The organism is Marinobacter sediminum, assembly GCF_016820575.1.
Lineage (GTDB): Bacteria > Pseudomonadota > Gammaproteobacteria > Pseudomonadales > Oleiphilaceae > Marinobacter > Marinobacter sediminum.
This window is the reverse complement of the sequence record NZ_JAEMQH010000003.1, coordinates 1-113,957: the sequence shown is the minus strand read 5'-3', so window position 1 is coordinate 113,957 and position 113,957 is coordinate 1. Positions and strand designations below refer to the sequence as shown.

General features: G+C 59.2%; 110 protein-coding genes, 3 tRNA genes and 1 other RNA gene (1 of these 114 running past the window's edge). 38 read left to right on the top strand and 76 right to left on the bottom strand.

The genetic code is table 11. The annotated features are described in order from the left end of the window. The 11 genes from lolB to FGO67_RS13975 form a co-directional block, all read left to right on the top strand. Positions 1–303: the 3' end of a lipoprotein insertase outer membrane protein LolB gene (lolB, locus tag FGO67_RS14025; RefSeq protein ID WP_203301312.1), read on the top strand. 339 nt of this gene lie to the left of the window's left edge; only the last 303 of its 642 coding nucleotides appear in the window; its start codon lies off the left edge, out of view; its stop codon occupies positions 301–303. Beyond that, positions 300–1,163 (top strand): 4-(cytidine 5'-diphospho)-2-C-methyl-D-erythritol kinase, encoded by an 864-nt coding sequence (ispE, locus tag FGO67_RS14020; protein WP_203301311.1) that lies wholly within the window; start codon positions 300–302, stop codon positions 1,161–1,163. The genes lolB and ispE overlap by 4 nt, the downstream gene beginning before the upstream one ends. A 19-nt stretch (positions 1,164–1,182) precedes the next feature. Beyond that, positions 1,183–1,257: transfer RNA gene (locus FGO67_RS14015), tRNA-Gln, on the top strand. A gap of 52 nt (positions 1,258–1,309) precedes the next feature. Continuing rightward, entirely contained in the window at positions 1,310–2,260 is a 951-nt protein-coding gene (locus FGO67_RS14010) for a ribose-phosphate pyrophosphokinase (protein WP_041340382.1), read from the top strand. A 166-nt stretch (positions 2,261–2,426) separates the two neighbouring features. Then, a complete protein-coding gene (locus FGO67_RS14005; RefSeq protein WP_203301310.1) occupies positions 2,427–3,074 on the top strand; it encodes a 50S ribosomal protein L25/general stress protein Ctc in 648 nt (215 codons plus the stop codon). Positions 3,075–3,095: 21 nt separating this feature from the next. Next, positions 3,096–3,686: an aminoacyl-tRNA hydrolase gene (gene pth / locus FGO67_RS14000; protein ID WP_203301309.1), complete on the top strand. Its 591-nt coding sequence runs from the start codon at positions 3,096–3,098 to the stop codon at positions 3,684–3,686. Positions 3,687–3,768: 82 nt separating this feature from the next. Then, positions 3,769–4,860, top strand: a complete 1,092-nt coding sequence (gene ychF / locus FGO67_RS13995; RefSeq protein ID WP_203301308.1) for a redox-regulated ATPase YchF — start codon at positions 3,769–3,771, stop codon at positions 4,858–4,860. A gap of 92 nt (positions 4,861–4,952) precedes the next feature. After that, a tRNA-Met gene (locus FGO67_RS13990) sits at positions 4,953–5,029 on the top strand. A 122-nt stretch (positions 5,030–5,151) separates the two neighbouring features. After that, positions 5,152–5,592, top strand: coding sequence for a PACE efflux transporter (locus FGO67_RS13985; RefSeq protein ID WP_203301307.1), 441 nt, complete (start codon positions 5,152–5,154; stop codon positions 5,590–5,592). 121 nt (positions 5,593–5,713) lie between these two features. Next, the gene (locus FGO67_RS13980) at positions 5,714–7,117 is read left to right on the top strand and encodes a sensor domain-containing diguanylate cyclase (protein ID WP_238942464.1); all 1,404 of its coding nucleotides are present in this window, start codon (positions 5,714–5,716) and stop codon (positions 7,115–7,117) included. A 126-nt stretch (positions 7,118–7,243) separates the two neighbouring features. Next, positions 7,244–7,441, top strand: a complete 198-nt coding sequence (locus FGO67_RS13975; protein ID WP_203301306.1) for a hypothetical protein — start codon at positions 7,244–7,246, stop codon at positions 7,439–7,441. 15 nt (positions 7,442–7,456) lie between these two features. Here FGO67_RS13975 and FGO67_RS13970 read toward each other — a convergent pair whose 3' ends face one another. Both FGO67_RS13970 and FGO67_RS13965 read right to left on the bottom strand, forming a co-directional pair. Further along, positions 7,457–8,197: a substrate-binding periplasmic protein gene (locus tag FGO67_RS13970; protein ID WP_238942463.1), complete on the bottom strand. Its 741-nt coding sequence runs from the start codon at positions 8,195–8,197 to the stop codon at positions 7,457–7,459. 201 nt (positions 8,198–8,398) lie between these two features. Continuing rightward, positions 8,399–8,731, bottom strand: coding sequence for a DMT family transporter (locus FGO67_RS13965; protein ID WP_203301304.1), 333 nt, complete (start codon positions 8,729–8,731; stop codon positions 8,399–8,401). 156 nt (positions 8,732–8,887) lie between these two features. Here FGO67_RS13965 and FGO67_RS13960 point away from each other — a divergent pair, with 156 nt between their 5' ends. The 4 genes from FGO67_RS13960 (at position 8,888) to FGO67_RS13945 (ending at position 15,299) form a co-directional block, all read left to right on the top strand. After that, on the top strand, positions 8,888–10,102 hold the full coding sequence (locus FGO67_RS13960) for a serine hydrolase domain-containing protein (RefSeq protein ID WP_203301303.1): 1,215 nt from the start codon (positions 8,888–8,890) through the stop codon (positions 10,100–10,102). A 98-nt stretch (positions 10,103–10,200) separates the two neighbouring features. Further along, entirely contained in the window at positions 10,201–11,478 is a 1,278-nt protein-coding gene (locus tag FGO67_RS13955) for an O-acetylhomoserine aminocarboxypropyltransferase/cysteine synthase family protein (RefSeq protein ID WP_203301302.1), read from the top strand. 176 nt (positions 11,479–11,654) lie between these two features. Next, a complete protein-coding gene (gene lipA, locus FGO67_RS13950; RefSeq protein WP_203301301.1) occupies positions 11,655–12,704 on the top strand; it encodes a lipoyl synthase in 1,050 nt (349 codons plus the stop codon). 99 nt (positions 12,705–12,803) lie between these two features. Beyond that, on the top strand, positions 12,804–15,299 hold the full coding sequence (locus FGO67_RS13945; RefSeq protein ID WP_203301300.1) for an efflux RND transporter permease subunit: 2,496 nt from the start codon (positions 12,804–12,806) through the stop codon (positions 15,297–15,299). Positions 15,300–15,361: 62 nt separating this feature from the next. Here FGO67_RS13945 and FGO67_RS13940 read toward each other — a convergent pair whose 3' ends face one another. Further along, on the bottom strand, positions 15,362–15,820 hold the full coding sequence (locus FGO67_RS13940) for a Spy/CpxP family protein refolding chaperone (protein WP_203301299.1): 459 nt from the start codon (positions 15,818–15,820) through the stop codon (positions 15,362–15,364). A 241-nt stretch (positions 15,821–16,061) separates the two neighbouring features. On the opposite strand from FGO67_RS13940, the gene ylqF reads away from it, so the two are divergent. Further along, positions 16,062–16,994 (top strand): ribosome biogenesis GTPase YlqF, encoded by a 933-nt coding sequence (gene ylqF / locus FGO67_RS13935; protein ID WP_203301298.1) that lies wholly within the window; start codon positions 16,062–16,064, stop codon positions 16,992–16,994. Here the strand turns inward: ylqF and FGO67_RS13930 are convergent. Both FGO67_RS13930 and FGO67_RS13925 read right to left on the bottom strand, forming a co-directional pair. Then, positions 16,948–17,718 carry a helix-turn-helix domain-containing protein gene (locus FGO67_RS13930; RefSeq protein ID WP_203301297.1) on the bottom strand — a complete coding sequence of 257 codons (771 nt, stop codon included), beginning with the start codon at positions 17,716–17,718 and terminating at the stop codon, positions 16,948–16,950. The two genes, ylqF and FGO67_RS13930, sit on opposite strands and share 47 nt — an antisense overlap. A gap of 121 nt (positions 17,719–17,839) precedes the next feature. Continuing rightward, positions 17,840–18,373, bottom strand: coding sequence for an Mpo1 family 2-hydroxy fatty acid dioxygenase (locus tag FGO67_RS13925; RefSeq protein ID WP_203301296.1), 534 nt, complete (start codon positions 18,371–18,373; stop codon positions 17,840–17,842). A gap of 217 nt (positions 18,374–18,590) precedes the next feature. Between FGO67_RS13925 and fabB the strand changes: the two genes are divergently transcribed. Further along, on the top strand, positions 18,591–19,799 hold the full coding sequence (gene fabB, locus FGO67_RS13920) for a beta-ketoacyl-ACP synthase I (RefSeq protein ID WP_203301295.1): 1,209 nt from the start codon (positions 18,591–18,593) through the stop codon (positions 19,797–19,799). A gap of 134 nt (positions 19,800–19,933) precedes the next feature. Continuing rightward, entirely contained in the window at positions 19,934–20,686 is a 753-nt protein-coding gene (gene fnr, locus FGO67_RS13915; RefSeq protein WP_203301294.1) for a fumarate/nitrate reduction transcriptional regulator Fnr, read from the top strand. Between the two features lie 23 nt (positions 20,687–20,709). Here the strand turns inward: fnr and FGO67_RS13910 are convergent, their stop codons facing one another. Continuing rightward, positions 20,710–21,585: a sugar nucleotide-binding protein gene (locus tag FGO67_RS13910; protein ID WP_203301293.1), complete on the bottom strand. Its 876-nt coding sequence runs from the start codon at positions 21,583–21,585 to the stop codon at positions 20,710–20,712. Between the two features lie 162 nt (positions 21,586–21,747). Between FGO67_RS13910 and FGO67_RS13905 the strand changes: the two genes are divergently transcribed. Further along, entirely contained in the window at positions 21,748–22,104 is a 357-nt protein-coding gene (locus tag FGO67_RS13905; protein WP_203301292.1) for a hypothetical protein, read from the top strand. Between the two features lie 18 nt (positions 22,105–22,122). Here the strand turns inward: FGO67_RS13905 and alr are convergent, their stop codons facing one another. From alr to rnr, 8 genes are all read right to left on the bottom strand, one after another. Then, the gene (gene alr / locus FGO67_RS13900) at positions 22,123–23,199 is read right to left on the bottom strand and encodes an alanine racemase (protein ID WP_203301291.1); all 1,077 of its coding nucleotides are present in this window, start codon (positions 23,197–23,199) and stop codon (positions 22,123–22,125) included. Beyond that, positions 23,199–24,605 carry a replicative DNA helicase gene (gene dnaB / locus FGO67_RS13895; RefSeq protein ID WP_203301290.1) on the bottom strand — a complete coding sequence of 469 codons (1,407 nt, stop codon included), beginning with the start codon at positions 24,603–24,605 and terminating at the stop codon, positions 23,199–23,201. Before dnaB ends, alr begins: the two co-directional genes overlap by 1 nt. A gap of 179 nt (positions 24,606–24,784) precedes the next feature. Then, positions 24,785–25,231, bottom strand: a complete 447-nt coding sequence (rplI, locus tag FGO67_RS13890; RefSeq protein WP_041340352.1) for a 50S ribosomal protein L9 — start codon at positions 25,229–25,231, stop codon at positions 24,785–24,787. A 20-nt stretch (positions 25,232–25,251) separates the two neighbouring features. Then, entirely contained in the window at positions 25,252–26,118 is an 867-nt protein-coding gene (locus FGO67_RS13885) for a YybS family protein (RefSeq protein WP_203301289.1), read from the bottom strand. A 26-nt stretch (positions 26,119–26,144) separates the two neighbouring features. Continuing rightward, the gene (gene rpsR / locus FGO67_RS13880; RefSeq protein ID WP_007154918.1) at positions 26,145–26,375 is read right to left on the bottom strand and encodes a 30S ribosomal protein S18; all 231 of its coding nucleotides are present in this window, start codon (positions 26,373–26,375) and stop codon (positions 26,145–26,147) included. A gap of 25 nt (positions 26,376–26,400) precedes the next feature. Beyond that, complete coding sequence (gene rpsF / locus FGO67_RS13875) at positions 26,401–26,829, bottom strand: 30S ribosomal protein S6 (RefSeq protein WP_138440887.1); 429 nt, start codon at positions 26,827–26,829, stop codon at positions 26,401–26,403. Between the two features lie 241 nt (positions 26,830–27,070). Continuing rightward, entirely contained in the window at positions 27,071–27,808 is a 738-nt protein-coding gene (rlmB, locus tag FGO67_RS13870; RefSeq protein ID WP_041340347.1) for a 23S rRNA (guanosine(2251)-2'-O)-methyltransferase RlmB, read from the bottom strand. Between the two features lie 15 nt (positions 27,809–27,823). Continuing rightward, positions 27,824–30,430: a ribonuclease R gene (gene rnr, locus FGO67_RS13865; RefSeq protein WP_203301288.1), complete on the bottom strand. Its 2,607-nt coding sequence runs from the start codon at positions 30,428–30,430 to the stop codon at positions 27,824–27,826. 256 nt (positions 30,431–30,686) lie between these two features. Here rnr and FGO67_RS13860 point away from each other — a divergent pair. After that, positions 30,687–30,773 (top strand) — tRNA-Leu (locus FGO67_RS13860). Between the two features lie 115 nt (positions 30,774–30,888). On the opposite strand, the gene FGO67_RS13855 is transcribed toward FGO67_RS13860, so the two are convergent. The 4 genes from FGO67_RS13855 to mpl all read right to left on the bottom strand — a co-directional run bounded on the left by FGO67_RS13855 (position 30,889) and on the right by mpl (position 36,298). After that, on the bottom strand, positions 30,889–32,811 hold the full coding sequence (locus FGO67_RS13855; RefSeq protein WP_203301576.1) for a hypothetical protein: 1,923 nt from the start codon (positions 32,809–32,811) through the stop codon (positions 30,889–30,891). A 143-nt stretch (positions 32,812–32,954) separates the two neighbouring features. Then, positions 32,955–34,094 (bottom strand): acyl-CoA dehydrogenase family protein, encoded by a 1,140-nt coding sequence (locus tag FGO67_RS13850; protein WP_203301287.1) that lies wholly within the window; start codon positions 34,092–34,094, stop codon positions 32,955–32,957. Between the two features lie 120 nt (positions 34,095–34,214). Beyond that, positions 34,215–34,868 carry a flavin prenyltransferase UbiX gene (locus tag FGO67_RS13845; protein WP_203301286.1) on the bottom strand — a complete coding sequence of 218 codons (654 nt, stop codon included), beginning with the start codon at positions 34,866–34,868 and terminating at the stop codon, positions 34,215–34,217. A 35-nt stretch (positions 34,869–34,903) separates the two neighbouring features. Beyond that, entirely contained in the window at positions 34,904–36,298 is a 1,395-nt protein-coding gene (gene mpl, locus FGO67_RS13840; protein ID WP_203301285.1) for a UDP-N-acetylmuramate:L-alanyl-gamma-D-glutamyl-meso-diaminopimelate ligase, read from the bottom strand. A gap of 154 nt (positions 36,299–36,452) precedes the next feature. Between mpl and FGO67_RS13835 the strand changes: the two genes are divergently transcribed. Continuing rightward, a complete protein-coding gene (locus FGO67_RS13835; protein WP_203301284.1) occupies positions 36,453–37,715 on the top strand; it encodes a 6-phosphofructokinase in 1,263 nt (420 codons plus the stop codon). 78 nt (positions 37,716–37,793) lie between these two features. On the opposite strand, the gene FGO67_RS13830 is transcribed toward FGO67_RS13835, so the two are convergent. Then, positions 37,794–38,048, bottom strand: a complete 255-nt coding sequence (locus FGO67_RS13830; protein WP_203301283.1) for a GrxA family glutaredoxin — start codon at positions 38,046–38,048, stop codon at positions 37,794–37,796. 154 nt (positions 38,049–38,202) lie between these two features. Continuing rightward, positions 38,203–40,329, bottom strand: coding sequence for a methyl-accepting chemotaxis protein (locus FGO67_RS13825; protein ID WP_203301282.1), 2,127 nt, complete (start codon positions 40,327–40,329; stop codon positions 38,203–38,205). A 60-nt stretch (positions 40,330–40,389) separates the two neighbouring features. Between FGO67_RS13825 and FGO67_RS13820 the strand changes: the two genes are divergently transcribed. Next, positions 40,390–40,818: a YqaA family protein gene (locus tag FGO67_RS13820; RefSeq protein ID WP_203301281.1), complete on the top strand. Its 429-nt coding sequence runs from the start codon at positions 40,390–40,392 to the stop codon at positions 40,816–40,818. On the opposite strand, the gene FGO67_RS13815 is transcribed toward FGO67_RS13820, so the two are convergent. The 11 genes from FGO67_RS13815 to FGO67_RS13765 form a co-directional block, all read right to left on the bottom strand. Continuing rightward, a complete protein-coding gene (locus FGO67_RS13815) occupies positions 40,773–42,206 on the bottom strand; it encodes an ABC1 kinase family protein (RefSeq protein WP_203301280.1) in 1,434 nt (477 codons plus the stop codon). The two genes, FGO67_RS13820 and FGO67_RS13815, sit on opposite strands and share 46 nt — an antisense overlap. Positions 42,207–42,352: 146 nt before the next feature. Then, entirely contained in the window at positions 42,353–42,991 is a 639-nt protein-coding gene (gene lipB, locus FGO67_RS13810) for a lipoyl(octanoyl) transferase LipB (protein WP_203301279.1), read from the bottom strand. A gap of 5 nt (positions 42,992–42,996) precedes the next feature. Then, a complete protein-coding gene (locus FGO67_RS13805) occupies positions 42,997–43,266 on the bottom strand; it encodes an HP0495 family protein (protein WP_203301278.1) in 270 nt (89 codons plus the stop codon). Between the two features lie 33 nt (positions 43,267–43,299). Beyond that, positions 43,300–44,466 carry a D-alanyl-D-alanine carboxypeptidase family protein gene (locus tag FGO67_RS13800; RefSeq protein ID WP_203301277.1) on the bottom strand — a complete coding sequence of 389 codons (1,167 nt, stop codon included), beginning with the start codon at positions 44,464–44,466 and terminating at the stop codon, positions 43,300–43,302. A gap of 46 nt (positions 44,467–44,512) precedes the next feature. Continuing rightward, on the bottom strand, positions 44,513–45,406 hold the full coding sequence (locus FGO67_RS13795) for a septal ring lytic transglycosylase RlpA family protein (protein WP_203301276.1): 894 nt from the start codon (positions 45,404–45,406) through the stop codon (positions 44,513–44,515). Positions 45,407–45,515: 109 nt separating this feature from the next. Further along, the gene (rodA, locus tag FGO67_RS13790; RefSeq protein WP_238942479.1) at positions 45,516–46,652 is read right to left on the bottom strand and encodes a rod shape-determining protein RodA; all 1,137 of its coding nucleotides are present in this window, start codon (positions 46,650–46,652) and stop codon (positions 45,516–45,518) included. A 5-nt stretch (positions 46,653–46,657) separates the two neighbouring features. Continuing rightward, positions 46,658–48,553, bottom strand: a complete 1,896-nt coding sequence (gene mrdA / locus FGO67_RS13785; protein ID WP_203301274.1) for a penicillin-binding protein 2 — start codon at positions 48,551–48,553, stop codon at positions 46,658–46,660. 8 nt (positions 48,554–48,561) lie between these two features. After that, positions 48,562–49,032: a 23S rRNA (pseudouridine(1915)-N(3))-methyltransferase RlmH gene (gene rlmH / locus FGO67_RS13780; RefSeq protein ID WP_138440904.1), complete on the bottom strand. Its 471-nt coding sequence runs from the start codon at positions 49,030–49,032 to the stop codon at positions 48,562–48,564. 2 nt (positions 49,033–49,034) lie between these two features. After that, the gene (rsfS, locus tag FGO67_RS13775) at positions 49,035–49,385 is read right to left on the bottom strand and encodes a ribosome silencing factor (protein WP_138440905.1); all 351 of its coding nucleotides are present in this window, start codon (positions 49,383–49,385) and stop codon (positions 49,035–49,037) included. A gap of 69 nt (positions 49,386–49,454) precedes the next feature. Further along, complete coding sequence (gene nadD / locus FGO67_RS13770; protein ID WP_203301273.1) at positions 49,455–50,105, bottom strand: nicotinate-nucleotide adenylyltransferase; 651 nt, start codon at positions 50,103–50,105, stop codon at positions 49,455–49,457. Between the two features lie 5 nt (positions 50,106–50,110). Continuing rightward, positions 50,111–51,364, bottom strand: coding sequence for a glutamate-5-semialdehyde dehydrogenase (locus FGO67_RS13765; RefSeq protein WP_203301272.1), 1,254 nt, complete (start codon positions 51,362–51,364; stop codon positions 50,111–50,113). A gap of 141 nt (positions 51,365–51,505) precedes the next feature. Here FGO67_RS13765 and FGO67_RS13760 point away from each other — a divergent pair, with 141 nt between their 5' ends. Genes FGO67_RS13760 through FGO67_RS13750 form a run of 3 tightly spaced genes read left to right on the top strand, consistent with a single transcriptional unit; the run spans position 51,506 to position 54,962 of the window. Beyond that, positions 51,506–52,522, top strand: a complete 1,017-nt coding sequence (locus FGO67_RS13760) for a GGDEF domain-containing protein (protein WP_203301271.1) — start codon at positions 51,506–51,508, stop codon at positions 52,520–52,522. After that, positions 52,519–53,517: a GGDEF domain-containing protein gene (locus FGO67_RS13755; RefSeq protein WP_203301270.1), complete on the top strand. Its 999-nt coding sequence runs from the start codon at positions 52,519–52,521 to the stop codon at positions 53,515–53,517. The genes FGO67_RS13760 and FGO67_RS13755 overlap by 4 nt, the downstream gene beginning before the upstream one ends. Further along, positions 53,514–54,962, top strand: a complete 1,449-nt coding sequence (locus FGO67_RS13750) for a bifunctional DedA family/phosphatase PAP2 family protein (protein WP_203301269.1) — start codon at positions 53,514–53,516, stop codon at positions 54,960–54,962. Before FGO67_RS13755 ends, FGO67_RS13750 begins: the two co-directional genes overlap by 4 nt. An 11-nt stretch (positions 54,963–54,973) precedes the next feature. On the opposite strand, the gene FGO67_RS13745 is transcribed toward FGO67_RS13750, so the two are convergent. Next, positions 54,974–55,552: an LON peptidase substrate-binding domain-containing protein gene (locus tag FGO67_RS13745; protein WP_203301268.1), complete on the bottom strand. Its 579-nt coding sequence runs from the start codon at positions 55,550–55,552 to the stop codon at positions 54,974–54,976. A gap of 52 nt (positions 55,553–55,604) precedes the next feature. Continuing rightward, on the bottom strand, positions 55,605–56,870 hold the full coding sequence (locus FGO67_RS13740; protein WP_203301267.1) for an HDOD domain-containing protein: 1,266 nt from the start codon (positions 56,868–56,870) through the stop codon (positions 55,605–55,607). Positions 56,871–57,043: 173 nt separating this feature from the next. Between FGO67_RS13740 and ilvD the strand changes: the two genes are divergently transcribed. After that, positions 57,044–58,879 (top strand): dihydroxy-acid dehydratase, encoded by a 1,836-nt coding sequence (gene ilvD / locus FGO67_RS13735; protein WP_203301266.1) that lies wholly within the window; start codon positions 57,044–57,046, stop codon positions 58,877–58,879. Positions 58,880–58,945: 66 nt separating this feature from the next. Here the strand turns inward: ilvD and FGO67_RS13730 are convergent, their stop codons facing one another. Together FGO67_RS13730 and FGO67_RS13725 are read right to left on the bottom strand one after the other, a co-directional pair. After that, a complete protein-coding gene (locus FGO67_RS13730) occupies positions 58,946–59,368 on the bottom strand; it encodes a peptidoglycan-binding domain-containing protein (RefSeq protein WP_420844520.1) in 423 nt (140 codons plus the stop codon). Positions 59,369–59,492: 124 nt separating this feature from the next. Next, positions 59,493–60,590 carry an AI-2E family transporter gene (locus FGO67_RS13725; protein WP_203301265.1) on the bottom strand — a complete coding sequence of 366 codons (1,098 nt, stop codon included), beginning with the start codon at positions 60,588–60,590 and terminating at the stop codon, positions 59,493–59,495. A gap of 154 nt (positions 60,591–60,744) precedes the next feature. On the opposite strand from FGO67_RS13725, the gene FGO67_RS13720 reads away from it, so the two are divergent. The 3 genes from FGO67_RS13720 (at position 60,745) to FGO67_RS13710 (ending at position 62,478) form a co-directional block, all read left to right on the top strand. Continuing rightward, positions 60,745–61,089: a hypothetical protein gene (locus FGO67_RS13720; protein WP_203301264.1), complete on the top strand. Its 345-nt coding sequence runs from the start codon at positions 60,745–60,747 to the stop codon at positions 61,087–61,089. Positions 61,090–61,173: 84 nt separating this feature from the next. Then, the gene (locus FGO67_RS13715; protein WP_203301263.1) at positions 61,174–61,428 is read left to right on the top strand and encodes a hypothetical protein; all 255 of its coding nucleotides are present in this window, start codon (positions 61,174–61,176) and stop codon (positions 61,426–61,428) included. 150 nt (positions 61,429–61,578) lie between these two features. Then, positions 61,579–62,478, top strand: a complete 900-nt coding sequence (locus FGO67_RS13710; protein WP_203301262.1) for a haloalkane dehalogenase — start codon at positions 61,579–61,581, stop codon at positions 62,476–62,478. 52 nt (positions 62,479–62,530) lie between these two features. On the opposite strand, the gene FGO67_RS13705 is transcribed toward FGO67_RS13710, so the two are convergent. Further along, positions 62,531–63,319: an acyl-CoA thioesterase gene (locus FGO67_RS13705; RefSeq protein ID WP_203301261.1), complete on the bottom strand. Its 789-nt coding sequence runs from the start codon at positions 63,317–63,319 to the stop codon at positions 62,531–62,533. 194 nt (positions 63,320–63,513) lie between these two features. Here FGO67_RS13705 and FGO67_RS13700 point away from each other — a divergent pair, with 194 nt between their 5' ends. Continuing rightward, positions 63,514–65,037, top strand: a complete 1,524-nt coding sequence (locus FGO67_RS13700; RefSeq protein WP_203301260.1) for a DEAD/DEAH box helicase — start codon at positions 63,514–63,516, stop codon at positions 65,035–65,037. Here FGO67_RS13700 and FGO67_RS13695 read toward each other — a convergent pair. The 4 genes from FGO67_RS13695 to FGO67_RS13680 all read right to left on the bottom strand — a co-directional run bounded on the left by FGO67_RS13695 (position 65,034) and on the right by FGO67_RS13680 (position 68,141). Next, the gene (locus FGO67_RS13695; RefSeq protein WP_203301259.1) at positions 65,034–65,543 is read right to left on the bottom strand and encodes a dihydrofolate reductase; all 510 of its coding nucleotides are present in this window, start codon (positions 65,541–65,543) and stop codon (positions 65,034–65,036) included. The two genes, FGO67_RS13700 and FGO67_RS13695, sit on opposite strands and share 4 nt — an antisense overlap. A 165-nt stretch (positions 65,544–65,708) precedes the next feature. Further along, positions 65,709–66,548, bottom strand: coding sequence for a thymidylate synthase (locus tag FGO67_RS13690; RefSeq protein WP_203301258.1), 840 nt, complete (start codon positions 66,546–66,548; stop codon positions 65,709–65,711). Beyond that, positions 66,545–67,333 carry a prolipoprotein diacylglyceryl transferase gene (gene lgt / locus FGO67_RS13685; protein WP_203301257.1) on the bottom strand — a complete coding sequence of 263 codons (789 nt, stop codon included), beginning with the start codon at positions 67,331–67,333 and terminating at the stop codon, positions 66,545–66,547. The genes FGO67_RS13690 and lgt overlap by 4 nt, the downstream gene beginning before the upstream one ends. Before the next feature lie 10 nt (positions 67,334–67,343). Beyond that, the gene (locus FGO67_RS13680) at positions 67,344–68,141 is read right to left on the bottom strand and encodes a sulfite exporter TauE/SafE family protein (RefSeq protein WP_203301256.1); all 798 of its coding nucleotides are present in this window, start codon (positions 68,139–68,141) and stop codon (positions 67,344–67,346) included. A 90-nt stretch (positions 68,142–68,231) separates the two neighbouring features. Between FGO67_RS13680 and FGO67_RS13675 the strand changes: the two genes are divergently transcribed. From FGO67_RS13675 to dxs, 4 genes are all read left to right on the top strand, one after another. Further along, positions 68,232–69,005, top strand: coding sequence for an NRDE family protein (locus FGO67_RS13675; protein WP_203301255.1), 774 nt, complete (start codon positions 68,232–68,234; stop codon positions 69,003–69,005). Positions 69,006–69,059: 54 nt separating this feature from the next. Further along, entirely contained in the window at positions 69,060–69,314 is a 255-nt protein-coding gene (locus FGO67_RS13670; RefSeq protein WP_138440923.1) for an exodeoxyribonuclease VII small subunit, read from the top strand. After that, on the top strand, positions 69,314–70,210 hold the full coding sequence (locus tag FGO67_RS13665; RefSeq protein ID WP_203301254.1) for a polyprenyl synthetase family protein: 897 nt from the start codon (positions 69,314–69,316) through the stop codon (positions 70,208–70,210). The genes FGO67_RS13670 and FGO67_RS13665 overlap by 1 nt, the downstream gene beginning before the upstream one ends. A gap of 132 nt (positions 70,211–70,342) precedes the next feature. Further along, positions 70,343–72,280 carry a 1-deoxy-D-xylulose-5-phosphate synthase gene (dxs, locus tag FGO67_RS13660; RefSeq protein WP_203301253.1) on the top strand — a complete coding sequence of 646 codons (1,938 nt, stop codon included), beginning with the start codon at positions 70,343–70,345 and terminating at the stop codon, positions 72,278–72,280. Positions 72,281–72,418: 138 nt separating this feature from the next. On the opposite strand, the gene ribA is transcribed toward dxs, so the two are convergent. From ribA to FGO67_RS13630, 6 genes are all read right to left on the bottom strand, one after another. After that, the gene (gene ribA / locus FGO67_RS13655; RefSeq protein ID WP_203301252.1) at positions 72,419–73,033 is read right to left on the bottom strand and encodes a GTP cyclohydrolase II; all 615 of its coding nucleotides are present in this window, start codon (positions 73,031–73,033) and stop codon (positions 72,419–72,421) included. A 133-nt stretch (positions 73,034–73,166) separates the two neighbouring features. Next, entirely contained in the window at positions 73,167–73,655 is a 489-nt protein-coding gene (gene moaC / locus FGO67_RS13650; protein WP_203301251.1) for a cyclic pyranopterin monophosphate synthase MoaC, read from the bottom strand. A gap of 87 nt (positions 73,656–73,742) precedes the next feature. Then, positions 73,743–74,714, bottom strand: a complete 972-nt coding sequence (locus FGO67_RS13645; RefSeq protein WP_203301250.1) for a Nudix family hydrolase — start codon at positions 74,712–74,714, stop codon at positions 73,743–73,745. Positions 74,715–74,716: 2 nt separating this feature from the next. Then, positions 74,717–75,934, bottom strand: coding sequence for a bifunctional glutamate N-acetyltransferase/amino-acid acetyltransferase ArgJ (gene argJ / locus FGO67_RS13640; protein ID WP_203301249.1), 1,218 nt, complete (start codon positions 75,932–75,934; stop codon positions 74,717–74,719). 106 nt (positions 75,935–76,040) lie between these two features. Next, entirely contained in the window at positions 76,041–78,785 is a 2,745-nt protein-coding gene (gene secA / locus FGO67_RS13635) for a preprotein translocase subunit SecA (protein WP_203301248.1), read from the bottom strand. A 194-nt stretch (positions 78,786–78,979) separates the two neighbouring features. Next, the gene (locus tag FGO67_RS13630; RefSeq protein WP_238942461.1) at positions 78,980–79,915 is read right to left on the bottom strand and encodes a M23 family metallopeptidase; all 936 of its coding nucleotides are present in this window, start codon (positions 79,913–79,915) and stop codon (positions 78,980–78,982) included. A gap of 231 nt (positions 79,916–80,146) precedes the next feature. Between FGO67_RS13630 and FGO67_RS13625 the strand changes: the two genes are divergently transcribed. Next, a complete protein-coding gene (locus tag FGO67_RS13625) occupies positions 80,147–80,593 on the top strand; it encodes a DciA family protein (protein WP_203301246.1) in 447 nt (148 codons plus the stop codon). Between the two features lie 10 nt (positions 80,594–80,603). Here FGO67_RS13625 and lpxC read toward each other — a convergent pair whose 3' ends face one another. The 18 genes from lpxC to rsmI form a co-directional block, all read right to left on the bottom strand. Further along, positions 80,604–81,521, bottom strand: coding sequence for a UDP-3-O-acyl-N-acetylglucosamine deacetylase (lpxC, locus tag FGO67_RS13620; protein ID WP_138440933.1), 918 nt, complete (start codon positions 81,519–81,521; stop codon positions 80,604–80,606). Positions 81,522–81,754: 233 nt separating this feature from the next. Then, complete coding sequence (gene ftsZ / locus FGO67_RS13615) at positions 81,755–82,912, bottom strand: cell division protein FtsZ (RefSeq protein WP_041340286.1); 1,158 nt, start codon at positions 82,910–82,912, stop codon at positions 81,755–81,757. A 98-nt stretch (positions 82,913–83,010) separates the two neighbouring features. Beyond that, entirely contained in the window at positions 83,011–84,246 is a 1,236-nt protein-coding gene (gene ftsA / locus FGO67_RS13610; RefSeq protein ID WP_203301245.1) for a cell division protein FtsA, read from the bottom strand. Between the two features lie 35 nt (positions 84,247–84,281). Continuing rightward, on the bottom strand, positions 84,282–85,121 hold the full coding sequence (locus FGO67_RS13605; protein WP_203301244.1) for a cell division protein FtsQ/DivIB: 840 nt from the start codon (positions 85,119–85,121) through the stop codon (positions 84,282–84,284). Continuing rightward, a complete protein-coding gene (locus FGO67_RS13600) occupies positions 85,114–86,103 on the bottom strand; it encodes a D-alanine--D-alanine ligase (RefSeq protein WP_420844517.1) in 990 nt (329 codons plus the stop codon). The genes FGO67_RS13605 and FGO67_RS13600 overlap by 8 nt, the downstream gene beginning before the upstream one ends. Then, positions 86,096–87,541, bottom strand: a complete 1,446-nt coding sequence (murC, locus tag FGO67_RS13595; protein ID WP_203301243.1) for a UDP-N-acetylmuramate--L-alanine ligase — start codon at positions 87,539–87,541, stop codon at positions 86,096–86,098. Before murC ends, FGO67_RS13600 begins: the two co-directional genes overlap by 8 nt. Further along, on the bottom strand, positions 87,534–88,619 hold the full coding sequence (gene murG / locus FGO67_RS13590; protein ID WP_203301242.1) for an undecaprenyldiphospho-muramoylpentapeptide beta-N-acetylglucosaminyltransferase: 1,086 nt from the start codon (positions 88,617–88,619) through the stop codon (positions 87,534–87,536). Before murG ends, murC begins: the two co-directional genes overlap by 8 nt. Beyond that, positions 88,612–89,811: a putative lipid II flippase FtsW gene (gene ftsW / locus FGO67_RS13585; protein WP_203301241.1), complete on the bottom strand. Its 1,200-nt coding sequence runs from the start codon at positions 89,809–89,811 to the stop codon at positions 88,612–88,614. The genes murG and ftsW overlap by 8 nt, the downstream gene beginning before the upstream one ends. Beyond that, positions 89,811–91,151: a UDP-N-acetylmuramoyl-L-alanine--D-glutamate ligase gene (gene murD / locus FGO67_RS13580; protein WP_203301240.1), complete on the bottom strand. Its 1,341-nt coding sequence runs from the start codon at positions 91,149–91,151 to the stop codon at positions 89,811–89,813. Before murD ends, ftsW begins: the two co-directional genes overlap by 1 nt. A gap of 15 nt (positions 91,152–91,166) precedes the next feature. Beyond that, entirely contained in the window at positions 91,167–92,252 is a 1,086-nt protein-coding gene (gene mraY / locus FGO67_RS13575; RefSeq protein WP_203301239.1) for a phospho-N-acetylmuramoyl-pentapeptide-transferase, read from the bottom strand. Next, on the bottom strand, positions 92,237–93,628 hold the full coding sequence (locus tag FGO67_RS13570; protein WP_203301238.1) for a UDP-N-acetylmuramoyl-tripeptide--D-alanyl-D-alanine ligase: 1,392 nt from the start codon (positions 93,626–93,628) through the stop codon (positions 92,237–92,239). Before FGO67_RS13570 ends, mraY begins: the two co-directional genes overlap by 16 nt. Next, positions 93,625–95,109, bottom strand: coding sequence for a UDP-N-acetylmuramoyl-L-alanyl-D-glutamate--2,6-diaminopimelate ligase (locus tag FGO67_RS13565; protein ID WP_203301237.1), 1,485 nt, complete (start codon positions 95,107–95,109; stop codon positions 93,625–93,627). The genes FGO67_RS13570 and FGO67_RS13565 overlap by 4 nt, the downstream gene beginning before the upstream one ends. 4 nt (positions 95,110–95,113) lie before the next feature. After that, positions 95,114–96,853, bottom strand: coding sequence for a peptidoglycan D,D-transpeptidase FtsI family protein (locus FGO67_RS13560; protein ID WP_203301236.1), 1,740 nt, complete (start codon positions 96,851–96,853; stop codon positions 95,114–95,116). A 33-nt stretch (positions 96,854–96,886) separates the two neighbouring features. Next, complete coding sequence (gene ftsL / locus FGO67_RS13555) at positions 96,887–97,291, bottom strand: cell division protein FtsL (RefSeq protein ID WP_203301235.1); 405 nt, start codon at positions 97,289–97,291, stop codon at positions 96,887–96,889. Between the two features lie 2 nt (positions 97,292–97,293). After that, on the bottom strand, positions 97,294–98,277 hold the full coding sequence (rsmH, locus tag FGO67_RS13550) for a 16S rRNA (cytosine(1402)-N(4))-methyltransferase RsmH (RefSeq protein WP_203301234.1): 984 nt from the start codon (positions 98,275–98,277) through the stop codon (positions 97,294–97,296). Continuing rightward, complete coding sequence (gene mraZ, locus FGO67_RS13545) at positions 98,274–98,726, bottom strand: division/cell wall cluster transcriptional repressor MraZ (RefSeq protein ID WP_041340262.1); 453 nt, start codon at positions 98,724–98,726, stop codon at positions 98,274–98,276. The genes rsmH and mraZ overlap by 4 nt, the downstream gene beginning before the upstream one ends. A gap of 300 nt (positions 98,727–99,026) precedes the next feature. Continuing rightward, positions 99,027–99,379, bottom strand: an RNA gene (gene rnpB / locus FGO67_RS13540) — RNase P RNA component class A. Between the two features lie 59 nt (positions 99,380–99,438). Beyond that, positions 99,439–100,329, bottom strand: a complete 891-nt coding sequence (gene rsmI / locus FGO67_RS13535; protein ID WP_238942460.1) for a 16S rRNA (cytidine(1402)-2'-O)-methyltransferase — start codon at positions 100,327–100,329, stop codon at positions 99,439–99,441. Positions 100,330–100,461: 132 nt separating this feature from the next. Here rsmI and FGO67_RS13530 point away from each other — a divergent pair, with 132 nt between their 5' ends. The 3 genes from FGO67_RS13530 to FGO67_RS13520 are packed head-to-tail and all read left to right on the top strand — an operon-like array spanning position 100,462 to position 103,328. Continuing rightward, positions 100,462–102,336, top strand: a complete 1,875-nt coding sequence (locus FGO67_RS13530) for a penicillin-binding protein activator (protein WP_203301233.1) — start codon at positions 100,462–100,464, stop codon at positions 102,334–102,336. A 26-nt stretch (positions 102,337–102,362) separates the two neighbouring features. Then, positions 102,363–102,728, top strand: a complete 366-nt coding sequence (locus FGO67_RS13525) for a YraN family protein (protein ID WP_203301232.1) — start codon at positions 102,363–102,365, stop codon at positions 102,726–102,728. 9 nt (positions 102,729–102,737) lie between these two features. Further along, on the top strand, positions 102,738–103,328 hold the full coding sequence (locus tag FGO67_RS13520; protein WP_138440950.1) for a D-sedoheptulose-7-phosphate isomerase: 591 nt from the start codon (positions 102,738–102,740) through the stop codon (positions 103,326–103,328). A 41-nt stretch (positions 103,329–103,369) separates the two neighbouring features. Here FGO67_RS13520 and FGO67_RS13515 read toward each other — a convergent pair whose 3' ends face one another. From FGO67_RS13515 to FGO67_RS13460, 12 genes are all read right to left on the bottom strand, one after another. Next, complete coding sequence (locus FGO67_RS13515) at positions 103,370–103,777, bottom strand: ClpXP protease specificity-enhancing factor (RefSeq protein WP_041343772.1); 408 nt, start codon at positions 103,775–103,777, stop codon at positions 103,370–103,372. Positions 103,778–103,836: 59 nt separating this feature from the next. Beyond that, positions 103,837–104,466, bottom strand: coding sequence for a glutathione S-transferase N-terminal domain-containing protein (locus FGO67_RS13510; protein WP_041340254.1), 630 nt, complete (start codon positions 104,464–104,466; stop codon positions 103,837–103,839). 109 nt (positions 104,467–104,575) lie between these two features. Beyond that, entirely contained in the window at positions 104,576–105,331 is a 756-nt protein-coding gene (locus tag FGO67_RS13505; protein ID WP_203301231.1) for a cytochrome c1, read from the bottom strand. Continuing rightward, the gene (locus tag FGO67_RS13500; RefSeq protein WP_203301230.1) at positions 105,331–106,563 is read right to left on the bottom strand and encodes a cytochrome b; all 1,233 of its coding nucleotides are present in this window, start codon (positions 106,561–106,563) and stop codon (positions 105,331–105,333) included. Before FGO67_RS13500 ends, FGO67_RS13505 begins: the two co-directional genes overlap by 1 nt. Beyond that, positions 106,563–107,156: a ubiquinol-cytochrome c reductase iron-sulfur subunit gene (gene petA / locus FGO67_RS13495; protein ID WP_203301229.1), complete on the bottom strand. Its 594-nt coding sequence runs from the start codon at positions 107,154–107,156 to the stop codon at positions 106,563–106,565. The genes FGO67_RS13500 and petA overlap by 1 nt, the downstream gene beginning before the upstream one ends. A 241-nt stretch (positions 107,157–107,397) precedes the next feature. After that, the gene (gene rpsI, locus FGO67_RS13490; protein WP_041340250.1) at positions 107,398–107,790 is read right to left on the bottom strand and encodes a 30S ribosomal protein S9; all 393 of its coding nucleotides are present in this window, start codon (positions 107,788–107,790) and stop codon (positions 107,398–107,400) included. A gap of 12 nt (positions 107,791–107,802) precedes the next feature. Continuing rightward, positions 107,803–108,231 carry a 50S ribosomal protein L13 gene (gene rplM / locus FGO67_RS13485; protein WP_203301228.1) on the bottom strand — a complete coding sequence of 143 codons (429 nt, stop codon included), beginning with the start codon at positions 108,229–108,231 and terminating at the stop codon, positions 107,803–107,805. 204 nt (positions 108,232–108,435) lie between these two features. Next, entirely contained in the window at positions 108,436–109,224 is a 789-nt protein-coding gene (locus tag FGO67_RS13480) for a TatD family hydrolase (RefSeq protein ID WP_203301227.1), read from the bottom strand. Positions 109,225–109,245: 21 nt separating this feature from the next. Then, positions 109,246–110,826 carry a peptide chain release factor 3 gene (gene prfC / locus FGO67_RS13475; protein ID WP_203301226.1) on the bottom strand — a complete coding sequence of 527 codons (1,581 nt, stop codon included), beginning with the start codon at positions 110,824–110,826 and terminating at the stop codon, positions 109,246–109,248. Positions 110,827–110,915: 89 nt separating this feature from the next. Next, a complete protein-coding gene (rimI, locus tag FGO67_RS13470; RefSeq protein WP_338039577.1) occupies positions 110,916–111,434 on the bottom strand; it encodes a ribosomal protein S18-alanine N-acetyltransferase in 519 nt (172 codons plus the stop codon). Further along, entirely contained in the window at positions 111,401–112,204 is an 804-nt protein-coding gene (locus FGO67_RS13465) for a 2-isopropylmalate synthase (protein WP_203301225.1), read from the bottom strand. Before FGO67_RS13465 ends, rimI begins: the two co-directional genes overlap by 34 nt. Before the next feature lie 32 nt (positions 112,205–112,236). Then, positions 112,237–113,787, bottom strand: a complete 1,551-nt coding sequence (locus tag FGO67_RS13460) for a 2-isopropylmalate synthase (protein WP_203301224.1) — start codon at positions 113,785–113,787, stop codon at positions 112,237–112,239. Between the last annotated feature and the right edge of the window lie 170 nt (positions 113,788–113,957).

Here is a 113,957-nt window from a genome sequence, read left to right as displayed (position 1 = left end):
ACCTACCGATCCGGCGAACCCGAAGCCCTGGTGGCCGCCGCTACCGGCTGGCAATTACCCCTGAACCATCTGGTGTGGTGGATTCGGGGCCTGCCCGCCCCGGGCGACGACTTCCGACTGCTGTTCGACGACGCCAGCCAATTGGCGATCATTCGCCAGGCCGGCTGGGAAATCCGCTACGACCGCTGGCAGCAATTCCTGCCAGATCACCCCACTCTGCCGGCGAAAATCACCGCCCTGAAGGACGACAAGCGGGTGCGATTGGTGGTCAGTGACTGGAACGCTCTGGACACCAAGCCGTGACAAGCAGCATCACCCTGCCGGCGCCGGCGAAGCTGAACCTGTTCCTGCATATAGTCGGGCGCAGGCCCGATGGCTATCACGAACTGCAAACCCTGTTTCAGTTCCTCGACCATGGCGACGACATCACTTTCACGCTGACGCCCGAACGCCCTGGCATTCGTCTTACCCAGGCCCTCGCTGATGTTCCCGACCAGGACAACCTGGTGGTGCGTGCGGCCGAGGCCTTGGCGAAACGTGCGAAATCCCCCTTGCCCGGGGTCGACATCAGCATCACCAAGCGACTGCCCATGGGTGGCGGCCTCGGCGGCGGCAGCTCTGACGCTGCCACTACCCTGCTGGGGCTGAACTATCTATGGCAACTGGGCCTCAGCATTGATGAGCTGGCACAACTGGGCCTAAGCCTCGGCGCCGATGTACCGGTTTTTGTCCGTGGCCATGCCGCGTTTGGCGAAGGCGTAGGTGAACAACTGACGCCGGCGACACCGCCGGAAGACTGGTTCGTGGTTCTGAAACCCGGCTGCAACATCAACACCGGTAAGATTTTTTCAGATCAAGGGTTGACAAGAAACACGCCGAGAATCACAATAGCGCCCGCTTTTGAGGGAGACGCCTCGAGGTACCGAAACGACTGTGAAGATGCGGTTCGAAGACTGTATCCTGAGGTCAACCAAAGCCTGGATTGGCTTGCACAATTCGGACCTGCAAGATTAACCGGAACCGGGGCTTGCATATTTGGACGTTTCCCTACAGAATCCGCAGCCCGGATTATCTGGGAAAGCAAACCCTCCGGCATCACGGGGTTCGTAGCTAAAGGGGTGAACCATTCACCTCTACACAAAAAGCTGACAGAGCTGAAATGATGCCAAAAAAGCACGATACTGGGGTGTCGCCAAGTGGTAAGGCAACGGGTTTTGATCCCGTCATGCGCAGGTTCGAATCCTGCCACCCCAGCCACCTTTCTCCCGCTTCTTCTGAATCAAACGCCGATACTGAGAAGGATGCCGTCGTGTCCAAACTGATGATTTTCGCTGGCAATGCCAATCCTGAGCTTGCCAAAGACATCGCACAGAAACTCCACATTCCCATGGGCCAGGCTACTGTCGGTCGGTTCAGCGACGGTGAAACCACCGTTGAAATCAATGAGAATGTTCGCGGCCATGATGTGTTCATCATCCAGCCGACCTGCTACCCCACCAACGATAACCTGATGGAATTGATCGTGATGGCTGACGCCCTTCGCCGGGCCTCCGCAACACGTGTCACTGCCGTCATCCCCTATTACGGGTATGCACGTCAGGATCGCCGGGTACGCTCCACGCGAGTTGCCATCAGCGCCAAGGTAGTAGCAGACATGATCTCCAGCATCGGCGTGGACCGAGTCCTGACCGTCGACCTGCACGCTGATCAGATTCAGGGCTTCTTCGATATTCCGGTGGACAACATCTACGCCACACCGGTCATGCTCGAAGACATCGAGAAGCAGCGCTTCGAAAACTTCATCGTGGTTTCTCCTGACGTCGGCGGCGTTGTTCGCGCCCGTGCCGTCGCCAAGAAACTGGACGATGCCGACCTGGCCATCATCGACAAGCGTCGCCCGAAGGCGAACGTGTCCCAGGTCATGCACATCATCGGTGACGTTCGCGACAAGACCTGCATCCTGGTGGACGACATCATCGATACCGCCGGCACCCTGTGCAAAGCGGCCAACGCTCTGAAAGAGCATGGCGCAGCCCGCGTTGTGGCCTATATCACCCACCCGGTTCTGTCAGGCCCTGCGATTGACAACATCAACGCGTCGGATCTGGATGAGCTGGTTGTCTGCGACACCATCCCGCTGGGTGACAAAGCCAAAAATTGTGATAGAATCCGCGTCCTCGGAATGGCCGGGCTGATGGCGGAGTCGATTCGCCGCGTCAGCAACGAAGAATCGATCAGTGCCATGTTCGAGAATGCCTAAGCGGGTTTAGCGCTTTAGCCCTCAGGCAAAACAAGCAGTTACCGAGTCGGGAGCCTAATCAGGCTCCCGACTCTTTTAGTCAGCCGGAAAAATCCGGCTTTTCAGAAACATCACCTGATCCAACGCCTGGTCGCGGGCAGTTCAGGTGACGATTGAGGTTATTACCATGTCTCAGGATTTTGTTATTGAAGCATTTCCTCGTGACGATCAGGGGAGAGGTGCGAGCCGCCGCCTGCGTCGTGAGGAACGTAAAATTCCAGCCATCATTTACGGTGGTAACAAGGAAGCAACTGCGATTTCCATCTGGCACAACGAGCTGAAGAAGGCTCTGGAAAACGAAGCGTTCTTCTCCCACATTCTGACCGTTGAACTGAACGGCAAGAAAGAAAGCGTGATCCTGAAGGATCTGCAGCGTCACCCGTACAAGCCCATCCTGACGCACGCTGACTTCCTGCGCGTAGACAAGGACCACGAAATCCACGTGAACGTACCGCTGCACTTCATCAACGAAGAAACTGCACCGGCTATCAAGCTTCACGGCGGCGTGGCTAACCACCAGATCAACGAAGTAGAAGTGATCTGTCTGCCGCAGAACCTGCCTGAGTTCATTGAAGTGGACATGGCTACCGTTGAAATGGATCAGGTGGTTCACCTGAGCGACCTGAAACTGCCGAAAGACGTCAAGGTTGCTGCCCTGCTCCAGGGTGAAGACCACGACCTGCCGGTTGTCGCCATTCACAAGCCGCGCGGCGCGAAAGTCGACGAAGCGGAAGAAGGTGAAGAAGGCGAAGAGAGCGGCGAAGACAAGGAGTAAGCACTCCGGGGGCAACGGCGAATGGCACAGGATATTGTCATGGTGGTCGGACTGGGTAATCCCGGTCCTGATTACGAGAATACCCGCCACAACGCCGGCGCCCTGTTCGTCGAAGCGCTGGCCCGCCATGCGGGCCAGACGCTCCGTCCCGAAAAGAAGTACCACGGGCTCTATGCCCGCATTCAGTGGCAGGGACTCGACCTGCACTTGCTGAACCCCTCCACGTTTATGAACCGCAGCGGCCTGTCCATCAAGGCTCTGGCGGACTTTTTCAAGATTTCCCCCGAACAGATACTGGTTGCGCACGACGAGCTCGACCTGCCCCCTGGCACTGCCAAGCTTAAAAAAGGCGGCGGTCATGGTGGTCACAACGGTCTTCGGGACACCATTGCGCACCTCGGCAGCAAGGACTTCCAACGCCTACGATTGGGCATTGGCCATCCGGGCGACAGCCGCAAGGTGACGGGTTTTGTACTCGGCCGACTTGGCAAGAAAGAAACCGAGGAGCTGACCGCGGTCTTTGATGAGGTCATGCGGGTTTTGCCAGAGGCCGCCAGCGGCAAACTGGCCGCCGCCATGAACCGTCTGCACAGCTTCAAGCCTGCGCCCTGAGAGGGCATTTCCCCTTACTCGCACGTTCCGGCTGACACCGGTATAATCCGCCCACATTTTTTAGTACCAGCAGAGGCATTCCATGGGATTTAACTGCGGCATCGTCGGCCTTCCCAACGTCGGCAAATCCACCCTGTTCAACGCACTGACCAAATCTGGCATTGGCGCTGAGAACTTCCCGTTCTGCACCATCGAGCCCAATGCTGGTGTGGTAGCGATGCCGGATCCGCGCCTGAACAAGCTGTCCGAGATGGTCAAGCCAGAGCGCACGGTTCCGACCACCATGGAATTCGTCGACATCGCCGGCCTGGTTGCCGGTGCCTCCAAGGGCGAAGGCCTGGGTAACCAGTTCCTGGCCAACATCCGTCAGACCGACGCCATTGCACACGTGGTGCGCTGCTTTGAAGACGGCAACGTGATCCACGTCGCCAACAAGGTTGATCCGGCATCCGACATCGACGTAATCAACACCGAGCTGGCCCTGGCCGATTTGGACACCGTAGAGAAGGCCATCAAGCGCGTCCAGCGCGTGGCCAAGAGTGGCGACAAGGAAGCCAAGGCACAGCTGGAGATGTTCGAGAAGCTGCTGCCAGTGCTGAACGAAGGCAAGCCGGTACGCAGCATGAATCTGGACAAAGACCAGATGGCGCTGATCCGAGAGCTGTGCCTGCTCACGGTGAAGCCAACTATGTACATTGCCAACGTCAACGAAGACGGTTTTGAGAACAACCCGCACCTGGACACCGTGCGCGAGATTGCCGCTTCCGAGAACGCCGTTGTCGTCCCCATCTGCAACAAGCTGGAAGCCGAGATTTCGGAACTGGAAGACGAAGAAAAGGCGATGTTCCTGGATGAAATGGGCATGGAAGAGCCGGGACTGGACCGCGTTATTCGCGCCGGTTATGACCTGCTCGGCCTGCAGACCTACTTCACCGCCGGCGTGAAGGAAGTTCGTGCCTGGACCGTTCGTATCGGTGCCACAGCGCCTCAGGCCGCAGCCGTGATCCATACCGATTTCGAGCGTGGCTTTATCCGTGCCGAGATTGTGGGCTACGACGATTTCGTCCAGTTCAATGGTGAAGCAGGTGCCAAGGATGCCGGTAAATGGCGTCTTGAGGGCAAGGATTACATCGTTCAGGACGGCGACGTCATCCACTTCCGCTTCAACGTGTAACTTTTCAGGAAAAAGTCGGCCCTAAGCCTTGACAGGATGGGCCCAAATACTGAAAATACGCGCTTCGTTTGGGGCAACGCCCAGAACGAAATGGCAAGGTAGCTCAGTTGGTTAGAGCACAGCACTCATAATGCTGGGGTCGGCGGTTCGACTCCGCCCCTTGCTACCAGACTTCGAAAAGGGCCACGATTTACGTCGTGGCCCTTTTTTCGTTAGCGACACTGCTTTGGGGACGACCCCGCCCTTCCCTGGAACTGAACGCGGGACGACCCGCCTTCGTATGATCCTGCTATGAGAACGACCAAAGACAGAATTCGTCAGGCCATCTCGTTCGAGGTGATTGGCCTCCTGCTATCCATTCCCCTGGCTGCATTTACCTTCGGGTACGATCTCGGTCAAACCGGCGTCCTCGGTATCGTCGGTGCAACCATGGCCACGGTGTGGAACTATGCCTTCAACTTGGCCTTCGATCACGGCCTGAAGCGCCTGACCTGCTCCACCCGTAAAACCCTACCGGCACGATTCGTTCACGCCATCAGCTTTGAACTAGGTTTGATGATCGCATTTTTGCCGGTGATTGCCTGGTGGATGGGAATCGGACTGATTGAAGCCCTGATTGTCGACGTTGCCTTTGTAGTCTTTTATCTGGTGTACGCATTCGTGTTCACCTGGTGCTATGACACTGTGTTTCCAGACCCGGATACCGGGAAAAACCTGAACACAAGGGCCTGACACTGGAGCCCGCCGCTGACGAGCCAATCCGCAGGCCGCGCTAGTACACAGCAGCGTGTGCGGCTATGCTGGGTGCAGGAAACCTTGCAAAAAAATAAAAAGCGGACGCGCAGGAGGCAAATTGAGCTCGAGCCACATCACCCCTACCGGTAACGATGGCCGGCTAAACCCTCTTTTGAGATCGGTGTTCGACAAACTGGATGTCGCGGTGGTTATCGCGAATCTGCAGCGCGAAATCGTCATGATTAACGCTGCGGCAGAGTCGCTGTTCCAGTATTCAGAGGAAGAAATCTGGGGCCAGAAAACCAAGGTACTTTATGCCTCTTCCGATGAATTCGAGGAACAGGGTCGGCAGCGTTACAACGCCACGGCCAGCGAAACGTCGATTTACACCCTCAGCTATGCCAGAAAGAATGGTGAGACGTTTGAGGGCGAAACCCAGGGCGGCCCCATTCACGACGAGCACGGCGAGCTCATCTATTTTGTCGGCCTGATCCGAGACGTGTCTGCAAGACTATCGGCCGAGCGCACCCTGAACAGCTTGCACAGCATTACCTCAAACCAGAAGCTCTCCTTTAACGAGCGGGTGGATGCGATCCTGGAACTGGGCGCTGATCATTTTGGGCTCCCGATCGCCATCTTCAGCAAGATTGATGGCGCCACCTACACCGTGATCAGGGCGGTACACCCGGAAAACGCATTGTCCCCCGGCATGACCTTTGAGCTGGGCAACACCTACTGCTCACACGTTTTTGAAGCCAACGATGTGCAGGGCTTTCACCATGTCGCCCAAAGCAGGATCAACGGTCATCCCTGCTACCAGAATTTTGGGCTCGAGGCCTACCTGGGCTCGCCCATCTTTGTCGACGGCGTTCGCTTCGGCACCCTGAACTTCTCCAGCCCGGAGAAAACCCGCCCCTTCACCGGCCAGGACATTGAACTGGTCCGTTTGTTCGCAGACTGGATTGGCAATGAAATCCAGCGTCAGCGGCACCTGGACTCACTGACCTCAGCTCGCCTGGAGATGGAGCGGATAGCAGCAACGGATCCGCTGACCGGACTGGGCAATCGCCGGATGATGGAAACATCACTGAAAAAGGAAGTAGCCCGGGCCAAGCGCTACGGAACCGACTTCTCAATCGCCATCATCGACTTCGATCACTTCAAGCGCATCAATGATCGATTCGGACACCAGGCTGGCGACGACGCGCTGAAGGCATTTGCCTCCATTGCTCAGCGTGAGGCAAGGGACGAGGACTTGTTCGCCCGCTGGGGCGGCGAGGAATTCATTGCCGGCCTCCCCTGCACCACCAGTGCCGAGGCCGTCAAGATCATGGACCGACTGGCCAGTCAGCTGCGGAGCGTCATTATTTCCGATGACGAGAGCGCGCCCAAGCTGACCATCAGTGTCGGTGTCGCCCAACTGCATGGCGATGAAAGCATCAGCAGCCTGCTATCCAGGGCAGATGATGCAATGTATCTGGCCAAAAGCTCCGGACGTGATCACATTGTCATTCACAGATGAGGCACAGGCATCGATTGTTCACTTACCGGCCTGCTGGAAAATTACACAACCTTTGACAATCTAGACCAGGCTATTGCGGTAATATCGGGCACTGGCTCCCTGAACTCTTTCTGGTTAGTGCACATCATGCAATCGCGACAAGCCGAGTCTCTGTTCCTGATCGTTCTAGTGGTGACCGTTAGCCTGCTTTCAGCCGGAAGCAGCCTGAAAACCGTCGCCGTCTCTCTGGTTTTGTTCGCAACCTGCCTGGCGGTGTTTTTCTACCCTTCTATCCACGACTACCTGAAGCGTCGCAGCCACGGTGATGAAGACAAAGGGCGCTGAGACCACACTCGCCGCTCAGAACCCCAGATACCGAAAGCCCAGCGACCGCTGGAGCCGGCCAATATATTTTTCATCGATGCGCGTCACAACCCCCTCTGCGTAGGCGCGGTCGAAACAGCGATCAAAGGCTTTCGCCAGCGCGAGCTCGCGAAATACCAATTTGTAGGGAGTGGGGGTGAAAATCGGTGCAAATTTCAGATCCGGCAGCTTATCCAGGTCAAGCATCGCGGTTGCTGAGGTCAGGATTCGACGATTAATCTCCGCCACGATCAGGCCGTCGGCCAGAATCGCATCTACTCGCCCGAGCAATAGCAGGTGGGAGTGAATTCGCTGATTGGCGAGCTCCCGGACTGAGCCAAAACTGGCTTCAACATCTTCCAGCTCCAGCAGCTCAATACCGTTCTTAAAAGTGACCACGTCCAGTCCCTTCAGATCGGCCACGGAATTGATCGGGGGAATACGGTTAGCGTCGTACACGGCGCCGTTCTGGTACCAGATGTAGGCGGCGGTGGAGTGCCCGGAAAGCTCGGTACCCAGGGGCACCGTCATCACCGCATCGGCCTTATTAGAGTCCCGGTAGGTAAAGATGTGGCGACCAAACGGCTGAACCAGGAATTTGACCTCATAACCGCACCGCTGCAAAACCCGCTTGACGGTTTCGGCATCCCGGCCATTGCCGCCCGGTTCGGAGGTTCCCGGTAAATCGGGAGCGAGGATGCGAAGCACACCGGCCAGACTGAGAGAGGAGAAGGCCAACAGGAAAAAGCCGCAAAAAACGGCCAGGGATCTCTTGGAAGGGTTCATCGCTCTGATGTGGCGCCCCATTCAGGATAGAGAGTTCAGACTCACTCCCTCGAGTATACCCACAGCCGGCGGGATAGCGAAATCCACAGGTCCGATCCTGGACATGCCTCGTCAACGAGAATTGCCGCCCCGTCAGAGGTAAAAGGTAAGAGGTCAGTGACCACCGGCCCGCGACAAAACATTCAGCACGAATACCCCTGATACGATCAGTGCCATGCCGACGATACCCCAGGCATCCAGCTTTTGATCGAACAGCAGCCATCCCGCAGCAGCCACCAGCACAATCCCCAGACCAGCCCAAATCGCATACGCGGTCCCCACCGGTATGCTTCGCAACGCCAGAGACAGAAGATAAAAGGCCACGCCATAGCCCACAACCACAATCACCGATGGCGTCAGCCGGGTAAAACCATCACTCGCCTTGAGCGACGAAGTGGCTACCACTTCCGCGACAATCGCAAACGCCAGGAACACCCAATTTGTCATTTATCGTCACCTCCCGAGGAATGGCGCGTCATTGTGCTGATTGGCGGTCGGGATGTGAATCCCGGCATTTCCCTACCCGGCCTGATCCGCCAGCCGCCACCCTTCTCGCCGCCGTCAGAATGGCATAAGCTCCGGTTTTACCCGAAGGAGTCCGTCATGCCCCAACCCAACGTTGTCGCCGGTTTGTCGCTGGATCGTCTGGAGCGCATTGCAAGTCATCTTGATGACAACTACATCAGTACCGGCAAGCTGCCCGGCGCCGTCACCCTGGTGGCCCGCCACGGGCAGGTGGTCTGGACTCATGCCCAGGGCTTGATGGACGTGGAGCGCAACAAGCCAGCACGGAACGACACCATTTTCCGCATCTACTCCATGACCAAACCGGTGACGTCCATCGCCATGATGCAGCTCTATGAGCAGGGGCGTTTCCTGCTGGACGACCCGGTGCACAAATACATTCCGGCGTGGCGCAACCTGGCAGTCTACAAAGCCGGAAGCTGGCCAAATTTCGAGACCCAACCGGTTACCCGCGCCATGACCGTGCGAGACCTGCTCACGCATATGTCGGGCCTGACCTATGGATTTCTGGAGCGCACCGAGGTTGATGCCGCCTACCGCCAGCTCAAACTGGATGGCAGTGGCACCCTGACCCTGGACAAACTGGTCGATCGGCTGGCCGATCTGCCATTGGAGTATTCACCCGGCACCGCCTGGAATTACTCGGTATCAACCGATGTGCTCGGTTACCTGGTACAGAAGCTGTCTGATCAACCACTCGACGACTACTTTCAGGAGCACATATTTGACCCGCTGGGCATGACGGATACCGGTTTCCAGGTACCTCAGGCCCAGCTGGATCGCTTTGCCGCCTGCTACCTGCATCAACCGGGTGACACCATGAAGCTGCAAGACGATCCGCAGCGTTCGCGCTACCTGAAAACCCCGGGGTTCCTTTCCGGCGGCGGCGGTCTGGTGTCCACGATCAGCGACTACCACCGGTTTGCCCAGGCCCTGTGCCAGGGCGGCGAGTATCAGGGCGAGCGCATCATCGGCCGAAAAACCCTGGAGTTCATGCGCAGCAACCATCTTCCCGGCAATCAGGATCTGCCGGCTTTGTCGATCGGTGCCTTCAGCGAAACGCCCTACGAGGGCAACGGCTTTGGCCTGGGTTTCTCGGTGAAAACGGACGTGGCCAAGTCCCACACCATCGGCTCCGTGGGCGAGTACGGCTGGGGTGGACTGGCCAGCACCAACTTCTTCGTCGATCCAGTGGAGGACATGGTGGTGGTTTTCATGACCCAGCTCATGCCCTCCTCAACCTACCCGATTCGGCAGGAACTGCGAGCAATGGTGCACGGCGCGCTCGTGTGACGGGTATTACAATCCGACCAATTCGGCGATTGGAAACTCTGTGGCATACTGCTGATCAACATCAATAACACCAACAAACCACAAGCAAGGAAGTTGCAATGAAACTCGAAACCCTGGCATTGCACGCGGGCTTCAGCGGAGACCCGGCAACCAACGCCGCAACCACCCCGATCTACCAGACCACCTCCTACACCTTTGACGACACCCAGCACGGTGCCGATCTGTTTGACCTGAAGGTGCAGGGCAATATCTACACCCGCATCATGAACCCCACCAACGGTGTTCTTGAGGAGCGGATGGCCCAGCTGGAAGGCGGCATTGGAGCTCTGGCCCTGGCATCCGGCATGGCAGCGATCACCTATGCCCTGCAGACCATCTGCAAGGTTGGCAACAACATTGTCAGCACCAGCCAGCTTTATGGCGGCACCTACAACCTGTTTGCCCACTCGTTGCCCAACCAGGGCATCGACTGTCGCATGGTCCCCCACGACGACTTTGACGCCGTTGAAAAGGCCATCGACGACAACACCCGCGCCCTGTTCTGCGAATCCATCGGCAACCCCGCCGGCAACGTGGTGGATATCCAGCGCTGGGCTGACATCGCCCACCGTCACGGCATCCCTCTGATCGTGGACAACACCGTGGCCACCCCATTCCTGTGCCGACCGTTCGAGCACGGGGCCGACATTGTGGTGCACTCCCTCACCAAGTACATCGGCGGCCACGGCACCACGGTCGCCGGCATTGTGGTGGATTCCGGCAAATTCGACTGGAAAGCCAGTGCCGACAAGTTTCCGATGCTGAACGAGCCAGACCCGTCCTACCACGGCGTGGTGTACACCGAGGCTCTGGGCGCCGCCGCGTTCATCGGCCGCTGCCGCGTGGTTCCGTTGCGCAACACCGGCGCTGCACTGGCACCGTTTAACGCCTTCCTGATCATGCAGGGCCTGGAAACCCTCTCCCTGCGTATGGAACGCCACTGCGAGAACGCTGAAAAAGTCGCCAACTTCCTGCAGCAGCATCCGTCCGTGGAGTGGGTCAATTACGCGGCGCTGGAGAACAGTCCGTTCAAGGCCACCTGTGAGAAGATCTGCGGCGGCAAGGCTTCGGGCATCCTGAGCTTTGGCATCAAAGGCGGCCACCAGGCCGGGGCCAAGTTCATCGACGCCCTGCAGCTGATCTACCGCCTGGTCAACATCGGTGATGCCAAGTCCCTGGCCTGTCACCCGGCCTCCACCACTCACCGCCAGCTGAGCCCGGACGAGCTCAAGAGCGCCGGCGTGAGTGAGGATCTGGTGCGACTGTCCATTGGCATAGAGCACGTCGACGATCTGATTGCCGACATCACCCAGGCCCTGGACGCCGCCCAGGCCTGATAAGCCGCTTCCCCCTTGCCGGGTACGACCAATGTCGTGCCCGGCAACCCCGTGATTGCCCCTACCTGCCTTGTAACTGGATCGTCCCGACATTACTCTTAAGGGCTGACCAATTTTTCTGCCTGAATGCCCATCGCATGTGCCTTGCCACATGCCCAAACGAGAGTCCCGTTGCTATGAGCGACAGCGCAAAGCCCCGCATCACCAGTGGTTCCAAGTTCCGTAACGAGCACGGCTTTTCCGCCATCAAGGATGGTATCAAGCGCAGTTCGGGCGAAACCTCGGAATCCAAACCGGTAGAGCGCAAGCCCAAGTGGCTGCGGGCCAAGATGCCCGGTGGCGAACGTTACGAGGCCGTTCGCAAGAACGTCAGCGACCATCGTTTGAGCACGGTGTGCCAGGAATCCCACTGCCCTAACATCGGCGAATGCTGGGCAGCCGGTACTGCCACCATCATGGTAATGGGCTCTGTCTGCACCCGGGCATGCAGATTCTGTGCGGTGGACACCGGCAACCCCAAGGGCTGGCTTGATCACGACGAGCCAGACAACACCGCCAAGTCGGTAGAATTGATGGGGCTGCGCTACATTGTTCTGACTTCGGTCGACCGGGACGATCTGGACGACGGCGGTGCTGCCCATTATGCGGCCTGTGTGTCGGCCATCAAGCAGCGGACCCCACAGGTAGCCGTTGAAGCCCTGACCCCGGATTTCGACGCGGTCATGCCCCACGTAGAGAAGGTGGTGGATTCCGGCCTGGACGTATTCGCCCAGAACGTCGAAACCGTAGAGCGCCTGACCAGCCGGGTCCGTGACCCCCGTGCCGGCTACGAAAAAACCCTCAGCGTACTGGCTCACGCCAAGAAGCATCGGCCCGACGTGCTCACCAAGACCAGCCTGATGCTGGGCCTGGGTGAAACCGAAGAGGAAATCCTGAAAACCATGGACGACCTTCGTGCCATCGGGGTCGACATCCTGACCCTCGGCCAATACTTGCGCCCGACACCGAACCACCTACCGGTGGAGCGCTATGTCACGCCGGAAGAGTTCAACCGATACCGGGAACTGGGCCTGGAAAAAGGCTTTATGGAAGTGCCCTCAGGCCCGATGGTGCGCTCAAGCTACCGAGCCGATAAGGTCTTTGACCAAAACAACCTGGGCCTTGCGGTGCCGGAGGTTCCGCAGGTCGACAACGCCATGCAGATTCCGGTTAAAGCAGTCGACTGATCCTGCGCCGCCAGGCGCCAAACAAAGCCCGGCCAAAGGTCACAGTTCGCGGCACTTTGTGGCACACTCTGCACTCGTTTTCAGCTGAGTAGTTGCTTCATGAACCGGTTCAGTACCCTGTACGATCGCCTGATCCTTGCTCGTCCCCTGGTAGTTCTGGGTATTTTTGCCCTCCTGCTGGCCGTGGCAGCCATCAAATTTGGCCAGTTCCGGCTGGATGCCTCGGCCGAATCCCTGGTGTTGGAGAACGATCGATCGCTGGAGCAGTACCGCGAGGTCAACCGTCGCTTCACTACGTCCGACGACTTCCTCATCGTGACCTACACCCCCAAGAGTGAACTCTTTTCCGAGGCCGGGCTGGACCGGCTTCAGGCCCTGCGCGATGAGCTGCAGGCGCTGCCGGCGGTGGGCTCCACCAACAGCATCCTGAACGTGCCCCTGCTGCACAGCCCCGAGCTGACTCTGGACACCGTCGATGCCGAGATAAAGACCGTAGATGAAGACAATGTCCCGCCAGACACCGCCCGCTCTGCCCTCTTGGACAACCCGCTCTACCCCAACCTGTTAATCAGCGAAGATGCCCGGACCACCGCCATTCAGGTTAATCTACCGACGCCGGAACGGTACTTTGAGCTGTTGCGGCAACGAAACCAGCTGCGTGACGAGGTAGAGGCTGGCGATGCCTCTGCCGCCGAGCGGGAACAACTGGAAGCGGCCCAGCAAGCTTTCATCGGCTTTACTGAAACCCAGGGTAAGGAACGCGACGCCACCATCGAGCGCGTGCGAGGCATCCTTGATAGCTACCGCGACGGCGCCGAGATCCATCTTGGCGGCGTGCCTATGATCGTGTCGGACATGATTCGCTTCATCAAAAACGACCTATCCACCTTCGGGCTGGGGGTGCTGGCGTTTCTGGTGCTGACCCTGGTTATCATCTTCCGCCAGTGGCGCTGGGTGCTGGTGCCACTGCTGTGCTGTGGCTTTACCGTGTGGCTTATGATCGGTTTCCTGGGCTGGGCTCAGTGGCCGGTTACCGTGATTTCCGCCAACTTTATTGCACTGCTGCTGATCATGACCCTGTCCCTGACCATTCACCTGATGGTGCGGTACCGGGAGTTCCAGCATGACGACACCGAGGGTGACCCCCGGGAAACCCTGCGCCAGACCCTAACCGCCATGTTCAAACCCTGCTTTTACATGGCCATCACCACTATCGTGGCCTTTGGCTCTCTGACGTTCAGTGGCATCCGCCCGGTGATCGACTTCGGCTGGATGATGACCCTGGGCCTGACCGTTGCCTTCCTGATCACCTTTCTTATCTTCCCGGTACTGCTGCGGCTGCTGCCACCAAAGGCGGACTGGACCGTCACCTCCGACCAGGTGCCGTTTACCGACACCTTTGCCCGCTTCACCGAACGGTTCGGCAAATCCGTACTGGTGGGCTCAGCGGTCATTGCGATTCTGTGTGCCATCGGGGTGAGCCGGCTGACGGTGGAGAACAGTTTCATTGACTACTTCAAGCCGTCGACCGAAATCCACAAGGGCATGATCACCATTGACGACCGCCTCGGTGGCACCACGCCTCTGGACATCGTGATTACCGACGAGCCGGCGCCGGAGAACGCTGGCGCCGACAGCGATCCGTTCGCCAGCAGTTGCGACCCCTTCGTCGAGGACTGTGGCGATGGTGAGGAATACCGGGATACCTGGTACACCTACCAAAAGATGCAACGGCTGGAGCAGGTGCACGACTACCTCAATAGCCTGCCGGAAACCGGCAAGGTGCTCTCCATTATCACCACACTGGATATCCTGGCCCAGATCAATCAGGGCGAACGGCTGGACGCGCTGGAACTGGCTTTCGTACCTGCAGCGGTTCCGGATGATCTACAGGACACCCTGCTGACACCGTACATTTCCGAGGAACACGACCAGGCCCGGTTCAGCATCCGAATTCTGGAAACCATGCCGGAGCTGCGCCGACAGGCCCTGCTGGACCGTATCCGCACTCACCTGACCACCGAACTTGGCTACGAGGAGGATCAGGTGCTGTTTACCGGCATGACAGTCATGTACAACAACATGCTGCAGAGCCTGTTCGATTCCCAGATCAAGACCATCGGCGCGGTCTTCGTGGTAATCACCGCCATGTTCCTGCTGCTGTTTCGCTCACTCAAGCTGGCCCTGATCGGCATAGCGCCCAACCTGATCGCCGCCGGCTCGGTGCTGGGCCTGATGGGCTGGCTCGGGATTCCACTGGACATGATGACCATCACCATTGCGGCCATTACCGTCGGCATCGCCGTGGACGACACCATTCACTACATCCACCGGTTCAAGACCGAATTCGCCAAGGACCGGGACTACCTGGCCACCATGCATCGCTGCCACCGCAGTATCGGCCGGGCCATGTTCTACACCTCACTGACCATCGTCGCCGGGTTCTCGATCCTGGTGCTCTCAAACTTTATCCCGACCATCTACTTCGGGCTGTTTACCGGCTTCGCGATGTTCATGGCATTGCTGGGCGCACTGACCCTGCTGCCGCGACTGATCATACTGGTCCGCCCCTTCGGTCCGAACGGGGCCGAATAAAAGGACAAAAAAAGGCCGCATCCAAGGATGCGGCCTTCTTCATTCAGCGTAACCTGAGCGGTTTACTGACCCTGCTGCTGCATCTGCTGCTGCATCATCTGCTGCTGTTGCTGACGCTGCTGCTGCATTTGCTGCATGCGCTTGTCCAGGGTATCGCGCTGCTCTTCGGTAAACACGCTGTCCACTTTCGCCTGCATCAGGGTGGACAGGGCCGCGATCTCTCCGGTTACATCGCCGAGCTCTTCGGCGTTGTCACGAATGGAATCTTCATCGTACTCCGGCTTGATCTCAGCCTGCATCTGCTGCTGCAGAGCGCGGGCTTCCTGGCGGAGCTTGGCAATCTTGTCCTGCTTCTCATCGATGATGCCTCGGATCTCGGTTTGCTGATCATCGGACAGGCCAACCATCTGTGCCAGCTGATCCACCTGATCCGGCTGACCACCAGCGGCTTGCTGTGCAACCGCAGGCGCGGACAAGCTCAGTGCGACAACAGCGGTACCAAACATCTTTGCGAGCTTCATAGAGTTCTCCGTTATCGGGGTGGCCACAATTTAAAACCACCGATTCATGCCAGTTATGTTGTTCAGGTTGTACACCCTAAAACATCACGACGCCGATTTTCACCCCGATACCCCTCCTTTTTGTACACATTTCTCGACCTATTAGCGCTCAGCCCGCCACACAAGCGGGCCGAAACAAATGTGAAAATTTAGTCATTCCCCTTCATAATGGCGCCGACCAACGACCTCCGGAGTATATGAGATGGCTATTAACTGGTTTCCAGGGCACATGCACAAGGCCCGCAAGGAGATCAAGCAGGTCATGCCGCAGATGGACCTCATCATTGAGGTGCTGGATGCGCGCATCCCGTTCAGCAGCGAAAATCCGCTGGTACCTTCCCTGCGTGGCGACAAACCGCTCATCAAGGTGCTGAACAAACGAGATCTGGCCGATCCGGAGATTACCCAACAGTGGCAGAACTGGCTTGAAAAGGAACGGGGGGTGCGCACCATCACCCTGACCCACAACCAGCGCAACGAAGCCCTGGGCATCCTCAAGCTCGCCCAGGAGATGACGCCCGATCACGACCGCCAGAAAAGCGCCCTGCGGGTGATGATCCTGGGCATTCCCAACGTCGGCAAGTCCACCATCATTAATACCCTGGCAGGCCGGCCCGCGGCCAAGACCGGCAACGAACCGGCGGTGACCCGGGCTCAGCAGGCCATCAAGCTGCCGGACAACATCCTGCTCTACGACACCCCCGGCTTCCTCTGGCCCAAGCTGTCACCGGAAGCCTGCGGCTATCGCCTGGCAGTGACCGGGGCCATTCGCAGCTCGGTGCTGGATTTTGAAGATGTCGCGCTGTTCGAGGCGGACTTTCTCCGCCAGGCCTATCCGGAACTGATCAAAAACCGCTACGGTTTTGAGGAACTGCCTGTGGATGGTCTGGCGGTGATGGACGGCATTGCCGCCAAACGCCGGTTCTTTGGTCGCGGCGGCGTACCCGACCTGCACAAGGTGTCTGAGATTCTGTTGAATGAATTCCGGGCCGGCACCCTGGGTCGGGTGTCACTGGAAACCCCGGCGATGGTTGAGCAGGAAGCCGAGGAGGCTGCCCGGGCCGCCGCCGAAAAAGCCGAGCAGGAAGCTACGAAAGAGAAGGGGAAGAAGAAAGACCGCAGCGGCAAACGGTGAACGCACCGGTGGTCACGTACTCCGAGGGCATGGCATCGAACATGCCCCGGGCGGTGCGGACAAAATGGGGTTGGTCGTAGAAGCCTGCATCCATCGCCAGCTGGGACATCGACTTGCCCCGCTCCCACTGCGCCAAAACCTGGTTCATTTTCAGGTGCAGCAAAAAGCGCCGCAAGGTTACACCGGTTTGCTGCCGAAACAGATGACTCAGCCGCGACGACGACAATCCTACTGCCTGCGCCAACAGGGCAACATCCACCTTGTCCGGCAACTGACTGCGGAGCTCGTCACAGATCGTCCGCACTCGCCTGTCCATGGGCTCTGGCGCGCCACCCAACTGCTTTACAGCGCTCGACAGAGCCTGCCAGGCCGCCTGGCAATCACCGGGCACGGCACTGGGTAGGCCCGCCCCGATTACCGGAAGATCCGCCGATGGCTGATCACCGAGCCTGTGCCGCAGGGCCCGCCAGAAATCACTGTCCGGATCGAGCTGGGCACACCACATCCGGGTGCCACCGGGATCAAGGGATTGTTCAACGTCCGGCGCCACCAGGGCAGCCGAGGTCGTGCGCCAGTGACCATCAACCTGCAATCGGAAAGGGCCGTCGAGGCCGACCAGCCAGGACGCACTGATGTGCCGATGAGGTCGGTTCGGTATCAGGTGCCCGATCACCTGCCAGTGATCGGGCCAGAGGAACAGGGTGCCGCGTGGCGAATGGTGCATATCCGGGCCGTTTGTCTGTTGGTTAGGGTGCCCAAAGCATACCTCAGGACAGCCTTTTCTCCAGCCCACGTGCGACCGCCCTACGCGCCCTCCGGGAAGATGGCGCGGGCAATTGAATCACTCAGTGACCCTGAATCTGTCCCTCGGCGTGGTCTTTGCCGTGGCTTCGCTGGGCGTGGGGCACAGGCAAACCAAGCTTGGACGCAAACTCGATACTGACAAAGATTGGCCCGATCAGCAGGAACACCAAGTCTTCCACAAACGATGGCTTTTTACCTTCGATCTTGTGGCCATAGACTTGCAGGGCCCAGGCCGCGATCCAGACCACAAGACTGCTCCAGAACAGCGACCACCCGGCAGCCAGGACACCCTGGATGATCAGGGCCGAGACCGCGAACCAGCCGGCCATTAACACAAACACCCCAAACGACAGGCGCAGGTAAACCAAACCGGAGATCGCCGCCAGCAGGGTCGCCCCATTCACCCATTCGCCCGCCGTGCCGCTCAGGCCGAGCCAGCTGCCAACAGGAATCAGCCAGAGCAGGCCGAGGGTTGAGAACACAATGGCGGGCACACACACGATGTGGACCCATTGATTGAAATTATTCTGGTGACTGTCGCCATAATCACCCAGGAACTGCGCCAGTGTACGCATATTCAGATCTCCGATGTTGTTGTCGTTAATAACCGCCACTTTAACAGGCGCTTGGGCTTCAACCTTGTACGTAACAGCTATCCTTCGAGGTGACGAACCACCCTCTGCCCCTTACCAAGGTCAAATATCCCGGGCCTGGCAAAGGGCCTACACTTGGGGACAACAGCATTGATCGCATGACTTTGCCCCACCCGGGCGAGTCGCACAGGAGGAATGTATGAGACGCGTTGTCGTCACCGGCATGGGCATTGTGTCCTGCCTCGGAAATTCGCTGGATGAAGTCCTGGACAGCCTGAAACACGGAAAATCCGGCATCCGCTTCAATGAAACCTACAAAGAAATGGGCTTTCGCAGCCAGGTTTCGGGCTCGCCAGACGTGGACACCTCAGTGATCGATCGCAAGGTGCGGCGTTTCATGGGGCCCTCGGCCATGTACAGCTATTTGTCCATGGAACAGGCGATCGCCCAGGCCGGTCTGACCGAAGACCTGATTTCCAATGACCGCACCGGCCTGATTGCCGGTTCCGGTGGTGCGTCCTGCTCCAGCCAGGTCGAAGCGACCGACATCATGCGGGAAAAAGGCGTCAAGCGTATTGGGCCTTACATGGTGCCACGGATCATGACCAGCACCGTATCGGCGTGCCTGGCCACCGCTTACAAGATTCGGGGCGTGAACTATTCCATGTCGTCTGCCTGCGCCACCAGCGCCCACTGTATCGGCCATGCCATGGAGCAGATTCAGGCGGGCAAGCAGGACATCGTTTTCGCCGGTGGCGGTGAAGAAGAGGACTGGAGCCTGACCATGATGTTCGACGCCATGGGCGCCCTGTCCACCAAGTACAACGATGCGCCGGCAACGGCCTCGCGCCCGTTCGACAGCGGCCGGGACGGCTTTGTTATCGCCGGTGGCGGTGGCATGGTGGTACTGGAAGAGCTGGAGCACGCCAAAAAGCGCGGCGCCAATATCATTGCTGAACTGACCGGCTACGGCGCTACATCCGATGGCTACGACATGGTCGCACCCTCTGGCGAAGGTGCCCAGCGCTGCATGAAGCAGGCCATGGCAACCATTCGCGGCAAGGTTCAATACATCAACGCCCACGGCACCAGTACACCAGTGGGCGACGTGGCTGAAATGGGCGCGGTACGCGACACCTTCGGTGCAGACATACCGGCCATCTCGTCGACCAAGTCGCTGTCCGGGCATTCCCTGGGCGCTGCCGGGGTCCACGAGGCCATTTACTCATTACTGATGCTGCAGAACGGGTTCATGGCCGGCACTGCCAACCTGCAAACCGTCGATGAAAAGATCAGTAACATGCCCCTCGTCGGTCCGGCCTCGAAAACCGCTGAGCTGTCCACCGTCATGTCCAACAGCTTTGGTTTCGGCGGCACCAACGCCTCACTGGTGTTCGAGAAACTTTGATTCTGGTTGGGAGGACAGGCCAGCGGGCCTGACCTCCCCTTCCACTGCAATACCCGGGCCCGCCCTTCTCATTGTCAAACCACTGCATCCGTACTATGTTTGAAACTTGATCAGGATCAATTTGGAAAGTGTCCATGGCCCAAACTCTCCCCTTCCGGCAGGTGTCTTCGCCACTCAAGGCCTCCTGTCATACCTGCAGCCTGAGTAACCTGTGCCTGCCACTCGCGATAAATGAAACCGACCTCGAGAGCCTGGAAGACATCGTCCAACAAGGACGGATCTACAGCCGGGGTGAGCACATTTTCGACCAAAGTACGCCCTTCCGCTCCTGTTTTGCAGTGCGCAGTGGGTCGGTAAAGACATCGATTGTTTCCGAGCATGGCGAGGAACAGATAACGGGCTTTTTCCTGCCCGGAGAGTTGGTGGGGCTCGACAGCATGAGTGGCGATCACTACGCCTGCACCGCCAAAGCACTGGAGCGGACCAGTATCTGCGAATTTCCCGTGCAGAAGCTGGAAGAGCTGACAACCAGGCTACCTGGCCTTCAGCACCACATGTACCACCTGATGAGCCAGGAAATTCAGCACAGCCACCAGCTGAACATGCTGTTGAGCAAGAACACCGCCGAAGAACGCATTGCCGCGCTGCTACTGTCGCTGTCCAGCCGGTTTCAGCGCCGACGCCTGTCCGGCACCCGTTTCAGCCTACCGATGGCACGCAACGACATTGCCAATTTCTTGGGCCTGGCGGTTGAAACCGTCAGTCGGGTATTTACCCGGTTCCAGAATCAGGGCCTGATCAAAGCCCGCGGGCGTGAGGTTGAGTTGTTGGATGTACCAGCACTGCAAGGGGTTTCCCGGGAGTTATCCCAGCAGGCTTGCCCATAGCAGGCTGCAGCCGGGGCTGGGACTCAGTCGACCGGCGCCTTCTCATCCTGCCCATTTTGCGCTTTCATCATGGCGAACTCGTCCACCAATCCGGAGCGCCAGGGTAACTGCTTGATGCCGAAAGTGTTGCGGATCTTGGTGCAGATCAATGTGGTGTTCACCGGCTCCAGGTGCCCCCAGCCCGGCACCTCATCCACCACCCGGATATCTTCGGGAATACCCGGAAGTCCGGCAATGGCCAGCCCAAGCTCATACAGGTTGATCTCCTCGGCCCCGGCATACTGAAACGTCCCCCAGACCTCGGCACCGCAATCGATCTGCTGAATCACCGCTGTGACCACCCGGGCAAGATCCCGGACTGCCACCGGCTGGCCCCGACAACGCCCGGGCAACATCAGGGTTTCGCCGGATGCAGTGCTGGCCTGAACCTTGCGAATAAAGCGGGCCAGACTCCAGCCGGTGCGCAGAATAATATGGCGAGGCAACAAAGTCCGAAGGGCCTGCTCGCATTCCCACTGCCAGTTGCCCAGCTCGTTACAGGGATGCCCTGGATTCGAGGTGATATAACCCGTTTGCTTGCGTCCATCGAATACATAGCACGACGACAGCTGTAACAATGCCATACCACGATCACGGGCAAACTCGGCAAGAGCTACAGGCAGGGAAAAGGCAGCCTTATGAGTGCTCTCAGGATCGTCCTGGGCCACTTCCGGATCAGACAGCCACAGCGCATTGACGATCAGATCGGTGTCTTCGGGAATCCAGTTTTCCAGGGCATTGAGATTGGCACCGGCAGGATCGCTGACCAGCAAAGGGCTGACCTGTAGTGGCGTCTCGCGGAGACACTCCAGCACCAATTTGCCCAAGGGGCCATAATCATGAACAACAAGCACGTGCACGAGGGGTCAAAGCCTCCAGAACTTCACTGATTTGACGGAATTGCCGAACCGGTCTGGCCAATGGTTAACAGGGATCGGTCTCTACAATAACAGCCAACTACAAGCGCTGGCAGTTTTTCTCTTTACCTTTTCTTTCAACAGTCTACAACAGCAGGATCCGAGATGCTGAAACAACAGAGCCACATCGTGGCACCCATTCCCGACGAACTGCGTACCCGGGCACTTTACACCGTAGAACAGCTGCGAGAACGCGGTAAGGCCGACAAGGTCGCCATCGACCAGCTGTTTGATCTTATTGTGGAACTGACCGACGCAGGTCTCGACTTCTTTTTCCTTGAGCCACTACGCCGGCTGAACGCCGGCAGCATGATGATGGGTATGGCCAAAGTGGGCATCAGCAGCATGCTCAAGGGCAGCAAAATGGTGGTGCACAAGGTCTTGAAAAAACTGGACGATCGAAGCCTGGCCGCGATTCTGGATTTCATTGCAGAAATCATTCACGAGCCGGAACCGGCCTGAACCAGTCCCGGCTGTCAGCTAAAAATAGACGCGAGGCACCCGAGCCGTGATGCCCGTCAGCAGCTCATAGGAAATAGTACCGGCGCAGCTGGCCACGTCATCCACGGCCACGGCTCCACCCCAGAGCTCAACCAGGTCACCGGCCTTGGCATCGGGCGCGTTGCTCAGATCCACCGCGAGCATGTCCATGGACACCCGACCCAGCAGGCGAATCCGCTGGCCATTGACGGCAGCGGGCGTGCCGGTGCCAGCGTGGCGCGGGTAGCCGTCGCCGTAGCCGATAGCCACCATCCCCATCGGGGTATCCCGGTCGGCAACGAAACCAGCACCGTAGCCAATCGACTCACCGGCACGGACCGTGCGGGTGGTGATCAACGGTGCTTCCAATGACATCACCGGTTTTAGGCCCAGCTCCGGGCCGGTCTGAGCCAGCTTTGGCGAGCCGCCGTAGAGCATGATGCCGGGCCGGCTCCAGTCATACAGGGGCTGATCGTGGATGAAATGGGCGGCGGAATTACCGACGCTCTTCATCAGTTCGGGCCAGGCCGCGGTGGCCTGTTCGAAACACAAGGTCTGTTCCCTGGTCATTGAGCTGGCATCGTCGTCGGCGCAGGCAAAATGGGTAACGAAACCCAGCAATCCCGGGCGCGCGCCCATGGCATCGAGGCGTGTCATCACCTGAGCCAGCTCATCGGGCTGAAACCCGAGCCGATTCATGCCACTGTTTACCTTGAGCCAAAACGCCGGTCGGGCGCCGGTCTGAGCCAGCCAGTCTAGCTGGTGATGGCCGTGTACCACCGGCTCGAATCCCCGCCGGGCACACAATTCTAAATCTTCCTGGGCGTGCACGCCCTGCAACATGACCACCGGTTGCAGCAAACCGGCATCTCGTATGGCCTCCGCCTCACCGAGACAGGCCACTGCGTACTTGGGGGCGTCCTCGGCCAGAGCCTGAGCCACCGACACAATGCCATGGCCATAGCCATCCGCTTTCACCACCGCCATCGACAGGGCCGGCGCGGCGCGCTCGGAAGCCAGCCGGTAATTATGGCGCAACGCCTCCAGATCAATTCGGGCAACGGTACTGCGCGGCATCAGTATTCACCACCATAATCGCCGTAGTTACCGTGGGCGAGATCCTCGAACTTGGTGAACTTACCGATAAACGCCAGACGAATGGTGCCGATCGGGCCGTTCCGCTGCTTACCGATGATGATCTCCGCGATGCCCTTGTCCTGGGTATCTTCGTTATACACCTCGTCCCGGTACACAAACATGATGACGTCGGCGTCCTGCTCGATGGCGCCGGATTCCCGCAAGTCCGAGTTCACCGGGCGTTTGTTGGGCCGTTGCTCCAGGCTTCGGTTGAGCTGGGACAGGGCCACCACCGGGCAACTCAACTCCTTGGCAATACCCTTAAGGGACCGGGAAATCTCGGAGATCTCGGCGGTCCGGCCCTCGGTGTTGCCGGGCACCCGCATCAGCTGCAGGTAGTCGACCATGATCAGGCCGATCTTGCCGTCGTTTTCCCGGGCAATCCGCCGGGCCCGGGACCGCATTTCGGTCGGGCTCAGACCCGGGGTGTCGTCGATGTAGAGAGGCTTGTCCTTGAGCAGGCTCACCGCCGAGGTCAGGCGGGGCCAGTCATCCTCTTCGAGCTTACCGCCCCGGACCTTGGTCTGGTCAATCCGGCCGAGGGACGACAGCATCCGCATGGCCAGCGCATCCGCGGGCATCTCCATACTGAACACCAGCACGGGCGTACCGCTACTGATCAGCGCGTTTTCAACAATGTTCATGGCGAAGGTGGTCTTACCCATGGAGGGCCGCCCTGCCACGATAATCAAATCGGCCGGCTGCATACCGGAGGTCTGGTCGTCCAGATCCCGAAACCCGGTGGTGAGGCCGGTGGTCTGCTCACCGGATTCAAACAGTTCTTCAATCCGGCTCAGGGTCTTGGTCAGGATCGGGTTGATCCCCTGCGGGCCAGAACCTTCCTTGACCCGGGATTCTGCAATCTGGAATACGTTGCGCTCGGCCTCATCCAGAATCTCGTTACTGTTGCGGCCCTGGGGGTTGAAGGCCGAGTCCGAAATCTTGCCAGACACTTCCACCAGTTGACGCAGTACCGATCGCTCACGGACGATATCGGCATAGGCCCGAATATTGGCAGCACCCGGAGTTTTCTCCGCCAGTTCGGCCAGGTACGCCAGACCGCCAGCATCTTCGATATCCCCGGCACGCTCCAGAAATTCCGCCAGCGTGACCACATCCAGAGGTTCACTTTCACTGGCCAGGCGCTCTACTGCCCCGAAAATCAGACGGTGATCCTGACGGTAGAAGTCCCCAGCGGAAATGATTTCCGACACTTCATCGAACCGACGGTTATCGAGCATCAGACCACCCAGCACTGCCTGTTCGGCTTCAACCGAATGCGGTGGCACTTTGATGCGACTGGTTTCTAGATCACTACTGGCGGGTTTCAGATTGGGCTTGGCCATAACAACGTCTTCTGATGGGTAACACGAATGGTCCAGTTTACGGGGAACGCTTCGGGTTTGGGAGAGGCTTAGAAAAAACTAAGAATACCAGAAAGCAACGGGCCCGAAACCGTCGCCGGTTCGGGCCCGTTCAATCAAGCTAGGCCGGTAGCACCGGCCAGGCTGGACGCTGCGACAACTTACGCCGCAACAACCGCCAGCTTAACAGTCACTTCTACGTCAGAGTGCAGCTGCAGCTCGATTTCGTACTCGCCGGTCACGCGAATCGGACCTTCGGGCAGACGAACTTCGCTCTTCTCGACGTCAGTTCCACCAGCGGTGATCGCATCAGCGATGTCACGCACACCGATAGAACCGAACAGCTTACCTTCTTCACCAGCTTTGGAGCTGATGGTGAAGGCTGCGCCTTCCAGAGCTTCAGCGCGTGCCTGGGCAGCAGCCTGCTTCTCGGCAGCGGCTTTTTCCAGCTCGGCGCGACGCTCTTCGAACGCCTTCAGGTTTGCTTCGGTGGCAGGTACAGCCTTGCCATAAGGAAGCAGGAAATTACGACCGTAACCGGCCTTAACCTTTACCTTGTCACCCAGGGAGCCAAGGTTTGCAACTTTCTCGAGCAGAATAACTTCCATCTCGTTAACCTCTTCGTGCTTTATTCAGCCGGCCCGGCAGGCGTTATACGCTTCCGGATATCCAGCCAGCTATCCACAAAAGCCAGAACCACTAACAGAATCATCAGGCTTGGGCCCAGCAAAACCAGCGCAATGTAAAACAGCACCAGCCACTGAACACTCAGCTTTTTACGTCCAACGATGCCGTGAATCAGGGCCAGGCTCGCCAAAAACAGCGGTGTCCCGGCAACCCAGACCAGCAACATGGCATTCAGCCCGAGTACCGGGCCAATCACCATGGTGACTGCACACACCACCGCAACGGCGGGCGACAGCTTCAGGGCGTGAAATTCCGTGCGGAATCCACCGGGGTTGTAAAGCCCCGCCTGCCACGACCTGGCCAACATCGTCATACCGATACCAGTGGCGAAATAGGTACCCGCCATACTGGCATTCATGGTGTCCCGAATAACCTGTTCGAGGTCGTCCCCGAGGGTTCGGGCCACATCGGCATTGTACTGTTCGTAAAAGCTGACCCCGGCCTGGACCAAATCGTCCAGCAATCCGGGGTAGATCACCGGCAACATAAGCCCGGTGACAATCGCCAGAAAGCTCCCTCCGAGAAGGGCTCTTTCCCAGGACAGCGTGGTTCTGAGCACTGACGCCATCAGCATTACCTGAAGCAATACCGCCAGAGCGGTCGGGTCTTGCCCGAACCAGCTCCAGCCGAGTGCCGGAAGCAATGCCCAGAGGCCGATATTAAGCCCCTGACTGATGCCAAGCCTGAGAATCACCAGGCCGACAACCGCTGCGCCAATCCAGAACAGCAAAGGTACCGCAGTTGTGACTGCTGCTACCGCACTGGCCTGAAGGGGACCGCGCATTACAAATTGTGCGAGTGCACGCATGGCCCCAAGTCCTGTTTATCTGTTACTTAGTTATCGTGGCTGTCCGAGTACGGCAGCAGTGCCAGGTAGCGGGCACGCTTGATAGCGGTAGCCAGCTGACGCTGATAACGTGCTTTGGTGCCGGTGATGCGGCTGGGCACGATTTTGCCGGTTTCAGTGATGTAGCCTTTCAGGGTGTCCAGATCCTTGTAATCGATCTCTTTAACACCTTCTGCCGTGAAGCGGCAGAATTTACGACGTCTGAAAAAACGAGCCATAACTTAACTCCTCAACTCCGGTTAATTACTCTTCTTCGTCCTGGGTCTCAGCTTTCTGACGGTCGTTTTGACGATCATCAGATTCTGCTGAACGACGCGGACGGTCGTCTCCGCCGGAACGACGGTCCTCACGGGACTCGGCAGCTTTCATCGGAGACAGATCGGTAACAGCTTCATCACGACGCAGAATCAGGTCGCGAATGATGGCATCGTTGAACCGGAAGTTGTGAGTCAGCTCGTCCATCGCGGCCTGTGAACATTCAACGTTCATCAGCACGTAGTGAGCTTTGTGAATCTTGTTGATCGGGTATGCCATGTGACGACGGCCCCAATCTTCCAAGCGATGTACCTGACCGCCATCTTCAGTGATGACGCCGGTATAACGCTCGATCATTGCGGGCACCTGCTCGCTCTGATCCGGATGTACCATGAAAACGATTTCGTAGTGACGCATGAGTTCTCCCTACGGTTTAAACAGCTTTCTTTTTGACCGCCACTTCAAATATCGGCGGCAAAATGTGAAAGCAAGGAGGTGACAGCCTTAGCTGTCGGTTTCTTTTTGCTTTATCAATAAGGCTTTACGAGAAAGGCTTGATCAAAAGCGTGGCTGGCATGTCTGACGAACAGACAATACGAAGCCACCCCTTGGAAAAGGGGTGACGTATTCTAGGCGGACGGGGGCTTCTGTGCAAGGGTTAACCAAGGCGCTGGCGCAGTGCCTGGTATAGGCAAACACCCGTAGCCACGGACACATTAAGACTGTCGACATGCCCCAGCATGGGGATATTGATGAGCTGATCACAATGCTCCCGGGTCAGCCGGCGCATGCCCTTGCCCTCGGCCCCCATCACCAGCGCGACCGGGCCCTTAAAGTCGGCCTGGAACAGCGTTGCATCCGCCTCACCGGCAGTACCAATCAACCAGACCCCCTGATCCTTAAGGGTTCTAAGGAATCGGGCCAGGTTGGTCACCCGCACAAACGGGACGGTTTCGGCGGCGCCACAGGCTACCTTTCGAGCGACCGGCGTCAGGGACGCGGACTTGTCTTTCGGCACAATCACCGCCTGGACACCCACGGCATCGGCGGTGCGCATGCAGGCCCCCAGATTATGAGGATCGGTGACGCCGTCCAGCACCAACAGAAACGGCGGCTTGTCACTGCTGGCCAGCTGGGCCAGCAGGTCGTCTTCGGTCCATTCCCGACTCTCGCTGACGGCAGCAACGATACCCTGATGCACACCAGACACGCGCTCATCCAGTTCACGACGGTGAACCACCTTCCAGCGCACGCCCAAACCATCGAGCGCATCGGTCACGCTTTTGACCCGCTTATCCTGTCTGCCGGTCTGAATCCAGACCTGCTGCAATCTCTCGGGCTCACGCTTGAGGACAGCCTCAAACGCGTGCCAGCCAAACACAAATTCTCCGGACACTGACTCTGCTTCCTGTTATTTGCGGGATTTGCGTTTTTTGTCGGCTTTACCGTCCTTGCCCGGCTTCTTGTCCTTATCCAGGGCAAGCTTGGCGGCCTGGGCTACCAGCTCATCCCGAGCAGACATCGGCTCGTCAGGGTTTGGCTTCGAGCTTTCCGGCTTGGGCTTGGAGGCCGCAGGTCGCTTTCTGGGCGCCTTCAGCGGGGCGTCGGACTTTTTGGCCGAATCCCCGGTCCGCGCCGCCTTGCCTGGAGCTTTCGCACGGCTCTCTGGCTTGCCGCCTCCGGACCTTTCACCTCTGGGCTTACCACCGGGCTTGCGCCGACCTTTCTTCGCATCCGAACGATCCGGGATATCGAGCGCGTCACGATCTTCTTTACGGTGCACCGGCTCACTGACCAGCTCCAGATCGATCTTGCGATCCTCCATACCGACCCGCATCACCTTAACCCGCAGCTCGTCACCCAGCCGGAAACTCATGGCCGTGTGCTCGCCGATCAGCCGATGCTTGGCGGCATCGTGATGAAAGAAATCACCACTGAGAGTCGAGACATGCACCAGCCCTTCAATATAGACACCGGACAGCTGAACAAAGAACCCGAACGGCACCACGGCCGCAATCACACCGTCGAACTCCTCGCCGACGTGGTCACGCAGGTACTCGCACTTGAGCCAGGCCATGACATCGCGGGTGGCGTCGTCGGCGCGGCGCTCGGCCATCGAGGTGTGCTCGCCCAGCTGCTGCATGCGCGCAAAATCGTAGGGGTACTCCGCCAACTCCGGATCCGGCTTCGGCGGCTTCACGATGTCCTTGGACGTTGACTCGCTGTGAATCACCGATTTGATGGCCCGGTGGGCGATCAAATCGGGGTAGCGACGAATCGGCGACGTGAAATGCGAATAACCGGAAAAGCCGAGACCGAAGTGACCGCCTTCCTCAGGGCTGTACACCGCCTGACTGAGTGAACGCAGCATGACCGTCTGAATGACGTTGGCATCGGAACGATCCGAAATTTCTGACAGCAACGCCTGGTAGTCGGCGGAGCTGGGGGTATCACCGCCACCCAACTGCAGACCCAGCTCGCCCAGGAACAGCCGGACCGCATTCAGGCGCTCTTCGGACGGGCCATCGTGAACCCGGTACAGCGCTGGCAGCTTATGCTTCTTGAGGAACTTGGCGGTGGCTACGTTCGCGCACAGCATGCACTCTTCGATGATCTTGTGGGCATTGTTCCGGGTAACCGGAACGATCTCTTCAATTTTGCGATCAGCATCGAAGACAATCTTCGTTTCCGTGGTTTCGAAGTCAATCGCGCCGCGCTCGGTCCGGGCCTTACGAAGCAACTGGTACAAACCATAGAGGTTATGCAGCTGCGGAAGCACATGGGCGTACTGCTCACACAGACGATAACCCGACTCCGTATCGGGATTTTCCAGCATGTCGCTCACCTTGTTATAGGTAAGCCGGGCATGACTGTACATCACCGCCTGATAGAAGCTGTAACCACTGATTTTGCCGGAAGCACTGATGGTCATGTCGGCCACCATGCACAGGCGATCAACACCTGGATTCAGCGAACACAGGCCGTTGGACAGCTTCTCGGGCAGCATCGGAACCACGTGGTCCGGGAAATACACCGACGTACTGCGGTTCACCGCCTCTTCATCCAGCGGCGAGCCCGGACGGACATAATGAGATACGTCTGCAATCGCAACCAGCAGGCGGTAACCACCCCGTGGTCGCGGCTCGCAGTAGACCGCATCGTCGAAGTCCCGTGCGGTCTCATCATCGATGGTCACCAATCGGAGGTTGCGGATATCAACCCGGTTTTCTTTATCTTTTTCAGTGACCTCATCCGGAATCTTGGCGACCTGCTCCCCTAACGCTGGCGGCCAGCTGTTGGGAATGTCGTAGGACCGGATGGCAACATCAATTTCCATGCCCGGAGCCATATGCTCACCCAGCACTTCAACAATCTTGCCCAACGGCTGAGTTCGCACACTGGGCTGACGGATAATATCGACAACCACATATTGGCCGTGACGAGCCTCACCGGCATGCTCCTGAGGTATCAGCACTTCGTGATTGATACGGGCATTTTCCGGCACCACGAAACTGATACCGCTTTCCTGGAAAAACCGGCCCACGGTCTGATTGGTACGGTACTCGAGCACCTCGACAATGACGCCTTCGCGGCGCCCCCGGTCGTCAACCCGATCCACCCGGGCAGCCACCCGGTCGCCGTGAAAAACTTGGCGCATCTGGCGTGCGGTCAGGAACAGGTCAGAGCCACCATCGTCCGGCACCAGAAAACCGAAGCCGTCCTTGTGACCAATGATACGACCAGTTACCAAGTCCGCTTCTTCAATGGGCAGGTAAGCACCACGACGGTTGCAGATCATCTGTCCGTCACGACACATAGCGATAAGACGGCGGCGGAGGGCTTCAATGCCCTCAGGTGAGGTTTGCCCCAGCTCGTCGCACAGGGTTTCATGAGTCGCCGGCGCCCCTCTCTCTTTCAGGTGGGCGATGATGAACTCACGGCTTTGTATAGGGTTTTCGTACTTCTCTGCCTCACGATTAGCGTGAGGATCTTGATCTTCTTTCTTCCTGGAAACCATTCGGATCCTTGCTGTGATACGGAGCCTCTTAGGCTCATGTGTATAAGATTTGTCTTGCAGTATAACGTCGTGATGGGGTAGCTGCCTAACAAGGGGAGAAGAATAGGCATAAATACCTGCCCATCTTTTTTCGAAAAAACGTTTGACAGCTTTTGCCGGAATTATTAAAGTACGCGCCATCGGTTGAGGGACACACCTCACCGCTGGCAGAAACGTCCAGTTTTTCAACTGACTAACGACGAACTGCAAATCACCTGCCGAGGTGGTGAAATTGGTAGACACGCTAGCTTCAGGTGCTAGTGGGGGCAACCCCGTGGAGGTTCAAGTCCTCTCCTCGGCACCATTTCCTCCCCCAGGAAATGGCGAATTACCCAAACCAAACGATTTTTCCAAACGACGACCGACCCGTTGATCTGCGTGGCCGTGCTGTTTCCGCTGTATCTATTGTCGGCGATCGCCTACTGCAACAACCCTATCAGGTAATCAGACAGCGACTGATATTCGTATTCGATCCGCGCGTAAGCCGATGTTGGCGTGCGATCAAACTCGCGACCACAGGGCTTGTCGCCGTTATGCCGAGTCAGATAAGCCTCCTCGATGAGGTTCGGTTGGGCAGGCGCAAACGCCGAACTTCCCACCGGCGGGTAGTACATCATCCATTCAAAGCCCCGCATCGCATCCACGTTGCTCAGACCGGCGGTTTGTGGATCCAAAAATCCGTATCGCAGCAAGCGACTGATCGTCACGTCCCCATTAGTGTTGGGATCCAAGAGCGTGCGGGTGTCAAACTCCATTTCCAGATCATTGAACGACACTGGTTGAGGCTCATAGCCGGAAAAGGTGAAAGGCTCGATCGAACTGACCACCACATCCAAATCTGCGACCTCCTTGAGCTCTTCATCGGTCAAACAGACTCCGCCGGTATCGGCCAGCTGCAGCGACATAATTTCAGCCACACCTTCGCTCAGAGTGTGAGGAACGAAGCCGGCAACACCGTTTGCGATGGCATCTGACTCAAGAGTCCGGGTGGTCAGCACGGAGCCATCGGGGCGGAAAATGCGGGCTTCCAGCTCAACCCGGTCATCGCTATCAATTGTCCAGCTGTAGGTGATCTCTGGATTACCCCCCAATTCGCTGGACCCAGCAAAGATGCCCTCATGCTCATGACAGGTGGTCGCCGTTTCAAAACGGATCTGATCCTTGGCCCAGTCGAACACCAGGCGCTCATCGATGCCGCGATTGTCGTAATTAATCACACTCTGCTCAGACAGAGCCGCCGAGGGGAACCATTGAGTAGCGAGCCTGGAAGCATAGCCGTTAACCGCCACTAATCGTGCCAGCTCTGGCATCGACGGCGCCAGACAGCCATTGGCCGAAATTGACTTGAGCTGCCCCGCCTCATTGTAGTCAAACAGCAGTTCCGCCGACTGTTTCAGATCCGACACGCCGGTCGGCAAGTCGGCTGACAATTTCGGCTGGGCAAGTATACGCTGACGGGTCAGCAAGGTCGGGTTACTGAGTTCCAGAGCGACTTCCGGCAACACCAGCGATTCCACCGCCACGGTGGCGTATTCGCTGCCGGCCACTTCATCGACGATATTCACGATGTCAGGGGCATGCTGCGCCAACGACACCCCCAGCAAGACCGCCGCATCTGCGCTCAGATAACGTTCGGTACCGGTACTGCCGGCATTGGCCAACAGTTGGTTGTAATCATCTGGAATCTGACTGGCCATGAACCGGGCCAGTGCCCGGGCGTAAGCATGGGCACGCTCGTCTTTCGCCTGGACGTAATCCCGCCGAAGGTTCATCCCCACCAAACCTTCCGGAAGATTGTGCGTGTACCCTTCCGCCAGCCCAGCCAGGGTCCGAAATCTGGCCAGGGTTGTCAGGGGCGTGACATTGCGCACCCCGGGCGATGCCGACAACAGGTAGGCACGGGTAACCGCGACATTCCCGGCCGGCGTTTGCTCCAGGGTTTTGCCCGGTAGCGCCAGGGCGTGCAGTGTGTAATCCCGGGGATCGAGGTCCGACCCCACTTCCGGGTCCTGCTCCAGTTCGGCCACATCGAGGGAAAAGTCGCCGTTTTCACCCGACATAGCGGTCGGCTCGCCGGCTTCAAGCACCACTTCTGCGCCGTTATCCAGGGTAATGGTCATCGGCCCCGGGGTGTGCTGGCCGTCGCCGTCCATATCAAGCCAGACCCGGGCGTTGATGAGGTAACCATCGATGGCCTTGCCGGTATAGGCCACCGGTTCGCTGTATTCGACACCATCAAAGTCTCTGCCATCGACAGGCAGGTTGTCGGATTCCTCACCACACCCGGCCAGACCGAGGGCAAGAACCAGAAGTGACACACTGGGGCAATGGGCAGGCTTCATCACGGCAACCGTTTATCCTTGTTAGAGGTTGTGCCGACACTCTAAGGGATGTGGGAACGGGAGACCTTGATAGGTTTGGCAATTTGTAAACTTTGGTAACTCAACCTGGGCTACCCCCGGCGCGCGGCACCGGGGGCTATCGATCAGAACGAGCGGGCAACAATTTCCTTCATGATTTCGTTGGTGCCGGCGTAGATTCGCTGCACCCGGGAATCGGCCCAGGCGCGGGCGATCGGGTATTCCCACATGTAGCCGTAACCACCGTGCAACTGCACACACTCGTCCATTACCTTGCACTGCAGGTCGGTGGTCAGCTGCTTGAGCATGGCCGCGGTGGGGATATCCAGCTTCTTGTCCAGGTGCAGTTCCAGGCAGCGATCGGTGAACACGCGCGCAGCGGTGATTTCAGCCTTCATTTCAGCCATCTTGAAGCGGGTATTCTGGAATGAAATGACTGGCTTATCGAAGGCCTTGCGCTCTTTCACGTAGTCCAGGGTCCACTGCCACGCGGCTTCGGCAGCGGCCACCGCCGACAACGCCACCTGCAGGCGCTCAGCCGGCAACTCCTGCATCAACTGGACAAAGCCCTGGCCTTCGATGGAACCCAGCAAATGCGTGGCGGGTACTTTTACATCCTGGAAAAACAGCTCCGATGTGTCCTGGGCCTTCATGCCTACCTTGTTCAGGTTCTGGCCCTTCTCGAACCCGTCCCAGGCCGCCTCAACCAGTAGCAGGCTGGTGCCCTTGGCACCCGCTTTCGGATCGGTCTTGGCGACCACGATCACCAGGTCCGCCAATTGGCCGTTGGTGATGAAGGTCTTGGAGCCGTTCAGTACATAGTGGTCGCCGTTCTTGACCGCCGTGGTCTTTACGCCCTGCAAATCGGACCCGGCACCGGGTTCAGTCATGGCGATGGCGGTGACCATCTCACCGGAGACCAGCTTGGGCAGGTAGTGCTGCTTCTGCTCTTCCGAGCCGTAATTGAGAATGTACGGTGCCACGATGTCGGAGTGCAGGCCCCAGCCGATGCCGGTCAGCCCGGCGTAGGCCACTTCCTCAATGACCACCGCGCTGTAGCGAAAATCCGCCCCTACTCCACCGTACTCTTCCGGCATGGTCGGGCACAGGAAGCCCAGCTCACCCGCCTTGCGCCACAGCTCACGACTTACCTGGCCGTCTTTCTCCCATTGTTCGTGATAAGGCGCCGCCTCCTGCTCCAGGAATTTGCGGACGGAATGGCGGAAGCCTTCGAGATCGGCGTCGAATAGTGTACGTGGAATCATGGTGAACCTCGGTGAGTAACCCGTATTGTGATTGTCGTTCAACAAGTCTCGGCCGGGCGGCCGTTTCACTCAATGGTGAAAACCATCAATCGGGCTGACCAAAACCATCGCCGGAAGGCGTTAGTCCTGGTTGTTACGCTTACTCTCCGAGCGGGCTTCGCCCCAGCGCGGCATCAGGTCCTGAGCGATTCCGAGGTGGTCCAGCAGCCGGGCAACGATAAAGTCGACCAGATCCTGGACCGAGTCCGGCTTATGGTAGAAGCCGGGACTGGCCGGCATAATCACCGCGCCCATCCGGGTCAGCTTCAGCATATTCTCCAGGTGCACCTCGGAGAACGGCGCCTCCCGGGGCACCAGAATCAGCTGCCGGCGTTCTTTCAGAGCAACGTCGCCGGCCCGCTCAATCAGGTTGTCGCTGGCGCCGGTGGCCAGCGCTGACAAGGTGCCGGTGCTGCATGGGCACACCACCAGCGGGGCTTTTTCACCGGACCCGGACGCCGGTGGCGCAAACCAGTCGTCACGCCCGAATACCAGAATCTGCCCGGGCTCGGCGTCCGCCCAGTCGGTCAGGAACTCCTGCATAGCCGGCGGCGTACCCGGCAGTTTAAGCTCGGTTTCGGTGGCAATCACCACCTGGGCCGCCCGGCTGACCATGACATTGACCCGACAACCCGCCGCCACCAGGCATTGCAACAGGCGCATGCCATACTGGGCACCCGATGCGCCGGTAAAAGCCAGATTTACGGTTCGCGCCTGCGCTGCGGTCTCAGTCATGGTTCGCCTTGATCATAGGTGTGATAACGGAAGAATCAGCCCTGAATACGCTCAAGCTCGGCAACAAGTTTACCGTGGATACCACCAAAACCGCCGTTGCTCATAATCACAATGTGGCAAGGCGCGGGCAGATCGTCCAACACCTGGTCAATCAGTGCTTCGACTGAAGCCTCGACCCGATGCCGGCCCTCATCTTCATGCGCGGCCTGCCACTCGGCGACCAGTGCCGGCAGCCAATCCATGTTGTTGAGGTTAGCCCAAAGCACCCGGTCTGCCATGGCCGCGCTAGGCAGCAGCGTCTGCTGGTGCACACCCTGCTTCATGGTATTGGAGCGCGGCTCGATCAGCGCCACAATCGGCTCGTCACCGACCTGCGCCCGCAGACCTTCAAGTGTGGTCGCGATCGCAGTCGGATGATGGGCAAAATCATCGTAGACCCGGACGCCGCCCACATCAGCCAGCAACTCCATGCGCCGCTTGACGCCGGAGAACCGGCAAAGGGCTGCAACGGCATGGTCCGGCGTGATGCCCACATGGCGCGCTGCGGCAATGGCAGACAGCGCATTGCGCACATTGTGCATGCCGGTCTGCGACCATTTCAGGGTCGCCACCGGCTGCTCATGGTGAATCACCATAAACCGGCTACCGTCCTCAGAAAGCAGCTCGGCCCGCCAGTCGCAGGTTCGGGGCGTTTCACTGCCGATAGCGGTGTCCTGAACCAGACTCCAGCACCCCAGCTCCAGGGCATTGTCCAGATGCGAGTCCACGGCCGGGCGAATCACCAGGCCCTGGGATGGCACGGTGCGCACCAGGTGATGGAACTGTCGTTCGATGGCCTCGACGTTGTCGAAGATATCGGCGTGGTCGAATTCCAGGTTATTGAGGATCAGGGTGTGCGGCCGGTAATGGATGAACTTCGAGCGCTTGTCGAAAAACGCACTGTCGTATTCATCCGCCTCAATGACAAAGAAATCGCTGTTGCCGAGCCGCGCCGACACCGGGAAATCGTTGGGCACACCGCCCACCAGGTAACCCGGCTGGAACCCGGCCTGCTCCAGAATCCACAACAACATGGACGTGGTGGTGGTTTTACCATGGGTACCCGCAACCGCCAGAACCCAGCGATGACGCAGAACTTCCCGGGCCAGCCACTCCGGCCCCGACATGTAATCGATGTTCCGGTTGAGCACCGCCTCCACTTCGGCATTACCGCGGGACATGGCATTACCGACCAGCACCAGGTCGGGTCTAGGCTCTAAATGGTCGACGCTATAGCCTTCCATCAACTGAATGCCCTGGGCTTGTAGCTGGGTGCTCATCGGCGGATACACGCCCTGATCGGAGCCAGTCACGGTGTGACCAAGCTCCCGGGCCAGCACCGCGAGGCTGCCCATGAAGGTGCCACAGATTCCCAGGATATGAATATGCATTCCGTTATTGCCCCTGTCATTGAAACCCGACAAGCCTCCCGTATCCGTCCGAGCCCGTCAAGAGCCGCGCCATCCGCAATCCTGCTCATGAAAATCCACACGGTTTGGCGTATCATCTGCGCCAACGTCGAACCAGAGGAGGCTCCAGCCCAAGATGGCCATCAAGAACGCATTCTACGCTCAGTCTGGCGGTGTCACCGCCGTCATCAATGCCAGTGCCTGCGGTGTCATCCAGACCGCCCGCAAACACCCGGACAAGATCGGCAAAGTCTTCGCCGGCCGAAACGGCATTATCGGGGCGCTGCAGGAAGAGTTGATTGATACCAGCCTTGAAAGCGATGAAGCCATTGAAGCGCTGATCCACACCCCGGGTGGCGCTTTCGGTTCTTGCCGACACAAGCTCAAGAACATCTCCGAGAACCGCCGCGAATACGAGCGTCTGATCGAGGTGTTCCGCGCCCACGACATCGGCTACTTCTTTTACAACGGTGGCGGCGACTCCCAAGACACCGCCTACAAGGTGTCGCAGATTGGCGAGAAGATGGGCTACCCCATTACCTGTATTGGCGTGCCCAAGACCGTCGACAACGACCTGCCATTCACCGACTGCTGTCCGGGCTTTGGCTCTGTGGCCAAGTACATTGCCACCTCCACCATGGAAGCCAGCCTGGACATCAAGTCCATGTGCGAAACTTCCACCAAGGTGTTTATTCTGGAAGTGATGGGCCGCCACGCTGGCTGGATTGCGGCATCAGGCGGTCTGGCTGGCCAGGGTGAAGGCGAACCGCCTCACATCATCCTGTTCCCGGAAATCCCGTTTGATCGCGATGCCTTCCTGGCCCGTGTTGATCACTGCGTGAAGGAATACGGTTACTGCGTGGTCGTGGCTTCCGAGGGTGCCCAGTACGAAGACGGCCGGTTCCTGGCCGACGCCGGTGCCAAGGATGCCTTTGGCCACACCCAGTTGGGTGGCGTAGCCCCTGCCCTGGCCAACATGGTAAAGCAGGCCCTGGGCCACAAGTACCACTGGGCCGTTGCCGACTACCTGCAACGCAGTGCCCGCCATATTGCCTCGGCCACAGACGTCAAGCAGGCTTACGCGGTCGGCGAAGCCGCCGTGGAAATGGCCATCAGTGGCAAGCAGGCGCTGATGCCGACCATCGTCCGCGAGCAGGCAAAGCCCTATCGCTGGAAGATCGGCGAAGCGCCCCTGAGCGAAGTCGCCAACCAGGAAAAGAAGATGCCGATTCACTACATCACCGATGACGGCTTTGGCATCACCCAGGATTGCCGCGACTACCTGCAGCCGCTGATTGAGGGCGAAAGCTTCCCGCCGTTCGAGAACGGACTACCGCGGGTAGCGAAGCTGAAGAATCAGCTGGTCGAAAAAAAGCTGAAAACGCCGTTCCAGATCTGAACTATTTGAACGATCTGAAGGCGTAAAAAAACGCCCGGCGCTACTCGCGACCGGGCGTTTTTCTTTTGAGGGCTGCACTCAGTCCTGGAGCGCAGCCTCCCGATTACGGACGAACTGGAAAAATTCGTCACAGCCACCGACGTACTCATCACCAACCAGAATCTGCGGCACGGTGTGTACGGGCCGGCCAATCTTCTCGGCAATGTCTGCCTTGCTCAATCCCTCAGCCGCGATGTCAATCCAGGTGTGGGCCAGCCCCTTGGCCTCGCAAAGACCTTTTGCCCGGACACAGAATCCGCAGCTGGTGCGACCGTAGATTGTTACATGATCCATTAGGACCTCCTGAAATACGGAAATTTGCGCGTAACGCTTTCGTCAAAACTTTATCTACATGATCGCACGGTCAGGAAGAATTGAAAATTGATGCTCTGAATAAGGGTCATAGCGCAGGACCATACCGCCGGTCCTGGCCATGCCCGCCCGACCCTCAGGTCTTCAGGCGACCCAGCTCCCGCTCCAGCACCTGAACCTGTTCATCCAGAGTGGAGCCACTGCCCCTGACCCGGGAGGCCAGCTCGCGCAAATCATTGGCAGCGTCGCCGATGTGGGTCAGGTTGCGATTGATCTCCTCACTGACCGAGCTCTGTTCCTCGGCCGCGGTGGCCACCTGGGTAACGTGCTCGACAATGGTGCCGATCCGCTCGACCACCGTCGCCAGCGAGTGAGCGGCTTCCTGGGTGCCATCGACCGCAGATGAGGCACGATCAACGCCATTCTCGATCACCGATACCGCGCCGTTCACATCCACCTTCAGGCCATCAATCATCTCGCTGATCTCGTCCGTGGACTGCCGGGTACGTTGAGCCAGGGTCCGGACTTCGTCCGCAACCACCGCAAATCCACGGCCCTGCTCGCCGGCCCGCGCCGCTTCGATGGCAGCGTTCAGCGCCAGCAGGTTGGTCTGCTCGGCAATCCCGCGAATCACGTCCAGAATCCGGTTGATGTCCTCACTGCGGCTGGCCACGTGACCAATGGCAGTACTGGCCTGGCCCATATCGGTGGAGACCGCGTTCACGCCACTGACCGCCGACTGCAGGGTGTCCTGGGTAAAGCGAATGCCGTCCTGGGCCATGCGCGCGTTTTCGGCGGCATCGCCGGCAAAACCGGCCACCTCGCCGGCCGCCGCCGACATCTCATTCATCGCCGTCACCACACTGTCGATGTCCTGGTGCTGGCGCGAGGTCTGCTCGTCCGTCTCCAAAGCAATGGCGCCGACGCCCCGGGCCTGCTCACGGACCTGTGAGTTCACGTCCTTCAGGTCATTGATCATGCCGCGCAGCCGGCCCAGGAAGGTGTTGAAACCACCCGCCAGGTCAATCAGCTCGGCGTGGGTGTCGATGTTCAGTTCACGGGTCAGGTCACCTTCGGCACTGGCCAGGTTCTGCATCCGATCGCGGATTTCGTTCAAGGGCCGGGATACCGAACGCACCAGCACAATCAACACCAGCGTGGCCAATACCACCACCACAATCCCGACCACAGTCTGATCGGTAGCCGTGGCCGCCACCTCATCCTTCAGCAAGCGCGTCATTTCCTGCACGCCGGCCAGGGCCGCGTCCCGGGGCAGCTCGATCAGTAACGACCATTGGCTATTAGCCAGGTTGATGTCCACCGGGTAGGACACCGCCAGGGTTTCACCGTCGTCGAAGCTGCCTTCGCCCTGGTGCAGTTGCACGAATTCGTCCGCCAGTTCCGGCAAGGCTTCGTTCAGAGGGCGCCCCAGTTGGTCCTGGTAGTGACTGGACGCGGCGATCAGGCCGCGCTGGCTCAGCAGGGTGACCCGGGACTGGCCGTCAAACAGCGTCTGGCTGACCTCGGTGATGGCCTGCTGCAGAGTGGTCAGGTTGAGATCGGTTCCGGTCACCCCGGCGAACTCGCCATCATCCAGAATGGGGATTACTAGGCTGGTCATTAGCTCGGTGTAGCCTTTCTCGATTTCGTACTCGTAAGGCTCCATGATGCACGGGGTCTTCGATTCAAGGGAGCACAGGTACCACTCGCCATCGCGGATACCGAATTCGTTACGGGTTTCCAGGTACTTGAACGCTGTGTCTTCTGAGCGATTAAACACCACGTTGCCGTCCGGCCCCCGGTAGTAATAGATTTCCAGGGTGCCGTCGTTGCTGCTGTGCTCTTCAACACCGCCGGTAAAATACCGATCCTGACCGTCGTAGGCGTCCGGCTCGAAATGGGCGTAGATAGAGCTCAGGCTGGGCTGCTCCTCCAGAATGGCGCCGATGGTCTCCTGCATGTCACGGCGGCTGATCCGGCCTGAGCTGTCGGCCTGGATATTGCGCGTGATAATATTGCGCACCACCTCGGGCGTGCGATAAGCCGTGGCAAACTGACCGCTGACCAGCTCGCCGTACTTGCCTGCGGTCGCGCTCAACTGGTCCATGACAATGCCCTGCACCGTGTCCCTGGCCTCAGACGTCAACCGGCCTTCCATGCTGGCGAGTGACATCTGGGCGGTGACGACAATACTGATACCCAGCATCAGCAATAAGGAAATCACCAGGGCATAGAGTTTGAACTGAAGGGAAAGCTGTTTCATCGTGGGGCAACCTGTTTGTCGCGGCAGCAACATTGTGAATTTCAAATCGAGGAGACCTGATTGGCGTATCTGACGCTTTTCCTGACGGCGTTTGCGGCCGCAACATTACTTCCGGCCTACTCGGAAATCATGCTGGGTACATTGGTGACGCAGGGATTTTCGTACTGGTGGCTGTGGTTTTCAGCCACCCTGGGCAACACGCTCGGCTCCGTCGTCAATGGGATTATCGGCCGGCAAGTCGATCGCTTTAAGGATAAAAAGTGGTTTCCTATCAGCGAAATGCAGCTTCACCGCGCACGCAACCGGTTCAACCGTTACGGTCAGTGGTCACTGCTGCTGGGCTGGCTGCCGCTGGGGGGCGATGCGCTCACGCTGGTGGGAGGCATCATGCGGGTGCCCTGGCTTAACTTCGTGATTCTGGTAGCCATCGGCAAGGGGCTGCGTTACGCCTTCGTGCTCTGGCTGGTCGCTGAGGTGTCCTCACCGTAGAGGTATTTTCGCAGCAACGGCTCGCCGTTGAATTCGGAGTGCAGCACGGCGACAAAGGTATACACGCCAATCAGTTTGCGATTGAGAAACACAAACTCCTTGGGCGGTACCCGAAAATACCGGCTGATGGCCGAGCGCGCCGCCTGACGGGCCACCCGTGACGGCAAATCACTCTGCTTCCAGCGGTACTCACCGTGGCTGTTTACTGCGTAATCCGGCCACTGGTCATGGTCCGAGGCCAGCGGTTCCAGCACCGACATGCACACGTTGCCAAAGGTCTCTAACACGTCCCGGGGCCAGTCGAGGCTCATGAACCGCAGCTTTACGCCACCATCAATCACCGCTTCCAGATCCTGCTCATAGGAAGCCCGGATCATCTGCCGGACAGGATCCAGGAACCGGTCGGAGTAGGATTGCACGGCGCCGAAATCGAGCAGCACGATGCGGTCGTAGCCAGGGTCTTCCCCTTCTTCGCCCGCAATCCGAATTCGGTAGTTGCCAAAGTTGGGATCGGTCTGGATTTCGCCCCAGACAAACAGCTCCCGGAAGAACAGCTCCAGAGCGGCTTTGCCCAGCGCACTGCGGCGCTCCAGGGGCAATTCCTTGACCGGCCCCGAACTCACCGAGTGGCCATGTTCGTAGGTAGAGGCAATAACGTGGGCGCTTGAGTATTCCTGAAGCACCCGCGGTACGATAAAGCGCGGATCGGAGGCCAGCATTTCCCGGAATTTTTCGGTGGTCCGGGCCTCCAGTCGGTAATCCACCTCGCGGTGCATCATGTCCCGGACTTCTTCCAGCCAGTCGTTAAACTCCGGTCCAAAACTGACTAACCGGGCAATTTTCAGGAGCTGAGCAACGGAGTTAAGGTCACTGTCGACGGCATCAGCGACCCCGGGGTACTGAACTTTCAACACCAGCTCCAGGCCGTCACTGCGACGTACCGCCCGGTGCACCTGGCCCAGCGATGCCGCGCCGATGGGCTCGGGATCAACCTCTAGCTCCGCCAGGCGCGCCGCCCCCAACTCCTCTTTCAACACCCGCTCAATGGCGGACCATTCCAGTGAGGTGGTCTGGTCCTCGAGCGTGTGCAAGGCTTCGGTAACTTCGTCGGGCAGAAAGTGTTCGCCGTACAGCGCCATGACCTGCCCAATCTTGACCACGCTGCCTTTAAGCTGACCCAGTTCGTCTACCAGAAAGCGCGCCTGGCTCGAAAGCATGGCGCGATGCTTCTGTTCCCGCTTTTCGCGATTGCTGAACCAGTTGGTGGCCATGTGCGAGGCCATGCGGGTACCGGCATACAAACCGGCGCGGGTGAGACTGAGCCGACGCTCGAAGCTGCCGGTTTTAATGCGGGAGACCGATTTTCCTGGACGTCTGCTGGCTGACATGCGTGACCTGTCGGGATCCGAGAATTTCACCGCCACCGGCGGCTCTGGTCATTATACGGATGCGGCACCAATCTGACCTACCTCAATCGACTCGGCAAGAGCGGCCATCGGGCCAATGCAAGAATAACCCGATGCGGGGGTGGCGTTTACCAGCCCTGGCGGTGGTCAACCGCTGATGCGCCGAGACCGGCGACCAGCTGGGCCGCCAGGCGACGTTCAAGCTTGGGCACGGTGGCATCGGGACTGAAATCGGAGACCTGACTCATGGGCAAGCCGGCATAGCCGCAGGGGTTGATGCGACGGAAGGGTTCCATATCCATGGCCACGTTCAGGGCCAGGCCGTGGAACGAACAACCGCGCCGGACCCGCAGCCCGAGCGAGGCAATCTTGGACTCGCCGACATAAACGCCGGGCGCGTCTGCCCGGGGGGCAGCCTCGATATCCAGCTCGGCCAGTGTGCGGACAATGGCCTGCTCGATCTGGTCCACCAGCGCCCGCACCCCAAGCTTACGTCGGCTCAGGTCGATCATCAGATAGATCACCAACTGACCCGGACCGTGATAGGTGACCTGACCGCCCCGGTCCACCGGGATAACCGGAATGTCCCCAGGGGCAAGGATATGCTCGGCCTTGCCCGCCTGCCCCTGGGTGTAAACCCGGGGGTGCTCCAGACACCAGAGTTCGTCGGTGACGGTTTCATCCCGCTCGGCGGTGAAGGCCTTCATGGCCTCCCAGGTTTCCATGTAGGGCTGCTGCCCCAGTGAACGAACGATCAGGTCGGCCATTGGGTTTACAGCACCATATGAACTCGGCCGCTGGCCTTGAGCTCTTCAAACAGCGCTTTGAGCTGGGTTTCCCCGGTCGCCACGATGGTCAGCTGAACGGACGAAAACCGCCCTTTGCTGCTGTCGTTCACCGCGATTCTGTCCTCGGTAATCCCCGGCGCATGCCGCTCGACAACCTCGACCACAAAGTTGGTGAAATCCGGTGCGGCATTGCCGATAACCTTGATGACGTAGTCACAGGGAAATTCAATTTTAGGTGCGTTCGGCTCACTCATGCCGTCAATACTCCCGGAGGCATATCGTCCTCCTCACTGAAACAACTGAACGAAAAAGAGCTTGATGGCATCCCAGATGCGCTTGAAGAAGCCGCCTTCGGGAACTTCCGTCAGGGCCTGTACCGGCCGGTCAACCAGAACCTCACCGTTCAGGGAAACCTTTACCCGGCCCAGCTCGTCTCCCACCTTGATGGGCGCTTTAATCACAGAATCAAGGTCAACCGTGGATTCCAGATCATTGCGCGAGCCCCGGGGGATGGTCACGAATACGTCGTCACTCAAGCCTACGGACACCTGATCGGCCTGCCCCGACCAGACGGCGGCCTTCATCACTTCCTGGCCAGTCCGGAACAGGCGCTCGCTCTCGTAGTAGCGGAAGCCATAGTTCAGCATCTTCTGGACTTCCTGGGAGCGGGATTCGGAGCTGCTGGTGCCCATCACCACGGCAATAAATCGGGAATCGTTACGTTTCGCCGAAGCCACCAGGCAGTAACCCGCTTCCTCGGTGTGGCCGGTCTTCAGGCCATCAACCGTGTCGTCCCGCCACAACAAACTGTTGCGGTTGGGCTGACGGATGTTGTTATAAGTGAAGTGCTTCTCCGCGTAGATCGGGTAGTTTTCCGGGTAATCATTGATGATGGCCCGCGCCAGAATGGCCAGGTCGTAGGCGGTGGAGAAGTGCTCCGGCGATGGCAGGCCGGTGGCATTTTCAAAATTGGTGCCCTTCATGCCCAGCAACTGAGCCTGCTGATTCATGATGTCAACAAACGCATCCTCACTGCCGGCAACAAACTCGGCCAGAGCCACCGAGGCATCGTTACCTGACTGGATGATCACGCCTTTGAGCAAGGTCTCAACCGGAACGCTGGTGCCTTCACGGACGAAGGTCCGGGAACCTTCGGTTTTCCAGGCGCGGACGCTGATCGGCACCATATCCGACATGCTGATCCGACCCTCGTCCAGCTCACGCTCGACAATGTACGCGGTCATCATCTTGGTCAGACTGGCCGGCGGCAGACGCTCATGGCTGTTTTCTTCCATGATGATGCGACCGCTCTTTGGATCCATCAGCACATAGGAGCTGCCGGCAATCTGCGGCGGCGAGGGAATCAGAACTGATTGCGCTGTCGTTTTTCCAACCAGCGCCAGGGTCAGAACCAGCAGAATCGAACAGGAACGGAGCAATGATTTTAGGGCCATGGGTTCAGTCATTTGTCGTTTGTGTGTGTGTCTTTCTGGTTGTTTATCAGTGTGAATCAGTCAGCAGAATCGATTGGGCGAAGCCCCGAGATTCCAGAACGTTCTGCGCCTTTCGGGCACTGTTTTCGTCGGCAAACGGGCCTACCTGTACACGGTGGAAGCGGCCCGAGCCAGTATCGATGGACCGGACTCGCAGCGGACTTTCAACGATAGCCTGAGCCCTGTCCCTGAGTTTCTCCGCCGGACCACGGCTGCTGAACGAGCCCAGCTGGACGAACAGGGCATCACCGCCGGTGGTCATCTCGCCGCTGGCAACCACCTCGGTTTTAGAATAGTTCACGGCGTCTCCGGGCATGAACGGCTTACCCGCCAGCCACATCGAGCCATCCTGCCGGACAGTGATTGCTGCCACCTCGACCCGGGCAGTGCCCCGCGACTGGTAACCCAGTTTTTTTGCCGCCGCGTAGGACAGATCAATCAGCCGGTCACCATGAAACGGGCCACGATCGTTCACCCGGACAATAACCGAACGTCCGTTATCCAGGTTCGTCACCCGGGCATATCCCGGAATTCTAAGAGATTTATGGGCCGCAGACATTGAGTACATGTTAAAGATTTCGCCATTCGACGTCTTGTGGCCATGGAACTTCTCGCCGTACCAACTGGCAGTGCCCCGAGCGACATAGCCATCATTGCTGCCAAGCACCTGATACTGCTTGCCCCACACCGTGTACGGTGACTTGTTGCCAGCCCGGCGCGGCGCCTCGTAGACCGGCTTGGCATCAGACAACCCGGAGGCATCAAAATTGCCCGACGGCGCCCGATCCTGAGAAATGCTGTAACGGGAAGAATGGTCGGTTTCCGGCGATGACGCGCACCCGGCAAGTAGCAGGGCCAATGACAGCGCCAAAAGGGATGAGAACGAAGGCTTGAAATTCACAGTCCGGAAATCCTCTTGCACAGCGGCCGCCAAATCAACGGGTGGGCAGCCGTGGCTTATTGTAACGGGTTATAACCAAGGTTCACCATTACCCACTCGCCACCTTTACTTAGGCGCTGATCATTCGGCGGTGGGTGTGAATGGACATCAGGACACCAAAGGCCGCCATCAGGGTCACACCGGAGGTGCCGCCATAACTGATCAATGGCAGTGGCACCCCTACCACCGGCAGCAGACCGCTGACCATGCCGACGTTAACAAAGATGTAGATGAAGAAGGTCATGGTCAGGGCACCGGCCAGCAGGCGACTGAACGAATCCTGGGCAGTCGCTGCAATGTAGAGACAGCGCAGGATAATCAACACGTACACCAGCATCAGCACCAGCATGCCAATGAAGCCAAACTCTTCCGCCAGCACCGCGACGATGAAATCGGTGTGGCTCTCGGGCAGGAACTCCAGATGCGACTGGGTGCCCTGCAGCCAGCCCTTGCCGTCAATGCCGCCGGAACCGATGGCGGTCTTCGACTGAATGATGTTCCAGCCGGCGCCCAATGGATCACTCTGCGGGTCCAGCAGGGTCAGCACCCGCTGCTTCTGATACTCCCGCATGACGAAGAACCACATCATCGGTGCCGAGACCGACACCAGACCTACAAATGCCAGAATCAGCTTCCAGCTGATACCGGCAAAGAAAACCACAAACAGACCGGCCATGCCAACCAGCAACGAAGTACCCAGGTCGGGCTGCTGAATGATCATCATCATGGGAACCAGCACGATGGCCAGCCCAACCATGACATGACGAAAACGGGGTGGCAGGAAATGCCGCGACAGGTACCAGGCGGCCATCATCGGCACCACCAGTTTCATCAATTCCGAGGGCTGGAATCGGGGCAACCCGGGAATGGCCAGCCAGCGCTGGGCGCCCTTGGCCCCGACACCGACCAATAGCACTGCCAGCAAAGCGGCGATCCCGGCGACATAGAGCCAGGGCGCCCAGCGCCGGAACACCGAAGGGTCCAGCTGGGCAAACACCAGCATCACCACAAAGGCGACACCGAGCCGGATACCCTGAGCCTTGACCACGTCGATGTTGCGATCGGCGCCGCTATAGAGAATGAACAGACCACCGGAGACCAGCACCAGCAGCAAGAACAGCAGAATCGGATCCAGGTGCAACGCCGACCAGACGCCGCGCGGTCGGCCCAGCGGATTGGTGGCGGTCGGATCAATAAAATTGTTCAGCGCCACTACTGCTCTCCCCCGGCGTCCACCTTGCTCACCAGTTCATCGCTCCCGGCCTCCGGAAGTTCCAGCAGCCAAGCATCGAACAGCTCGCGAGCCACCGGGGCCGCGGTACTGCTGCCACCACCGCCATTTTCCACAATGACGGCCACCGCAATCTTGGGGTTATCCACCGGCGCAAACCCCACGAACAGGGCGTGATCGCGCAGCCGTTCCCTTACCTCCTCGGCATCGTATTCCTCGTCCTCAGCCAGACTGAAAACTTGCGCCGTACCGGTCTTGCCAGCCATACGGTATGGTGCGTCAGCCCCGGCCCCGCGCGCCGTGCCTTTGCGACCATGCATGACCTCGGCCATGGTATCCACCACATACTCCCAGTCATCGGGGTCTTTCAATTTCAGTGGCTCATGGGTCTGATCCGGCAGGAAGTCGGAGGCCGGGGTATCGCCATCAATGTCCTTGAGCAGGCGAGGTTCGGTCCAGGTTCCGCGGTTGGCAATCAGCGAGGTGGCGGTGGCCAACTGCAAGGGAGTGGCCAGCATGAAGCCCTGGCCGATCCCCATATTGACCGAATCACCGGGGTACCAGGGTTCGTTTCGGGTTGCCCGCTTCCAATCACGGGACGGCAAAAGACCACTGAGGGCACCGGACACATCCAGCGCCGCATTCTCTCCGAAGCCAAATTGCGACAGGTAGTCGTACATGGTGTCGACCCCCATCTTTACCGCGATCTCGTAGAAGTACACGTCGCAAGACACCGCCATGGAGTCCATCAAATCTACCCAACCGTGACCGCCACGCTTCCAGTCCCTCCAGACCCGGCCACCCTCTTTCAAACGGAAATGTCCCGGATCCCAGACGGTGTAATCCCGGGTGGTGGCATCGCTGTCGAGCGCCGCGATAGCCATCATCGGCTTCACTGTCGAGCCCGGCGGGTATTGGCCGCGCAAGGCGCGATTAAACAGCGGTTTGTCACGACTCTCGCTGAGTTCGCGGTAATCCTTGACGCTAATGCCGGTGACAAACTTGTTGGCATCGAACCCCGGTACGCTGGCCAGTGCTAGGATGCCACCGGTGGCCGGTTCAATGGCGACAATGGCGCCGCGACGCCCATCCAGCAATTCATGGGCCCGTTTTTGCAGGTTCAGATCGAGATGCAACTGCAGGTCTTCGCCCGGCACCGGATTTTCGCGCTCCAGTACCCGCAGGGTTCGGCCCCGGGCATTGGTTTCCACGTGCTGGTAGCCCACCTGGCCGTGCAGGATCTCCTCGTAGAAGCGCTCAATACCGGACTTGCCAATATAGTTAGTGCCCGCGTAGTTAACCGGGTCGATGCGCTGCAGCTCATCGCGGTTGATGCGGCCAACGAAGCCCAGGGCATGGGCGGTGAGTTCACTGTGAGGGTAATAGCGAACCAGCTCGGCCTTGACCTCAACCCCGGGTAACTGGTGCCGGTGCACGGCCAAACGAGCCATCTCCTGCTCATCAAGGTCGTAGCGTAGCGGGATTTCCTGAAACGGACGGCGGGGCTCCTGCAGGCGACGCTGGAAACGTTCAAGGTCTTCTTCAGAGACATCCAGAATACGGTCGAGCTGAGTCAGGGTCTCGGCCATGCCGTCCACCCGCTCAGGCACCAGAGTGACACTGAACACCGGGCGATTTTCCGCCAGCAGAGTCCGATTGCGATCGTACACAAGGCCCCGGGGCGGCGGAACGGACTGGACCTGCACCCGGTTCTTGTCGGACAGGGTGGTATACACCTCGTGCTCGACAATCTGCAACTGGTACATCCGGGCCAGCAAGCCACCGATCAGCACCAGCACGAAAGTCAGCATGACCAGGGTGCGACGCTGGAACAAACGGCGTTCGGCGGCAGTATCCTTGAATTCACCCCACGGCATAACCGCCCCTATGCCCGGTGGTACGGGTGGTTACGGGTAATCGACCAGGCCCGGTACAGTTGCTCGGCAAGCAGAATGCGAACCAGAGGATGGGGCAGCGTCAGGGGCGACAGCGACCATTGCTGGTCGGCACGTTGACGGCAGGCGTCCGCCAAGCCATCAGGACCACCGACGAAAAAGCTGACATCGCGGCCATCCTGCTGCCAGTTCTCAAGCTGGCTTGCCAACTTTTCCGTGGACCAGGGACGACCACCAACCTCAAGCGCGACGACCCGGTCTTTCGGGCCGGACGCGGCCAGCAGGGCCTCGCTCTCGCGTTGCATCAGTCTGGGGATATCCGGGTTTTTGCCCCGGTGTGCCAAGGGGATTTCGACCAGTTCCAGCGGCAGTTCCGGCGGCATCCGGCGGGCGTAATCATGATACCCGGCACTGACCCAGTCGGGCATCTTCTGCCCCACGCAGATCAGACGTAAGCGCATGCTTATTCGCTGCCCGCAACACCAAGATCCGGGGCATCACGCCAGAAGCGCTCCAGATCGTAGAACTCGCGCGTGGCGGGCATCATGACGTGAACAATCACATCGCCCAAATCCACCAGGATCCAGTCGCTCACAGTGTCGCCTTCCACGCTGTTGGCGCGAATGCCTTCGTCTCGGGCTTCCGAGACCACTGAGTGGGCAAGGGATTTCACATGTCGGTTGGATGTTCCGGATGCCAGAACCATGAAGTCGGTGACACTGGTACGGTCACGGACATCAATTACGCTGATGTCCTGTGCTTTCACATCTTCGAGCGCGTTAACTACCAGATCTTTCAGTTGTTCTGCCTGCATAATCACCCTGTTAGACGGGCGTCAGCCGAAGTGGCCGCCCGAAAAGTCTATTCAGACGCGATTGTAGCACTAAAAGTTGCCCTCAGGGCAGGCTCGATAGAGCCCCTGACGACGAATCTCCTGCCACACCGAGTCCGGGACCAGGTAACGGGGTGACCGCCCGGCTTCGATCCGTTCGCGGATGCCGGTCGCAGAAATCTCCAGCAGCGGCAGCTGCAGGTCCAGCATCAGGCCACAGGGCTGGCCATGCAGGGCACGAGGATCTGACACCCGGCGCTGGGCCAGCATCGCCGCGGGCGGTCCGTCTGGGTCGAGCTCAGCCCCAGGCCGACGAACCACGATAATGTGGGCAAGCTCGGGAATAGACTGCCACTCCCGCCAACGGTCAAAACTGGCGAACGAATCGGTTCCCACTACCATGGTCAGGGGGTGGCCCGATCCCAGCTCGCCTCGCAACTGGCGCAACGTATCGGCAGTATATGACGCCCCTGCCCGCTTGAGTTCGCGATCATCGACGCGCAGCTGGGGTTCCCCAGCCACCGCCAACTCCAGCAGCCGCAACCGTTGTTCGGCAGAGGCCCCGGTATCACCACGGTGCGGCGGGATGTGGCACGGCACCAGATTGATCGGTGCAACTTCCAACCGATCACTGATCTCCAGGGCCAGCCGGAGGTGCCCGTGGTGGATCGGATCGAAGGTGCCGCCATAGATCACATGCATTGGCATCAGGTCCGGATGTGGCCGTCGCCGAACACCACGTATTTCTGAGAAGTCAGACCCTCAAGCCCCACGGGCCCGCGGGCATGGATCTTGTCGGTGGAAATGCCAATTTCTGCGCCCAGCCCGTACTCGAAGCCGTCAGCGAAGCGGGTGGAGGTATTAACCATCACTGAGCTGGAATCCACTTCGGTCAAGAAACGACGCGCCCGGGTGAAGTTTTCGGTGATGATGCTGTCGGTATGCTGGGAGCTGTAGCGGTTGATGTGCTTGATCGCACCATCGAGGCCATCAACCACCCGTACCGCCAGGATCGGCCCGAGGTATTCCGCTTCCCAGTCAGCCTCGACCGCCTCAACGGCGTCGATGATGCCCCGGGTACGCTCACAGCCGCGCAGCTCTACTTCCTTTTCCGCAAAAGCCGTGGCCAGCAACGGCAGAATATCGTCGGCTATTTCGCCGTCGACCAGCAGGGTTTCCATGGTATTACAGGTGCCATAGCGCTGGGTTTTTGCGTTCACCGCAACGTTCAGCGCTTTTTCGGGATCGGCGTGGCTGTCGATATAGACGTGGCAAACGCCGTCCAGGTGCTTGATCACCGGCACGCGAGCGTCGCGACTGATGCGCTCAATCAACCCCTTACCCCCACGCGGCACAATGACATCCACGTATCGCGGCATGGTAATCAGCTCGCCCACCGCGGCGCGGTCGGTGGTTTTGACCACCTGCACGGCGGTCTCCGGCAAGCCGGCCTCGGCCAGGCCCTGAGCCAGGCACCGGGCAATGGCCTGATTGGAATGGATAGCCTCGGAGCCGCCCCGAAGAATGGTTGCATTGCCCGATTTCAGGCACAGGCTGGCAGCCTCCACGGTCACGTTCGGACGGGATTCGTAGATGATGCCAATCACGCCCAAGGGCACCCGCATCTTGCCCACCTGAATTCCAGACGGACGATAGGTCATGTCGGTGATCTCACCGATCGGATCCGGCAAGGAGGCAACCTGTCGAAGCCCTTCGATCATGGTATCGATTCGCTCCGGTGTCAGCTCCAGCCGGTCCAGCATCGCGCCATCGAGCCCGTTACTCCGGCCGCTATCCAGGTCCTTGGCGTTGGCCTCGGCCAACTCAGTGCGTGCAGAATCCAGCGCCCGGGCCGTGGCCAGCAGGGCCTGGTTGCGCACCGCCGTTGTCGAGCGAGCCACCAGCGTCGCGGCTGCGCGAGCCTGCTCGCCGACCTCAGCCATGTAAGCTGCAATATCCATCCGTTTACCTTCGTGTTAACCAGCAGAATTCATTATCAGGGCCTAACTTTACCTTTCCCGTTTCAAGTACGCACCCCAAACAGATATTATAACCCTGCGATATGCCACATACTTAGGGAGTTTCAAAAAAGGACGGACACCATGGCCCAGTTGGCCGAAAACTTTTTGTTGAGCAGACTATCGCGGGCCGGCTTCGTGGTCCTGATTGCCATTTCAGCGCTCAGCGCAACGCTGGGTGAGCCCTTGACGGCGGCCGCTGCCGCTGCCGCAGCCGGCATCGTGATTTGCGCACAAACCTTTCACAGCAATCGTCAGCAACACCCCTGGCCCAGCGTCCAGCGGCTGTTCTTCGTAGTACTTCTGTTATTGATGCTGACCAGCTTCTGGACCGGCCCGTGGGCACTTAGCCACTGGTTTTACGCACTCCCTCTGCTGGCCTTTGCGCTGCTGCCCCTGCGACTGGCAATGGCAATCACCCTGGCGACAATGCTGCTTGCGGGCCTGGCTATTCCCCTGGCCACCGGCCTGGCCGACCGACACCAGATGGTCAGCGCGTTTATGTTGACTACCCTGCTTTCGGGTCTGCTTGTATTCCTGCGCGAGTACAAGAACCGCCAACTGGCGCCATTGCGGCGCACCGACGAGCTGACCCAGGCCGCCAGCCGGGAATATTTGTCGGCCGACCTGCACAAGGAAATCCAGCGTAGCGAGCGTGAGGGCACCGACATGTCGATCATCATGATTGGCCTGGACACCCACCTCAGCGACCGCAATCCGGACCAGGATATTCGCTCTATCCTGCCTCGCATCGGGCGCTACCTGCATTCCCAGATTCGGGATTTCGACACCTATTACCGGGTCGCGGACCTGCAGTTCCTGGTGATCCTGCCCGGCATCGCCACCCAGGACGCCATCAAGCGTTCGGAGATCATGCGCAACGGACTGGGCAAGCTGCTGGAATCCCATGATATGGCGCTGACGGTGAGCACCGGCGTTGCCGGCCTGAACATCGGTGACGATGCCGACAGTCTGCAGCAGAGCGCCGCCAATGCCCTGCGCCGTGCTCAGCAACAAGGCGGCAACCGGACCCAGGCCTACAGCGCCTGGAACCAGACCGGGAGCAAGACCCAACCGCCCGCACAAGGACCCACTTCATGACCGAGACCCGCCTGAGAACCTGGACGCATGGAACCGGCTATGCTCTGGCTACGCTCTTCATTCTGGCGCTGGCGATGCAAAATCTCCGTTATGGCTTCTACGAGTTGTTCTACCTCGCCACTGGCATGGCAACGTTGACCCTGGCGGGAGCTGCCTATACCGCCGTGTGCCGTCGTCACCAGTTGTCGGCGCCGGGACACCTGATCATACTGTCCGGCCTGAACAGTGGCCTGCTGGCCGCCATGCTGACACTCGACAGCCCCGGCATTACCCACTGGGCCATGCCACTACTGATTCTGAACCTGCTGATCCTGCCGCTGCGCCAGGGCATGGCGCTGTCATTCCTTCTGCTGGTGCCCACGGCAGGGGTGGTGCTGTTCCAGCAACCCACTACCGATGCCATCCTTGCCATTACCGGCCTGGCTATCCTGCTCGCCGCGGCGTCGCTTTATATTTGGCACTACGACCACATGGCCCAATCCGCCGAAGATCTGGCCATTACCGATCCGGTGACCGGGGCCCATAACGCCCGCTTTCTGGATGAAACCCTGCAAAAGGAAATCAGCCGGGCCATTGCCACCGGACATCAGCTGTCGGTTATCGATCTCAGTATCGACTACGCCGACGAAGCGGCAGACCTGCACGGCAAGGCCGGTGTTCAAACGCTGTTCCGCGACATGACCGAGCATCTGTTCGATGTCATCCGGGCCGGCGACACGCTGTACACCCTGAACGATTCGGAATTCTTCCTGATCCTGCCGTACACCCCTGAAGAAGGGGTGCGAGTGATTGCCGAACGAATACGCCGAACCATTGCCGAGCATCAGTGGGCCGTTGTCGGCAAAGCCACGGTCAGCATTGGCTGCACTACTCGAGGCAGCGGCGACACCCGCACCGACAGCCTGCGCAAGCGGGCTCACGCCGCCATGGAAGAGGCCCGCCGACGCGGTGCCGATTCGGTCTGGTTCAGTGCCGGAGAGACTATCGCAGCATGAGCGGTGATTGGCTCAGGGAGTTATCGGCCTGGTTAAGCCTGAACCCGGGATGGCTGGCCACGGCCCTATTCAGTACCGCCTTTGTTGAGTCTCTGGCGATTGCCGGCATCATAGTGCCGGGTGTGGCGATTCTGTTCGCCATCGCGGCGCTGGCCGGACAAACCGGCATGCCACTGACCGAAGCCCTGATATGGGCCGGCCTGGGCGCCATTGCAGGCGACACCGCCAGTTTTGCCCTCGGGCGCAAACTCCAGGACCGGCTCCATGTGGTATGGCCACTGAGTCGCTACCCCACTCTGCTGGCAAAGGGCCAGGCGTTCTTTCGCCAGCACGGCGGCAAGAGCGTGGTCATCGGACGCTTTGTCGGGCCTATTCGTCCGATCATCCCCCTGATTGCCGGCGCCCTGTGGATGCCATGGCGGCGATTCCTGGCGTTCAATATTTTTTCAGCGGTGGGCTGGGCCCCGGTGTACATTCTCCCGGGCTTTCTGGTGGGTAGTGCGCTGGCCAGCGACCTTCAGCCACCGGCGTACTTTTACCCGGTGGTGGGCATCAGCCTGGCCTCGTTGATGGCGGTGTACCTGGTGTTGATCCAGTTCCAGCTGGGCCTGGGCAAAGGTGGGCGGCTGTATCGCTGGCTGGAGCGGCGCATGGCCAGATACGACGCCACTCACAGGTTCTGGCGCCTGTACACCAACCACCGCCCGGACCGCGGAGGCGAATTCCCCCTCGCCTCCATCATGCTGGCACTGGCCGCCTCCGGCCTGTTTCTGCTCTGGGGCCTGCTGGCCACCCAGACTCACAGCCTTGAGCCATTCAATCAGCTGGCACTGGCCTGGTTCGGTCAGCTCCGACAGCCGCTGCTCGATGGCCCGGTGATTATCGCCACCCTACTGGGTGATCCACCAGTGCTGACGGCCGCAGCGGTATTGGCCTGCCTGGCATTCGTCTTCCGGGGCTACTACGCCGCCGCCATTCATATCGTCATGGCCGCCGCGCTCGCGATCGTCTTGGTCTGGGTGCTTAAGTTTACTCTCGGTGTCGACCGGCCCGATGCCGTGTTCCGCCCGCCGTCTTCCGGCGCCTTCCCGAGTGGCCACAGCACCGGTATCACCGTGTTTGTCACCCTGCTGGCCAGCTTCGTCGCGGGCGAAAGCCGCAAGCGCCAACGCTGGCAGTTCTATGTGCTGTTTTCTTTGCCACTGGTGCCGGTCGCACTCAGCCGCCTGTACCTGGGCGTCCATTGGTTTACCGATGTCATTGGCGGGATCTTGCTGGGGCTGGCCATCACTGGAGCAGTGCGTGCCAGTTACAGTCGATACGACCGGGTGCACCTGGCCCCGGATCTGTCGATGGCCCTGGCGGGCGCCGCGTGGCTGGTGTTTGCCATCGGCTATGTTGTCCTGGCCTGGCCAGAAGCACAGGTGAACCTGCGTCCGGCCTAGATTCTCTGGGCTCAGCCCTCTTCCAGAGCCTCCAGCAATTCCTGCAGGCGGCTCAGTCGCTCCAGCGGGTCCTGCAGTTCAACCAGGCGCTGCTTTTCCTGCTTATCGAGGGGCAACAGCTCGGTCAGGCGCCAGCCAACGTGTCGGGCATCGCCATAGTCCACGTCCATGTCCAGATCCCGCACCACCGGGTGCCGGAAGAGCGCCCGGAGCACCGACGGCAGTTCGTTAAACCGGTCCGGCACTTCGCTGTCAGCCTCATCGAGCAAAACCTCGACATCGCCGACGTTGAGACCATCCTCCTGCTGCCAACTCCTTACCACGGTGACCTTGGCCGCCCCCTCCACCGTGATGCCCAGCAAACCGTTCTCCAGCTGCTGAAAATCAATGATGCGAACGTAAGTGCCGATGTCATAGAACGACGCGGTCGGGCCAACTTCGGCGCCATCGCGCAGCAGCACGACGACAAAGCCCCGGTCTTCTTTCAGGCACCGGGTCAGCATGTCGATGTAACGCGGCTCAAACAGCTGCAGAGGTATCCGCCCCCGGGGGAGGACAATGGAATTCAGCGGAAAGAGCGGTACATTCATATCAGTACAGGTCACCGAAAGGTGGACTCCAAAGTAAACAGACCCAACAAGGTCATCGAATTGACAGCAACTGTTGCACTTCATCCACCCGGGCACGGGCTTCCGTGAGGAGTTGCAGACTCCTCGACGCGTTCAGTTCCAACTCACCCAGCCGACGATAGGCGGGTACCTGATCAAAACACGGCAGTCCGGCATTCTGCTGGGATCCGATCATCGAGTGCAACTGCGCCACAATGACCACGTCCGTAAGCTGGGGCTCGGCCGACCGGCACTCATAGTCCCAGCTCTCCGCGTGGCGCACAGCCTCAATGAACGACGCCGGGAACCCCCAGTTTTCCAGTACCGCCGTGCCAACGTCGGCGCGCAGCTCGCTGATGGCATGGTGCAGATTATCCGGGTTGGCAAAGAGGCCAGCATGGTGCTCCGCCTGAACCAGAATCGGTACCACGCCGATGTCATGCAGCAGGCCCGCCAGCATAGCTTCTTCCGGGTTTAACCGGGTGGCATGATCCGCCAGCACCCAACACAGCGCCGCCACTTCCCGGGAGTGTCGCCACAACCGCTCCATTTCCTGCTGCAAAGCAGGCTGGCGCGTTTTGAACACCTCACGCATGGAGAACACCGTCACCAGCTGTCGAGTGGTGTGCATGCCTAAACGGACGACCGCCTCGCGTACGGTTCGAACGTCACTAAAGCCCCGATAAAGCGGACTGTTGCAGGCCCTCACCAGCTTGACCGCAATAGAGGGATCCGCCGAGACCGCATTAGCCACCAGTTCTGCGCTGGAGTCGTCCCGGTCCACCGCCCGACGCACCTTCCAGGCCACATCCGGCACACTGGGCAAGCGAATCTGATTCGAACGCAGCTCAGAGTAGAACTCCATCAACAGCTCGCTCTCGTCATTGCCCTCGCTGGCCTCAGCGCCCAGGGATTCGTTCGAGCCCATCCCTTCCTGCTCAACCGGCGCCGAGCGCAGCATCTGGTTCAGAATATCCTGCTCGACGATCAAGAACTCGCAACGTTTGACCGCAACCACGTCATACATCCGTGGCTGCAGTCTGGCGATGGGGTTGAGCGCCGCATTCGAATCTGCCTCGATCAGCGTTTTTCGCCCGTCCACCGACTCCAGCTCGACCTTGCCGGTGATCAGGAAGAAATCGAGCCCGTCCCGGACGCCCTTCTCCACCACTCTCTGACCCGAGCCGTAGGTGCGGCGCTCAGCACGACTGGCAAGCAACACCAGTTGCGCATCGGTGAGCCGATTCAACGGATGGAATTCTCTCAGACGACGAAAAGACAGGCTGTTCTCGCCAGCCATGTGCAAGCTCCTTGTATCATCCCGATCCCGTGACGATGATTGATTCCTGTTCTTCATTGTAAGCGCCGTCCGCTAAAACAACCATGCGATAGGTGTCTAATCTGGTATCCTTTGAAGCTGCACAACGCCAACCAACAATCACCACCCGGTAAACACAGAGAGATCAGAACATCATGCCTCAGTATCGTTCGCGGACTTCCACCGCCGGTCGGAACATGGCCGGTGCCCGCGCCCTCTGGCGCGCCACTGGTATGAAAGATGGAGATTTTGGCAAGCCCATCATTGCGGTTGCCAACTCCTTTACCCAATTCGTACCCGGCCACGTTCATCTAAAAGACCTGGGGCAACTGGTCTGCCGCGAAATTGAACAGGCCGGTGGTGTCGCCAAGGAATTCAACACCATTGCCGTGGACGACGGCATTGCCATGGGCCACGACGGCATGCTGTACTCATTGCCCTCCCGGGAGATCATCGCAGACTCGGTCGAGTACATGGTCAACGCCCACTGCGCCGACGCCCTGGTGTGCATTTCCAACTGCGACAAGATCACACCGGGCATGCTGATGGCTGCCATGCGCCTGAACATACCGACCATCTTTGTGTCAGGCGGGCCGATGGAAGCCGGCAAAACCAAGCTCTCTGAGCACAAGCTGGACCTGGTCGATGCCATGGTGATCGCGGCCGACCCGAATGCCGACGACGAAACCGTGGCCGAGTACGAGCGCAGCGCCTGCCCCACCTGCGGCTCCTGCTCCGGCATGTTTACGGCCAACTCCATGAACTGTCTGACCGAAGCCATCGGACTGGCACTGCCCGGCAACGGCTCCCTGCTGGCCACCCACGCCGATCGTGAGCAGCTATTCCTGCAGGCTGGTCGTCAGATTGTGGAGAATGCGCGGCGCTATTACGAGGAAGACGACGCTTCGGTACTGCCTTTGAGTATCGCGTCCATGGCGGCCTTCGAAAATGCCATGGTGATGGACATCGCCATGGGTGGCTCCACCAACACCATCCTGCACCTGCTGGCAGCAGCCCAGGAAGGCGGCGTGCCGTTTACCCTGAACGAGATTGACCAGCTGTCCCGCAAGGTGCCGCAGCTGTGCAAGGTGGCTCCCAACTCCCCGAAATACCACATGGAAGATGTCCACCGTGCCGGCGGCATTATGGGCATCCTCGGGGAACTGGAGCGCGGTGGCCTGATCAACACCGACCTGCCCACCGTGCACAGCAAGACCATGAAGGAAGCTCTGGAGACCTGGGATATCATGCGGTCGCCACCGGCGAACGTAGTGGAGTTCTACAAGGCGGGACCTGCGGGCATCCCCACCCAGACCGCATTCAGCCAGAGTACACGCTGGCCAACACTGGACGGCGATCGTGAGACCGGGTGCATCCGGGCCGTCGAACACGCCTACTCCTCCGAGGGTGGCCTGGCAGTGCTATACGGCAACATCGCCCTGGACGGCTGCGTGGTGAAGACCGCAGGCGTAGACGAGAGCATCTTCGTGTTCGAGGGCACGGCGCGGGTGTTCGAAAGCCAGGATTCTGCCGTGGCCGGCATCCTCAGCGATGAGGTTCTGCCCGGTGAGGTGGTGATCATTCGCTATGAAGGTCCCAAGGGCGGACCGGGCATGCAGGAAATGCTCTACCCCACCAGCTACCTGAAATCCAAGGGCCTGGGCAAGGACTGCGCGCTGCTGACCGACGGCCGCTTCTCCGGCGGCACTTCCGGCCTGTCCATTGGCCACGCGTCTCCGGAAGCGGCCGCCGGCGGCGCCATCGGACTGCTCGAGACAGGTGACCGCATTCGCATCGACATTCCGAACCGCTCCATCAATGTGGAGTTGGACCAGCACGAGCTGGACCGTCGTCGTGAAGCCCGTGATGCCAAGGGCTGGAAACCTGAACTGGCCCGGGACCGCAAAGTCTCTGCGGCTCTGAAAGCCTACGCCTTGCTGGCTACCAGCGCGGACAAGGGCGCGGTCCGGGATCTCAGCAAACTCGACTGAGTCGTCACCAGCCCACAAAAAAGCCCGCTCAGGTATACCTGGCGGGCTTTTTTCATTCTTGCCGGTTTACCAGAGCGACCAGCCGCCTTCCTCGTCTTCTTCGATGGCGCCTTCGGCCTTACTGTCAGTCGTGGCTGGCGCAGACGAATTCGATGCATTGTCGTTGCTCGCAGACTCGCTGGAGCCCGTCGCTGCCGCGGCGACTTGAACGGAGATCATGCCCAGGGCTTTTTGGGTCTCGTCATCCAGCATGCCGGAGGCCTGCAGACCGTTATCCTTCTGGAACTTGGTCAGCGCTGCGCGGGTTGAGTCGTCCATCTCGGCGCTGACATTCTGGATTTCATAGCCGGCCCCGTAGAGTGCATTCTTGACGGCTACGGTGTTATTGGCTGAGACCGCGGGAGCCAGCCCGAGCATCATTACGGTGCCGGCAGCGATCGCCAGACGGCCCAGATGGTTGGTCCTTTTTTTTGTATTGTTCACCTGCATTACTCCTGCTCTCATCGATACACTGGTCTTGTTATTTTTGTGGTGCCCATCTCCACGTTCTGGGGCGAACGCTGAAACCTTACCACATTTTCATCTTCGTGCAGCTCGAGCGATGCGGTGAACGTCAGACCGAATCCTCGTCCTGACGATTCGGCACCGAAATCGACGGTTGGCGATGGGATTCTTCACCAAACTCCCGGATAAAGATGCCCCAAAAAGCCATGAACAGTGCGGCCACCAGCGGCCCCATGACAAACCCATTGACCCCGAACATGACGATGCCACCCAGTGTAGACAGCAGCACGATGTAATCCGGCAGCTTGGTGTCCCGGCCCACCAGCAACGGGCGCAGCAGGTTGTCCGCCAGCCCGATCACCACCACACCGAAGACGGTCAGAATGGTCGCCTCCACCATGTCTCCAATAGCAGCCAGGTAAATGGCCGCCGGCACCCAGACCAGCGCCGCGCCCACCGCCGGCAGCAAAGAAACGATGGCCATGACCACGCCCCACAGCAGCGCGCCCTTAATCCCCAGGGCCAAGAAGATCAGGCCACCCAGGGCACCCTGGATGATGGCGATCAACAGATTGCCTTTAACCGTGGCCCGGGTGACCTCGGCAAACTTGGCAAACAACAAACGCTCACGCTCATCGCCCAGCGGCAGCGCCTTGATCAGCAACTCAACCAGTTTGCTGCCGTCCCGCAACAGGAAAAACGCCAGGTACACCATCAGCGCCAGACCGAGGAAAAACTGGAAGGTGTTTTGGCCGACCCCGAGCGCCTGTTTTGCCAGAAATTGGCTACCGCCGACGAACAGGCTGACCACCCGATCCCGAAGTTCTTCAAACCTGATATCGAAGGGGGCCAGAAACGCCTGGATGGCCGGGAATGCCTGGTTGACCTGGTCAACGTACTCCCCCGGGCGTATTTCACCGCTCTGGATTCGCTGGTACAGGCCAACGCCCTCGGCGATCAGAGAGGTGACCAACACCAACACAGGGATTACCACAATCACCATGCAGATCATCAGAGTGATAATGGCATTAAGATTCGGACGCTCCCCTAGCTTTCGTACCAGCCGCTGCTGCACGGGATGAAAGATGAGCGCGATAGCGACGGCCCAGAAAATAGGGCCAAAAAACGGCTTCATCAGCAACACAAACGCCAGGGACACGCCCACCAACATTGCGAGAAAAGTCCGTGTTTCAAGTTTTGCGTACATAGTTCTGGGTATTCCTGACCAAGAGGCGAAGACAAGCCCACGGTGGTATCGGCCGCGGGACGAGCTTAGCCTAGCACGGCAACGTGGCCACTGTAGTCTTGTTAGGGGTATAGTGGTCGGTTATTGATCAGCTAAACTGAGACAGGTTCTACTGTTGGAATTGGAAACGTTTACGCCGGAAACGGCTCTGGAAGCCGCCGTCGAATTGCGACGGGTTTTGGCCGCCCGTACCCACCGTCGCAAGGTGATGGGACAGGAGGTGCTTGTGCCAGGTCAGCTGGGCGAGGCCTTACAACTGCCACGCACCATCAACCGGCTGCAAAGCAAACAGCTGCGGCAGCGGGAACTTGGTCTGGACGATTTTCACGAACTCTGGCCAACCCTGTCGCCGACCACCCGGGAAAAGGTACTCCGGGCCATCGGCTGGTACGATCCGAAGGCGCTCGATTGGGAAGACAAGCGCTCCAACCGTCGACCGGTGGTCGATCCGGACAACTGAGGCGTAACACTAAGTCGTATCAAGGGACCTAATCTTTAAACTGTCACACTCCGTCCCTAGGTTGGATCTATCAGGAGGATGAATATGACTACGAATGATCAACAAATCTACACTGCCCACCTGGCCGAGGGCAGCGCCGTGCCCACCCTACTCTGCGGCCACTGCCGTTCGATTCTGTCCCGGGCCCGGATCTTCCGGAATGAGGGCGACAATCTTCGGGATGCCGAATGCCAGACCATCGCGCTCTGTTCTGCCGACGATTGCGGTGCGGTGAACTGCTGCGATGCGGCCATGGCCCACATTGACAACCCGGAACAGCTGTTCGGCATCGCGTCCTGATTCAAAGCCGCAACGCTCTGTTACGCAACTCAAACACACAATTTTTCCATCTGATTTATCCTGATCTTCGACGATTGTCTGAATCGGCCCGTCTTTCGGGTCCGGCAGTCTCCGGCAATCACCACCCCATCAGTCAGGACAGTCGATGGTATGCGTATTCTGAGAACCGATGAAGCCCGCTTCGCAGGTCTTCCGGACTACCCGTTCGCTCCGCATTACCTGGAAGTAGCGCCCAATCTGAGGATGCACTATGTGGACGAAGGGCCGAAGACGGCTTCACCGGTGCTGATGCTACACGGCGAACCATCCTGGTCTTACCTGTACCGGCACATGATTCCGCTGGTTGCCAACGCCGGCCACCGGGTGCTCGCCCCGGATCTGGTCGGTTTCGGCAAGTCCGACAAGCCGGCGGAGGTCAAAGACTACAGCTACGACCGCCACATGGCGTGGCTGAGCACCTGGCTGGAAGAATTGGATCTGCATAATGTCACGCTGGTGTGCCAGAACTGGGGCTCACTGCTGGGCCTGAGACTGGCCGCCGAGCACTCGCACCGCTTCAGCCGGATCATTGTTGGCAATGGCATGCTGCCCACGGGCGAGGAAACGGTGCCGACGGTGTTTTCACTGTGGAAGGCCTTTGCCGGCCACAGCCCCTGGTTTCCGATCGGCCGGATTGTTCAGCTGGGAACCGAGCGCACACTGTCCAAGGCCGAGTTGGCCGCCTACGAGGCACCCTTTCCGTCAGCAGACTACAAGGCCGGTGCCCGAGCCTTCCCCCGACTGGTTCCGCTATCCAGCGACGATCCTTCCGGAGCCGCAAACAGAGACGCCTGGCGGGTGCTGGAGAGATGGCGCAAGCCCTTCATTACCTGTTTCAGCAGTGGCGACCCGATTACCCGCGGCGGCGACCGCCATATGCAACGCCGGATTCCCGGCGCCCACGGTCAGCCCCACATTACGCTGCGGGGCGGTCATTTCCTGCAGGAAGATTCGCCGGACGATTTCGCGCGCATTGTTATCGACGCGATGAAAGCTGAAATGGCGGCCTGAGCCGCCATTTCCTTGAATTTTCCACCTCTCGTTCTAGCTATCGACAACCCCGTTAGCCAAAGACCGTCACGGTCTGGCGACTGAGGGCAACCAGCTCACCATTGGCGGTCCAGATACCGGCCTGAGTGTGGCCATAACCGGCGCCTGCCTGGTCGATACTGGCCTTGTAGAGCAGCCAGTCACCGGGCTCCAAAGCCGGACGCGGGTGCACAATATCCAGGGCCCAGCTCAGGGAACTGGCCGGTGCCGGACCACTCAGGTGCGGCAGGACCGCCGGCGGCCACGCGTCAATCAAGGCAACAATGTGAGCGTCTGAAAAGCGCTCCGGAGTTTCCCGGAACTGCATCCAACCACCCATCTCACGGCCACCTTTTCCGCTAAAGGGCATGTGACCAAACGCCCACCGCATCTCGATATGCTGGGTGAAATCCGGAGTTACGCCTGGAATGTAGGGCAATGCCTGGCACTGCTCGACCGGTTCGCACCCAGGTGCTGGCAGTGCGTCTACCTGCACTGCGGATTGGCGGTCGCCACCAAAGCTGGCGAGACAGACCAGGCGCGGTTCGCCCCCCTGCAGGATGCGGCCCTGCACCTGACTGACCCCCTTGCCCTCGCGCAGAATCTCGGCTTCGAAGGTGGCCGCAACGCCCGGCTCCACCGGACCGACGAAGGACACCTGCAACGACCGCATCGGCCGTCCGGCACTGACCAGATGCTCCATGCGGTCAAACATGAGTGCCGCTACCAGGCCACCAAAACTCGCCCGGCCCTGTCCCCAACTGGGGGGAATGACAAGTTCCTCATCGGCTCGTACCGCAGACAACAGCTGATCAAAGGTCATATTGAATTCCTGTTAGCAACCTATCGGGAAAAGGGAGACTGCCGTAGTTACGCTGCCAACGCAATAATGGCGCACCGGCAACTACCTACAGGGTTCATGGGAATATGCGTATTAAAGAAGCGCCAAAGCGGCTATAATGCGATCACATCATGCATTGCCTGCAATGCCTTACCTCCCGAATTCCGAGTGAATCAATGTCAGAATTGTCCTTTGCCGAACTGGGTCTGGACCCGGCCGTACTTGAAGCCGTGACCGCCGTTGGCTATGAAAAACCGTCGCCCATCCAGGCGCAGTCCATCCCCGCCCTACTCGCCGGAAACCATCTACTGGGTGTTGCCCAGACTGGTACCGGTAAAACTGCGGCTTTTGCCCTGCCGCTGCTGAGTCGAATCGACGCGTCCGTTACCGAGCCCCAGATTCTGGTGCTGGCACCAACGCGGGAGCTGGCCATTCAGGTGGCTGAAGCTTTTACCACCTATGCCAGCAAGTTCCGCCAGTTCCACGTTCTGCCGATTTACGGTGGCCAGGACTTTTACCCTCAGATCAAGGGCCTGCGTCGCGGCGCCCAGGTCATTGTCGGCACTCCCGGCCGGATGCTGGATCACCTGCGCAAGGGCACCCTGAAACTGGACAGCCTGAAGGCCCTGGTTCTGGACGAAGCCGACGAAATGCTGCGCATGGGATTCATTGACGACGTTGAGGCAATCCTCGCCAAAACGCCGGATAACTGCCAGCGCGCTCTGTTCTCGGCGACCATGCCGCCGCAGATCAAGAAGGTTGCCCAGACTTACCTGCGCAACGCCACGGAAGTGAAGATCGAGAGCGAAACCCGCACCGTCGAGCGCATTTCCCAGTTCGTTCTGCCGGTTTACGCCGAGCGTAAACTGGATGCCCTGACCCGCATCCTGGAAGTTGAGCCGGTTGATGCCGCCATCATCTTCGTGCGCACCAAGGCTGAGACCACCATGCTGGCCGAGAAGCTGTCAGCGCGGGGCCATGCCGTGGCTCCCCTGAGTGGCGATCTTAATCAGCGTCAGCGTGAGCAGACCGTTGAAGATCTCAAGCGCGGCAAGAAAGACATCATCATTGCCACCGATGTCGCAGCCCGCGGCCTGGACGTGTCCCGTATCACCCACGTCATCAACTACGATGTACCCTACGATACCGAAGCGTACATCCACCGGGTTGGACGGACAGGTCGTGCCGGTCGTACCGGTAAGGCGATTCTTCTGGTCACCCCGCGCGAGCGCAGCTGGCTGAAGACTCTGGAACGCGCCACCAACTCGCCGATGGAAGCTTACGAGCTGCCTTCGCCGACCGATCTCAAAAAGATGCGCGAGCAACAGTTTGAGAGTCAGCTGCTGGGCTTTGCCGAAGACAAGAAGCTGGCCAAGGCGATGTCGCTGCTGGATGAGATTGCCGAGCGCAACGAAATGGATATGGCCATGGTGGCTGGCGCACTGGCATGCTGGATGGAAGCCGCTCAGCCGGGTTCTCTGCCGCTGGAGCAACCAGAAGCCCTGCCGGTAGTCTCCGCCACTCCGCCCCGTCGCGACCGCAAGGGTGGTCGTCCAGGTGGCTTCAAGAACGGCCCGAAAGGCGGCTTCAAGAAGGGTGGCCCGAAAGGCCGCGGTGGTCCTGGCGGCCCCGGCGGCCGTGGCAAGCCTCCCGGAAAGGGCGGCAAGCCCGCAGGCAAGCGCCCACCTCGCCAGGCTTAAGCCTGGCGCTGATAGACTACGAAGCTGTAGTCGTAAGGGTTGTTATCGGACGCGGAGAAATCCTCCCGTCCGATTTCTTCCCACATATCCCAGCTCACTTCCGGAAAGAATGCATCCCCTTCCACCTCTGCGTGCACCTGGGTAACGTACATTCGATCCACCATCGGTAGCGCCTCGGTATAGATCTGGCCACCGCCGATGATCATCACTTCCTCACCACCTTCCAGTTCTGCCTGTGCCTCAGCTTTGACCAGAGCATCTTGCAGCGACGTTGACGCCACGGTTCCAGCAGGGGCTTCCCAATCCGGGTTGCGGGAGATCACCACGTTCATTCGACCCGGCAAGGGGCGACCAATGGAATCCCAGGTCTTACGGCCCATGATGATGGGCTTGCCCATGGTTGCCTGCTTGAAGTAGCGCAGGTCGCCAGGCAGGTACCAAGGAAGATTGTTGTTGCGGCCGATGACCCGGTTGCGGGACATGGCTACGATGAGGGCCTTTCGCATCTCTGATTTCCTCTGTCTTGGGGGCTGCGAGCGCGCGAGGTTGGCTTGCCAAAAACCGCCTCAAGGCATCCATGCGCGGCTTGAGCTCCGCCATCCATGGCTCCGCACATTTTTGGCAAGCCAACCCCACGCCCTCGCGATCCAGCCTTCGAATCTATCCGTCCATTAAATGGCGATCGGCGCTCTAATAACCGGGTATGGCTCATAACCTTCAAACTCGAAATCTTCCAGCTCGTACTCAAAGATCGAAGCCGGCTTGCGCTTGATGACCAGTTTTGGCAACCCGCGCGGCTCCCGCTTGAGCTGTTCGAATACGATGTCGTCGGTCAGGTGGTTCTGGTACAGGTGGCAATCGCCGAAGGTGTGCACAAACTCACCCACGTCCAGATCACATTGCTGGGCAATCATGTGAGTCAGCAAGGCGTAGGAAGCAATGTTGAACGGTACACCCAGGAACAGGTCGGCACTGCGCTGGTACAGCTGACAGGAGAGCTTGCCGTCGGCCACGTAGAACTGGAACAGGCAGTGGCATGGGGCCAGAGCCATGCGGCCTTCGCGCACATTATCCTGGGGGCCAATGGATTCGTCCGGCAGTTCAGCCGGATTCCAGGCCGACACGATCAGGCGGCGGGAGTTGGGCTTGGTCTTGATCTGCTCGATGACTTCGCTGATCTGGTCCACTACACGGCCGTCCGGGCACTGCCAGCTGCGCCATTGTTTACCGTAGATCGGCCCGAGATCGCCGTCGTCCAGCGCCCACTCGTTCCAGATCGAGACCTTGCGCTCTTTCAGCCAGTTATTGTCGGTGGAGCCATTCAGGAACCAGAGCAACTCGTAAATGATGCTGCGCAGGTGAACCTTCTTGGTAGTCACCAGGGGGAAACCATCCTGCAAATTGAAGCGCAGCTGACGGCCAAACACGGAGCGGGTGCCGACGCCGGTTCGGTCGCCTTTGTTGAATCCGTTATCCACGACGTCCTGCATCAGGTCGAGATAAGCTTTCATTCTGCAGTTCTCCGGTAAGCAATAGACATGAGTACGGCGCCGGCCAGGATCATCGGTGTCGACAGCACCTGCCCCATGGTCAGCCAGTCAAAGGCCAGATAGCCCAACTGTGGGTCCGGCTCGCGCACGAATTCAACCAGGAATCGGAAGATGCCATAGAAGATCAGGAACATGCCGGATACCGCCATTCTCGGCCTCGGGTTGGCGGAAAACCACCAGAGGATAGCGAACAGCGCCACACCTTCCAGGGCAAACTGGTACAACTGGGATGGGTGTCGTGCCAGCGTGTCCGGAGCGGTGCGGAACACCATACCCCAGGAGACGTCGGTCGGCTTGCCCCAGAGTTCGCCGTTGATAAAGTTGCCGATACGCCCGGCACCCAGGCCAACCGGCACCAGTGGCGCCACGAAATCGGCAATCTTCCAGAAACCAGTCCCGACTTTGCGGCCATACCACCACATAGCCAGCATCACGCCCAACAGGCCGCCGTGGAAGGACATACCCCCTTCCCAGACTCGCAGCAACCACAGTGGGTCCGCCAGGAAGACGTCGAAGTTGTAAAAGATCACGTAGCCGAAGCGGCCACCCAAAATCACGCCCAGTGCCAGGTAGAACAGCAGATCGCCCATCTGCTCTTCGTTGATCGGCGACCAGGGCTTGCGGGTGCGCAGGCGGCCCAGCCACCAACCCGCTACAAAGCCAACCAGATAAGTCAGGCCGTACCAATGAATCTTAAACGGCCCAATGGCGATGGCCACCGGGTCTATTTGGGGATGCTGCAGCATCGACTACCTCTCAACTCAGAAGAAAACGAAGTCCCAAAACCAGTAGGACGACGGCGAAGATTCGCTTCAGCACCGCGCCATCAAGCCGGTGCGCCAGCGCGGCACCGAAGCGAGCAAAGAACACGCTGGTCAACACAATGCCTATAAACGCTGGCAGATAGATAAAGCCGACGCTGTATTCCGGCAGGTTTGCATGATCCCAGCCGGTCCAGACGTTACCCAGGGCACCGGCCACAGCGATGGGCAGCCCACAGGCCGCCGATGTTCCGACCGCCTGCTGCATGCGCACGTTGCACCAGTTCAGGTACGGCACAGTCAGGGTGCCCCCACCGATGCCAAAGATCGCCGACGCCCAGCCGACGACTCCGCCGGAAGCGGCCAGCCCAGGGTGGCCAGGAATATCCCGCCCGGGTTTCGGGTGGGCTCCGATCAGCATTTTGATCGCCACGGCAATGACAAACACACCGATAACAAGTTCCAGCGCCGGTCCACTAAGTAGTGACGCCGACCAGGCACCCAAAACCGCACCAAACACGATACCCACGGCCATCGGCCGGAATATCTCCCAGCGCACGGCGCCGCGTTTATTGTGCGAACGAATCGAACTCAAGGAGGTGAACACGATGGTCGCCAGCGACGTGCCAACCGCCAGGTGGGCCGCCACCTCGGGACTGACGCCCTGGAGGCCAAAACTGAAGATCAGTACCGGGACAATAACCAGCCCGCCGCCAATACCGAAAAGACCGGCCAGAGTGCCAGCCAGAGCACCCAGCGCAAGGTAAGACGCAAACACGTAAAACAGGGCCATCGCCTTGCCCACACCCCCAAGAAAATAAGGCTGGTATGATACACACCACAACTTGCAACTTCATTAACTCCCGGAGCGCCGCGCAAAGCCATGTGCCTGATTGCTTTCACCCTTGGCCAGCATCACGACTTCCCTCTCGTAGTGGCCGCTAACCGGGACGAGTTTTTCCGCCGACCGACGGCGGCAATGGACTGGTGGACGACTGAAAAAGGCACCGAGGTCCTGGCCGGCCGCGATCTGCAATCAGGCGGAACCTGGCTTGCGGTGGGCCGGGACGGTCGCGTCAGTGCCGTGACCAATGTCCGTGAAGGCTCCCCCGAAACCGGCCAGAGCAGCCGCGGTGAGTTGCCGATTCGCGCCCTGGCGGAATCCATTCCGGCCCTTGCAAGCTCTCTGTCGAGCCGAACCGAACAGTATGCCGGCTTCAATCTGGTGCACCTGAATGCGGCATCTGGCTGGTATTACAGCAACCGGGACGCCCACCCCGGCCGACGGGTGCATCGCGGCGCCTACGGGCTCAGCAACCATCTGCTGCAAACGCCTTGGCCAAAGTTGCTGCGGCTCCGCCAGACCGTCGCCGATGTGGTGGCGTCGTCCGGCAGCGACCCGGACCAACTTCACCAGGCGTTGATTCCCCTGCTCCAGGACACCACGCCGGCACCGGATGACCTATTGCCCGACACCGGCGTTGGCCTGGACACCGAGCGTTTCCTGTCATCCCCGTTCATTGTCGGCGACGCCTACGGAACCCGCGCCACCACCATTGTAAGCGTGTCTCGCCATGGCCAGATCACGGTCAGTGAACAGGGCTGGGGCCCCAATGCGCAAGCGCTTGAATATCGCCGTTTCCAGTGGCAGCGATAGCCCGCAAGCTCTGGTATAATCCGCCAAATTCTGACACCCGATCGGAGGGCCCTGATGGCCAGTGAACAAGGCGCCACATCCATTGCAGACTTCGAAAAATCTCTCGATGAACTGGAAAAGCTGGTTCGGGACCTCGAGCAGGGCGAACTTTCTCTCGAGCAGTCGCTGACCGCATTCGAACGGGGCGTCAAACTGACCCGGGAATGCCAACAAGCCCTGAAGAGTGCTGAGCAACGTGTGGAACAGCTGGTCCAGAACAGCGACGGCACCCTGGAAACCCGACCGTTCAAGCCGGACGATGCCAACTGATGGCTGATCAGAACAAACTGGCCTTGGATTTCCTGGAGACCTGCCGAGTTCGCGTGGACGCGGAGCTGGATCGATGCATCGAACGAAACGCAGCCTCCGAGCGGCTTCAGGAAGCCATGCGCTACAGCGTGCTCGGCGGCGGCAAGCGTATCCGCCCGGCGCTGTGCCTGGCCGCGGCCAAAGCGGTTGGTCAGGCCGGTGACCAGGGCCTGGCCCCGGCCTGCTCGGTGGAACTGATCCACGCTTACTCCCTGATTCACGACGATCTGCCGGCCATGGACGATGACGAGTTGCGCCGGGGCCGCCCCACCACGCACATTGCATTTGACGAGGCGACCGCCATTCTGGCCGGCGATGCCTTGCAGACCCTGGCCTTTGGCTTGCTGGCCAATAACAGTGAAGGCAGTGCCGAGGCACGGCTCGCGATGATCCAGGAGCTGGCACGCGCCAGCGGTTCTCAGGGCATGGTTGGTGGCCAGGCCATCGATCTAGAGTCGGTAGGCAAGACGCTGTCTCTGAGCCAGCTCGAAACCATGCATCGGCACAAGACCGGCGCCTTGATCGAGGCCAGCGTGCGGCTCGGCGCCTTGACCGCGCCGTCGGTGTCAGAAGCGGCTTTGGCGGACCTGACTGCCTATGCCCGCGCCCTGGGCCTGGCGTTCCAGGTTCAGGACGATCTCCTGGATATCGAAGGTGACACCGAGGTGATCGGCAAACCCCAGGGCTCAGACGCCGCCCGCGCCAAGCCGACGTATCCGGCCCTGCTGGGCGTGGCCGGTGCCCGGGAGCACCTGGCCGCGTTACTTTCCGGTGCGCTCGAGAGTCTCCGGACCTTTGGCCCCGAGGCAGACCCGTTGCGGGCAATGGCGGATTACGTGGTGGCACGAACCCATTGAACCCCTGCCCCCGAAGGGCGCACACTGACTTTAATCAATGCGTAACAACTGGCCCGATTGGTGTGAAACAGGCAGCCCTGTTCCCCTATAATGCCAGGCAGTTGCCGAACATTCCGGAAAAGACCCGAGCAGATGCAGGATACTTACACATTCAAGGAAATCCCGTCACAGCGGCCCAACACCCCGCTGCTGGACCGGATCGATGCCCCGGCCCAGCTGCGAGAATTGCCGGCTGAACAGCTTACCCAGCTGGCCCGGGAACTGCGCGCGTTTTTGCTGTGGTCTGTGGGCCAGACCGGAGGCCATTTTGGCGCGGGTCTTGGCGTGCTCGAGCTGACCGTGGCTTTGCATTATGTCTTTAACACCCCGAAAGACCGTCTGGTTTGGGACGTAGGTCACCAGGCCTACCCCCATAAGATTCTCACCGGCCGGCGTGAACAGATGGGCACCATCCGTCGTAAGGACGGCCTGGCCGGCTTCCCGAAGCGCGCCGAGAGCGAGTACGACACTTTTGGTGTGGGTCATTCCAGCACCTCCATCAGTGCGGCCCTCGGCATGGCCATCGCCGCCCGCATGCAGAATACCGGTCGCAAGAGCATTGCCGTCATTGGCGACGGTGCGATGACCGCAGGCATGGCCTTCGAGGCGCTGAACCATGCCGGCCATCTTCACTCCGACATGCTGGTGATCCTGAACGACAACGACATGTCGATCTCCCGCAATGTCGGTGGCCTCTCCAATTACTTCGCCAAACTGCTGGCCAGCCGGACCTATAACCAGGTTCGCGACAGCAGCAAGAAGGTGCTTCAGGGCGCGCCGCACCTGATGGCCCTGGCCAAGAAAACCGAAGAGCACTTCAAGGGCATGATTGCCCCCGGCACCCTGTTCGAAGAGCTGGGTTTCAATTACATCGGCCCCATCGATGGCCATGACTTGCCGTTGCTGGTCGAGACCCTGGAAAACATCCGGGAACTCGAAGGACCTCAGTTCCTGCACGTGGTCACCACCAAAGGCAAGGGCTTCGCCCCGGCCGAAGCCGACCCGATTGGCTATCACGCCATCAACAAGATCGAGCCGGTGCCGGCCCATAAACCCGAACCGGTCACCCCCAAGCCGGCCAAGCCCAAGTACGCCAACGTCTTTGGCCAGTGGCTGTGCGACACCGCAGAGCAGGACGAACGGGTGGTTGGCATCACCCCCGCCATGTGCGAGGGCTCGGATCTGCTGGCGTTTGCCGAACGCTATCCTGAGCGCTATTTCGATGTCGCTATTGCCGAGCAGCATTCGGTCACCCTGGCCGCCGGGCTCGCCTGCGATGGCGCCAAACCGGTCCTGGCAATTTACAGTACCTTTCTGCAACGGGGTTACGATCAGCTGATCCACGACGTTGCGATCCAAAACCTGGACGTGCTGTTTGCAATCGACCGGGCTGGACTCGTGGGCGAGGATGGCCCGACCCACGCCGGTGCCTTCGATATCAGCTACCTTCGCTGTATCCCGAACATGCTTGTGATGACACCGTCGGATGAAAATGAAACCCGCCAGCTGCTGCAAACCGGCCTGATGTTCAAGGGCCCGGCTGCAGTTCGATACCCCCGTGGCACTGGCCCCGGCGCAAAGATCCAACCATCTCTAGACGGACTGCCCATCGGCAAGGGCCGGCGGGTTCGTGAAGGCAGCAGCATTGCCATCCTTAACTTCGGCACTCTGCTGGCGCCTGCGCTTGAGGCAGCTGAGGCTCTGGGTGCAACGGTGGCGGACATGCGCTTTGTGAAGCCGCTGGACGAGGCGCTGATCGTCGCCCTGGCCGAGCAGCATGAGTTGCTGGTGACACTTGAAGAGAACGCGATTGCCGGTGGCGCCGGCAGCGCGGTAACCGAGTTCCTGAACCATCGCGAGGTACAGATGCCGGTACTGCAGCTGGGCCTGCCGGACACGTTTATTGATCACGGCAAGCACGGTGAGTTGCTGCACGACTGCGGCCTCGATGCTGACGGCATCAAAGCTGCCATCGAAGGACGCATGGAGCGCCTGCAGCGTCAGAGCCTGAAGGCGGTGAAACAGTCTTGAACTGGTCGACAGCCTTGAACTGGTAGACAGCCTTGAACTGGTGGACAGTCTTAAAACGCTAGACAGCCACGAACCGCTGCCACGAAAAAGCCCGCCATTTGGCGGGCTTTTTTATGCAACTGGCACGAGCTCCCAACCTCAGCCGGTGAGATCGTCGTCCTGATGAGTTTCCAGCCAGTGCCCAAGTTTGCTCTGTTTGGTGTCCAGGTAGTGCTCATTGTGCGGATTCCGGCCCACATGCAGCGGCACCCGCTCGGTGATATCAATGCCGTACGACTCCAAAGCTTTAACCTTCCTCGGGTTGTTGGTCATCAGTCTCAGGCTCTTGATGCCCAAATGCTCCAGCATGTCTTTACACATGCTGTAGTCCCGAAGGTCGGCGGCGAAACCAAGCTGCTCGTTGGCCTCAACCGTATCTGCACCCTGATCCTGCAGGTTGTAGGCCCGGATCTTGTTTAGCAGGCCAATGCCGCGGCCTTCCTGACGCAGGTACATGAGGATACCCCGGCCTTCCCGGGCAATACTGCGCAGAGCTTCTTCCAGCTGATAGCCACAGTCACAGCGCATGCTGTAAAGCGCATCGCCGGTAAGACACTCGGAGTGAGTACGGGCCAACATGGGCTCGCTTCTGTCCAGTTCACCCAGGGTCAGGGCCACGTGCTCTTTACCCGTGTCCGGTTCCTCAAAGCCGTGCATGTCAAAAACACCGAACGGAGTCGGCAAACGGCAAGTCTGGATGTAACGAACAGCCACAGTGGTTCCTCGTGGTTCAATCAATCGGGCCGCGCATTCTAGCACGCGGCCGTTGGCTTGGCGTAGTCCCGACACGGCTCCTCTCCTGGGCCTTGGAATTACTAGGGATCTACGAGCGGATACCCGGCACGGATTAACTCTCAGGCCGAGGGGACACCCAATGGCCACTGCGACCGCCTTTCTTTTCCAGCAGGCGAACCGCGCCAATCTCCATCCCACGGTCCACCGCTTTACACATATCGTAAAGCGTCAGCGCCGCAACACTGGCGGCGGTCAGGGCTTCCATTTCGACCCCCGTCTGCCCTGAGAGTTTGCACCGGGTCTGGATGTGCACCGAGGCACCGTCTTCGCCCGGCGCCAACTCAACCTTAACCGAAGTCAGATTGAGCGAGTGGCAAAGCGGAATCAGCTCGTGGGTCTTTTTCGCGGCCATGATGCCGGCAATCCGGGCGACGGCCAGCACATCCCCTTTCGGATGGTCACCGGCAATAATCATGTTCAGGGTTTCCGGGCTCATGCGAATGGTCGCCTCGGCCCGGGCTTCGCGCTCGGTCACGGCCTTGTCAGTGACATCGACCATGCGGGCTTCGCCATTGTCATCAAGGTGCGTCAGCTTGCTCACGGCATCTCCAAAACTGTCTTGAATGAGGGATTCGACTGGCAGGATTAAAAGCATACCAGAGATGAGCGCCACAGCCCCGGATAACGGTCAGTCCTGTGGCCACCAGAACCGGATACCGGCAACCCCCTGAGCGCCCTCTCTGCGAGCACGAACAATGTGTTCAGGGTTCAAGCCACCCAGTCCGAACACCGGAATGGTTGCGGTGGCCGTCAGCTCTCGAAACGCGTCCCAGCCAATGCCCTCTGCCCCAGGGTGGGTGGCCGTCGCCTGTACGGGCCCCAGCGTGGCGTAGTCCGCCCCGATCTCGACCGCATGAGCAAGCTGATCGGCGCTGTGGCAGGACACACCGAGCCAGACCTGCGACGGCACCGGCCGGGACACAAGCTTTGCTGCCTCGCGCCACGGCAGGTGCAGCCCCGCCGCACCCGGCGTGTCGGCAAAGCGTGCCGGCGCCCCGTGGACGATCAGTCCGGTGCCAGCGCTCCGGCACACCGGCAGGGCCTGCTGAGCTAACTCGCGGTAGGCGTCTGATGCCAGCTCCGGAGTCCGGAGTACGATCAACGACTGTTGTTGATGCGCCAGCGCCGCCTGCAGGCTCGCCACGCCACCGTCCACGGTGGTGATGGTACCGGTGATCGCCATCAACGAGGGCAAGCGCAGGGCCCGGATGATGGGGCGATTGGCGGCCGGGAACTGATCATCCTGAAGCTCTTCGGGCGCCAGCCAGGCGATAGGCTGACCTTCACAACCCACGGCTTCACCGACGGCCTCTGTGGTGCGCCACACGTCCAGGAACACCCGCTTGTCACCGTAGTCATGGCGGATGCCGATAACCGGCTCAAGCGACGCCTCCGGCACCGCCAGAGCAGTTTCCTCAGCAATCTCGCGCACCAGTGCCTGCTGGACCGTTTCGCCTGGCTCGACCTTACCACCGGGAAACTCCAGCAACCCACCCTGATGGGTGTGGTCCGGACGCCGGGCAATCAGCACCCGGCCATCACGGATAATGACCGCGACGGCGACGTGAATCTCACGGATCGGCGCTGCTACAACGGTCATGCTTAGGTCCGGTACTCGGCGTTAATGGTCACGTAGTCGTGGGAAAAGTCGCAGGTCCAGACGGTTTCATTCACCGTGCCACGCTTGAGATCGATGGCGATGGTAATGTCCTCACGATCCATGACCGCCTGGCCACGGCTTTCCGAGTAGTCGTCGGCGCGGCCACCGTTACGAACCAGGCAAACCTCGCCCAGGAAGATCTCCAGGGCATTGAGATCCAGGCCCGGAACGCCGGCACGGCCAACCGCGGCCAGAATCCGCCCCCAGTTGGGATCGGAGGCAAACAGGGCGGTTTTCACCAGGGGCGAGTGCGCCACGGTGTAAGCCACATCCAGCGCCTCCTGCTGAGTCGCAGCGCCGCTGACATCAATGGTCACGAATTTGGTGGCGCCCTCGCCGTCGCGCACGATGGCGTGTGCCAGGTCGAGGTAGATCTGGCGCAGGGCCTCGCGCAACTTGGGCAGCTCAGGACTGTCGACGGTAATCTCGGGCCCGCTGTACTGACCGCTGGCCATCAACATGCAGCAGTCGTTGGTGGACGTATCACCATCGATGGTGATTCGGTTGAATGATTTCTCGCCCAGCTCAGAGGCCAGTGTCTGCAGCAGTTGCGGTTCGATGCGGGCGTCTGTGGCGATGAACCCCAGCATGGTGGCCATGTTCGGGCGAATCATGCCCGCACCCTTGCTGATTCCGGAAATGGTCACGATATGGCCACCAAGATCCAGCTGGCAGGACGCACCCTTGGGCCGGGTGTCGGTTGTCATGATACCACTGGCCGCCTCGGCCCAGCGCCCTTCGTCCGTGCTGGCGAGCGCCGCCGGCAGAGCATCGACAATTTTTGCCACCGGCAACGGCTCACCGATCACACCCGTTGAAAAGGGCAGCACCTCAGCGGCGCTGACACCGGCTTGCTGCGCCAGGGCGGTACAGCACGCCACGGCATCGGCCATGCCGCGCTCACCGGTGCCGGCGTTGGCATTGCCGGTATTGATCAGCAAGTAACGAGGTGACGTTGAGGCCAGGTGCTGTCGGCTCAGGGTGACCGGCGCCGCACAGAACTGGTTACGGGTAAAGATACCGGCGACCCGGCTTTCCGGCGCCAGTTCGAACACTACGATGTCCTTGCGGCCGGGCTTCTTGATACCGGCGCTGGCAATGCCGAGCTTGACGCCGGCCACCGGGAAAAATTCGGGCAAGGTTCCGGGACCTACTGCCATCCTGTATCTCCTCTGACAATGCCTGGAACAGGCAATTCATAACGTAAAAACCCGCAGCCTGAAGATGTCAGGTTGCGGGTCTTGAACCTTGGTTCGGTCTCAACGATTAACTGACCTTACCATGGCATTGCTTGTACTTCTTGCCGGATCCGCACGGACAGGGTTCGTTGCGCCCCACCTTGCGCTCCTGACGGACAAAAGTCTCCGGCGTAGCGCCAGCCTGCTGCTCGCCCTGGCCGGCGCCTTCAGCCGCACTCTCGGCGGTGGCGCTGGTCTCGTCGTGACGCAGACGGGCGCGGGCCAGTTCCTGCTCCAGCTCCTGCTTGCGACGGCGCTCGACTTCTTCCATCTCTTCCCGGCTCTGCACCCGGACGTGGCAAAGCACTCGGGTAACATCGCGCTTCATGGTTTCGAGCATGTCCTCGAACAGGTTAAACGCCTCGCGCTTGTATTCCTGCTTCGGGTTCTTCTGGGCGTAACCGCGCAGATGGATACCACGGCGCAGGTGATCCATGTTCGACAGGTGCTCCTTCCACAACGTGTCCAACACCTGCAGGAAGACCTGCTTTTCGAACTTGCGCATGGCTTCAGCGCCGGCAATTTCTTCCTTGCCCTTATACGCGGTGACTATTTCGTCGAGGATCTTCTGACGCAGACTCTCTTCGTGCAGGTTGCTGTCTTCGTCCAGCCACTTCTGCACCGGCAGCTCGATGGACATTTCTGACTGCAGCTGGGATTCCAGCCCGGCCACATCCCACTGCTCCGGCATGCTCTGGGGCGGGATGTACTCGCTGACCATGGTGTCGACCACGTCGGCACGGATGGTATCGACCATGTCAGAAATGTCTTCCGAAGACATCACTTCGTTGCGCTGCTCGTAGATCACCGTACGCTGATCATTGGCGACGTCGTCGTATTCCAGCAGCGTCTTACGCATGTCGAAGTTGCGGCCCTCAACCTTCCGCTGGGACTTCTCGATGGCATTGGTCACCATCCGATGCTCAATGGCTTCGCCCTTTTTCATGCCCATGGCCTGCATCAGGCTCTTGACCCGATCCGGCGCAAAGATTCGCATGAGGTTGTCTTCCAGCGACAGGAAGAAGCGGGAGGAACCCGGATCGCCCTGACGACCGGCACGACCACGTAGCTGGTTGTCGATACGGCGGGATTCATGCCGCTCGGTACCGATGATGTGCAGGCCACCGGCATCCAGCACTTGGTTGTGGCGCTCGGTCCACTCGGCCTTGATCTTGGCCACGTCTTCCTCGGACGGATTCTCCATGTCCGCGACTTCAAACTCCCAGTTACCACCCAGTACGATGTCGGTACCACGACCGGCCATGTTGGTGGCAATGGTGACCGCACCGGGGCGACCGGCCTGGGCAATGATCAGGGCTTCGGAATCGTGCTGCTTGGCGTTCAGGATTTTGTGATCAATGCGCGCCTTTTTCAGCAGCATCGACAACAGCTCGGACGCCTCAATGGACGCGGTACCCACCAGGATCGGACGGCCCTCGGTGGTGACATCCTTGATCTCATCAATGATGGCGTGGAATTTCTCTTCCTGGGTCAGATAAATCAAATCGTTGTAATCGATACGCTGGATCGGCTTGTTGGGCGGAATCACCACCACATCCAGGCCATAGATCTGGCGGAATTCAAACGCTTCGGTGTCAGCGGTACCGGTCATCCCCGCGAGCTTGTCGTAGAGACGGAAGTAATTCTGGAAGGTGGTGGAGGCCAGGGTCTGGCTCTCAGCCTGAATGTTCACGCCTTCCTTCGCCTCAACAGCCTGGTGCAGACCTTCGCTCCAGCGACGACCCGGCATGGTACGGCCGGTGTGTTCGTCAACGATGACCACCTGGCCACCCTGGACGATGTAGTCGACGTCCTTCTGGAACAAATGATGGGCACGCAGAGCCGAATGGACGTGATGCAGCAAGCTCAGGTTTGAGGCCGAATACAAACTCTCGCCCTCGGCCAACAGCCCCTTATCCAGCAGCAGTTCTTCGACGCGCTCGTGACCGGATTCGGTCAACTCAACCTGACGGGACTTTTCATCGATGGTGAAATCGCCGGTGGGTTCGCCTTCTTCCGGCACTTCGCCCTGCTCCAGATTCGGGATCAGCTCGTTGACCGCCTTGTAGAGCTTGGAGCTGTCCTCTGCGGCGCCAGAGATGATCAGCGGGGTCCGCGCCTCGTCGATCAGGATCGAGTCAACCTCATCCACGATGGCGTAATTCAGGCCACGCTGCACCTTGTCCTCGGTGCTGAACGCCATGTTATCGCGCAGGTAATCGAAACCAAATTCGTTGTTGGTGCCGTAGGTGATGTCGGCCTGGTAGGAGGCGCGTTTTTCTTCCTGCGGCTGACCGGACGCAACAACGCCGACCTGCAGTCCCAGGAACCGGTACAGCTTGCCCATCCACTCGGCATCACGGCGTGCCAGGTAATCGTTCACAGTTACCACGTGAACCCCTTTACCCGGCAGAGCATTCAGGTACACCGATGCGGTTGCCACCAGGGTCTTACCTTCACCGGTCTTCATCTCCGCAATGTGGCCTTCGTGCAGAGTGATACCACCAATCAACTGGACATCGTAATGACGCATGCCCATGACCCGACGGCTGGCCTCGCGAACCGTGGCGAAAACTTCCGGCAGCAACGCGTCCAGGGCCTCGCCTTCTTCAATTCGACGCCTGAACTCAGCAGTCTTGCCTTGCAGTTCGGAGTCGGAAAAATTGCCAAACTGTTCCTCAAGTTCGTTAATGCGCATCACTGATTTACGCATACGCTTGATTTCTCTGGCATTTTTACTGCCGAACATCTTGGTTGCAAGCTTTGTGAACATAGACCACTGCTTCTTTGATTAATCGGAGGAAGCCGGCATTCTAACCTTATTTCGCGACAGGAAAAAAGGTGGCGCTCATGGCCGGACAGATTGGGATAACTTGTTGATGTTCCAACTGCCGGTCAAGACGACGCTGAGGACGCCGGGACAGCAGAACGTGAGGGAAGGAACCCTCACGCGGAGCGAAAGGAACGTCAGTTGCTGGACCGGGCGATGTACTTCACCGGATCTTTGGAACGGCCGTTATGCAGCACTTCAAAGTGCACGTGGGGGCCAGTGGATCGGCCGGTGCTACCCATCAGGGCCACTACCTGCCCTTTCTGCACGACGTCACCGACATTGACTTCGATGGTCTTGCAGTGGCCGTAGCGGGTGACCAGGCCGTCACCATGATCGATCTCGACCAGGTTGCCGTAGCCGTAGCGCTCGCCCGCCCAGGTTACAACACCGCCGGCGACCGAGATAATGTCACTGCCTTCCTTGCCAGCCAGGTCGACGCCGTCATGCCAGGTGCGCTTGCCATTAAAGGGATCGGAACGGTAGCCGTACTTGGAGGAGAGCCAACCCCAGGTGATCGGCCGGCCCTCAACAAACATTTCATCTTCGAGCTTCTGCCGCGATGCCAGCTTATCGAGTAACCGCAACTGCTGCTCCCGGTCGTCCAGCTGCTCTTCCAGACGCTCAATCATCCGGGTCAGTTCCGGTGCGCTGAACGACTCCCGCTCACCGCTGTTTTCCGGGCCACCAACGGCGGCAGGCTCATCAAAATTGAACTCTTCACTGCCAACCAGTCCGGATTCGACAAACCGCTGCCCTAGCGCATCCAGCCGGAGTAGGCGGCCCTGTATCTGGCCCAGACGAAGGGTCAGCGCATCAATCTGCTGCTGCACTTCCTGCTGAACCACCGACAATTCTGACTTCTGTTCATCCAGCCGCGCCTGCCAATGGGCCACCAGGGCAGACGGGGTCGGTTTCTCGGCCTCAGCCTTGCTGACCGCAACCTGAAAACCTGCCCAGCCCGCCATACCAAGCACCGCCAGTAACAGGCAGAGCAGGCCCACGACCACCGGCGCGCTCATTGCCACCACGCGGGATTGCCCGTGATGTCTGCCAACAAGGATAATGTTCATATCATTTTCTGATTTCATCTTGAGTCGCAACCTATGTCCTGTAGTGTTGCGCCTCGGAAATTTCCATATGGGCTTGCCATCCATGACAACAACTACGTGCTGAAATGTCGTAGCGCCCGGGTAGACATACTTCGTCTCGACAATGTAAAACGAGTCTAGTATGAGCACTACGCATAAACCGTGCCGAAGTGTAACCAATCGTAAACAAATTCGTCGAGTGAAAACCCGCCCATGAAGCGAAAAAGCGAACAGAAAGCAAGCTTTGACAAGCTCGGTGGCACCCCGGTCCTGAAAGAGCTCATGACCAAGGCGGAACTTCATCGCCAGGCCGAGGAACAGGTGCTGTCTGCACTACCCGGCTCGCTTGCCGAAGGCACACGGTTTGTCAGCTGTCAGGAAGGCGAGCTGGTTCTGTCCGCAGAAAATGCCGGTAAAGCCAGCCAGATTCGCTTCCGCCAGCACGAGATCATGGAGAATGTGCGGGAAAACGAGTTGTTCAAGTTCGTCTGGAAGCTCAAGGTCAAGGTTGTCCCGCCAAGATTCCGGGACGCACCCAGGTTCGTAAAAGCACCCCTGAGCAAAGAAAATGCCCGGCTCCTCAAAGAGGAAGCCGGGCACACGAAGGATAAAAAACTACGCGAGGTTCTCGAAAAACTCGCAAGCCACGTCCGGGATTAGGCGTCCTGCCTTAAGCCGGGGCCGCCAGCACAGGCTTCATGTAGGAGATGGGCGCGGTCGCTTCGTCATCGAAGGTAACCACTTCCCACGCATCCTCTTCGGCCCTGAGCTTGCGCAGTAGCTTATTATTCAGATCGTGACCGGATTTAATGCCCCGGAACTCACCAATCAGGCTATTGCCCAATAGGTACAGGTCGCCAATGGCGTCCAGCACCTTGTGCTTAACAAACTCGTCATCGTAACGAAGACCGTCTTCGTTAAGAATCTTGTAGTCGTCAACCACAATGGCGTTGTCCACACTGCCACCTAGGGCCAGGTTCATCGCCCGCAGCTTCTCAATGTCGCGCATAAAACCAAAGGTCCGAGCACGACTCACCTCTTTTACAAACGAGGTGCTGGAGAAGTCGACGGTTGCGGTCTGGGCACGACCCTTGAACACCGGGTGGTCAAAGTCGATGCCGAAGCTGACCTTGAAACCTTCAAACGGCAGGAAGGTAGCCTTCTTGTCGCCTTCTTCAAGGGTCACTTCCCGCTTGATACGGATGAAACGTTTGGCCGCTTCCTGCTCGGCAATGCCGGCAGACTGAAGCAGGAACACGAACGGTCCAGCGGAGCCATCCATGATCGGCACTTCAGCAGCGCTGAGTTCCACGAAGCAGTTATCGATACCGAGACCAGCCATTGCCGACAGCAAATGCTCTACTGTCGCCACACGAACACCGTCTTTTACCAGCGTCGTAGACAGCATGGTCTCACCCACATTTTCCGCGCAGGCACGAATCTCGACCATCGGGTCCAGATCGGTCCTCCGGAAGATGATGCCTGAGTCTACCGGGGCGGGTTTCAGGGTAAGGTAAACCTTTTCCCCGGAGTGCAGCCCTACACCGGTAGCACGGATAGTGTTTTTAAGTGTCCGTTGTCTGATCATCGGTTCATTATTCCGTCACAAAATGTCGATATTCTGAGCAAAAATCTGCCCGGAGAATATCAGAAAGTAAGACTGAGTACCATTTAACCAACGCGGCTTTGCGTCAAATTTACAATAAGCCAACGCTTGGTAATCAGCGCACGTTTATCCGGATTAATGGTTCCCTTTTGTTACTCCAGTTCTCGAACCTGGACCTACAAAAGCTTAAACCGGATCACACTTGCAACAGATTATCAATCAGCCTGACGTCGCAGGAATGCGGGAATATCGAGATAGTCGACACCCTGCTCTTCGCTTTCCTTGCTCTGGTCAATCGCAACGTTGCCGTGAGAGACAGCGCGACGACGCAGAACCGCCGGACGATCCAACTGGTTGTAATCGGTTGTACCATCAAGTGTGCGGGAGTTGTCCACCACCTTGGTGGGCTTTTCCCGATCACCACCGAGGCCTGTAGCCACTACGGTGACCTTCAGTTCGTCGGTCATTTCCGGATCGATCACGGTGCCCACAACCACGGTGGCGGAATCCGAGGCAAACTCACGCACAATGTCGCCAACCTCGGAAAATTCGCCCAGGTTGAGATCCATGCCGGCGGTGATGTTGACCAGAATACCCTTTGCGCCCTGCAGGTTGATGTCTTCCAGCAGCGGGCTGCGCACGGCGGCTTCGGCAGCTTCGCGGGCCCGGTTTTCGCCGGTGGCGCGGGCAGTACCCATCATCGCCATGCCCATCTCAGACATCACCGTCTTCACGTCGGCAAAGTCGACGTTGATCATGCCGTTGCGGGTAATCAGATCGGCGATACCCTGAACCGCGCCCAACAGCACATCGTTGGCCGAGGCGAAGGCGTCCAGCAGGCTGGTCTTCTTACCCATGACCGCCAGCAGTTTTTCATTCGGGATGGTGATCAGCGAGTCGACGCACTCTTCCAGCTCCTTCAGGCCGGCCTCGGCGACGCTCATGCGCTTGCCACCTTCAAAAGTAAATGGCTTGGTAACCACAGCCACGGTCAGGATACCCAGCTCGCGAGCCACTTCGGCCACAACCGGGGCAGCACCGGTACCGGTACCTCCGCCCATGCCTGCAGTGATGAAGACCATGTCCGCGCCTTGCAGGGATTCAGCAATACGGTCCCGATCTTCCAGGGCAGACTGGCGCCCTACTTCCGGATTCGCGCCGGCACCCAGACCCTTAGTGATGTTGCCACCCAGCTGGATGATCTGGCGCGCATCCATGTCCGTCAGTGCCTGGGCATCTGTGTTGGCGCAGATAAACTCCACACCTTCGATGTCGCTGTTAAGCATGTGACGCACGGCGTTACCGCCGCCTCCGCCTACACCGACGACTTTAATGACAGCGTTTTGCTGGACATTATCGACGAGTTCAAACATTTCCCCTACTCCTTCGTGCTGTTAGTTCAGCCTTTCCAGGCTGTTTTTTTTTCGAGAATGTTTATTCGAGATACCTTCGTTTTCTATATCCCTGGCGGTCAGAATTGCCCCGTAAACCAGGCTTTCATGCGCTCAAACAGCGAGGGTGCATCTTCACCCTTGAGCACCGGCGCCCGCCCCAGATCCATCTGGCGGAAGCCATGGATCAGCAACCCGACGCCGGTGGCGTAAATCGGGTTGTTGACCACTTCCGTCATACCCGAGACCGCCTGCGGACAGGCCAGCCTTACCGGCATGTGGAAGATTTCCTCGGCCAGTTCCACCACACCTTCCATGGTGGAGGAACCGCCCGTGATAACGATGCCTGCCGGGATCATGTCTTCGAACCCCGAGCGGCGCAGTTCGGACTGGACCAGCGTGAACAGCTCCTCGTAGCGCGGTTCGACCACTTCCGCCAGGGCCTGACGGGACAGGTCTCTGGGCGCACGATCGCCAACGCTCGGAACCTTGATGGTCTCATCGGCGCCGGCCAGCTGTGTCAGCGCGCAGGCATACTTGATCTTGATTTCCTCGGCGTTCTGCGTGGGTGTCCGCAGCGCCATGGCAATGTCGTTAGTGACCTGGTCACCGGCAATCGGGATGACCGCGGTGTGGCGAATGGCACCACCGGTGAAGACCGCGATATCGGTGGTTCCGCCGCCAATGTCCACAACACAGACGCCCAGCTCTTTTTCGTCCTCGGTCAGAATGGCGTGACTGGAGGCCAGTTGCTCCAGGATGATGTCATCCACCTCGAGGCCGCAGCGCTTCACGCACTTCTCGATGTTCTGGGCGGCGTTAACGGCACAGGTCACCAGGTGCACCTTGGCTTCAAGCCGCACACCGGACATGCCCATCGGCTCCTTGATACCTTCCTGGCTATCGATCACGAACTCCTGCGGCAGGATGTGCAGAATTTTCTGATCCGCCGGGATGGCCACCGCTTGGGCGGCATCAATGACCCGGTCAATATCAGCCTGGGTCACTTCACGATCGCGAATGGCGACAATGCCATGGGAGTTCAGGCTCTTGATGTGACTACCGGCAATGCCGGCATACACCGAGTGAATACGGCACCCAGCCATGAGCTCAGCCTCTTCCACCGCACGCTGGATGGCCTGGACGGTGGTTTCGATGTTCACCACCACCCCACGCTTGAGCCCCCGTGAAGGGTGGGAACCAATGCCCACCACCTCAATGGTGCCGTCCATCTTGCGCTTGCCGACTATCGCAACAACCTTGGATGTTCCGATATCGAGGCCGACAATCATGTTTTCCGTTTCAACCGATGACATGTATCTCACCAAACCGTGGTCTGAATTAACCGTTGCTATGATTTCGGGCCGGAAGTGGCTTCCGCCGCCTTCCATTGCACCGCCACACCATTGGTGTAGCGGGCATCGACCCGACTGACTTCGTCCGACCGTGACGCCAGTCGGGTTTCATAAACTGTGATAAACCGTTCGAATCTCTGCTCGACCTGATCCCGGCCCAGCACCACTTCGATGCCGTTGGCCAGTTGCAGGGTCCAGGCGCCGCGCTGCTCCAGCGACAAGCCTGCGAAGTTGAGGCCGTGGCCGACCAGTTCTTCGCTCATGGTCTGGGCCATGCGAATAACATCCCGAACCCGTTCATCGGGCCCTGCCAGCTTCGGCAGCCGGCCTGCCACTTCCGGGTTGGGAGGCAGAAACAGCTCTCCGGTGCGGCTGACCAGCCGACCATCGGTCCAATAGGCCAACGGCTTCTTTTCCCTAATGTCGATGGCCAGCCGATCCGGCCAGACCCGGCGCACCGCTGCGGACTCAACCCAGGGCCGCCGCTCCAGACTGTCCTTGATCTCCGACAGGTCAGTAGCGAAATAGCTCTTGCCAATCCAATTACCGGCAGCACGCTCGATCGCGACCTTGCTGTCACCCACCAAATCGCCCTTCACATCAACCGCCAGAATCTGCTGATCCATGGCTCCCAGCACCTTGCCAGTGCCCCAGGGCACCAATGCTGCGAGCAGTACGATCACTGCCCCCATGCCCACCTGCAACCACGGCACGGTGGCCAGCACTGCTTTCAACACGCCAAACCGGTCCCGCTCCGGGCCGAGGGACGTAGCCCCCCGGCGACGCGGGGGATCGGACGGTTCCGCCCGACTCCGGATCAGCAGTGTCTCAAGCATCGCGACCCTCCTGGGTGTTACAGGTCAGGGTGTCATCGAGAATCCGGACCACCAGCTCCTCAAAGCTGATGCCCGCCGCCCTGGCCGCCATCGGCACCAGGCTGTGATCGGTCATACCCGGCACCGTATTCACTTCCAGCAACCAAAACTGGCCGTCGTCGTCCTGCATGATGTCGACACGCCCCCAGGTCCGGCAGCCCACCACCCGGAACGCATCCAGTGCCAGCTGCTGCAGACGGATCTCGTCGTCGGTCGCCAAGCCACAGGGAATCCGGTAGCGGGTGTCGTCGGCCAGATACTTGGCGTCGTAGTCGTAAAACACGTGATCAGTGCTCAAGCCAATGGCCGGCAATGCCCGATCCTGAAGCAGGCTAACGGTGAACTCCGGCCCTTCAATCCACTCTTCCACCAACACCAGGGTGTCCAGCGCCTCGGCTTCCTCATAGGCTTCCACCAGCTCTTCGGCAGAGTTGACCTTTCGGATGCCGATGCTGGAACCCTCGCGGGACGGCTTTACGCTCAATGGTGCGCGCAGCTCCGCCACGATCTGCTCCGCCTCATCGGCGGACGACATGGTGCGGAACTTCGGCGTCGGCAAACCGCAGCCTTTGAACACATACTTGGTACGCAGCTTGTCCATGGCCAGTGCCGACGCCAGCACTTCACTGCCGGTGTACGGGATCCCAGCCTGATCGAGAATCGCCTGGAGCGTGCCATCCTCACCACCACGCCCGTGCAAGGCGATAAAGACCCGATCAAAGTCCGGATCTTCCACGGTCTTTAGCAGACAACCACGGACATCCACGGCAAAGGCATCAACGCCGGCTGATACCAGCGCCGCCAGCACGGCTTTCCCGCTTTTCAGGGACACGCCCCGCTCGGCGGAATCGCCTCCCATAAATACGGCCACGCGCCCCAGCTCTCGCACCAGCTCGGGGGGTGCCTGATAGGGCTGGGGTTCGGGATGTTGCATGTCACTCACTGGCAATTACTCCTGCTGCGGCCAATCTGGCGGCCACACCACCAATATCTCCGGCGCCCTGGGTCATCAGCAGGTCGCCGTCCTGCAGCACGTTCGCCAACAGGCTTTCAATTTCGTTGTTGTCTTCCACAAACATCGGCTCAACCTTGCCCCGCTGCCGGATGCTGCGGCACAGAGCTCGGCCGTCAGCACCGGGAATGGCTTGCTCGCCTGCGGAATAGACATCCATCAGCAACAGGCCGTCGACCTCGGACAGCACTCGCACGAAGTCCTCGTACAAATCGCGGGTACGGCTGTAGCGATGGGGCTGATAGAGCATCACCAGACGACGGCCCGGCCAGGCATCGTGGGCAGCGCGAATGACCGCCTCAACCTCGGTCGGATGGTGGCCGTAATCGTCCACCAGGGTGATGTTGCCCTTCGGCGTCTGGTAATCACCGTAGACCTGGAACCGGCGCCCGACGCCGGCAAAACTTGCCAGGCCCTGACAGATGGCGGCGTCGTCCACGCCCTCATCAGTGGCCACCGCAATCGCCGCTACCGCATTCAGGACGTTGTGGCGACCCGGCATTTTCAGCTCTACCGCCAGATCGGACCGCCCCCCGGGGCGTTTCACCACAAAGCGCGTACGCAGGCCGTCTGATTGAATCTGTTCCGCGCGGTAATCCGCCTCCGGGTTGTCGATTCCGTAGGTGATGATGGCGCGGGAAATACGCGGAATGATTTCGCGGACGTAGCCGTCGTCCACGCACATAACCGCGACCCCATAGAACGGCAGGTTATGCAGGAAATCGACGAAGGTCTGCTTCAATTTCTCAACGTCACCGCCGTAAGTGTCCATGTGATCGGCTTCGATGTTGGTCACCACCGAGATCACCGGCGTCAGGTGCAGGAACGAAGCATCGCTCTCATCGGCCTCCGCCACCAGATACCGGGAACCGCCCAGCTGGGCATTGGTGCCGGCGCTGTTGAGTTTGCCACCGATAACAAAGGTGGGGTCCAGTCCGGCTTCGCCCAGCACTGAGGCAATCAGGCTGGTGGTTGTGGTCTTGCCGTGAGTGCCTGCCACCGCAATACCATGGCGATAGCGCATGATTTCGGCGAGCATCTCGGCCCGCGGCACGATCGGCACCCGGCGACTGCGGGCAGCAACCACTTCCGGGTTGTCCGCTGATACCGCGGTGGATACGACCACCACATCAGCCTTGCCACTGTTCTCGGCCCGGTGGCCAATGTGGACTTCAATACCCATGGCCTCCAGGCGCTTGGTGACCGCGCCGGATTTCAGATCAGAGCCTGAAACGTCGTAGCCCTGGTTCTTGAGCACTTCTGCAATACCACTCATACCGGCGCCGCCAATGCCCACGAAATGGATGTGGCGGATACGGCGCATTTCCGGCACCTGGTAAACCAGCGGCGGATTGATTGGGTCAGCCATTGGCGGCCTCCAGACAATAATTCACAACTCTCTCCGTTGCATCGGGGCGGGCCAGCGTGCGCGCGGCCTTAGCCATGTTGATTACCCGAGTCCGGTCGCGTCCTAAATCAGCCAGGGTCTCTGCCAGGTTTTCCGGGGTCAGCCGGCTCTGGGGAATCAGCACCGCCGCGCCGGCCGCGACCATCTGCTGACCGTTCTTGGTCTGATGGTCATCAACCGCGTGGGGAAAGGGCACAAGAATCGCTCCGACCCCAGCCGCGCAAAGTTCAGACACCGTCAGCGCTCCAGCACGGCAGAGCACCACATCGGCCCAGGCATACGCCTCGGCCATATCCTTGATGAAGGGCTCGACGTTCACATCCAGCCCCTGCTGTTCATAGGCGGACCGGGCCGCCTCCAAATTCTTTTCACCACACTGGTGACGGATGACCGGACGGTCAGCCTCGGCCATGGCCGCCAGCGCTTCCGGCACTTGCCGGTTAAATACCTCGGCACCGAGACTGCCACCGACAATCATTAGCCGCAGCGCTCCTTCATGCTCGGTCATGCGGTCTTCCGGAGTTGGCAGACGGGCCAGATCCTGGCGCACCGGGTTGCCCGTGCAGCGGGTAACCACACCGTTACCGAAACTGCCCGGGAAGGCCTCCAGTACCGTTTCTGCAAACCGAACCAGAATCCGGTTGGTCATTCCGGCAACCGCGTTCTGCTCATGAATCACCAGCGGTGTCCGGGTCAGCCAGGCCGCAACGCCGCCCGGGCCGGTAACGAAGCCACCCATGCCAACCACGCAGTGGGGGCGAATCCGGCGCATGATCGTAAACGCCTCGCCCAGGGCCCGCATTAGACGGAACGGTGCTTTCAGCAACGCCAGCTTGCCTTTGCCGCGAAGCCCGGATATATGAATCAGCGACAGCGGGATATCAGTCTCGCCGATCAGCCGCTGCTCCATGCCGCCACTGGCGCCTAGCCAGTACACCTGGTGGCCCTGGGCCTCAAGCGCCCTGGCCGTGGCCAGCGCGGGAAACACGTGGCCTCCAGTGCCACCGGCCATCATCAGGAACCGACGCTGCTCACTCATAGGCAGCCCCTCCCCGAGTTCGGCGACCGGACTTTTCCCCGGCCAGGCGCACCTTATCCAAACGCTCCATCTCCACTCGAGCCAGAACGCCAATACTCACGCACATAATCATCAAACTGGAACCGCCATAGCTCACCAGTGGCAGGGTCAGGCCCTTGGTCGGCAGCATGCCGGTGCTGACCGCAATATTAATGGTTGCCTGTAGACCGATCAGCAACGTTATGCCGTAGGAAAAGCAGGCGCCAAAGGGCATATCTGCTTTCTCTGCCCGGCGGGCGATCACGAAGCCACTGACGACCAACAGGGTGAACAGGGCCAGCACGATCAACGATCCCAACAGGCCAAATTCCTCGGCGATAATGGCAAAGACGAAGTCCGTGTGGGCCTCGGGCAGATAAAACAACTTCTGGATCGAGTTGCCGAGCCCGACACCGCCCCATTCACCTCGGCCAAACGCGATCAGCGACTGGGTCAGCTGATAGCCGCTGTCGAACTGATCCTTCCAGGGGTCGAGATAGCTCACCACCCGCTTCAGTCGATAGGGCTGGGTCAGCACCAGCAGGGAGCCCAGCACCACCAGAATCACAATCAGCGGCACAAACCGGCTGAGCCGGACGCCGCTTAGGAAAATCATGCCGGCGGCCGCCGATACCAGCACCACGGTGGCACCGAAATCCGGCTGAATAACCAACAGCACCGAGGCAACCCCCAGCACGACCAGGGGCTTGAGAAAGCCCGGCCAGGTGTTCAGAAGCTCGTCGCGGCGGCGCACTACGTACCCGGCCAGATAGGCGATCAGGCACAGCTTGGCGACTTCCGAGACCTGCACGTTAAACAAGCCAAACGGGATCCAGCGGGTGGAGCCGTTGACGGTCCGGCCCAGCGGCGTCAACACCAGCACCAGGGCCAGCAGTCCAATCCCGAGCAGCAGCCAGCCACTGCGCTCCCACCAGGCAACCGGCACATTCACCGCCACCAGGGCCATGCCGCAACCCAGTGCAGCAAACAGCAACTGGCGGATGACATAGTGGTAGCTGTTACCCATGGTCTCGGCCGCCATGTCCATGGAGGCCGAAGAAATCATCACCACGCCCATCACCAGCAGAGCCACCGAGCTGATCACCAGCATCGGCAGCGGCTGGATTTCACCCAGCCACTGATGTCGGTTTGGTACGGCGAATCCGGTCTGCATCAGAGCGCCTCCACCAATGCGCGGAACTGCTCACCGCGATCAAGATAATCCCGGAACATATCGAAGCTGGCGCAGGCCGGTGAAAACAGCACACGGTCCCCAGCCTGGGCCAGCTTGCCTGCGGTTGATACCGCGTCCGCCACGGACTTGACCTGATGACACTCAACACCGGTACCCACGGCATCGGCAATCAGCCCGGCATCTCGGCCAATCAACACCAGCGCTCGACAATGCAACAGTGCCGGCGCCTGCAAGGGTGCGAAATCCGCACCCTTGCCGTCACCGCCGGCAATCAGCACCACCTTGCCCTGTTCCGGCGCCAGGCTTTCAATGGCCGCCACAGTAGCGCCAACATTGGTGCCCTTGGAATCGTTGATGTAGTCAACACCGGCCACCTGGCGGATAAACTCGCAGCGATGCGGCAGTCCGCCAAATTTGCGCGCCACCTCGAGCATCACATCCATTGGCAGTCCGGCGGCGCGACCAAGACCGAGGGCCGCCATCACATTGCTGACGTTATGGTGCCCCATGAGCGAAAGTTCACTGGTTCGCAGCAAGTTATCGAACCCGAAGGTCACCCAGGTTCCGCCGTCGTCGTCGCGGGTACTGAAGGTCTCAGGATTGACCCGATGAAATCCATAACAGATGAACTGCAACCCTTCTCGAGCCATGGGCGTGCTCAAGGCATCGTCCAGATTTACCACGGCGGTTTTGCAGCCCTGGAAGATCCGTTGCTTGGCCTGGAAATAAGCCATTTTGTTCGGGTACCGATCCATGTGGTCGTCACTGACATTCAGCACAGTGGCCGCCAGTGGATGCAGACCTTCCGTGGTTTCCAGCTGGAAGCTGGATAGCTCCAATACGTAGAGGTCAGCGCCACGGCCAAGCAGATCCAACGCCGGCGTGCCGATATTACCGCCCACCTCAACCTTGCGCCCCGCCGCCAGGGCCATCTCACCAACCAAGGTGGTAACCGTGGTTTTCCCATTGGAGCCCGTGATAGCCACGATCGGCGCATCCGCAGCTTCGGCGAACAGATCAATATCGCCCCGAATTCGGGCGCCGGCCTGTGCGGCCTGTTTGATCGCCGGCTCTGAAACATTGATACCCGGGCTAACGACCAATTCGTTGAAGCCGGAGAACAGCTCCGCATCGAACGGCCCCAGATGTACCGGCACATCGGGCCAGCCTGCGCGCAGCTCGTCCAGGCCGGGAGGCGCTTCGCGACTGTCGGCAACCGTGATGTCACGGCCCTGCTCGGACAGATAGCGCACGCAGGAGAGCCCGGTTTTACCGAGCCCTACTACCAGTGTGCGACGATCCGAAACAATGACGCTCATAGACGATGCATACCCTTAGCGTATCTTCAGACTGGCCAGGCCAATCAGGACCAGAACTACGGTGACCACCCAGAACCGCACGATTACCCGCGGTTCAGGCCAGCCTTTCAATTCAAAATGATGGTGCAACGGTGCCATGCGGAAGATCCGCCGACCGGTGAGGCGAAACGAAGCCACCTGCAGGATCACCGACACCGTCTCCATGACGAACACGCCACCCATGATGAACAGCACGATCTCCTGACGGACGACCACTGCAACCACACCCAGCGCAGCGCCGAGAGCCAGGGCACCGACATCGCCCATGAACACCTGGGCCGGATAGGTGTTGAACCAGAGGAAACCGAGCCCGGCACCCACGATCGCACCGCAGAACACAATCAGTTCACCGGTGCCTGGCAGGTGGGGAATGAGCAGGTAATCAGCAAACTGCGCGTGACCGGACAGGTACGCAAAAATCCCCAGAGCACCCGCCACCATCACCGTGGGCATAATCGCCAGCCCATCCAGGCCATCGGTGAGGTTCACCGCGTTACTGCTGCCGACGATGACAAAGTAAGTCAGCAGGATGAAAATGACCGGCCCCAGCGTCAGCGACACCTGCTTGACGAATGGCACGTACAAAGAGGTTTCCTGGGGCAGCGCCGAGCTTAAAAACAGAGCGATGGCGGCCGCGGCACCAATGACAGACTGCCAGAAGTACTTCCAGCGCCCGGGCAGGCCACGGGGGTTACGCTCCACAACCTTGCGATAGTCGTCGACCCAGCCCACAGCCCCGAACAGCAGGGTGACCAACAAGGTGATCCAGACGTAACGGTTGCTGAGATCGGCCCACAGCAGCGTGCTGATACCGATACCCACCAGGATCAAGGCGCCACCCATGGTCGGCGTGCCGGCCTTGCTCAGATGGGTTTGCGGGCCATCGTCGCGCACCGCCTGGCCGATCTGATACTGGCTCAGCTTGCGAATCATCACCGGCCCGATGATCAGTGAGATCAGCAGCGCCGTGAGGGTACCCAGGATCCCGCGCAGGGTCAGGTACTGAAACACGGTCAGTGCCGAGAAATATTGTGATAGAACCTCTGTCAGCCAGAGCAGCATGAGTTATTCACCTTGTCTTTAATTCCCTCTACCACGCGATCCATGGCAGAACTTCGGGACCCCTTCACCAACACCGTCAGCGGCGACTGCTTCGCGCTGATCACAGCGTTAACGGCGTCTTCGTGGGTCTGATATACCTCTGTCGCTGCACCAAAGCCCTCGGCGTAGCCTTCACAGCCGGGGCCAACGGTCAGCAAACGTTCAATCTGCTCAGTACGGGCGAACTCGCCCACTTCCCGGTGCAGGGCCTTGGCCTGCGGGCCCAGTTCGGCCATGGCGCCGAACACGGCGATGCGCTCACCTTCCTGCTTGGCCAGGACACTGAGCGCGGCCTTCATGGACGCCGGGTTGGCGTTGTAACTGTCATCAATAACGGTCAGTCCCGGCGCCAGCTCGATATTCTGCAGGCGGCCCTTAACCGGCGCTAGCGCCGCCAGTCCGGCGACAACAGCCTGATCATCAGCACCCAGTTCCCGCGCCGCGGCAATGGCCAGCAAGGCGTTGGTCTGGTTGTGCTCACCCGCAAGGGCCAGGTCTACGGTGCAACTCCACCCGTCCGGCCCGACAACCTGGAACGACTGACCGTTCGTCTGCGACCGGACTGCTTTCACGCCATAGTCAGCGTCGGCGCTTCCCTGCCGGCTGACACTGACCACCCGGCGATGCCCTGCCCGTGCCTGCCATTGGTCGAAGGCGGGGTCGTCCCGGTTCAGCACTACCAGACCGCCATTTTCGACACCTTCGATGATTTCGCCCTTGGCCCGGACAATGTTCTCGTAGCTGCCAAATCCTTCCAGGTGCGCCGAGCCTGCGTTGGTCAGCATCACAACCTGGGGCCGGGTAATAGCCACGGTGTGCGCAATTTCGCCCAGCCCGCTGGCACCCAGCTCAATGGCGCCATAACGGTGGTCCGGCGCCAGCTCAAACAGGGTCAGCGGCACACCAATGTGGTTATTCAGGTTGCCACTGGTGGCCAATGTCGGCCCCAGTTGCGCCAGGATTGCCGCGGTCATTTCCCGAACGGTGGTCTTGCCACTGCTGCCGGTCACCGCCACCAATCGGGCGTTGCTTTCGTTGCGATTGCCACCGGCCAGCTGGGCCAGCGCGTTAACGGTATCGGACACCACCAGCTGCGGCAGGTCCACGGTGGCATCGGCCTCATCCACAACGGCGGCCACCGCGCCACGATCACGGGCCATCTGCAGGAAACCGTGACCGTCAAAATTGTCACCACGCAAGGCGACGAACAGTTGCCCCGGTCCAATGGAGCGGGTGTCCGTGGAAACCCCAGTAAACTCGGTTCCCTCGAGCCCTGAACGGCTGCAGGTGGCACCGGTCCACTGCTGGGCTTCCGCCAACGAAAAGGCGCGCATCATGCCACACCACCATTCAGGTTCAAGCCATGCTGAACCTGCTCTGCGTCACTGAACGGAATTTTCTGCCCGGCCACTTCCTGATAGGACTCGTGGCCTTTCCCGGCGATCAGAACCAGATCGTCCGGCGTGGCCATTTTTATCGCCGTCTGGATGGCTTCTGACCGATCGTGAATCACCGACGCCCGATCTGAAGTAGAAAAACCGGCCACGATGTCATTGGCGATCACGGCAGGATCTTCGCTTCGCGGGTTGTCGTCGGTCACAATGACAACATCGGCCCGGGCCTCAGCTTCACGCGCCATTTCCGGGCGCTTGCCACTGTCGCGGTCGCCGCCACAGCCGAATACGCAGATCAGGCGTCCGGTCACGTGGGGGCGTAGGGCCGCCAGTGCGTTAGCCAGCGCATCCGGGGTGTGGGCGTAATCAACCACAACCCTGACGCCATTGGCGCCGCTAAACTTTTCCAGCCGGCCCGGCGGTGGCATGAGGCTAGTCACCGCCTGCTGCACGCGCTCAACCGGAACGCCCAGACTCAGTACGGTTGCCATGGCTGCCAGAACATTGCTGGCGTTAAAGCTGCCCATCAGGGGAACGGCGATGTCGAACGATCCCCACTGGCCATCCACGGTCGCCTCAAAGCCTTCATCGGTGGGCCGGAAGGACTTCAGCCAGAGTTCAGTCTGGGCCTCGTGGAGACTGTAGCGAACCCGGTCGCACTGACCGTCGAGCTGATCAAACAGTTGCCGACCAAACGGATCGTCAAAATTGATTACCGAGACGTGTACGGCCTCCCGGTGAAACAGACGCGCCTTGGCTTCGCCGTAGGCTTCCATCGAGCCGTGGTAGTCAAGGTGGTCACGGGTAAGATTGGTAAACACTCCGGCGACAATGGTCAGGCCATCAACCCGCCCCTGATCCAGGGCATGGGAGGACACCTCCATCACTGCGGCACGTCCGCCCTGAGCCAGAATGCGGGACAACATCCGGTTGGTCTGCACCACATCGGGTGTGGTGTGGGTCGCCGGCTGCAACGCGCCGGGCATGCCGTAACCAAGTGTACCCAGAACTCCGCATGGAGTTCCGGTATCTTTCAACAGACCAGCAATGTACTGGCTAACCGACGTCTTGCCGTTGGTGCCGGTAACTCCAATCAGGCGCAGCCGTTGGGAGGGGTGCTCGAAGAACCGGTCCGCGATTTCGCCCAGGCGACCACGCAGATCCACCACTGGCACCACCAGAGCCCCATGGAATTCCGAACATTCACCCGGCTCGGACGATTCCATAAGCACCACCGTCGCGCCTGCGGCGATGGCCTGCTCAACGTAATGATCCGCAGGAGTCTTGGCGCCGGCGAGAGCGACAAAGGCATCCCCGGACTTTACCGTTCGGCTGTCAGTTTTGAGCCCGTGAATGGTCACGTCGAACACCGACGGCACGGACACAATTCCCTGTAACAACGTGCTGAGTGATGTGATGCACATAGGCTTACCCTCGCTCCCCGGCTGTCTTAACCGGCGCATTCGCGCCACCGACTTCCAGTTCAGGCTTCACATTCAACAGTCGCAGTGCGTCACTCATGACCCGGGCGAATACCGGCGCAGCAACTTCACCACCGTAATATTCGCCGGACTGAGGCGCATCCACGGCTACAACCGTGACAATTCGTGGGTTATCGATCGGGGCCATGCCAGCAAAAATTGCCTTGTACTGGCTGTCCTCGTAACCCTGTTTTCCAACCAGGTGAACCGTTCCGGTCTTGCCGCCGGCCGTGTAAAAGCCCGGCTGAGCGCGCTTACCACTGCCACGGGAAACCACTTCCCGAAGCATGTTACGAACCTCATAGGTCACCTTCTCTGAGAGTACCCGCTGCCCCTCAGGTTCCCGATCCAGCTTAATCAGGCTCAGGGGATAGCGAACACCGCCATTGGCGATCACCATGTAAGCCTGCGCCAACTGCAGAGCGTTAACACTCAGGCCGTAGCCATAGGACAGCGTGGCTTCCTCAACCGGACGCCATTTGGGCGGCGACGGCAACACACCGACGGCCTCGCCCGGGAAACCGATGCCGGTTGGCTGCCCAAGCCCCAGCCGGCTGTACAAATTACGGATGGTGTCACCGCCAATGTCAGTGGCGATCCGGCTAATACCGACGTTGCTGGATTTCGCAATGATATCGGTCAGACTGATCACGCCGTAGTTGCGATGATCCCGAATCGTGAAACGGCCAAACCGGCGGTAACCGGGCGACGTGTCAATGGTGGTGTTGGTGGAATAGTCACCGGTTTCGAGTGCCGCCGCCATGGCGACCGGCTTCATGGTTGAGCCCGGCTCGAACAGATCGGTAATGGCCTTGTTCCGGAGATTTTCCGGGGCCAGCTGACTGCGATCATTGGGGTTATAGGACCCCTGGTTAACCATCGCCAGCACTTCCCCGGTATCCACATCCAGCATCACCAAGGTTCCGCCCCTGGCACTGTGCGCCTGAACCACGGCCTTGAGTTCGCGATAGGCCAAGTACTGGAGACGAAGGTCAATGCTGAGCTGAAGGTTATGGCCGGGGCTGGCGTCACGAATGAGAGTCAGATCCTTGATGACGCGACCACGGTTATCCTTAAGTACGCGCTTGCGACCGGACTCACCAGACAGCCATTGGTTGTAGGCCAACTCCATGCCTTCCTGGCCACGCTCATCAATGTTGGTGAAGCCAACGATGTGAGCAGTCACTTCGCCGGCCGGATAATAACGGCGGTACTCCTGCCGGGAATAAACTCCGTCGATATCCAAAGCCATGACTTCTTTGGCAAGGCCAGGCTGAACCTTCCGGCGCAGGTAGATGAACTCACGATCGACGTAGGTTTTCAGCCGTTCACGAAGACGAGCCTCACTGATATTGAGCAGCCGGGAAAGGTTGGTCAGGCGGGCCTCATCTGCATCCATCTCGGACGGGTTGGCCCACAGCGTCTGCACAGGCGTGCTGACGGCCAGCGGCTCACCGTAGCGGTCAGAGACAACGCCGCGATGGGCATCAATAGACTCGACACGAATGGTTCGAACATCACCCTGCTTACGCAAGAAATCGTTATCGACCACGTGCAGGTCAACCAGGCGCCAGCCCAGAGCCACGATCACCAGCAGGAAAACGCCCAGCACGGAGCCATAGCGCCAGGCCTTAAGGCCGGACGCCAATCGTTGGCTCCATGTTCTCTGCGTTCCCTGACCGGACAAATCAATCACCCTGACGGTTGTTATTATCGTGTATTAGTGCGCCAACGCCGGCGACATCAGTGGTACCAGAACGATATCCTGCCGCCCCGGAACGACCATCCCGAACCGCTCTGCTGCGAGCTTTTCCACTCGACCATGGGCACTCAAGGCACTCTGTTCCAGCAGCAGCTGACTCCACTCCTGCTGGTAGCGATCACGCTCGCCCTGCAGCTGAGACAACGTATTGAACAATTCACGGTTCTCATGGGCGCTGACCACAACGCCAATGGACGAGGCCACCAGCAAGGTCACCAGTGCCATGGAAATCATGACGTTACGCTGCCGGGTGGCATCAAAAACCTGCCGGGAAATCCGCACGGCCGTGGCAACACCCACACGCATCCGCTGCTTGTTGAGCTTGGCCGCTTTAACTGGCTGTTCGATTGCTACCGCACCCATGATTAGGCGCTCCCCTTCGGCTTATTATCTGAATCAATTCGTTCCAGAACGCGCATGACGGCGCTCCGGGCCCTGACATTGTCTCCAACTTCGTCTGCACCGGCTTTCGCCGCCTTGCCAATCAGGCGGAATGCCGAAGCTTCCTGATCGGCGGTGACCGGAATGCCTTTCGGCAGTTGCGGGCCGCGCGCCAGATCACGCATGAACCGCTTCACCACCCGGTCTTCCAGGGAATGAAAACTAATCACCACCAACCGACCACCGGGCGCGAGCCGATCAACGGCAGCTTTCAACCCTACTTCCAGATCCTCGAGCTCCCGATTGATGAAAATCCGGATAGCCTGAAAGGTCCGGGTCGCCGGGTGCTTATGCTTTTCTTTCTTGGGTACCGCCTCGCTCACCAATTCGGCAAGTTGACGGGTGGTTTCAATCGCCTCTTCTTGGCGACGCGCCACCACCAAACGGGCGATACGGCGGGAGAAACGCTCCTCGCCGTATCGAAAGATGACATCGGCAATGTCCTTTTCGTCCGCCTCGGCCAGCCATTCCGCTGCGCTCGGGGACTGCTGCGGATTCATCCGCATATCCAGTGGGCCATCACGCATGAAGCTGAACCCCCGCGAGGCGTCATCCAGCTGCGGCGACGACACACCAAGGTCCATCAAAACGCCATTTACGGTCGGCCACTGCTGACGCTCGAGCGCCACGTCCAAATCTGCAAAAGAGCCGTGAAACCAGGAAAACCGCGCATCCTCAGCGGCCAGTTCCTCGGCTACCCGAATCGCCTCCGGGTCTTTATCAATGCCCAGCAGGTGTGCCTGCTCTCCCAAGCGCCCTAAAACCAGCCGACTGTGACCACCACGACCAAAGGTGGCATCAACATAGGTGCCTTCGGGATCATTGACCAGGTAGTCGACCGCCGAGTCCAGAAGTACCGAGCGGTGCGAGTACGCGGCCCCGGACTTCTGCTTGCGTCCGGAGGTCATAGGGAAAGCGCCTCCATCTCAGGGGGCATATCATCGTCGTCGGAGGATTCATCGAGCCAGGCAAGCCAGCGCTCCTCACTCCACAGTTCCAGTTTTTTACCCTGACCAATCAACATCAGCTTCTTCTCTAGATGAGCGTAACTTCTCAGTGTCGGTGGAATCAGGATACGCCCTGCGGAGTCCAGCTCCATGGGCGCAGCATTACCAAGCAGCAATCGCTGCAACCGGCGCGCCGCCTTGTTCATGTTGGGCAGCGCTTCAATCTTGGGGCGCAGCGCCTCCCATTCGGGCTCGGGATAAACCAGCAAACACCTCTCTTCATCGGCATTGGCCGTCAATACAATGCGCCCACCACAAAGCTGCGCAAGTTCTTCGCGCAGCTTGGCGGGGATCGCTAAGCGACCCTTCGCATCCATATTGATGGCATGACTGCCAAGGAAATTGCTCATTTACGCCGTCTCTGGGGGGCCGAAAACCACAAAAAACCACTACTAACCACTTTTTCCCACTTATGCACACTATAGAAACACGCAATACACAATGCAAGCGCCGCAAACAGCGTCGCACTGGCAAAAGTTCCTTTTATGACAAGAGGTTACAGCGAGTGATTTGAGGCGGCGCCGAGATTACGAATAAGAAAAGAAGGAAAATCAAGTACCTGCAAAAAAGTCTGAAGAAGGCAAGTTAGGTTTGAGAATCTTTGGATATAACAGGCACCGCCTTTGACGGCACCTGTTATAAGGAGAAGAGAAATGAGTTCGCCGATAAGCCGGGTTCTGTCGTGGACAGTCATTCATCTAGGGTCTGCGTCACCACAGACCTCAAGCAACCTACCCGAATCCAGCGCGGGCCACGCCATTGGATTCCTATTTGGTCTTGCTCCAGGTGGGGTTTACCATCGCCGTGAACTGTTACCAGTCACGCGGTGCGCTCTTACCGCACCGTTTCACCCTTACCGGCGCCCGAAGGCGCTTAGGCGGTCTACTTTCTGTTGCACTTTCCGTCGGCTCTCACCGCCCAGGCGTTACCTGGCACCTTGCCCTGTGGAGCCCGGACTTTCCTCCCCCGGTTAAAAACCGGCGGCGACTGCCTGGCGAGCTCGGGCGAGACCATACTCCTGCGCCACAGGCCATGCAAGAAAAAGTGCCGGCGTAGAAATGCCTATTTCAGCTCCAGCGCCCGCTGATACAGCTCGTTCTTTGGCCGCCCACTCAGTTCGGCCACCAGCTTGGCCACCTTCTTAACTGGCAATTCGGGCAACAGCAGTTTAAGCAGGCGATCAATATCCAACGCCCCGGCGTCTTCGTCAGTGGTTACCGGCTCGGCACCGTGAATCATCACCACAAACTCCCCCTTGGTGCCGTGTGGATCGGCTTCAAGGGCTGCCAGCACCTCAGCAACGCTGCCCGAATAAAAGGTCTCGAAGGTTTTAGTCAGCTCACGACCCAGGACAATTTCCCGCTCCTCGCCAAACACCGACGCAATATCGCTCACGGCATCCAGAATTCGGTGGGGCGATTCATAGAACACCAGAGTCGCCGTCTCCCGAACCTGCTGCTCCAGGGCGGCGCGTCGACCAGAGCGCTTGGCCGGCAAAAAACCGACAAAAAGGAACCGATCGGTGGGCAGACCGGCAGCACTGAGTGCCGCCACCAGGGCACAGGCACCGGGGATAGGCGAAACTTTCAGACCGCGACTGCGGGCTTCTCGAACGAGCACATAGCCCGGGTCCGAAATGAGTGGTGTACCGGCATCGGAAATCAGCGCAACACTGCGGCCCGCCTCCAGTTCCTGCAGCAAACTGCCGGCGCGGTCGCGCTCGTTGTGGTCGTGCAGCGCGATCAGGCGCTTGTGCAATCCCAGGTGCTGCAGCAACCGACCACTGTGACGAGTGTCCTCGGCGGCCACCACATCAACCCTGTTCAGCACGGACACGGCACGAGAAGACAGGTCGTCCAGGTTGCCAATGGGTGTCGCCACAATGTAGAGAACGCCTTGAGCCTTCTCATTTTTGCCGGCTTCGGACACCGACTCCCTACCTTCAGATTTCAAATTCTATGCCTCATTGTCGCTGATGCCTGCACGATGACACTTACGTCATGTGAATTAACCCCGGAGCTGTTAAACTTGCCACCGTCAGATTGGCGCCACAAGCCCATTTATCCGGAGTAGTTCGAGCTTGCCATGATCAAAAATCCCGTCAACCACCGAGCCCTCGCCACCGTCTTTGCCGTGGCCCTGTTGTCCGCCGGTTGTGCCAGCGTAAACCTTCAGTCCCACGTTGCCCAGAGCCCGCAGCAGGCGCTGGAGCTTGCCGGCCAGGAAGACAATCGCGAAACCGCACAACGCTATCTGCTGCGTATTGCCAGCCGGTTTCAGGATCAAGGCAACCATGAGGCCGCGCGAACGCTACTGCAAAGCCAACAGTTAACGCAACCGGCACCGGAACTGGAAAGCCAGAAACGACTGCTGGCGATGGCAAGCGCCACTGCCCTGGACGACAGCGACTGGGCGCGCACTCTGGCCGCCAGCCTGTCTCCGGACAGCATCATTGAGTACAGCCCGGACTTAATGAACCGGGCAGCCCGATTGCAGGCCGAGACCTACACCCTGGCCGGCGAGCCGCTGCCCGCCGCCATGACCCTGATCCTGCTCACCCAGACCGACAGCCAGGCGAATCCGCAGCAGTTGCACGACCAGATCTGGCAGCAACTGAAGACCGTGCCGGATCGGACACTGGAGAACGCAAACAGCGAAGCCATCGGCTACGAAACACAAGGCTGGCTCGAACTGGCCATGACCGTGCGTGCGCCCGGCATTGAGCTCGACCAGCAGGGCCGGACCATTCGGAACTGGCAAAACAACTGGCCCGGACACCCGGCCGCCCAGGTTTTACCATCAGAACTGCAGCTGATTGCGAGCCTGGCGGAAAGTCGTCCTGAAAAGATTGCCCTCGCGCTGCCACTGACCGGCCCTCTGGGTGCTGCTGGCAAGGCGATCCGTGATGGGTTTATCGCGGCCTATTACGAAGATGCGTCCGTAGACCGTGAAGTCACGGAGATCCGGGTGGTTGATACCTCGAGCACACCGTTCAAGGAACTGTACGGTAAGCTGTCCGCGGAAAACGTCGACCTGATCGTCGGACCGCTTGAAAAGGAAGCACTGACTACCCTCAGCACAATGAACACCCTTCCAGTTCCGGCGCTGGGGCTGAACTACCTGCCGGCAGGTAAGAAAGCTCCCGAGGGCCTGTACCAGTTTGGCCTGTCGGCAGAAGATGAGGCCCGCCAGATTGCGGACCGCCTCAAGGCAAAGGACATTCATCATGCCCTGGTCCTGATTCCCCAGGGCGAATGGGGCGACCGCGTTGAAGCGGCCCTGAACCAGCGGATGACCGAAAACGGCAGCCAGCCCCTGAACACCGAACGCTTCTTCCGGGAAGACAACCTGCGCGCGGTCACCGCCGATTTGCTGGGCATCAGTGTGTCCCGGGACCGGGCAATCCAGGTGGAACGCACCATCGGCCTGGACGTGGAATTCGAGCCCCGGCGCCGGCAAGATGCCGAAGCCATCATCATGGTCGCTGAGCCGACCATTGCCCGTCAGTTCAAGCCCCTCTTCGCCTACTACTTTGGCGGCGATCTTCCGGTGTATTCACCGTCAATCGTTTACGAGGGCGATCCCGATCCAGCCCGGGACCGTGACCTGGACCAGGTGATCTTCACCGATACCCCCTGGACCCTTAGCAAGGACAACAAACTGCAAGCCGAAGCCAACAAGCACCTGTCTGGCACTCAAGGTCAACTGGGTCGCCTGTTTGCCATGGGGGCCGACGCCTGGCAGTTGAGCAAACGCCTACCGCTTTTACGCCAGGTGGAGTCGGCAACCATCGACGGCCAGACTGGCGAACTCAGCATGACCAACGACCGCCGCATTCATCGGGAGCAACTCTGGGCCCAATTCCGCAACGGCCGCCCGGAATTGTTACCAGAGCTTGAGACTGCCGAACCTGAAACGGTGGCTGAGGAAGCCCTCGGCTCACCAGTTCAGGGCGAATAAAACACCAGACAACGGATTGCTTTGCCATGGACGGCAACAAAGCAGTAGGCAACCATTACGAGGGCGTTGCCGCACGGTATCTGACCCGTCGCGGCGTGCGAATCATTGCCCGCAATGTCCACAGCCGTGGCGGTGAGATCGACCTGATCGGACAGGACGGGGAAACACTGGTGTTTTTCGAGGTGCGCTACCGCGGCCCTGGCAGTCTCGCCGACCCGGCCAGCTCCATCACCCCTCAAAAACAGCGCAGGGTCCGGCAGGCCGCGGCATTTTACCTTCATCGCCATGGCCAATGGGACTGTCTCAGCCGTATTGATGTTATCGCCATCAGCCCGGGAACCGTAAAAAGATACCGGGTACAATGGATTAAGAACGCAATTGACGCAGGGTAAACAGACGTAATGACGGACACCGAACACCAGATCAATCAATGGTTCGCCAGTCACATGGAGCAGACCGCACAGGCGGCAAGTACGGCTGGACCAGCCATTGAGGAAGTCGCCGATGCCTTCGTCAACGCACTGCTCCAGGATGGCAAAATCATCACCTGCGCCAACGGCAATGCCAACGTCTTGGCCCAGTATTTCTGCACCGCGCTACTGAACCGTTTTGACCAAGACCGTCCGGCACTGCCCGCCATTAACCTGGGCGCGGACGCTACAACCTACTCGGCTATCTGCCGGGATAACCGCTTCAACGATACCTTTTCGCGCCAGGTGCGCGCCATTGGTAAGCCTGGCGACCTGCTGTTTGTCATCGTTGACGACGGACACAAGGCCAACCTGATCCAGGCTATTCAGGCCGCCCACGATCGGGAAATGAATGTAGTGGTGCTGAGCGCACGGGAGAAATCCGACATCACCTCCCTGATGCACCCGGAAGACCATGAAATCGCCCTCAACAACCTCTCGCCCACCGAGGCAACACCGCTGCTGATGGTCATCATCAACGCCCTGTGCGGACTGATTGACAGCAAACTATTCGGGGGATAAAAAAAAGCCAGCAGATGCTGGCTTTTTTGACGATCGATTCGCTATTTCACGACCTTGAGCGTGGGCCGGCCTGATGGCCGATCCTCTCCACCCGGGCCGGAATCGCCCTTGTCGGTAGTGCCGTCCGGATCGGGTGAACCCGGCTCACTGCCAAACACCATCCCCTCACCGTTCTCCTTGGCGTAAATGGCCATGACCGCCTGCAGGGGAATGAACACCTGCATCGGAACACCACCAAAGCGCGCGCTGAACTCCAGGGCACCATTACCGACAACCAGACCTCGCACTGCGCCCGGACTGATATTCAACACGATCTGACCGTTCGCAACGTGCTCAGTAGGGACCTGAACACCCTGAACTCCGGCATCCACTACGATGTACGGCGTACAGTCGTTATCCAGAATCCACTCGTTGAAGGCCCGGACAAGGTACGGACGGCTCGATGTCATGGTGATACTGTTATCAGGCACTGCCAATCTCCTGGACCGGTATAGCGGGTGTCGACCGTTTAGCTGCGCATGTCTTCTTCAAGGTCAGAAAGGCTGGCTTTGAACCCTTCGCGACTGAAGATGCTTTCCATGTACTTATGCAGCGGACGCGCCTGCTTGTCGTCCAGGTCCACACCGAGCGCCGGCAGACGCCACAGGATCGGGGCGATGCAGCAATCGACGATGGTAAATTCTTCAGACAGGAAGAACGGCATCTCACCAAACAACGGTGCAGTCGCCAGCAGACTCTCGCGCAGCTCTTTGCGAGCGGCATCTGAAGCCTTGGCATTCGGCTGAGCCACGATCTGATCAACCAGACCACACCAGTCGCGCTGGATACGGTGAATCATCAGACGGCTGTTAGCGCGAGCCACCGGGTATACCGGCAACAACGGAGGATGCGGAAAACGCTCGTCCAGGTACTCCATCATGATGTTGGGCTCGTACAGCACCAAATCACGATCGACCAGCGTAGGCAAGGCGTTGTATGGATTCGTGTCAGCCAACTCAGCCGGCGGGTTATCAGGATCCACGTCTACAATGTCGACGGTAACACCCTTCTCTGCCAGAACAATACGCACTCGGTGGCTGTAATGGCTGACCGGATCCGAGAAAAACGTCATTGATGACCGCTTGGTCACAACGCCCATAAAACTACCTCACGAGTAAACAAATCGAAATGATTCCGAAAAAACGCAAAATTCCAGTGGGCCGGTTAATGCCCACTGGAAATCGGGAAACGGGATTATACCCTATTTCTTAGTGCACGTCCTTCCAGTACTCACGATTGAGCAGGTAGGCGAAGACGAAGAAGATCGCAACGAAGATCAGAACGAATACGCCCAAACGCTCGCGCTCTACCCGAATGGGGTCACCCATGTAGGACATGAAGTTGGTCAGGTCGTACATGGCCTGATCAAATTCAGCAGCAGACATGCTGCCCTCGATCGCGTATTCCGGGCAAACGTCGGCGTTGTTGATGTTACCGCTCAACGGCTCGACACTGGCATCGACGCCAATCTTCGGCTCAACCGCGCACAACCCCTGCAGACCCACCATAACGTGAGGCATACCAACGTTGGCATAGACCACGTTATTCACGCCCAGCGGACGGCTGTCGTCTTTATAGAAGCCACGCAGGTAGGAATATACCCAGGACTCGCCGCGCAGGCGGGTTTCCAGAGTCAGATCCGGTGGCGGTGCGCCAAACCAGTCCGCTGCCATGTCCTTGTTCATGGAGTTCTTCATCAGCTCACCGATTTTTGCACCGGTGAAAATCAGATTCTCCTCGTACAGCTCGACAGGAATCTCCAGGTCATCGGACACACGCTTATAGCGGGCGTACTCCATGGAGTGACAGCCCATGCAGTAGTTGGTGAACAGAGCCACACCACGCTGCAAAGATGCCTTGTCGGTGTGATCCGTTTCGATGTGATCGAGCGGAACAGCACCACCGGCCGCCAGCCCAAGGGCTGGCAGGATGGCGATGAAAAGACCAAAAATCAGCTTTCTCATTATCCTGTCACCCTCTCTGGCACTGGCTTGGTAGTTTCCATACGCGTGTAAAACGGCATGAGAATGAAGTAGAGGAAGTACAGCACGGTCAAGATCTGGGCGACGGTGGTACGTCCTTCTGTGGCCGGCACCAACCCCAGGTAACCCAGCACCACAAAGCTGACAACCAGGATGGCAAGCGCGACGCGGCTCATCCAGCCTTTGTAGCGCATGGAGCGAACCGGGCTGCGATCCAGCCAAGGCAGGACGAACAGGATAGCAATGGCGCCACCCATGACAACCACACCCCAGAATTTCGCTGGCAGACCAAACAGGTCAACCGTGACCGCGCGCAACATGGCGTAGAACGGGGTGAAGTACCAGACCGGCGCAATGTGCTCCGGTGTCTTCAGCGCGTTCGCCGGCTCAAAGTTGGGCTTCTCGATGAACAGACCACCGGCCTCCGGGAAGAAAAACACCACCACGAAGAAGATAAAGAAGAACACCGCCACACCCAAAAGATCGTGCACGGTGTAGTAAGGATGGAACGGAATACCGTCTTTGGGGTTGCCGTTCTCGTCCTTGTTCTTCTTGATATCGATACCGTCAGGGTTGTTTGAACCCACTTCATGCAGCGCCAGGATGTGCAGCACCACCAGACCCAGCAACACGATTGGCAAGGCTACAACGTGCAGGGCGAAGAAACGGTTCAGAGTGATACCGGATACCAGGTAATCACCACGGATCCACAGCGCCAGGTCTTCACCGATCACCGGAATGGCACCGAACAGATTTACGATAACCTGAGCACCCCAGTAGGACATCTGACCCCATGGCAGCAAATAGCCCATGAAGGCTTCCGCCATCAGCATCAGGTAGATCAGCATGCCGAAGATCCAGATCAGTTCACGGGGCTTCTGGTACGAGCCGTACATCAGGCCACGGAACATGTGCAGATAAACGACAATGAAGAACGCAGAAGCGCCGGTGGAGTGCAGGTACCGCAGCAGCCAGCCCCACTCGACATCACGCATGATGTATTCAACGGACGCAAATGCCCCCTCGGCGGAGGGGTTGTAGCTCATGGTCAGCCAGATGCCGGTGATTAGCTGGTTAACCAGCACCAGCATGGCCAGTGAGCCAAAGAAGTACCACATGTTGAAGTTCTTGGGCGCGTAGTACTTGCCTACGTGCTTGTTCCAAGCATCAACAACAGGCAGACGCTCGTCTACCCAGTTCAACAACTTGTTCATTACGCCGCCTCCGGATCAAGTCCAATCGTGAGGGTCGTATCATCGTCGTAGCGATACGGCGGAACCTCTAGGTTCAAGGGCGCTGGCTGTGCGTCGTATACCCGGCCGGCAAGGTCATACTTGGAGCCGTGACAAGGGCAGAACAATCCGCCGAGCCAGTTCTCGCCAAGATCCGCAGGTGCCACTTCCGGGCGATAGGAAGGCACGCACCCCAGATGGGTACACAAGCCCACAATGACCGCGATTTCCGGCTTGAGTGCGCGATAAATACCCTCGATATAGGGCGGCTGCTGGGGCGTTTCTGACTGAGGGTCTTTCACCGTCTCATTCAGTTTCTCAATATTTTCTAGCATCGCCTTGTCCCGGCGGATAACCCATACCGGCTTTCCGCGCCACTCGACGGTAATCTGTTGGCCCGGTTCCAGCTTGCTGACATTGACAGTTACTGGTGCACCGGCAGCTTCAGCCTTTGCACTGGGATTCCATGACCCCAGGAAAGGAACTGCCGCACCAACAACGCCAACCCCGCCGACAGCTGCTGTAGCGCCAATCAGAAACCGGCGCCGGCCTTGGCTCACGTCGCCATTACTCATTATGGTTTTCTCCCATCAGGCGATGTCACAGCCCGCAAGACAGCTGGCAATGTGCATCTAAAAGGACTTCACAACCCAAAAATATAAGCGACCAAATGGTAATGAAATTACCATGTGCTTACAAGTCGGAAAGCCGCTATCGGCGGCCGCTCCCCACTCCAGCTTAGCTGGCCGGCTCGGAAAACGGGCATAAAAAAACCCGACCGATTGGCCGGGTTTTTCGGGTTCTGCTCCAGCGGTATTAACGCTTGGAGAACTGAGGACGCTTACGCGCCTTCCGCAGACCCACTTTCTTACGCTCGACTTCACGGGCGTCACGGGTAACGTAACCCGCTTTGCGCAGAGCCGGACGCAGAGTTTCGTCATAATCCATCAGCGCACGAGTCAGACCGTGGCGAATAGCGCCGGCCTGGCCACTGATACCACCACCTTTAACGGTGATGTTAATGTCGAAACGATCAGCCGATTCCGCTACAACCAGCGGCTGACGCACGATCATGCGCAGAGTCTCACGACCGAAGAAGTCTTCGATAGTGCGACCGTTGATAGAGATGTTACCGCTTCCCGGCTTGATAAAGACCCGAGCCGTGGATGTCTTGCGGCGACCAGTACCGTAATTTTGTGCTACAGACATATCCGCCTTCCGTTAAATGTCGAGTTCTTTGGGCTGCTGGGCTGCGTGAGGATGCTCAGCGCCGGCATAGATTTTCAGCTTCTTGAACATGGCGCGGCCGAGCGGGCCTTTCGGAAGCATGCCTTTGACAGACTTCATAATAACTTGCTCGGGCGCCTTGTCTACCAGCTTCTCGAAGTTGATGGACTTGATTCCACCCGGAAAGCCAGTGTGACTGTAGTACATCTTGTCAGATGCCTTGTTGCCGGTAACCCGGACCTGGCCAGCATTGATAACTACAATGTAATCGCCAGTGTCGACATGAGGGGTATACTCAGGCTTATGCTTGCCCCGCAGACGACGGGCGATTTCGGTTGACAGACGACCCAGCGTCTTGCCGGCTGCGTCTACAACGTACCAGTCACGTTTTACTGTTTCTGGTTTCGCACTCAGAGTCTTCATTGATTCCGCCTTGAACGCTATATAAGAAACGTTAAAACCTCCACCCGAACAGCTTGGTTCCGGGAGAGATCTTTACCTGTAATTACTGTGGCAGTGACACCGTTCGGGGCTGAGACAGTGACATCGCCTTGAAAAGCCAGGGCGCGAAGTATACTCGAACCACCAAAGAATGCCAACCCTGACCCGCGGTGTTTCGTTATTCCCCTATGTCACCAGGACATCACCGGGTCGCCAGCGGTATAGCGCCGCCACGTTGTCCAACAGAATTGGCGCCAGCGCCTGCTCTGACGTGCCCCGCAACTCGGCGAGCACGCTCAGGATCTGCCCGAGATTGGCCGGCGAGTTGCGCCCGGCGCCCACACCCTGAGGCGACATATCGGGCGCATCGGTTTCCAGCACCAACGCATCCAGTGGCAGCCGGGCTACCGCATCTCGGGTCTTGCGTGCCCGCGGATGGGTAATAACCCCACCGACACCAATCGAACACCCCAGCGCAACCAGCTTGGCCGCCTGCTGATAACTGCCGGAGAAGCCGTGTACTAGAGCAGGCCCATTCCAGTTGAGCCGACGCAACGCACCGTGCACCTCGTCGTGAGTTCGGACCGAATGAATCACCAGGGGCAAATCCAATCGTGCAGCGAGTCCGACTTGCGCCTCAAACCAGGGCCACTGCTCTGCCGACGCACCGCGAAGCCGATCCAACCCGCACTCACCGATGGCGACAAAACGCTCAGGATAGTCACTGGCCAACTGCTCAAGCAATTCGAGGTCGCCAGCATCATGCTCGCCAACATACCAGGGATGGATACCCAGACAATAAGCCCCTTCCGGAAAAGCCAGCGCGGTATCTCGCACCCGGGACCAATCGGACCGACGAACCCCGGGGATAACCAAACCTACCAGGCCAGAGGCCCGTGCTTTGGCCAGCTCACCGTCGCGACAGTCGTCAAACTCCGGGAAGTCAAAATGACAATGGGCATCGACCAGCTGCACGGCAACCTCCAACTCGGTAGTTTAATGCTCCCGGGTCTTGTGGAATTCTACGTCTGGGAACCGCTCCTGAGCCAGATTCAGGTTAACCATGGTTGGCGCTATATAGGCCAACCGGTCACTGCCATCCAGGGCCAGGTTGTCGTTGTTTTTACGCTGGAACTCATCCAGCTTGCGCTCGTCCTTGCAGGTCACCCAACGTGCCGTCGCCACATTGATCGGCTCGTAAATGGCCTCCACCTTGTACTCGCTCTTCAGGCGGCTCACTACTACGTCGAACTGCAGCACACCGACGGCACCAACGATAAGATCGTTGTTCCGCAGTGGCCTGAAGACCTGGACCGCGCCCTCCTCGGACAACTGAATCAAACCCTTCTGGAGCTGCTTGGCCTTGAGCGGATCTTTCAGGCGAATACGGCGAAACATTTCCGGGGCAAAGTTTGGAATGCCCGTGAACTTCATGTTTTCACCCGCGGTGAAAGTGTCACCCAGCTGGATGGTACCGTGGTTGTGCAGCCCTATAATATCGCCAGGATAGGCTTCGGCGGCATGATCACGATCGCCCGCCATAAAGGTGAGCGCGTCGGAGAAACGCACTTCCTTGCCAATGCGTACGTGGCGAGCTTTCATGCCCTGCTCGTATTTACCGGAAACAATGCGCATGAACGCCACCCGGTCCCGATGCTGGGGATCCATGTTGGCCTGAATCTTAAACACAAACCCGGAGAAGCCATCGTCGGCAGGCTCGACCTCGCGCTGGTCAGTTTCCCGGGGCTGGGGTTGTGGTGCCCACTCAACCAGACCGTCGAGCATATGATCAACACCGAAGTTGCCCAATGCCGTACCGAAGAACACCGGGGTCAACTCACCGGCGAGAAACGCCTGCTGATCGAATTCGTGGGACGCGCCTTTGACCAGTTCGATCTCATCCCGCAAGTCAGAGGCGTAGGCACCAATGACTTCATCCAGCTCGGGATTATCCAGACCGGCAATGACCCGGGTGTCCTGGATCATGTGACCCTGACCTGACTGGTACAGAATCACCTCGTCGCGGAGCAGGTGGTAAACGCCCTTGAACCCTTTGCCCATACCGATTGGCCAGGTGATAGGCGCACAGGCGATCTTGAGAACGTCCTCGACTTCATCCATCAGCTCAACCGGGTCCCGGGTGTCCCGGTCCAGCTTGTTCATGAACGTTAGAATGGGTGTGTCGCGCAGGCGGGTGACTTCCATCAGCTTGATGGTCCGTTCCTCAACACCCTTGGCGCTGTCGATCACCATCAGGCAGGAATCCACCGCCGTCAGGGTGCGGTAGGTATCTTCAGAAAAGTCTTCGTGACCTGGCGTATCCAACAGATTCACCAGCTTGCCGCCATAAGGAAACTGCATGACAGAGGTGGTCACGGAGATACCCCGCTCCTTCTCCATTTCCATCCAGTCGGACTTGGCATGCTGGCCGGACTTCTTACCTTTGACGGTACCGGCTTTCTGAATCGCCTGCCCGAACAGCAGGACCTTTTCCGTGATCGTGGTTTTACCCGCATCCGGGTGCGAGATGATCGCGAAAGTACGGCGCTTGGCCACTTCCTGAGGAAGGTTCGACATAATAGAAAGGCAACCTGAATCTGATGTTCCGAGAAAGGCGCTATTATAGGGGCTAAGGGATTCTGACGCGAACCGCTATTACCGAGACATCAAGCAGGGAATTGGAGCGCCATGACCCGGGCATCCTCACGGCCATCACCGCTTGGATAGAACTCCGGCCGTCGACCTATTTCTTCGAATCCTTCCACTGAATAGAGCCGGTAAGCGGCGTCGTTACTGAGGCGAACCTCCAGAATGGTCTGAACCATCTGCTCACGGGCTGCTTCGCTCAGCAAATGCCTGAGCAATCGTCGCCCGGCACCTTGGCCCTGCCAGCGCGGATCTACGCACAGGTTCAACAGATGGGCTTCGTCGAACATGTAGGCGACCACGGCGTAGCCCACCAGTAGATCGCCATGGCAGGCAGCCCACAAACGGTAATTGGCCCGAAAGCAGTCGCGGAACAGGGTCTCAGTCCAGGGGTAGGAATGCCCTTGGCGTTCGATCGAGAGAGCCCGGGGCAGGTCATCCGTGGTGAGGCCGCGAATCAGAAGATCCCCGTCCAGCACCCCTTGATAGGTTTCCGAGCCCCGCATCATTGACCAGCCAGCGGCTTCAGCTCCTGCCATAAGGCACGCTTGAGAGCCGGGCTGGTGGCGAGTTCGGCGAGGCTATGGTTAAAGCTGATTTCCGGGCTGACACCGGCAATGTGTTGGAACCAGGACTCATCGCCGCGGTAGTCATCCGGTGCAGTGACCCCGAGGGCAATCAGCTTCCGGCCGTCCAAGTCCGACAGCGCGTACGCCAACACAGCTCGAAGATCGCTCAGGGAATTGCCCGGCGCCCGGACATTGTTAAACACTGGCCAGTGAATGGGACCGACCGAGCGCAAATCGCGCTCGCCCACACTTTTAAGGATGTTTTCGGCCAGCGTCTCCTGCAGCCGGACACTGGCCTCCTTCGAGACACTGGCTACCACCGCCGTTTTCCGGCCAACCCAGACCTGCAGATTCAGCGCCGGTACAACTTCTCTGGCAGAAGAAGCTGGCGCCTCTTCAACCGGTGCCGCATCGGTGGTGGTTTCGGCGGCAGCGTCGGCCGAGCTCGACGGCTGCGGCCGGGCAGGCTTTGAAACCGGCGTCTCCATCAGCGCCTGGAGATTGGCCACACGGGCACTGTCAGCCTCGGACCGGCCGGGCACAGGCGGCGCTGCTTTGGGTTGAGACCGGGACGGCGCTGGTGCCGCCTCCACCCACGGTTCTGCAACCACATCAGCCTCGTCGCCGCCAAACTCGAATTCAGGACTGGCCGCCGCGCCTGGCAGGGCACCACGGGCATACCACAACCGTATGCCTGCCGCGCCGAGATAGAACTGTCGTTCAGTTTCCGTTTGAATCATCCGGTTTGCCCAGTGTCGCCGCTAGAATGCATTTACACGTCCGCAACCTGTGGGTGCTGCCGGATACCGCCACGACTGATCAGGTTGAGTGCTTCGATGTAGGCTTTTGCCGAGGCGATGATGATATCTGTGTCGGCACCCACTCCGTTCACAATTCGGCCTCCACGTTCCAGGCGCACGGTCACCTCGCCCTGGGCATCGGTACCGCTGGTGATCGCATTAACGGAATAGAGCTGCAGATTGCAGCCAGAGTCGACCAGGGATTCAATCGCCTTGAAGGTGGCATCCACAGGTCCACCCCCCTCAGCCTCTACCTTGTGTTCCTTGCCATCAAGGGTCAGGGTCATGTTGGCCTTGGGCACCACACCGGTTTCAGAACAGACCTGCATGCACACCAGGCCGTAGCGCCCCACTTCTTCCTTCTGGCGGGTATCGCTGGCAATCGCCTGGAGATCCTCGTCGAAGATCTCGTGCTTGAGATCAGCCAGGGCCTTGAACCGGGTAAAGGCTTCGTTGAGCTCGGTTTCGGTGTCGAACTGGATGCCGAGCTCCAACAACCGGGTTCGGAAGGCATTCCGGCCCGAATGTTTGCCCAGCACCAAGGAATTGGTGTGCCAGCCCACATCCTCGGCACGCATGATTTCATAGGTCTCACGGTGCTTCAGTACGCCGTCCTGGTGAATGCCCGACTCGTGGGCAAAGGCATTGGCACCCACGATAGCCTTGTTGGGCTGGACCGGGAAGCCGGTAATGGTGGATACCAGGCGAGAGGCCGGAACAATGTGCCGGGCGTCTACCTGAGTGTCGATGTTGAACAGGTCCTGACGAGTACGTACCGCCATGACGATCTCTTCAAGGGAAGCATTACCAGCACGCTCGCCCAACCCATTGATGGTGCATTCCACCTGACGGGCTCCCTGGGTTACTGCCGCCAGGGAGTTGGCAACTGCAAGCCCCAGATCGTTGTGGCAGTGGACCGAGAAGATCGCCTTGTCGGCATTGGGAATACGGTTCAGCAGCTGGTGAATGGTTTCACCGAACTGCTCGGGAATCGCATAGCCTACGGTGTCCGGGATATTGATGGTACGGGCTCCGGCATCAATGGCCGCCTCAATGATCCGACACAGAAAGTCGAGCTCAGAGCGGCCGGCGTCTTCGCAGGAGAACTCCACGTCGTCGACGTGACTGCGAGCACGCTTCACCGCGCGCACCGCCTGTTCCACCACTTCGTTCGGCTGCATCTGCAGTTTGTGTTTCATGTGGATGGGAGACGTGGCGATGAAGGTATGAATTCGCCCCCGCTCAGCCGGCTGAATCGCCTCAGCCGCCCGATCAATGTCTTTATCGAGGGCGCGAGCCAGGCTACAGACCGTGGATTGCTTGATGGATTCCGCAATGGCCTTTACCGCCTCGAAATCGCCCTGGCTGGCAATGGCAAACCCCGCTTCGATGACGTCAACACGGAGCTTCTCCAGCGCCTTGGCAATCCGGAGCTTTTCCGTCTTGTTCATGGTTGCGCCGGGGCTTTGCTCGCCGTCGCGGAGCGTGGTGTCAAAGATAACCAGGTGGTCTTGGGCGGGCATTCGTGGGCTCCATCAAACAAAGTGGCTCAATATAGCGGGAGTATACCATCGCCCGAGCCTTTCGTTCAGGCAATAAAAAACCCCAGCTTCGAAGAAGCTGGGGTTTTCGGTATTAAGAGTCTGACGATGACCTACTCTCACATGGGCAAATGCCACACTACCATCGGCGC

What these genes read in the sequence shown, in the direction of transcription:
- FGO67_RS13765 (WP_203301272.1), bottom strand. Translation starts at nt 51,364, where the DNA reads ATGGATATTGCAGCTTACATGGCTGAGGTCGGCGAGCAGGCTCGCGCA.
- rnr (WP_203301288.1), bottom strand. Translation starts at nt 30,430, where the DNA reads ATGGTTTCCAGGAAGAAAGAAGATCAAGATCCTCACGCTAATCGTGAG.
- FGO67_RS13510 (WP_041340254.1), bottom strand. Translation starts at nt 104,466, where the DNA reads ATGGGCGTTGTGACCAAGCGGTCATCAATGACGTTTTTCTCGGATCCG.
- FGO67_RS13715 (WP_203301263.1), top strand. Translation starts at nt 61,174, where the DNA reads ATGACTACGAATGATCAACAAATCTACACTGCCCACCTGGCCGAGGGC.
- FGO67_RS13690 (WP_203301258.1), bottom strand. Translation starts at nt 66,548, where the DNA reads ATGAAAGCTTATCTCGACCTGATGCAGGACGTCGTGGATAACGGATTC.
- FGO67_RS13815 (WP_203301280.1), bottom strand. Translation starts at nt 42,206, where the DNA reads ATGTCAGCCAGCAGACGTCCAGGAAAATCGGTCTCCCGCATTAAAACC.
- FGO67_RS13500 (WP_203301230.1), bottom strand. Translation starts at nt 106,563, where the DNA reads ATGAACAAGTTGTTGAACTGGGTAGACGAGCGTCTGCCTGTTGTTGAT.
- FGO67_RS13985 (WP_203301307.1), top strand. Translation starts at nt 5,152, where the DNA reads ATGAGAACGACCAAAGACAGAATTCGTCAGGCCATCTCGTTCGAGGTG.
- FGO67_RS13750 (WP_203301269.1), top strand. Translation starts at nt 53,514, where the DNA reads ATGAGCGGTGATTGGCTCAGGGAGTTATCGGCCTGGTTAAGCCTGAAC.
- ftsW (WP_203301241.1), bottom strand. Translation starts at nt 89,811, where the DNA reads ATGCAGACCGGATTCGCCGTACCAAACCGACATCAGTGGCTGGGTGAA.
- FGO67_RS13465 (WP_203301225.1), bottom strand. Translation starts at nt 112,204, where the DNA reads ATGATTCAAACGGAAACTGAACGACAGTTCTATCTCGGCGCGGCAGGC.
- FGO67_RS13745 (WP_203301268.1), bottom strand. Translation starts at nt 55,552, where the DNA reads ATGAATGTACCGCTCTTTCCGCTGAATTCCATTGTCCTCCCCCGGGGG.
- FGO67_RS13975 (WP_203301306.1), top strand. Translation starts at nt 7,244, where the DNA reads ATGCAATCGCGACAAGCCGAGTCTCTGTTCCTGATCGTTCTAGTGGTG.
- FGO67_RS13830 (WP_203301283.1), bottom strand. Translation starts at nt 38,048, where the DNA reads ATGGATCATGTAACAATCTACGGTCGCACCAGCTGCGGATTCTGTGTC.
- ftsA (WP_203301245.1), bottom strand. Translation starts at nt 84,246, where the DNA reads ATGTCATCGGTTGAAACGGAAAACATGATTGTCGGCCTCGATATCGGA.
- lgt (WP_203301257.1), bottom strand. Translation starts at nt 67,333, where the DNA reads ATGCTGCAGCATCCCCAAATAGACCCGGTGGCCATCGCCATTGGGCCG.
- FGO67_RS13755 (WP_203301270.1), top strand. Translation starts at nt 52,519, where the DNA reads ATGACCGAGACCCGCCTGAGAACCTGGACGCATGGAACCGGCTATGCT.
- FGO67_RS13520 (WP_138440950.1), top strand. Translation starts at nt 102,738, where the DNA reads ATGACGGACACCGAACACCAGATCAATCAATGGTTCGCCAGTCACATG.
- rsfS (WP_138440905.1), bottom strand. Translation starts at nt 49,385, where the DNA reads ATGCAGGCAGAACAACTGAAAGATCTGGTAGTTAACGCGCTCGAAGAT.
- lipB (WP_203301279.1), bottom strand. Translation starts at nt 42,991, where the DNA reads ATGGCCGACCTGATCGTTCGTTCACTGGGGCAGCAGCCCTACATGGAA.
- FGO67_RS13515 (WP_041343772.1), bottom strand. Translation starts at nt 103,777, where the DNA reads ATGACATCGAGCCGTCCGTACCTTGTCCGGGCCTTCAACGAGTGGATT.
- FGO67_RS13700 (WP_203301260.1), top strand. Translation starts at nt 63,514, where the DNA reads ATGTCAGAATTGTCCTTTGCCGAACTGGGTCTGGACCCGGCCGTACTT.
- FGO67_RS13675 (WP_203301255.1), top strand. Translation starts at nt 68,232, where the DNA reads ATGTGCCTGATTGCTTTCACCCTTGGCCAGCATCACGACTTCCCTCTC.
- rlmH (WP_138440904.1), bottom strand. Translation starts at nt 49,032, where the DNA reads ATGCGCTTACGTCTGATCTGCGTGGGGCAGAAGATGCCCGACTGGGTC.
- ychF (WP_203301308.1), top strand. Translation starts at nt 3,769, where the DNA reads ATGGGATTTAACTGCGGCATCGTCGGCCTTCCCAACGTCGGCAAATCC.
- FGO67_RS13835 (WP_203301284.1), top strand. Translation starts at nt 36,453, where the DNA reads ATGGCCATCAAGAACGCATTCTACGCTCAGTCTGGCGGTGTCACCGCC.
- argJ (WP_203301249.1), bottom strand. Translation starts at nt 75,934, where the DNA reads ATGGCAGTAGGTCCCGGAACCTTGCCCGAATTTTTCCCGGTGGCCGGC.
- FGO67_RS13825 (WP_203301282.1), bottom strand. Translation starts at nt 40,329, where the DNA reads ATGAAACAGCTTTCCCTTCAGTTCAAACTCTATGCCCTGGTGATTTCC.
- murC (WP_203301243.1), bottom strand. Translation starts at nt 87,541, where the DNA reads ATGGCTGACCCAATCAATCCGCCGCTGGTTTACCAGGTGCCGGAAATG.
- murG (WP_203301242.1), bottom strand. Translation starts at nt 88,619, where the DNA reads ATGAGTGAGCAGCGTCGGTTCCTGATGATGGCCGGTGGCACTGGAGGC.
- alr (WP_203301291.1), bottom strand. Translation starts at nt 23,199, where the DNA reads ATGCCGCGCAGTACCGTTGCCCGAATTGATCTGGAGGCGTTGCGCCAT.
- FGO67_RS13965 (WP_203301304.1), bottom strand. Translation starts at nt 8,731, where the DNA reads ATGACAAATTGGGTGTTCCTGGCGTTTGCGATTGTCGCGGAAGTGGTA.
- FGO67_RS13680 (WP_203301256.1), bottom strand. Translation starts at nt 68,141, where the DNA reads ATGGCCCTGTTTTACGTGTTTGCGTCTTACCTTGCGCTGGGTGCTCTG.
- FGO67_RS13705 (WP_203301261.1), bottom strand. Translation starts at nt 63,319, where the DNA reads ATGACCTTTGATCAGCTGTTGTCTGCGGTACGAGCCGATGAGGAACTT.
- FGO67_RS13710 (WP_203301262.1), top strand. Translation starts at nt 61,579, where the DNA reads ATGCGTATTCTGAGAACCGATGAAGCCCGCTTCGCAGGTCTTCCGGAC.
- FGO67_RS13505 (WP_203301231.1), bottom strand. Translation starts at nt 105,331, where the DNA reads ATGAGAAAGCTGATTTTTGGTCTTTTCATCGCCATCCTGCCAGCCCTT.
- rpsI (WP_041340250.1), bottom strand. Translation starts at nt 107,790, where the DNA reads ATGTCTGTAGCACAAAATTACGGTACTGGTCGCCGCAAGACATCCACG.
- lpxC (WP_138440933.1), bottom strand. Translation starts at nt 81,521, where the DNA reads ATGATCAGACAACGGACACTTAAAAACACTATCCGTGCTACCGGTGTA.
- FGO67_RS13905 (WP_203301292.1), top strand. Translation starts at nt 21,748, where the DNA reads ATGCTGAAACAACAGAGCCACATCGTGGCACCCATTCCCGACGAACTG.
- FGO67_RS13695 (WP_203301259.1), bottom strand. Translation starts at nt 65,543, where the DNA reads ATGCGAAAGGCCCTCATCGTAGCCATGTCCCGCAACCGGGTCATCGGC.
- FGO67_RS13460 (WP_203301224.1), bottom strand. Translation starts at nt 113,787, where the DNA reads ATGCCCGCCCAAGACCACCTGGTTATCTTTGACACCACGCTCCGCGAC.
- FGO67_RS13625 (WP_203301246.1), top strand. Translation starts at nt 80,147, where the DNA reads ATGAAGCGAAAAAGCGAACAGAAAGCAAGCTTTGACAAGCTCGGTGGC.
- FGO67_RS13730 (WP_420844520.1), bottom strand. Translation starts at nt 59,368, where the DNA reads ATGCAGGTGAACAATACAAAAAAAAGGACCAACCATCTGGGCCGTCTG.
- FGO67_RS13800 (WP_203301277.1), bottom strand. Translation starts at nt 44,466, where the DNA reads ATGGCCCTAAAATCATTGCTCCGTTCCTGTTCGATTCTGCTGGTTCTG.
- ilvD (WP_203301266.1), top strand. Translation starts at nt 57,044, where the DNA reads ATGCCTCAGTATCGTTCGCGGACTTCCACCGCCGGTCGGAACATGGCC.
- FGO67_RS13570 (WP_203301238.1), bottom strand. Translation starts at nt 93,628, where the DNA reads ATGATGCGCGCCTTTTCGTTGGCGGAAGCCCAGCAGTGGACCGGTGCC.
- FGO67_RS13565 (WP_203301237.1), bottom strand. Translation starts at nt 95,109, where the DNA reads ATGTGCATCACATCACTCAGCACGTTGTTACAGGGAATTGTGTCCGTG.
- ftsL (WP_203301235.1), bottom strand. Translation starts at nt 97,291, where the DNA reads ATGGGTGCGGTAGCAATCGAACAGCCAGTTAAAGCGGCCAAGCTCAAC.
- ftsZ (WP_041340286.1), bottom strand. Translation starts at nt 82,912, where the DNA reads ATGTTTGAACTCGTCGATAATGTCCAGCAAAACGCTGTCATTAAAGTC.
- FGO67_RS13525 (WP_203301232.1), top strand. Translation starts at nt 102,363, where the DNA reads ATGGACGGCAACAAAGCAGTAGGCAACCATTACGAGGGCGTTGCCGCA.
- FGO67_RS13645 (WP_203301250.1), bottom strand. Translation starts at nt 74,714, where the DNA reads ATGACCGTTGTAGCAGCGCCGATCCGTGAGATTCACGTCGCCGTCGCG.
- FGO67_RS13960 (WP_203301303.1), top strand. Translation starts at nt 8,888, where the DNA reads ATGCCCCAACCCAACGTTGTCGCCGGTTTGTCGCTGGATCGTCTGGAG.
- mpl (WP_203301285.1), bottom strand. Translation starts at nt 36,298, where the DNA reads ATGCATATTCATATCCTGGGAATCTGTGGCACCTTCATGGGCAGCCTC.
- FGO67_RS13930 (WP_203301297.1), bottom strand. Translation starts at nt 17,718, where the DNA reads ATGCACCATTCGCCACGCGGCACCCTGTTCCTCTGGCCCGATCACTGG.
- FGO67_RS13725 (WP_203301265.1), bottom strand. Translation starts at nt 60,590, where the DNA reads ATGTACGCAAAACTTGAAACACGGACTTTTCTCGCAATGTTGGTGGGC.
- FGO67_RS13845 (WP_203301286.1), bottom strand. Translation starts at nt 34,868, where the DNA reads ATGACTGAGACCGCAGCGCAGGCGCGAACCGTAAATCTGGCTTTTACC.
- FGO67_RS13670 (WP_138440923.1), top strand. Translation starts at nt 69,060, where the DNA reads ATGGCCAGTGAACAAGGCGCCACATCCATTGCAGACTTCGAAAAATCT.
- dnaB (WP_203301290.1), bottom strand. Translation starts at nt 24,605, where the DNA reads ATGGCCAAGCCCAATCTGAAACCCGCCAGTAGTGATCTAGAAACCAGT.
- FGO67_RS13945 (WP_203301300.1), top strand. Translation starts at nt 12,804, where the DNA reads ATGAACCGGTTCAGTACCCTGTACGATCGCCTGATCCTTGCTCGTCCC.
- secA (WP_203301248.1), bottom strand. Translation starts at nt 78,785, where the DNA reads ATGTTCACAAAGCTTGCAACCAAGATGTTCGGCAGTAAAAATGCCAGA.
- murD (WP_203301240.1), bottom strand. Translation starts at nt 91,151, where the DNA reads ATGAGCGTCATTGTTTCGGATCGTCGCACACTGGTAGTAGGGCTCGGT.
- nadD (WP_203301273.1), bottom strand. Translation starts at nt 50,105, where the DNA reads ATGCATGTGATCTATGGCGGCACCTTCGATCCGATCCACCACGGGCAC.
- FGO67_RS13630 (WP_238942461.1), bottom strand. Translation starts at nt 79,915, where the DNA reads ATGAACATTATCCTTGTTGGCAGACATCACGGGCAATCCCGCGTGGTG.
- rsmH (WP_203301234.1), bottom strand. Translation starts at nt 98,277, where the DNA reads ATGACCTCCGGACGCAAGCAGAAGTCCGGGGCCGCGTACTCGCACCGC.
- mrdA (WP_203301274.1), bottom strand. Translation starts at nt 48,553, where the DNA reads ATGCCGTGGGGTGAATTCAAGGATACTGCCGCCGAACGCCGTTTGTTC.
- FGO67_RS13605 (WP_203301244.1), bottom strand. Translation starts at nt 85,121, where the DNA reads ATGCTTGAGACACTGCTGATCCGGAGTCGGGCGGAACCGTCCGATCCC.
- lipA (WP_203301301.1), top strand. Translation starts at nt 11,655, where the DNA reads ATGAGCGACAGCGCAAAGCCCCGCATCACCAGTGGTTCCAAGTTCCGT.
- FGO67_RS13925 (WP_203301296.1), bottom strand. Translation starts at nt 18,373, where the DNA reads ATGCGTACACTGGCGCAGTTCCTGGGTGATTATGGCGACAGTCACCAG.
- FGO67_RS13665 (WP_203301254.1), top strand. Translation starts at nt 69,314, where the DNA reads ATGGCTGATCAGAACAAACTGGCCTTGGATTTCCTGGAGACCTGCCGA.
- prfC (WP_203301226.1), bottom strand. Translation starts at nt 110,826, where the DNA reads ATGTCGAACCTTCCTCAGGAAGTGGCCAAGCGCCGTACTTTCGCGATC.
- rpsR (WP_007154918.1), bottom strand. Translation starts at nt 26,375, where the DNA reads ATGGCTCGTTTTTTCAGACGTCGTAAATTCTGCCGCTTCACGGCAGAA.
- FGO67_RS13740 (WP_203301267.1), bottom strand. Translation starts at nt 56,870, where the DNA reads ATGGCTGGCGAGAACAGCCTGTCTTTTCGTCGTCTGAGAGAATTCCAT.
- FGO67_RS13760 (WP_203301271.1), top strand. Translation starts at nt 51,506, where the DNA reads ATGGCCCAGTTGGCCGAAAACTTTTTGTTGAGCAGACTATCGCGGGCC.
- ylqF (WP_203301298.1), top strand. Translation starts at nt 16,062, where the DNA reads ATGGCTATTAACTGGTTTCCAGGGCACATGCACAAGGCCCGCAAGGAG.
- mraZ (WP_041340262.1), bottom strand. Translation starts at nt 98,726, where the DNA reads ATGAGCAATTTCCTTGGCAGTCATGCCATCAATATGGATGCGAAGGGT.
- FGO67_RS13855 (WP_203301576.1), bottom strand. Translation starts at nt 32,811, where the DNA reads ATGAAGCCTGCCCATTGCCCCAGTGTGTCACTTCTGGTTCTTGCCCTC.
- FGO67_RS13850 (WP_203301287.1), bottom strand. Translation starts at nt 34,094, where the DNA reads ATGATTCCACGTACACTATTCGACGCCGATCTCGAAGGCTTCCGCCAT.
- fabB (WP_203301295.1), top strand. Translation starts at nt 18,591, where the DNA reads ATGAGACGCGTTGTCGTCACCGGCATGGGCATTGTGTCCTGCCTCGGA.
- FGO67_RS13805 (WP_203301278.1), bottom strand. Translation starts at nt 43,266, where the DNA reads ATGAGTGAGCCGAACGCACCTAAAATTGAATTTCCCTGTGACTACGTC.
- rimI (WP_338039577.1), bottom strand. Translation starts at nt 111,434, where the DNA reads ATGGCAGGAGCTGAAGCCGCTGGCTGGTCAATGATGCGGGGCTCGGAA.
- FGO67_RS13885 (WP_203301289.1), bottom strand. Translation starts at nt 26,118, where the DNA reads ATGCGTGCACTCGCACAATTTGTAATGCGCGGTCCCCTTCAGGCCAGT.
- FGO67_RS13955 (WP_203301302.1), top strand. Translation starts at nt 10,201, where the DNA reads ATGAAACTCGAAACCCTGGCATTGCACGCGGGCTTCAGCGGAGACCCG.
- FGO67_RS14005 (WP_203301310.1), top strand. Translation starts at nt 2,427, where the DNA reads ATGTCTCAGGATTTTGTTATTGAAGCATTTCCTCGTGACGATCAGGGG.
- mraY (WP_203301239.1), bottom strand. Translation starts at nt 92,252, where the DNA reads ATGCTGCTCTGGCTGACAGAGGTTCTATCACAATATTTCTCGGCACTG.
- rpsF (WP_138440887.1), bottom strand. Translation starts at nt 26,829, where the DNA reads ATGCGTCACTACGAAATCGTTTTCATGGTACATCCGGATCAGAGCGAG.
- rplM (WP_203301228.1), bottom strand. Translation starts at nt 108,231, where the DNA reads ATGAAGACTCTGAGTGCGAAACCAGAAACAGTAAAACGTGACTGGTAC.
- petA (WP_203301229.1), bottom strand. Translation starts at nt 107,156, where the DNA reads ATGAGTAATGGCGACGTGAGCCAAGGCCGGCGCCGGTTTCTGATTGGC.
- pth (WP_203301309.1), top strand. Translation starts at nt 3,096, where the DNA reads ATGGCACAGGATATTGTCATGGTGGTCGGACTGGGTAATCCCGGTCCT.
- FGO67_RS13530 (WP_203301233.1), top strand. Translation starts at nt 100,462, where the DNA reads ATGATCAAAAATCCCGTCAACCACCGAGCCCTCGCCACCGTCTTTGCC.
- FGO67_RS13940 (WP_203301299.1), bottom strand. Translation starts at nt 15,820, where the DNA reads ATGAAGCTCGCAAAGATGTTTGGTACCGCTGTTGTCGCACTGAGCTTG.
- dxs (WP_203301253.1), top strand. Translation starts at nt 70,343, where the DNA reads ATGCAGGATACTTACACATTCAAGGAAATCCCGTCACAGCGGCCCAAC.
- rplI (WP_041340352.1), bottom strand. Translation starts at nt 25,231, where the DNA reads ATGGAAGTTATTCTGCTCGAGAAAGTTGCAAACCTTGGCTCCCTGGGT.
- fnr (WP_203301294.1), top strand. Translation starts at nt 19,934, where the DNA reads ATGGCCCAAACTCTCCCCTTCCGGCAGGTGTCTTCGCCACTCAAGGCC.